This is a genomic window from Pseudomonas sp. PDM13 (assembly GCF_025685765.1).
In the GTDB taxonomy this organism is placed as follows: Bacteria; Pseudomonadota; Gammaproteobacteria; order Pseudomonadales; family Pseudomonadaceae; genus Metapseudomonas; species Metapseudomonas solani.
Window position 1 is genome coordinate 170,662 of record NZ_JAOTQU010000005.1, and the last position, 115,343, is coordinate 286,004.

At 67.4% G+C, this 115,343-nt stretch carries 83 protein-coding genes and 1 tRNA gene (2 of these 84 only partly in view); 50 read left to right on the forward strand and 34 right to left on the reverse strand.

Annotated elements, in window-relative coordinates; translation table 11 throughout:
• From OEJ36_RS07585 to OEJ36_RS07645, 13 genes are all read left to right on the forward strand, one after another.
• Positions 1 to 2,329, forward strand: partial view of a PAS domain-containing sensor histidine kinase gene (locus tag OEJ36_RS07585; RefSeq protein WP_263400971.1) — the 3' portion only. Its footprint begins 209 nt before the window's first position; the window shows 2,329 of its 2,538 coding nt (coding positions 210-2,538); its start codon lies beyond the left edge, outside the window; the stop codon is at positions 2,327 to 2,329.
• Between the two features lie 265 nt (positions 2,330 to 2,594).
• Positions 2,595 to 3,368: an ABC transporter ATP-binding protein gene (locus OEJ36_RS07590; protein WP_263400972.1), complete on the forward strand. Its 774-nt coding sequence runs from the start codon at positions 2,595 to 2,597 to the stop codon at positions 3,366 to 3,368.
• Positions 3,369 to 3,385: 17 nt separating this feature from the next.
• On the forward strand, positions 3,386 to 4,138 hold the full coding sequence (locus OEJ36_RS07595; RefSeq protein ID WP_263400973.1) for an ABC transporter substrate-binding protein: 753 nt from the start codon (positions 3,386 to 3,388) through the stop codon (positions 4,136 to 4,138).
• Positions 4,139 to 4,193: 55 nt separating this feature from the next.
• Complete coding sequence (locus tag OEJ36_RS07600; RefSeq protein ID WP_263400974.1) at positions 4,194 to 4,889, forward strand: ABC transporter permease; 696 nt, start codon at positions 4,194 to 4,196, stop codon at positions 4,887 to 4,889.
• Positions 4,886 to 5,575 carry an ABC transporter permease gene (locus tag OEJ36_RS07605; protein WP_043240510.1) on the forward strand — a complete coding sequence of 230 codons (690 nt, stop codon included), beginning with the start codon at positions 4,886 to 4,888 and terminating at the stop codon, positions 5,573 to 5,575. Before OEJ36_RS07600 ends, OEJ36_RS07605 begins: the two co-directional genes overlap by 4 nt.
• A 72-nt stretch (positions 5,576 to 5,647) precedes the next feature.
• Positions 5,648 to 6,904 (forward strand): SAM-dependent methyltransferase, encoded by a 1,257-nt coding sequence (locus OEJ36_RS07610; protein WP_263400975.1) that lies wholly within the window; start codon positions 5,648 to 5,650, stop codon positions 6,902 to 6,904.
• A 238-nt stretch (positions 6,905 to 7,142) separates the two neighbouring features.
• Positions 7,143 to 7,218, forward strand: a tRNA-Thr gene (locus tag OEJ36_RS07615).
• 159 nt (positions 7,219 to 7,377) lie between these two features.
• The gene (rfbB, locus tag OEJ36_RS07620; RefSeq protein WP_263400976.1) at positions 7,378 to 8,442 is read left to right on the forward strand and encodes a dTDP-glucose 4,6-dehydratase; all 1,065 of its coding nucleotides are present in this window, start codon (positions 7,378 to 7,380) and stop codon (positions 8,440 to 8,442) included.
• Positions 8,439 to 9,311, forward strand: a complete 873-nt coding sequence (rfbA, locus tag OEJ36_RS07625) for a glucose-1-phosphate thymidylyltransferase RfbA (RefSeq protein ID WP_263400977.1) — start codon at positions 8,439 to 8,441, stop codon at positions 9,309 to 9,311. Before rfbB ends, rfbA begins: the two co-directional genes overlap by 4 nt.
• A complete protein-coding gene (gene rfbC / locus OEJ36_RS07630; protein WP_263400978.1) occupies positions 9,308 to 9,853 on the forward strand; it encodes a dTDP-4-dehydrorhamnose 3,5-epimerase in 546 nt (181 codons plus the stop codon). Before rfbA ends, rfbC begins: the two co-directional genes overlap by 4 nt.
• Positions 9,850 to 10,716, forward strand: coding sequence for a dTDP-4-dehydrorhamnose reductase (gene rfbD / locus OEJ36_RS07635; protein ID WP_263400979.1), 867 nt, complete (start codon positions 9,850 to 9,852; stop codon positions 10,714 to 10,716). Before rfbC ends, rfbD begins: the two co-directional genes overlap by 4 nt.
• A 48-nt stretch (positions 10,717 to 10,764) precedes the next feature.
• On the forward strand, positions 10,765 to 12,576 hold the full coding sequence (locus OEJ36_RS07640) for a sensor histidine kinase (protein WP_263400980.1): 1,812 nt from the start codon (positions 10,765 to 10,767) through the stop codon (positions 12,574 to 12,576).
• Positions 12,573 to 13,949 carry a sigma-54-dependent transcriptional regulator gene (locus OEJ36_RS07645; RefSeq protein ID WP_263400981.1) on the forward strand — a complete coding sequence of 459 codons (1,377 nt, stop codon included), beginning with the start codon at positions 12,573 to 12,575 and terminating at the stop codon, positions 13,947 to 13,949. The genes OEJ36_RS07640 and OEJ36_RS07645 overlap by 4 nt, the downstream gene beginning before the upstream one ends.
• A 308-nt stretch (positions 13,950 to 14,257) precedes the next feature.
• On the opposite strand, the gene OEJ36_RS07650 is transcribed toward OEJ36_RS07645, so the two are convergent.
• Positions 14,258 to 14,620 carry a DUF5064 family protein gene (locus OEJ36_RS07650; RefSeq protein ID WP_263400982.1) on the reverse strand — a complete coding sequence of 121 codons (363 nt, stop codon included), beginning with the start codon at positions 14,618 to 14,620 and terminating at the stop codon, positions 14,258 to 14,260.
• Between the two features lie 371 nt (positions 14,621 to 14,991).
• Between OEJ36_RS07650 and arcD the strand changes: the two genes are divergently transcribed.
• The 5 genes from arcD (at position 14,992) to OEJ36_RS07675 (ending at position 22,121) form a co-directional block, all read left to right on the forward strand.
• Complete coding sequence (arcD, locus tag OEJ36_RS07655; protein WP_263400983.1) at positions 14,992 to 16,419, forward strand: arginine-ornithine antiporter; 1,428 nt, start codon at positions 14,992 to 14,994, stop codon at positions 16,417 to 16,419.
• A gap of 18 nt (positions 16,420 to 16,437) precedes the next feature.
• Complete coding sequence (arcA, locus tag OEJ36_RS07660) at positions 16,438 to 17,688, forward strand: arginine deiminase (RefSeq protein ID WP_021218636.1); 1,251 nt, start codon at positions 16,438 to 16,440, stop codon at positions 17,686 to 17,688.
• A 107-nt stretch (positions 17,689 to 17,795) separates the two neighbouring features.
• On the forward strand, positions 17,796 to 18,806 hold the full coding sequence (locus tag OEJ36_RS07665) for an ornithine carbamoyltransferase (protein ID WP_263400984.1): 1,011 nt from the start codon (positions 17,796 to 17,798) through the stop codon (positions 18,804 to 18,806).
• A gap of 185 nt (positions 18,807 to 18,991) precedes the next feature.
• The gene (gene arcC / locus OEJ36_RS07670) at positions 18,992 to 19,921 is read left to right on the forward strand and encodes a carbamate kinase (protein ID WP_031287432.1); all 930 of its coding nucleotides are present in this window, start codon (positions 18,992 to 18,994) and stop codon (positions 19,919 to 19,921) included.
• Positions 19,922 to 20,213: 292 nt separating this feature from the next.
• Positions 20,214 to 22,121 carry a beta-ketoacyl synthase gene (locus OEJ36_RS07675; protein ID WP_263400985.1) on the forward strand — a complete coding sequence of 636 codons (1,908 nt, stop codon included), beginning with the start codon at positions 20,214 to 20,216 and terminating at the stop codon, positions 22,119 to 22,121.
• A 195-nt stretch (positions 22,122 to 22,316) separates the two neighbouring features.
• On the opposite strand, the gene cysQ is transcribed toward OEJ36_RS07675, so the two are convergent.
• Together cysQ and nudE are read right to left on the reverse strand one after the other, a co-directional pair.
• Positions 22,317 to 23,135 (reverse strand): 3'(2'),5'-bisphosphate nucleotidase CysQ, encoded by an 819-nt coding sequence (gene cysQ, locus OEJ36_RS07680; protein WP_263400986.1) that lies wholly within the window; start codon positions 23,133 to 23,135, stop codon positions 22,317 to 22,319.
• Positions 23,132 to 23,698, reverse strand: coding sequence for an ADP compounds hydrolase NudE (gene nudE / locus OEJ36_RS07685; protein ID WP_263400987.1), 567 nt, complete (start codon positions 23,696 to 23,698; stop codon positions 23,132 to 23,134). Before nudE ends, cysQ begins: the two co-directional genes overlap by 4 nt.
• A 132-nt stretch (positions 23,699 to 23,830) precedes the next feature.
• Between nudE and yrfG the strand changes: the two genes are divergently transcribed.
• The 7 genes from yrfG to OEJ36_RS07720 all read left to right on the forward strand — a co-directional run bounded on the left by yrfG (position 23,831) and on the right by OEJ36_RS07720 (position 30,753).
• Positions 23,831 to 24,493, forward strand: coding sequence for a GMP/IMP nucleotidase (yrfG, locus tag OEJ36_RS07690; RefSeq protein WP_263400988.1), 663 nt, complete (start codon positions 23,831 to 23,833; stop codon positions 24,491 to 24,493).
• Positions 24,494 to 24,509: 16 nt separating this feature from the next.
• Positions 24,510 to 25,436 (forward strand): LysR family transcriptional regulator, encoded by a 927-nt coding sequence (locus tag OEJ36_RS07695; protein WP_263400989.1) that lies wholly within the window; start codon positions 24,510 to 24,512, stop codon positions 25,434 to 25,436.
• 59 nt (positions 25,437 to 25,495) lie between these two features.
• Positions 25,496 to 26,341 carry a formate dehydrogenase accessory sulfurtransferase FdhD gene (gene fdhD, locus OEJ36_RS07700; protein ID WP_411860976.1) on the forward strand — a complete coding sequence of 282 codons (846 nt, stop codon included), beginning with the start codon at positions 25,496 to 25,498 and terminating at the stop codon, positions 26,339 to 26,341.
• Positions 26,338 to 28,659, forward strand: coding sequence for an FdhF/YdeP family oxidoreductase (locus OEJ36_RS07705; protein WP_263400990.1), 2,322 nt, complete (start codon positions 26,338 to 26,340; stop codon positions 28,657 to 28,659). Before fdhD ends, OEJ36_RS07705 begins: the two co-directional genes overlap by 4 nt.
• A 411-nt stretch (positions 28,660 to 29,070) precedes the next feature.
• Entirely contained in the window at positions 29,071 to 29,559 is a 489-nt protein-coding gene (locus tag OEJ36_RS07710) for a YMGG-like glycine zipper-containing protein (RefSeq protein WP_263400991.1), read from the forward strand.
• A gap of 133 nt (positions 29,560 to 29,692) precedes the next feature.
• Positions 29,693 to 30,091 carry a hypothetical protein gene (locus OEJ36_RS07715; protein WP_263400992.1) on the forward strand — a complete coding sequence of 133 codons (399 nt, stop codon included), beginning with the start codon at positions 29,693 to 29,695 and terminating at the stop codon, positions 30,089 to 30,091.
• A gap of 59 nt (positions 30,092 to 30,150) precedes the next feature.
• Complete coding sequence (locus OEJ36_RS07720) at positions 30,151 to 30,753, forward strand: nucleotidyltransferase family protein (RefSeq protein WP_263400993.1); 603 nt, start codon at positions 30,151 to 30,153, stop codon at positions 30,751 to 30,753.
• 29 nt (positions 30,754 to 30,782) lie between these two features.
• On the opposite strand, the gene OEJ36_RS07725 is transcribed toward OEJ36_RS07720, so the two are convergent.
• Positions 30,783 to 31,322: a DUF2087 domain-containing protein gene (locus OEJ36_RS07725; RefSeq protein WP_263400994.1), complete on the reverse strand. Its 540-nt coding sequence runs from the start codon at positions 31,320 to 31,322 to the stop codon at positions 30,783 to 30,785.
• 283 nt (positions 31,323 to 31,605) lie between these two features.
• On the opposite strand from OEJ36_RS07725, the gene OEJ36_RS07730 reads away from it, so the two are divergent.
• Complete coding sequence (locus tag OEJ36_RS07730) at positions 31,606 to 32,487, forward strand: substrate-binding periplasmic protein (RefSeq protein WP_263400995.1); 882 nt, start codon at positions 31,606 to 31,608, stop codon at positions 32,485 to 32,487.
• Between the two features lie 18 nt (positions 32,488 to 32,505).
• Here OEJ36_RS07730 and sstT read toward each other — a convergent pair whose 3' ends face one another.
• Positions 32,506 to 33,750: a serine/threonine transporter SstT gene (sstT, locus tag OEJ36_RS07735; RefSeq protein ID WP_263400996.1), complete on the reverse strand. Its 1,245-nt coding sequence runs from the start codon at positions 33,748 to 33,750 to the stop codon at positions 32,506 to 32,508.
• Between the two features lie 328 nt (positions 33,751 to 34,078).
• On the opposite strand from sstT, the gene OEJ36_RS07740 reads away from it, so the two are divergent.
• Positions 34,079 to 36,532, forward strand: a complete 2,454-nt coding sequence (locus tag OEJ36_RS07740) for a hypothetical protein (protein ID WP_263400997.1) — start codon at positions 34,079 to 34,081, stop codon at positions 36,530 to 36,532.
• A gap of 63 nt (positions 36,533 to 36,595) precedes the next feature.
• On the opposite strand, the gene OEJ36_RS07745 is transcribed toward OEJ36_RS07740, so the two are convergent.
• From OEJ36_RS07745 to OEJ36_RS07760, 4 genes are all read right to left on the reverse strand, one after another.
• Positions 36,596 to 37,033, reverse strand: a complete 438-nt coding sequence (locus OEJ36_RS07745; protein WP_184489769.1) for an acyl-CoA thioesterase — start codon at positions 37,031 to 37,033, stop codon at positions 36,596 to 36,598.
• A 10-nt stretch (positions 37,034 to 37,043) separates the two neighbouring features.
• Positions 37,044 to 38,207 (reverse strand): iron-containing alcohol dehydrogenase, encoded by a 1,164-nt coding sequence (locus OEJ36_RS07750; protein ID WP_263400998.1) that lies wholly within the window; start codon positions 38,205 to 38,207, stop codon positions 37,044 to 37,046.
• 98 nt (positions 38,208 to 38,305) lie between these two features.
• Entirely contained in the window at positions 38,306 to 40,096 is a 1,791-nt protein-coding gene (locus OEJ36_RS07755; protein ID WP_263400999.1) for an acyl-CoA dehydrogenase C-terminal domain-containing protein, read from the reverse strand.
• A 1-nt stretch (position 40,097) separates the two neighbouring features.
• Positions 40,098 to 41,336 (reverse strand): 3-hydroxyacyl-CoA dehydrogenase, encoded by a 1,239-nt coding sequence (locus OEJ36_RS07760; protein ID WP_263401000.1) that lies wholly within the window; start codon positions 41,334 to 41,336, stop codon positions 40,098 to 40,100.
• A 126-nt stretch (positions 41,337 to 41,462) separates the two neighbouring features.
• Here OEJ36_RS07760 and OEJ36_RS07765 point away from each other — a divergent pair, with 126 nt between their 5' ends.
• A complete protein-coding gene (locus OEJ36_RS07765) occupies positions 41,463 to 42,365 on the forward strand; it encodes a LysR family transcriptional regulator (RefSeq protein WP_263401060.1) in 903 nt (300 codons plus the stop codon).
• 266 nt (positions 42,366 to 42,631) lie between these two features.
• Positions 42,632 to 43,153, forward strand: coding sequence for a hypothetical protein (locus OEJ36_RS07770; protein WP_263401001.1), 522 nt, complete (start codon positions 42,632 to 42,634; stop codon positions 43,151 to 43,153).
• Positions 43,154 to 43,231: 78 nt separating this feature from the next.
• Here OEJ36_RS07770 and OEJ36_RS07775 read toward each other — a convergent pair whose 3' ends face one another.
• The 4 genes from OEJ36_RS07775 to OEJ36_RS07790 form a co-directional block, all read right to left on the reverse strand.
• Positions 43,232 to 45,169 (reverse strand): ATP-dependent DNA helicase RecQ, encoded by a 1,938-nt coding sequence (locus tag OEJ36_RS07775; RefSeq protein ID WP_263401002.1) that lies wholly within the window; start codon positions 45,167 to 45,169, stop codon positions 43,232 to 43,234.
• A gap of 280 nt (positions 45,170 to 45,449) precedes the next feature.
• Complete coding sequence (locus tag OEJ36_RS07780; RefSeq protein WP_263401003.1) at positions 45,450 to 46,994, reverse strand: phosphoenolpyruvate carboxykinase; 1,545 nt, start codon at positions 46,992 to 46,994, stop codon at positions 45,450 to 45,452.
• 472 nt (positions 46,995 to 47,466) lie between these two features.
• Positions 47,467 to 48,354 carry an Hsp33 family molecular chaperone HslO gene (hslO, locus tag OEJ36_RS07785; protein WP_021218612.1) on the reverse strand — a complete coding sequence of 296 codons (888 nt, stop codon included), beginning with the start codon at positions 48,352 to 48,354 and terminating at the stop codon, positions 47,467 to 47,469.
• Between the two features lie 106 nt (positions 48,355 to 48,460).
• On the reverse strand, positions 48,461 to 48,871 hold the full coding sequence (locus OEJ36_RS07790) for an RNA-binding S4 domain-containing protein (protein ID WP_184489776.1): 411 nt from the start codon (positions 48,869 to 48,871) through the stop codon (positions 48,461 to 48,463).
• 164 nt (positions 48,872 to 49,035) lie between these two features.
• Here OEJ36_RS07790 and OEJ36_RS07795 point away from each other — a divergent pair, with 164 nt between their 5' ends.
• Entirely contained in the window at positions 49,036 to 49,479 is a 444-nt protein-coding gene (locus tag OEJ36_RS07795; RefSeq protein ID WP_263401061.1) for an ATP-dependent zinc protease, read from the forward strand.
• Entirely contained in the window at positions 49,476 to 50,381 is a 906-nt protein-coding gene (gene rimK / locus OEJ36_RS07800; RefSeq protein ID WP_263401004.1) for a 30S ribosomal protein S6--L-glutamate ligase, read from the forward strand. Before OEJ36_RS07795 ends, rimK begins: the two co-directional genes overlap by 4 nt.
• A 266-nt stretch (positions 50,382 to 50,647) precedes the next feature.
• Here the strand turns inward: rimK and OEJ36_RS07805 are convergent, their stop codons facing one another.
• The 8 genes from OEJ36_RS07805 to ompR form a co-directional block, all read right to left on the reverse strand.
• Positions 50,648 to 51,391 carry a SapC family protein gene (locus OEJ36_RS07805; RefSeq protein ID WP_021218608.1) on the reverse strand — a complete coding sequence of 248 codons (744 nt, stop codon included), beginning with the start codon at positions 51,389 to 51,391 and terminating at the stop codon, positions 50,648 to 50,650.
• A gap of 25 nt (positions 51,392 to 51,416) precedes the next feature.
• Entirely contained in the window at positions 51,417 to 53,081 is a 1,665-nt protein-coding gene (locus OEJ36_RS07810; protein ID WP_263401005.1) for a ShlB/FhaC/HecB family hemolysin secretion/activation protein, read from the reverse strand.
• The gene (locus OEJ36_RS07815) at positions 53,069 to 72,448 is read right to left on the reverse strand and encodes a leukotoxin LktA family filamentous adhesin (protein WP_263401006.1); all 19,380 of its coding nucleotides are present in this window, start codon (positions 72,446 to 72,448) and stop codon (positions 53,069 to 53,071) included. The genes OEJ36_RS07810 and OEJ36_RS07815 overlap by 13 nt, the downstream gene beginning before the upstream one ends.
• Positions 72,449 to 72,578: 130 nt before the next feature.
• Positions 72,579 to 73,289, reverse strand: coding sequence for a response regulator transcription factor (locus tag OEJ36_RS07820; RefSeq protein ID WP_263401007.1), 711 nt, complete (start codon positions 73,287 to 73,289; stop codon positions 72,579 to 72,581).
• Positions 73,290 to 73,356: 67 nt separating this feature from the next.
• On the reverse strand, positions 73,357 to 76,809 hold the full coding sequence (locus OEJ36_RS07825; RefSeq protein WP_263401008.1) for an ATP-binding protein: 3,453 nt from the start codon (positions 76,807 to 76,809) through the stop codon (positions 73,357 to 73,359).
• On the reverse strand, positions 76,806 to 80,564 hold the full coding sequence (locus OEJ36_RS07830; RefSeq protein ID WP_263401009.1) for an EAL domain-containing protein: 3,759 nt from the start codon (positions 80,562 to 80,564) through the stop codon (positions 76,806 to 76,808). Before OEJ36_RS07830 ends, OEJ36_RS07825 begins: the two co-directional genes overlap by 4 nt.
• A gap of 161 nt (positions 80,565 to 80,725) precedes the next feature.
• Complete coding sequence (locus OEJ36_RS07835) at positions 80,726 to 82,039, reverse strand: ATP-binding protein (protein ID WP_263401010.1); 1,314 nt, start codon at positions 82,037 to 82,039, stop codon at positions 80,726 to 80,728.
• Positions 82,040 to 82,115: 76 nt separating this feature from the next.
• Positions 82,116 to 82,886 (reverse strand): two-component system response regulator OmpR, encoded by a 771-nt coding sequence (ompR, locus tag OEJ36_RS07840; protein ID WP_411860979.1) that lies wholly within the window; start codon positions 82,884 to 82,886, stop codon positions 82,116 to 82,118.
• A gap of 153 nt (positions 82,887 to 83,039) precedes the next feature.
• Here ompR and OEJ36_RS07845 point away from each other — a divergent pair, with 153 nt between their 5' ends.
• The 4 genes from OEJ36_RS07845 to rmf all read left to right on the forward strand — a co-directional run bounded on the left by OEJ36_RS07845 (position 83,040) and on the right by rmf (position 87,969).
• Positions 83,040 to 85,361: a Tex family protein gene (locus OEJ36_RS07845; protein ID WP_263401012.1), complete on the forward strand. Its 2,322-nt coding sequence runs from the start codon at positions 83,040 to 83,042 to the stop codon at positions 85,359 to 85,361.
• A 6-nt stretch (positions 85,362 to 85,367) separates the two neighbouring features.
• Positions 85,368 to 85,751, forward strand: coding sequence for a PaaI family thioesterase (locus tag OEJ36_RS07850; protein WP_021218602.1), 384 nt, complete (start codon positions 85,368 to 85,370; stop codon positions 85,749 to 85,751).
• A 122-nt stretch (positions 85,752 to 85,873) separates the two neighbouring features.
• Positions 85,874 to 87,460 carry a glutamate--cysteine ligase gene (gene gshA / locus OEJ36_RS07855; protein WP_263401013.1) on the forward strand — a complete coding sequence of 529 codons (1,587 nt, stop codon included), beginning with the start codon at positions 85,874 to 85,876 and terminating at the stop codon, positions 87,458 to 87,460.
• A gap of 296 nt (positions 87,461 to 87,756) precedes the next feature.
• A complete protein-coding gene (gene rmf, locus OEJ36_RS07860; protein ID WP_021218600.1) occupies positions 87,757 to 87,969 on the forward strand; it encodes a ribosome modulation factor in 213 nt (70 codons plus the stop codon).
• Between the two features lies 1 nt (position 87,970).
• On the opposite strand, the gene OEJ36_RS07865 is transcribed toward rmf, so the two are convergent.
• Entirely contained in the window at positions 87,971 to 88,369 is a 399-nt protein-coding gene (locus tag OEJ36_RS07865) for a carboxymuconolactone decarboxylase family protein (RefSeq protein WP_263401014.1), read from the reverse strand.
• 85 nt (positions 88,370 to 88,454) lie between these two features.
• Here OEJ36_RS07865 and OEJ36_RS07870 point away from each other — a divergent pair, with 85 nt between their 5' ends.
• The gene (locus tag OEJ36_RS07870; RefSeq protein WP_111260809.1) at positions 88,455 to 89,261 is read left to right on the forward strand and encodes a cyclase family protein; all 807 of its coding nucleotides are present in this window, start codon (positions 88,455 to 88,457) and stop codon (positions 89,259 to 89,261) included.
• Between the two features lie 111 nt (positions 89,262 to 89,372).
• Here OEJ36_RS07870 and argA read toward each other — a convergent pair whose 3' ends face one another.
• Together argA and argE are read right to left on the reverse strand one after the other, a co-directional pair.
• The gene (gene argA, locus OEJ36_RS07875) at positions 89,373 to 90,671 is read right to left on the reverse strand and encodes an amino-acid N-acetyltransferase (protein ID WP_021218597.1); all 1,299 of its coding nucleotides are present in this window, start codon (positions 90,669 to 90,671) and stop codon (positions 89,373 to 89,375) included.
• Positions 90,672 to 90,782: 111 nt separating this feature from the next.
• On the reverse strand, positions 90,783 to 91,940 hold the full coding sequence (gene argE, locus OEJ36_RS07880) for an acetylornithine deacetylase (protein WP_263401015.1): 1,158 nt from the start codon (positions 91,938 to 91,940) through the stop codon (positions 90,783 to 90,785).
• A 136-nt stretch (positions 91,941 to 92,076) separates the two neighbouring features.
• Here argE and OEJ36_RS07885 point away from each other — a divergent pair, with 136 nt between their 5' ends.
• The 3 genes from OEJ36_RS07885 (at position 92,077) to argC (ending at position 95,186) form a co-directional block, all read left to right on the forward strand.
• The gene (locus tag OEJ36_RS07885; protein ID WP_263401016.1) at positions 92,077 to 93,444 is read left to right on the forward strand and encodes an inorganic triphosphatase; all 1,368 of its coding nucleotides are present in this window, start codon (positions 92,077 to 92,079) and stop codon (positions 93,442 to 93,444) included.
• Positions 93,445 to 93,493: 49 nt separating this feature from the next.
• On the forward strand, positions 93,494 to 94,153 hold the full coding sequence (locus OEJ36_RS07890; protein ID WP_263401017.1) for a DUF502 domain-containing protein: 660 nt from the start codon (positions 93,494 to 93,496) through the stop codon (positions 94,151 to 94,153).
• An 85-nt stretch (positions 94,154 to 94,238) separates the two neighbouring features.
• Complete coding sequence (argC, locus tag OEJ36_RS07895) at positions 94,239 to 95,186, forward strand: N-acetyl-gamma-glutamyl-phosphate reductase (protein ID WP_263401018.1); 948 nt, start codon at positions 94,239 to 94,241, stop codon at positions 95,184 to 95,186.
• 48 nt (positions 95,187 to 95,234) lie between these two features.
• Here the strand turns inward: argC and OEJ36_RS07900 are convergent, their stop codons facing one another.
• Positions 95,235 to 96,236, reverse strand: a complete 1,002-nt coding sequence (locus tag OEJ36_RS07900; protein WP_263401019.1) for a YhcG family protein — start codon at positions 96,234 to 96,236, stop codon at positions 95,235 to 95,237.
• A gap of 284 nt (positions 96,237 to 96,520) precedes the next feature.
• The gene (locus OEJ36_RS07905; protein WP_263401020.1) at positions 96,521 to 96,991 is read right to left on the reverse strand and encodes an Lrp/AsnC family transcriptional regulator; all 471 of its coding nucleotides are present in this window, start codon (positions 96,989 to 96,991) and stop codon (positions 96,521 to 96,523) included.
• Positions 96,992 to 97,116: 125 nt separating this feature from the next.
• Here OEJ36_RS07905 and OEJ36_RS07910 point away from each other — a divergent pair, with 125 nt between their 5' ends.
• From OEJ36_RS07910 to aguA, 7 genes are all read left to right on the forward strand, one after another.
• Positions 97,117 to 97,464 (forward strand): hypothetical protein, encoded by a 348-nt coding sequence (locus tag OEJ36_RS07910; RefSeq protein WP_263401021.1) that lies wholly within the window; start codon positions 97,117 to 97,119, stop codon positions 97,462 to 97,464.
• 134 nt (positions 97,465 to 97,598) lie between these two features.
• Positions 97,599 to 99,383 (forward strand): GspE/PulE family protein, encoded by a 1,785-nt coding sequence (locus OEJ36_RS07915; RefSeq protein WP_263401022.1) that lies wholly within the window; start codon positions 97,599 to 97,601, stop codon positions 99,381 to 99,383.
• A 76-nt stretch (positions 99,384 to 99,459) separates the two neighbouring features.
• The gene (locus tag OEJ36_RS07920) at positions 99,460 to 100,380 is read left to right on the forward strand and encodes an SPFH domain-containing protein (RefSeq protein WP_173178565.1); all 921 of its coding nucleotides are present in this window, start codon (positions 99,460 to 99,462) and stop codon (positions 100,378 to 100,380) included.
• A 2-nt stretch (positions 100,381 to 100,382) separates the two neighbouring features.
• Positions 100,383 to 100,838, forward strand: coding sequence for an NfeD family protein (locus OEJ36_RS07925; protein ID WP_263401023.1), 456 nt, complete (start codon positions 100,383 to 100,385; stop codon positions 100,836 to 100,838).
• Between the two features lie 60 nt (positions 100,839 to 100,898).
• Positions 100,899 to 101,549, forward strand: coding sequence for a TetR/AcrR family transcriptional regulator (locus OEJ36_RS07930; RefSeq protein WP_263401024.1), 651 nt, complete (start codon positions 100,899 to 100,901; stop codon positions 101,547 to 101,549).
• 175 nt (positions 101,550 to 101,724) lie between these two features.
• Complete coding sequence (aguB, locus tag OEJ36_RS07935) at positions 101,725 to 102,603, forward strand: N-carbamoylputrescine amidase (protein WP_263401025.1); 879 nt, start codon at positions 101,725 to 101,727, stop codon at positions 102,601 to 102,603.
• An 86-nt stretch (positions 102,604 to 102,689) separates the two neighbouring features.
• Positions 102,690 to 103,796, forward strand: a complete 1,107-nt coding sequence (aguA, locus tag OEJ36_RS07940) for an agmatine deiminase (RefSeq protein ID WP_263401026.1) — start codon at positions 102,690 to 102,692, stop codon at positions 103,794 to 103,796.
• A gap of 213 nt (positions 103,797 to 104,009) precedes the next feature.
• Here aguA and OEJ36_RS07945 read toward each other — a convergent pair whose 3' ends face one another.
• The 8 genes from OEJ36_RS07945 to OEJ36_RS07980 form a co-directional block, all read right to left on the reverse strand.
• Positions 104,010 to 104,225 carry a molybdopterin-binding protein gene (locus OEJ36_RS07945; protein ID WP_003455791.1) on the reverse strand — a complete coding sequence of 72 codons (216 nt, stop codon included), beginning with the start codon at positions 104,223 to 104,225 and terminating at the stop codon, positions 104,010 to 104,012.
• Between the two features lie 108 nt (positions 104,226 to 104,333).
• Positions 104,334 to 105,143 (reverse strand): aliphatic sulfonates ABC transporter ATP-binding protein, encoded by an 810-nt coding sequence (gene ssuB, locus OEJ36_RS07950; RefSeq protein WP_263401027.1) that lies wholly within the window; start codon positions 105,141 to 105,143, stop codon positions 104,334 to 104,336.
• Positions 105,140 to 105,925, reverse strand: coding sequence for an aliphatic sulfonate ABC transporter permease SsuC (gene ssuC / locus OEJ36_RS07955; RefSeq protein ID WP_043240389.1), 786 nt, complete (start codon positions 105,923 to 105,925; stop codon positions 105,140 to 105,142). The genes ssuB and ssuC overlap by 4 nt, the downstream gene beginning before the upstream one ends.
• 10 nt (positions 105,926 to 105,935) lie before the next feature.
• Positions 105,936 to 107,093, reverse strand: coding sequence for an FMNH2-dependent alkanesulfonate monooxygenase (gene ssuD, locus OEJ36_RS07960; RefSeq protein ID WP_263401028.1), 1,158 nt, complete (start codon positions 107,091 to 107,093; stop codon positions 105,936 to 105,938).
• 110 nt (positions 107,094 to 107,203) lie between these two features.
• Positions 107,204 to 108,169: a sulfonate ABC transporter substrate-binding protein gene (locus tag OEJ36_RS07965; protein ID WP_263401029.1), complete on the reverse strand. Its 966-nt coding sequence runs from the start codon at positions 108,167 to 108,169 to the stop codon at positions 107,204 to 107,206.
• Between the two features lie 109 nt (positions 108,170 to 108,278).
• On the reverse strand, positions 108,279 to 108,854 hold the full coding sequence (ssuE, locus tag OEJ36_RS07970; RefSeq protein WP_021222843.1) for an NADPH-dependent FMN reductase: 576 nt from the start codon (positions 108,852 to 108,854) through the stop codon (positions 108,279 to 108,281).
• Between the two features lie 103 nt (positions 108,855 to 108,957).
• On the reverse strand, positions 108,958 to 109,596 hold the full coding sequence (locus OEJ36_RS07975) for a peroxiredoxin (protein ID WP_263401030.1): 639 nt from the start codon (positions 109,594 to 109,596) through the stop codon (positions 108,958 to 108,960).
• A 453-nt stretch (positions 109,597 to 110,049) separates the two neighbouring features.
• Complete coding sequence (locus OEJ36_RS07980) at positions 110,050 to 111,381, reverse strand: OprD family porin (RefSeq protein ID WP_317891569.1); 1,332 nt, start codon at positions 111,379 to 111,381, stop codon at positions 110,050 to 110,052.
• Positions 111,382 to 111,805: 424 nt separating this feature from the next.
• On the opposite strand from OEJ36_RS07980, the gene OEJ36_RS07985 reads away from it, so the two are divergent.
• The 4 genes from OEJ36_RS07985 to tauC form a co-directional block, all read left to right on the forward strand.
• Positions 111,806 to 112,777: an aliphatic sulfonate ABC transporter substrate-binding protein gene (locus OEJ36_RS07985; protein WP_263401032.1), complete on the forward strand. Its 972-nt coding sequence runs from the start codon at positions 111,806 to 111,808 to the stop codon at positions 112,775 to 112,777.
• Between the two features lie 208 nt (positions 112,778 to 112,985).
• Positions 112,986 to 113,966 (forward strand): taurine ABC transporter substrate-binding protein, encoded by a 981-nt coding sequence (gene tauA / locus OEJ36_RS07990; RefSeq protein ID WP_263401033.1) that lies wholly within the window; start codon positions 112,986 to 112,988, stop codon positions 113,964 to 113,966.
• A 141-nt stretch (positions 113,967 to 114,107) separates the two neighbouring features.
• The gene (gene tauB / locus OEJ36_RS07995) at positions 114,108 to 114,890 is read left to right on the forward strand and encodes a taurine ABC transporter ATP-binding subunit (RefSeq protein WP_263401034.1); all 783 of its coding nucleotides are present in this window, start codon (positions 114,108 to 114,110) and stop codon (positions 114,888 to 114,890) included.
• Positions 114,887 to 115,343, forward strand: partial view of a taurine ABC transporter permease TauC gene (gene tauC / locus OEJ36_RS08000; RefSeq protein WP_263401035.1) — the 5' portion only. The gene runs 371 nt beyond the window's last position; the window shows 457 of its 828 coding nt (coding positions 1-457); its start codon is at positions 114,887 to 114,889; the stop codon falls past the right edge of the window. Before tauB ends, tauC begins: the two co-directional genes overlap by 4 nt.

A 115,343-nucleotide genomic window follows, 5' to 3' on the forward strand; every position in this document is an offset into this window, starting at 1 on the left:
CTATTGGGGCCGGGACTATCACCTCCTCTATAATGACGCCTACAGCGCCATCCCGGGCGACAAGCACCCCTGGGCCCTGGGCCGGCCGGCAAGGGAAGCCTGGGCGGATATCTGGCCGATCATCGAGCCCATGTTCGACGGCATCATGCAGACCGGCGTCGCGGTGCACATCGAGGACGGCCTGCTGCCCATGCAGCGCTTCGGCTATGTCGAGGAGTGCTACTTCAACTACAACGTCAGCCCGATTCTCGGCTTCGACGGCAGCCCGAACGGCCTGTTCAACACCGTCATCGAAACCACCGTGCAGGTCATCGAAGCGCGGCGCAGCCGGCTGCTGGGAGAGCTGCGCGCCAGCACCCGCCCCGCCGCCAACCCCGCAGAGGCCTGCCGCCTGGCGGAGGAGGTGCTCCGTGGCGCCGCCGCCGATCTGCCCTTCTGCCTGCTCTACCGCATCGATGCTGACGGACGGGCCGAGCTGGCCCTCTGCAGCGGCCTGGAGCCGGGCGATGAACTGGCTCCCCTGGAGCTGGCTCCGGAAACGGCGCCCTGGGCGGCGATTACCACCGGCGACGCCCTGGACATCGAGCTGGCACGACCGCAGTCGCTGCCGCCCTGGCCGGAGCCGGTCACCCGCGCGCGGGTACTGCCCCTTATTGCCGATGATCGCCCCTTGGGCGTGCTGGTGTGTGCCATCAGCCCGCGGCGCCCGCTGGATGCACGCTACCGGCGCTTCCTCGACGAGCTGGCGGAAAGCCTCAGCGGCGACCTGGCACGGGCGGCCCGCCAGGCCGAAGAGCTGGACCGCCTGCATCAACGCACCCTGGAGCGCGACCGCATCTGGAACCTCTCCCTGGACCTGCTCTGCGTCGCCGACCAGCAGGGCCGCCTGCTCAGCATCAACCCGGCCTGGACCACGACCCTGGGCTGGAGCGAGGAAGAACTGCTGGGGCGCACGACGCACTGGCTGGAGCACCCGGACGACATCCCCAGCACCGACCAGGCCCGCCAGGACCTGGCTGGTGGACTCAGGCTCTGGCGCTTCGAGAACCGCCTGCGTCACCGCGACGGCAGCTACCGCTGGCTGTCCTGGAGCGCCACACCGGAAAACGACATCCAGTACGGCAACGGCCACGACGTCACCGAGGAAAAACGCACCGCCGAGGTGCTGCAACGCACCGAAGAGGCGCTGCGCAACGCCCAGCGCATGGAGGCGGTCGGGCAGCTCACCGGCGGCATCGCCCACGACTTCAACAATCTCCTGGCGGGCATCCGCGTCGGTCTCGACCTGATCCGCCGGCGCCTGCCGGACGAATCCCGCCAGGACCTCGAGCGCTTCATCGACGCCGCCACCGACTCCGCCGAGCGCGGCGCCGCGCTGACCCACAACCTGCTGTCCTTCGCCCGCCGCCAGGCCCTGGATATACAGCCGATCCGCCTTGACGCCTTGCTCGCCGAACATCTCCCGCACCTGGCGGAACGTGCCGGGTCGGCGGTGAAGCTGGTGCTGCAGGTCGACACACTGCCCACCACAGCCCTGTGCGACGCCGAACAACTGTGCAAGGCACTGGAGCACCTGGTGGACAATGCCCGCGAGGCGATGCCCGACGGTGGCCAGCTGCTGATACGCGCCAGCGCCCCGGAAGAAAGCGCCGAAGGCGCGGAGCCGAGCCCGGGCGATTACCTGCTGCTGGAAGTGCATGACACCGGCCGAGCCATGGACGAGAGGGTGCTGAGCCACGCCTTCGACCCCTTCTTCACGACGAAACCGCTGGGTCAGGGAAGCGGGCTGGGGCTGTCCATGGTATATGGCTTCATCAAACAGACCGGTGGCCAGGTCCGCCTGCAGAGCGGGGCCGGCCAAGGCACCCGTGTCAGCCTTTATCTACCGCGAGGTCCCGTTTTGTCGGAACAACAACAAAGCCCAGTCGAGCAGCCCACAGGGGCGGCCAATCGTGAATCCATTCTGGTGGTGGAAGACGCCGATGTGGTGCGCATGCTCACGGTCGAGGTGCTGGAAGAGTTCGGCTACCAAGTGATGGAGGCCTGCGACGGCCAGCAGGCGCTGGCCATCCTGCGCAGCGACGCGACCATCGACCTGCTGCTCACCGACATCGGCCTGCCCGGCATGAACGGCCAGGAGCTGGCCGCCGTGGCCCGCAACCTGCGCCCCGGCCTGCGCGTGCTGTTCGCCACCGGCTACGCCGAGATCGTCAGCATCGACGGCAGCGAGCTGGCCACCCAGATGGACATGATCGCCAAACCCTTCTCCATCGACGAGCTGCGCGAGAAGGTCTCCAGCCTGCTGGAAGGGCGCGGCAAGGCCCGCTGACCCCCCCCCTCTGGCCAGCGCCTGGCACTGGAATTGCGAGCGTTTTGCGCGTAGGGTGCGCCGCCTTTGCGTCGAACCCAGGCAAAAACCGTCTTTTCTTGCGTTTGCGCGACAATCGGCTGCATCCATGCGACAAGCCCCACAAGCGAGCCGGCGCGGTGCCAGTACCACCCTTGGCGCCCCTTGGGGCCTATGCTAGGTTGGCCTCCTTCGCCAGGAAGGCCGATCGCAGCCGGAGCGCATCCGAACAATAAGAGGAACCCCCATGGCCGAGGCCACGCCCGCGCTAGAAATCCGCAACCTGCACAAACGCTACGGCGATCTAGAAGTGCTCAAGGGCATCTCCCTTACCGCCCGTGATGGTGACGTCATCTCCATCCTCGGTTCTTCCGGCTCCGGAAAATCCACCTTCCTGCGTTGCATCAACCTGCTGGAAAACCCCCACCAGGGCCAGATCATCGTCGCCGGCGAAGAACTCAAGCTGAAACCCGCCCGCTCCGGCGAACTGGTCGCCGCCGACGGCAAGCAGATCAACCGCCTGCGCAGCGAAATCGGCTTCGTGTTCCAGAACTTCAACCTGTGGCCGCACATGACGGTCCTCGACAACATCATCGAGGCGCCGCGCCGCGTGCTGGGCCAGAGCAAGGCAGAGGCCACCGAAATCGCCGAGGCCCTGCTGGCCAAGGTCGGCATCGCCGACAAGCGCCACGTCTACCCCGCCCAGCTCTCCGGCGGCCAGCAGCAGCGCGCGGCCATCGCGCGCACTCTGGCGATGCAGCCTAAAGTGATTCTGTTCGACGAACCCACCTCGGCGCTCGACCCCGAGATGGTACAAGAAGTGCTTAACGTGATCCGCGCGCTCGCCGACGAGGGCAGGACCATGCTGCTGGTAACCCACGAGATGAACTTCGCCCGCCAGGTTTCCAGCGAGGTGGTATTCCTCCACCAGGGCCTGGTGGAAGAGCAGGGGCCGCCACAGCAGGTGTTCGACAACCCGACCTCGGCGCGCTGTAAACAATTCATGTCCAGCAATCGCTAAACACGGAGCAACATCGCATGAAGAACTACAAGAAGATCCTGCTGGCCGCTGCCGTCACCCTGGCCTTCGGGACCAGTGCCGTCGCCGCCGATAAACTGAAGATCGGCACCGAAGGCGCCTACCCGCCCTTCAACCTGATCGACGCCAGCGGCCAGGTCGGCGGCTTCGACGTCGAAATCGCCCAGGCCCTCTGCGCCAAGATGAAGGCCGAGTGCGACGTGGTCACCTCCGACTGGGACGGCATCATCCCGGCCCTGAACGCCAAGAAGTTCGACTTCCTCGCCGCGTCCATGTCGATCACCGAAGAGCGCAAGCAGGCCGTCGACTTCACCGACGCCTACTACACCAACAAGCTGCAGTTCATCGCCCCCAAGGACGCTGACTTCAAGACCGACAAGGCCAGCCTGAAAGGCAAGGTCATCGGTGCCCAGCGCGCCACCATCGCCGGCACCTGGCTCGAAGACAACATGGCCGACGTGGTCGACATCAAGCTCTACGACACCCAGGAAAACGCCTACCTGGACCTGTCCTCCGGCCGCCTCGACGGCGTGCTGGCCGACAAGTTCGTCAACTGGGAATGGCTGAAGAGCGATGCCGGCAAAGGCTTCGAATTCAAGGGCGAGCCGGTGTTCGACAACGACAAGATCGCCATCGCCGTGCGCAAGGGCGACCCGCTGCGCGAGAAGCTGAATGCCGCGCTGAAGGAAATCGTCGCTGACGGCACCTATAAGAAGATCAACGACAAGTACTTCCCTTTCAGCATCTATTGATGCCGCCTGACCGGCGCCGCCCACGCGGCGCCGGTCCCCAGCAGTAGCCTTGCAGATGAACCTCGACCTCTACGGATTCGGCCCCGCCCTGGCGGCCGGCACCCTGATGACCATCAAGCTGGCGCTTTCCGCGCTGTCGCTCGGTCTGGTGCTGGGCCTGCTCGGTGCGCTCGCCAAGACCTCCCCCCAAAAGCCGCTGCAATGGCTTGGCGGAACCTACTCCACCCTGGTGCGCGGTGTACCGGAGCTGTTGTGGGTCCTGCTGATCTACTTCGGCACCGTGAACCTGATGCGCTCCATCGGCGAAATGATCGGCATGCCCGGCCTGGAGCTCTCGGCCTTCGCCGCCGGCACCATCGCCCTCGGCCTGTGCTTCGGCGCCTATGCCACCGAGGTTTTCCGCGGCGCCATCCTGGCCATCCCCAAGGGCCACCGTGAGGCCGGCCTGGCGCTGGGCCTTTCCGGCTCGCGCATCCTCATGCGCCTGATCCTCCCGCAGATGTGGCGCATAGCCCTGCCCGGCCTCGGCAACCTGTTCATGATCCTGATGAAGGACACCGCGCTGGTCTCGGTGATCGGCCTCGAGGAAATCATGCGCCGCTCGCAGATCGCCGTGACCGCCAGCAAGGAGCCCTTCACCTTCTATATGGTGGCGGCCTTCATCTACCTGGGTCTGACCATCCTCGCGATGATCGGCATGCACTGGCTCGAAAAACGCGCCGGACGCGGCTTCAAAAGGAGCGCGGCATGAACTGGGAAGTCATCATCAAATACCTGCCGCGCCTGTGTGACGGTGCGCTGCTGACCCTGGAGCTGGTGGCCATCGCCGTGGTCGCAGGGCTGATCCTCGCCCTGCCCATGGGCATCGCCCGCTCCTCGCGCCACTGGTACGTGCGCGCCCTGCCCTACGGCTACATCTTCTTCTTCCGTGGCACGCCGCTGCTGGTGCAGCTGTTCCTCGTCTACTACGGCCTCGCCCAGTTCGACCTGGTGCGCAAGGGCCCGCTCTGGCCCTACCTGCGCGACCCGTTCTGGTGTGCCGTCATCACCATGACCCTGCACACAGCGGCCTATATCGCCGAGATCATCCGTGGCGCCATCCAGGCCATCCCGCCGGGCGAGATCGAAGCGGCGCGGGCCCTGGGCATGTCGCAGTTCAAGGCCCTGGTGCACATCATCCTGCCGCGCGCGGCGCGCATCGGCCTGCCGGCCTACAGCAACGAAGTGATCCTGATGCTCAAGGCCAGCGCCCTGGCCAGCACCGTGACCCTGCTGGAACTCACCGGCATGGCCCGTACCATCATTGCCCGCACCTACCTGCCGGTCGAAATCTTCTTCGCCGCCGGCATGTTCTACCTGGTGATCGCCTTCCTTCTGGTGCGCGGCTTCCGCCTGCTGGAACGCTGGCTGCGCGTCGACGCCTGCCAAGGCCGCTGACCGGGCGCCGCCCCTCGCCACGAGGGGCGGCGTTATACTGCGCACCCGATCGTCTTTCTCCTTCCGCACTCCATGCCAAGCCCCGCGCCCCTTCAGGGCCCCCTGCTGCTCGAACGCTTCGCAGCGCTGGATGAGTTCCTCAGCCAGGGCTACCCGCTGTGGCACCCGGAACCCTTCACCGAACTGCGCCTGGGCTGGGAAGACGAGCTGCCCGAGCTCGCCCGCTGGCTCCGCAGCCGCAGCCTGGAGCAGGCGGAAGCGGGTCACGGCCTGCTGCACCTGCCCGATGCCCCGGCGCCCTTCCCCGAGCTGGCGGCTCGCTCTCACGAGCTGGCCGACTCGGGCGCATTCGATAACGCCCCCGAGCGCCAGTGGCCAGCAGCCCTCTGTCTCGACGTGCCCGGGCGCAAATGGCAGCAGATCCAGGCCTTCGCCGGCAGCCTGCAATTCAGCCGGGCGCCCCGCCACTGGCTCGACTGGTGCGCCGGCAAAGGCCATCTGGGCCGGACCCTGGCCCACCCCGACGCCGCACTCACCTGCCTGGAGTTCGACCCGCTGCTGGTGGAAGACGGCCAACGCCTGAGCGATCGGCTCGGTCTCGCAGCCTCCCACCGCCTGCAAGACGTGCTGGCCACCGACGCGGCAACACAGCTGCGGCCCGAACACACCCCCATCGCCCTGCATGCCTGCGGCGACCTGCACGTCCGCCTGCTGCAACTGGCTACTGACCAGGGTTGTGGACAACTCGCTATCGCCCCCTGCTGCTACAACCGCATCATCGATCAGCACTACCAGCCCCTGTCCACCGCCGCGCAACGCTCCACCCTGCGCCCGGACCGCCGTGACCTGCGCCTGGTACAGAGCGAAACCGTCACCGCTGGCGCCCGCGTCCGCCGCCAACGCGACCAGTCCATGGCCAGACGCCTGGCCTTCGACCTGCTGCAGCGAGAGCAGCGCGGCCTCGACCAGTACCTGCCCACGCCCTCGTTACCGGTGAGCTGGTTGGAAAAAACCTTCGAGCGCTACTGCCACGACCTCGCCCAACTCAAGGACCTGGCAACGCCTGCACCACGCGACTGGGACCGGCTGGAGGCCCAGGGCTGGCAACGCCTGGCCCAGGTGCGCAACCTCGAACTGCTACGCGCCCTCTACCGTCGCCCCTTGGAAATCTGGCTGCTGCTCGACCGCGCCCTGTTCCTTCAGGAACGCGGCTACCGGGTGCAGGCCGGTCGCTTCTGCGAACACCGCCTGACCCCCCGCAACCTCTTGCTACTCGCGGAGCGCAGCGAGTTGCCCACAGAACCTGTGGATAACTTTGTTGATGAATGATGAGCAACTGCCCGAACGCCCACCCCGGCAAGGCTTGCTGAGAATTGATCGCTTTTTGATCAAAAAATAAAACATCCAGAAAACAGCCAGTTACGCGGTTCCGCGACCTGAATCACAGTTCACGAGTACTTTCGTGCCAAAAACCACTCACTTGTGCATAAGCCTGCGCATTCTGATTCTGAGCAGCAGCAACAGGTGGTTTACTCGGCTCAACCAATCGCTATAATGGCCGCCCCTTGCCGGTATAGCTCAGCTGGTAGAGCAACTGACTTGTAATCAGTAGGTCCCGGGTTCGACTCCTGGTGCCGGCACCAAGACATGAAAAAGCCCCGCAGTGATGCGGGGCTTTTTTGTGGGCGAGATTAAGTTGCTGAACGACGGCTCCCCGCTTCGGGTATCCGCTCCCCATCACAACCAATTTCCGTAGCTCCCAGCGGCAGATATGATCATTGTATTTAGCTGGGGATTCAGGGATGCGCGTTCTCATCACCGGCGGAGCCGGCTTCATAGGTTCCGCACTCGTCCGGCACCTGCTGAACGAGACAGACCACGAGGTCCTTAACCTCGACAAGCTGACCTACGCCGGCAACCTCGAGTCCCTGGCCAGCGTCGCGGAGGCTCCCCGCTACCAGTTCCTGAAGGCCGACATCGCCGACAGCGACGCCGTCAACGCGGCCCTGCAGCGCTTCCAGCCCGACGCCATCATGCACCTGGCTGCCGAGTCCCATGTCGATCGATCCATCGATGGCCCGGCCGCGTTCATCCAGACCAACATCGTCGGTACCTATGCCCTGTTGGAAAGCGCCCGCGCCTACTGGATGGGGCTCGACGCCGAACGCAAGGCGGCCTTCCGTTTCCATCACATTTCCACCGACGAGGTGTACGGCGACCTGCATGGCGTGGACGACCTCTTCACCGAGACCACGCCTTATGCGCCCAGCTCGCCCTATTCGGCGAGCAAGGCGGCGTCCGATCACCTGGTCCGCGCCTGGAACCGCACCTACGGCCTGCCGGTGCTGCTGACCAACTGCTCGAACAACTACGGCCCCTATCACTTCCCCGAGAAGCTGATCCCGCTGATGATCCTCAACGCCCTGGAAGGCAAGCCGCTGCCGGTCTACGGCGATGGTCTGCAGGTGCGCGACTGGCTGTTCGTCGAGGACCACGCCCGGGCCCTGGTGGAAGTGGTCACCCGTGGCCAGGTCGGCGAGACCTACAACATCGGCGGCCATAACGAGCAGAAGAACATCGACGTGGTGCGCGGCATCTGCGCACTGCTGGAAGAGCTGGCACCTGCCAAGCCCGACGGCGTCGCTCGCTTCGACGAGCTGATCACCCATGTGAAGGACCGCCCCGGCCACGATCTGCGCTACGCCATCGACGCGAGCAAGATCGAGCGCGAGCTGGGCTGGACACCGCAGGAAACCTTCGAGACCGGCCTGCGCAAGACCGTACAGTGGTACCTCGACAACCTCGAATGGTGCCGTCGTGCACAGGACGGCAGCTATCAACGTGAACGCCTGGGAGCCCAAGCATGAAAGGCATCATCCTCGCCGGGGGCTCCGGCACCCGCTTGCACCCCATCACCCTTGGCGTGTCCAAGCAGCTGCTGCCTATCTACGACAAGCCGATGATCTACTACCCCATCTCGGTGCTGATGCTCGCCGGCATCCGCGAGATCCTGGTCATCTCAACCCCGCAGGACCTGCCCCAGTACCGCAACCTGCTGGGTGACGGCAGCCAGTTCGGCGTGCGCTTCGCCTACGCCGAGCAACCTTCGCCGGACGGCCTGGCCCAGGCCTTCCTGATCGGCGAGGCATTCATCGGCAGCGATTCGGTCTGCCTGATCCTCGGCGACAACATCTTCCATGGCCAGCACTTCACCGAGAAACTGCAGCGTGCAGTGCAAGGCGAGAAAGGTGCCACCATCTTTGGCTATTGGGTGAAAGACGCAGAGCGTTTTGGTGTCATTGAGTTCTCCGACGCCGGTCAAGCACTTTCCATCGAGGAAAAGCCCGCCAGACCCAAATCCAGCTATGCCGTCACCGGGCTGTACTTCTACGACAACGACGTGATCGATATCGCCAAGGCGGTGAAGCCCTCCGCCCGGGGCGAACTGGAGATCACCGACGTCAACAACGCCTACCTGATGCGCGGTGACCTACGCGTCGAGAAACTCGGCCGTGGCTTCGCCTGGCTCGACACCGGCACCCACGACAGCCTGCTGGATGCGTCGCAGTACGTGCGGACGATCGAGGACCGCCAGGGCCTGAAGGTCGCCTGCCTGGAAGAGATCGCCTTCCAGAACGGCTGGATCGACAAGGTGCGGCTGCTGGAGCGGGCCAAGGCCTTCGGCAAGACCGGCTACGGCCAATACCTCTACAAGCTGGCGGGAGAGCAGGCATGAAGGCCATCGCCACCGAGCTGCCGGAAGTGCTGATTCTCGAACCCCGGGTGTTCGGCGATGAGCGCGGTTTCTTCTTCGAGAGTTTCAACGCCCGCGCCTTCGAGGAAGCCACCGGCCTCAAGCGGGAGTTCGTCCAGGACAACCATTCACGCTCGCAGAAGGGCGTGCTGCGCGGCCTGCACTACCAATTGCAACAGGCCCAGGGGAAGCTGGTACGGGTCACTGTCGGCGAAGTAATCGACGTAGCCGTCGACGTGCGCCGTGGCTCGCCGAATTTCGGCCGCTGGGTGGGTGTGCACCTGTCTGCCGAGAACAAGCGCCAGCTCTGGGTTCCCGAGGGCTTCGCCCATGGCTTCGTGGTACTCAGCGAGTTCGCCGAGTTCCTCTACAAGACCACCGACTACTACGCCCCCGCCCACGAGCGTTGCATCCGCTGGGATGACCCGACCCTGGCCATCGACTGGCAGCTCAGCGAAGCGCCCCAGCTTTCCGCCAAGGACCAGGCCGGCCTGAGCCTCGAAGAGGCCGACGTATTCCCGTGAAGATCCTCATCACCGGCCACAGCGGCCAGGTCGCCCGTGAACTACGCCTGGCCCTGGCCGACCAGGCCGAGCTGCTCGTCCTCGGGCGCGACCGCCTGGACCTGGCCGACAGCGACGCCATCCGCCGCCTGGTGCGCGCCGAGCGCCCCGCACTGATCATCAACGCCGCCGCCCACACCGCCGTGGACCAGGCCGAAAGCGAGCCCGAGGCCGCCTTCGCCCTCAACGCCACCGCCCCCGGCGTGCTGGCCGAGGAAGCCGCCGCCCTGGGCGCACCGCTGATCCACTACTCCACCGACTACGTCTTCGACGGCAGCAAGAACGCGCCCTACATCGAGGACGACCCGCCCAACCCGCTGGGCGTCTACGGCCGCAGCAAGCTGGCCGGGGAAGAGGCGATCCGCGCGGTCGGCGGTGCGCACCTGATCCTGCGCACCAGCTGGGTCTACTCCCTGCACGGCCGCAACTTCCTGCTCACCATGCAGCGCCTGCTGCAGGAGCGCGATCACCTGCGTGTGGTGGCCGACCAGGTCGGTGCGCCCACCTGGGCCGGCAGCATCGCCACGGCCACCGCCGCGTTGATCCAGCGCTGGCAGGACGGCCGCCAGGCCTGGGGCACCTACCACTTCAGCGCCGGCGGCGAGACCTCCTGGTTCGGCTTCGCCAGTGCCATAGCCGATACGCTCAAGGCCGAAGGCAAACCCTGCGCCAGCCTGGAGCCCATCCCCAGCAGCGCCTATCCCACGCCTGCCCAGCGCCCGCTCAACTCGCGGATGGACGGCGGCAAGCTGCTGCGCGACTGGGACGTCGCCCTGCCCGACTGGCGCCTGGGCCTGGACGAGTGCCTGCGTCACCCTCGCTGAGCCCGCCGGTGTCATAATGCGCCGCATCCCCGGCGCATTCCGACACCCATGACCGCCAACGCCCTACCCTATCGTCCTCGCTGGCGCAGCCTCGTCCTGCTGGCCCTGGTCCTGGCGCCCTTGCTGTGGCCGGCCCACCACCTGGCCGAGCGCTACTACAACCAGGCCCTGGCCGAGCAGAACCGGCAGACCCTCGACCTCTATGTCGCCAACCTGCTGGGCACCCTGCGCCGCTTCGAGGTGCTGCCGCCGATCCTCGCCGACCTGCCGGCCCTGCGCAGCCAGTTGGCCGATCCAAAGGACCCGGCCCGCCTGGAAGCCGCCAACCGCCTGCTGGCCGAGGTACGCGACGAGACCGGCGCCGACGTCATCTACCTGATGAATCCCCAGGGCACCACCCTCAGCTCCTCCAACTGGGACAAGACGGACAGCTTCGTCGGCCGCGACTTCGCCTTCCGCCCCTACTACCGCGAGGCGCTCATGGGCCGCCAGGGTCGCTTCTTCGGGCTCGGCACCACCTCCGGCAAGCGCGGCTACTTCTATGCCAGCCCGGTGCGCGACGGCCAGGCGGTGATCGGCATACTGGTGGTCAAGGTCGACCTGGATGACGCCGAATCCCTCTGGGGCAACACCCCCGAGCAGTTGCTGGTGACCGACTCCAACGGCGTGGCGATCATCACCTCGCGCCCGCAATGGCGCTTCCACGCCACCCGCGAGCTGGACAACGCCGAGCGCGCCGCCATCTCCGCCAACCAGCCCTACCCGACCCAATCCCCCGAGCCCATCCGCCTGCGCCCGGGCGAATGGATCACCCAGAGCCGCGAGCTGCGCGAAACGGGCTGGACAGTCAGCATCCTCGCCCCGCAGGTGCTGGTGGACCGCCAGGTGCGCACCACCGACGCTATCGCCGCCGCCACCCTGCTCGCCCTGCTGCTGCTGCTCGGCCTGATGATGCAGCGCCGTCGCCACTACCTCGACCGCATCGCCCTCGACGCCCGCGCCCGACGCGAGCTGGAACTGCGCGTGCAGGAGCGCACCCAGGACCTCGAAGCCCTCAACAGCCGCCTCAAGGTGGAAGTGCTGGAGCGCGAGCAGGCCCAGCAGGAACTGGTCCGTGCCCAGGACGAAGTGGTCCAGGCCGGCAAGCTCTCCGCCCTCGGCACCATGTCTGCGAGCATCAGCCATGAGCTCAACCAGCCCCTGGCGGCCATCCGCAGCTACGCCGACAACGCCGGCGTGCTGCTGGACCACGAACGCTACGACGACGCCCGCGGCAACCTGCGGCAGATCAGCGAGCTCACCGGGCGCATGGCCTCGATCATCGCCCACCTGCGCGCCTTCGCCCGGCGCGACCGCCACGCCCCGGAAAGCGTCGCCCTGCAACCGGCGCTGGACGATGCCCTGTCGCTGCTGGCCAAGCGTCGCCGAGCGATGGACGTGGAGCTGATCCGCGACATGCCCGAAGCCCAGCTCTGGGTCCAGGCCGGCGAGACCCGCCTGCGCCAGGTGCTCGGCAACCTGCTGGCCAACGCCCTCGACGCCCTGGGCGAGAAGCCCCATCCCCGGCGTATCTGGCTCAGCGCCGAAACCCACGCCGAAGGCGTGACCTTGACCCTGCGCGACAACGGCCCCGGCTTCAGCCAGGAAGCCTTGCAACGGGCCCGCGAGCCCTTCTTCACCACCAAGACCAGCGCCCAGGGCCTGGGGCTCGGCCTGGCCATCTGCGACAGCCTGATCCGCGCCCTCGGCGGCGAACTGCGGCTGGCCAACCACCCCGAAGGCGGCGCCCTGCTGACCCTGCACCTGCGCTCCGCCATCCCCGGCGCCAACCCCCTCTCACCCGAGGACCACTCTGCATGACCCAGCCCATCGAAGCCGGCGTCCAGGTCCTGCTGGTCGACGACGACCCGCACCTGCGCCAGGCCCTGAGCCAGACACTCGACCTCGCCGGCCTCAAGGTCCTCACCCTGGGCGATGCCAACGGCCTGGCCACCCGCCTGCCCGCCGACTGGCCGGGTGTGGTGGTCAGCGATATCCGCATGCCCGGCGTCGACGGCCTCGAGCTGCTGCGCCAGCTCCACGAGCGCGACGCCCAGTTGCCCGTGCTGCTGATCACCGGCCACGGCGACGTGCCCCTGGCGGTGCAGGCCATGCGCGCCGGTGCCTACGATTTCCTGGAAAAACCCTTCGCCAGCGAAGACCTGATCGACAGCGTGCGCCGCGCCCTCGACCTGCGCCGCCTGGTGCTGGAGAACCGCAGCCTGCGCCTGGCCCTCTCCGACCGCCAGCAGCTCAGCGGCCGCCTGGTGGGCCAGTCGGCCGCCGCCCAGCGCCTGCGCGAGCAGATCGGCGCTCTCGCCGGCACCAGCGCCGATGTGCTGATCCTCGGCGAGACCGGCGCCGGCAAGGAAGTGGTCGCCCGCGCCCTGCACGATCTCTCCGCGCGCCGCGATGGCCCCTTCGTCGCCATCAATGCCGGCGCCCTGGCCGAGTCGGTGGTGGAAAGCGAGCTGTTCGGCCATGAGCAGGGTGCCTTCACCGGCGCACAGAAGCGCCGTATTGGCAAGTTCGAATACGCCAACGGCGGCACCGTGTTCCTCGACGAAATCGAGAGCATGAGCCCGGACGTACAGGTCAAGTTGCTGCGCCTGCTGCAGGAGCGCGTGGTCGAGCGTCTCGGCGCCAACCAGTTGATCCCCCTCGATATCCGCGTCATCGCCGCCACCAAGGAAGACCTGCGCCAGGCCGCCGACCAGGGTCGCTTCCGCGCCGACCTCTATTACCGCCTCAACGTTGCCAGCCTGCGCATCCCGCCGCTGCGCGAGCGCGGCGAAGACATCCTCCTGCTGTTCCAGCACTTCGCCGAAGCGGCCGCCACCCGTCACGGCAGCCCGCAACGTACGCTGGACAGCTCCCAGCGCGCCCTGCTGCTGACCCACGACTGGCCCGGCAATGTCCGCGAGCTGCAGAACGCCGGGGAGCGCTTCGCCTTGGGCCTCGACCTGGCGCTGGACAACGGAGCGCCGGACCTGCCCGCCAGCAATGGCAGCGGTCTGAGCGAACAGGTGGAAGCCTTCGAGCGGGCGCTGATCCTGGCCGAGCTGGGCAACCCGCACAACTCGATGCGCAGCCTGGCCGAAGCCCTGGGCCTGCCGCGCAAGACGCTCTCGGACAAGCTGCGCAAGCACGGCATCAGTTTTGGCGGCGGAAATCCCGCAGAAGAGCAGGACTGATCGGCGGCTTTCCGCTCAAACGGAGCCTCAGCCCGCCGCCTGCGCCAGCAATGGCAGGGCCTTCAGGCACTGGCACAGGCCTTGCTCCATGCACCGCATCTCAACGCTTAGGCGTTGATCAGGGCACCCCCCTCCCCGGGATTGCCCGCCCGCAGCGGCCACAAGCCGTCACCGGGTCTCTTCCCCAGCGCAGCCACGGTCCTCCCCGGCCCTGGCGGCAGGCGACGGACCATCAGCCCGTCACCTTCCACGTCGAACCCGGCCTCGCGCCGGGTTCGTCGTCTCTATCTCGCGGAAATCCGCCTTCCCTAGGGTCGCTCCAGCAGGAAGCGCTCCAGATCAACCGGCGTGCCTGGCTCGGCGTGCAATTTCTCCCGCAGGTCGGCGAACACCCGTTCGTAGTCCCGGTGCCCCGCCAGAGGCACCATCAGGTGCGGCTCAAGGCCGTGGTGGCGCAGACGCCGGCAGGCGCTCTGCAGGAAGTTGTAGGCAACGTCGCGGTGCAACTCGAAGCATTCCTGGAAGGGACGCCCCCCGATATCGCCCCTGAGCTCGAAGCGCACATAAGTCTCCCAGTCGCGCTGCTCGACCTCGTAGTCCAGATCGATGTGATAACCAGGCCAAGAGCCTACAGGGTCCCTGACTATTTCAAGGTGTCCCGGGCGAAACATATTCAACCTCCTATGGAAAGTTGAAGTAAGAAACTGCCTACCTCTCTGACTTATATCCGTTCGGAATCAATTCAATCCCTGGCAATTCCCATATAAGCAAATGGCATTTCGCCATGTTTCTTACAACAAATACTTACAACTTGAACTGTCACGAAAACCAACTAGTTTGAACTGGGCGCCGCCTGGGATGGCCTGCCGACCCCTCTATTTTGCTCGCTCCGAGCATGCCTCCGAAGCCGCCACGCTCCCTCCGAACTCTGTAAGGAAATTGTCCCGCGCGGATTGATAGCTAGCTATTGACCTACGTCATAACTCTTCCCCGAAAGGAAGAGCCAACTAAGCACAGTTCCTACTCCTACTGGAGGTGCAAGATGTCAGACACCACCCAAAAACTCCGACTAGGCGCTTTGGTGGCGCTGGTAGTTGGCTCAATGGTCGGCGGCGGGATCTTCTCGCTGCCGCAGAACATGGCAGCAAGCGCCGATGTCGGCGCCATCCTCATCGGCTGGGGCATCACTGCCGTCGGCATGCTCACCCTGGCCTTCGTGTTCCAGACCCTGGCCAACCGCAAACCCAACCTCGATGGCGGCGTGTACGCCTACGCCAAAGCCGGCTTCGGCGACTACATGGGCTTCTCCTCGGCCTGGGGCTACTGGATCAGCGCCTGGCTGGGCAACGTCGGCTACTTCGTCCTGCTGTTCAGCACCCTCGGCTACTTCTTCCCGATCTTCGGCGAAGGCAACACCCCGGCGGCCATCATCGGCGCCTCGGTGGTGCTCTGGGCCGTGCACTTCCTGGTGCTGCGCGGGATCAAGGAGGCAGCCTTCATCAACCTGGTGACCACGGTCGCCAAGATCGTGCCGCTGTTCCTGTTCATCCTGATCTGCCTGTTCGCCTTCAAGCTGGACATCTTCACCGCTGACATCTGGGGCTCGATGAACCCCGACCTCGGCAGCGTGATGAACCAGGTGCGCAACATGATGCTGGTCACCGTCTGGGTGTTCATCGGCATCGAGGGCGCGAGCATCTTCTCCGCCCGTGCCGAGAAGCGCAGCGACGTCGGCAAGGCCACCATCATCGGCTTCGTCACCGTGCTGCTGTTGCTGGTGCTGGTGAACGTGCTGTCCCTCGGCATCATGACTCAGCCGGAACTGGCCAAGCTGCAGAACCCGTCCATGGCGGCCGTGCTGGAGCATGTGGTCGGCCACTGGGGCGCGGTGCTGATCAGCGTCGGCCTGATCATCTCCCTGGTCGGTGCCCTGCTGTCCTGGGTGCTGCTGTGCGCGGAGATCCTCTTCGCCGCCGCCAAGGACCACACGATGCCGGAGTTCCTCCGCCGCGAGAACGCCAACCACGTGCCGGCCAACGCCCTGTGGCTGACCAACGCGATGGTGCAGGTGTTCCTCATCGTCACCCTGTTCAGCGCCAGCACCTACCTCTCGCTGATCTACCTGGCCACCTCGATGATCCTGGTGCCCTACTTCTGGTCCGCCGCCTACGCCCTGCTCCTGCCCATCCGTGGCGAGACCTACGAGCAAGACGGCCGTGACCGCAATAAGGACCTCGCCATCGCCGGCGTCGCCCTGGTCTACGCGGTCTGGCTGCTCTACGCCGGCGGCGTGAAGTACCTGCTGCTTTCGGCCCTGCTCTACGCCCCCGGCGCGATCCTCTTCGCCAAGGCCAAGCACGAGCTCGGCCAACCCATCTTCACCAACGTTGAGAAGCTGATCTTCGCCGCCGTGGTAATCGGCGCGCTCGTGGCGGCCTACAGCCTCTACGACGGCTTCCTGACTCTGTAACTCGTAAGGAGACCTGCCATGTCCAAAGTCAAACTCGGCGTTCATTCGGAAGCCGGCAAACTGCATAAGGTGATGGTCTGCTCGCCGGGTCTGGCCCATATGCGCCTGACCCCCAACAACTGCGACGAGCTGCTGTTCGATGACGTCATCTGGGTCAACCAGGCCAAGCGCGACCACTTCGACTTCGTCACCAAGATGCGCGAACGCGGCATCGAAGTGATGGAGATGCACAACCTGCTCACCGACATCGTGCAGAACCCCGAAGCCCTGAAGTGGATCCTCGATCGCAAGATCACCGCCAACCAGGTCGGTGTCGGCCTGACCAACGAAGTGCGCTCCTGGCTCGAAGGCCTGGAGCCACGCAAACTCGCCGAGTTCCTCATCGGCGGTGTCGCCGGCTCCGACCTGCCGGACAGCGAAGGCGTCAGCGCGATCAAGATGTACCGCGACTACCTGGGCCACTCCAGCTTCATCCTGCCGCCGCTGCCCAACACCCAGTTCACCCGCGACACCACCTGCTGGATCTACGGCGGCGTGACCCTCAACCCCATGTACTGGCCGGCGCGACGCCAGGAAACCCTGCTCACCACCGCCATCTACAAGTTCCACCCCGAGTTCACCAACGCCGAATTCGAAGTCTGGTACGGCGACCCCGACAAGGACCACGGCAGCGCCACCCTCGAAGGCGGTGACGTCATGCCCATCGGCAACGGCGTGGTGCTCATTGGCATGGGCGAGCGCACCTCGCGCCAGGCCATCGGCCAACTGGCCCAATCGCTGTTCGCCAAGGGCGCGGTAGAGAAGGTGATAGTCGCCGGCCTGCCGAAATCCCGCGCGGCCATGCACCTGGACACCGTCTTCACCTTCTGCGACCGCGACCTGGTCACGGTCTTCCCGGAAGTGGTCAAGGAGATCGTCCCCTTCATCCTCCGCCCGGACGAAAGCCGCCCCTACGGCATCGACATCCGCCGCGAGGAGAAGAGCTTCATCGACGTGGTCGCCGAGTCCCTCGGGCTCAAGCAACTGCGCGTGGTGCAAACCGGCGGTGACAGCTTCGAGGCCGAGCGCGAACAGTGGGACGACGGCAACAACGTCGTCTGCCTGGAGCCCGGCGTGGTGGTCGGCTACGACCGCAACACCTACACCAACACCCAACTGCGCAAGGCCGGTGTCGAGGTGGTGACCATCAGCGCCAGCGAACTCGGCCGCGGCCGTGGCGGTGGCCACTGCATGACCTGCCCGATCCTGCGTGACCCGATCGACTATTGATTCAAGAAGCCGAACCCCGGCGGCCGCTACCCGCGGCCGCCTTTCCCGCCAGCCACGAGCTGTTCTGACGGGAACCGGATTCCGACCTGCCCAAAAGGAGAAAGACCATGGCTTTCAACATGCACAACCGCAACCTGCTCAGCCTCATGCATCACAGCACCCGTGAGCTGCGGTACCTGCTGGACCTCTCCCGCGACCTGAAACGCGCCAAGTACACCGGCACCGAGCAGCAGCACCTGAAACGCAAGAACATCGCACTGATCTTCGAGAAGACCTCCACCCGCACCCGCTGCGCCTTCGAGGTCGCCGCCTATGACCAGGGCGCCAATGTCACCTACATCGACCCCAACTCCTCGCAGATCGGCCACAAGGAGACCATGAAGGACACCGCCCGCGTGCTCGGGCGCATGTACGACGCCATCGAGTACCGCGGCTTCAAGCAGGAGATCGTCGAAGAACTGGCCAAGTTCGCCGGCGTCCCGGTGTTCAACGGCCTGACCGACGAATACCACCCCACCCAGATGCTCGCCGACGTGCTGACCATGCGCGAGCACAGCGACAAGCCGCTGCACGACATCAGCTACGCCTACCTGGGCGACGCCCGTAACAACATGGGCAACTCGCTGCTGCTGATCGGCGCCAAGCTGGGCATGGACGTGCGCATCGCCGCGCCCAAGGCGCTGTGGCCGGAAGAAGAGTTCATCGCCCAGTGCAAGAAATTCGCCGAGGAAAGCGGCGCGCGCATCACCGTCACCGAAGACGCCAAGGCGGCGGTCAAGGGCGTCGACTTCATCCACACCGACGTCTGGGTCTCCATGGGCGAGCCGGTGGAAGCCTGGGGCGAGCGCATCAAGCAACTGCTGCCCTACCAGGTCAACGCCGAGATGATGAAAGCCTCCGGCACCGCACGGACCAAGTTCATGCACTGCCTGCCGGCCTTCCACAACAGCGAGACCAAGGTCGGCAAGCAGATCGCCGAACAGTACCCGCACCTGGCCAACGGCATCGAAGTGACCGACGACGTGTTCGAGTCCCCGGCCTGCATCGCCTTCGAGCAAGCGGAGAACCGCATGCACACCATCAAGGCGATTCTGGTCTCGACTCTCGCCGACGTCTGATTCCAGAAATCCACAGGGGCGCTGGCTTTTTCGGCTGCGCTGCGCGGCTCCTCACCGTACCGGGGTACGGGACGCCGCTGCTCGCTTGCCTTCGCGCCATCATCCCCTGTGGCTTCCTGGAATATGAGTGATCCGGACATGGAGCGGGAAACCGCTCCCTCTCCCTCTGCAACAGGAGAACAATCATGCGAATAGTCGTCGCATTGGGCGGTAACGCCCTGCTGCGCCGTGGCGAACCCATGACGGCGGAGAACCAGCGCGAGAACGTGCGCATCGCCGCCGAGCAGATCGCCAAGATCCAGCCCGGCAACGAGCTGGTGGTCGCCCACGGCAACGGGCCCCAGGTCGGCCTGCTGGCCCTCCAGGGCGCCGCCTACACGGCGGTCAGCACCTACCCGCTGGACGTCCTCGGCGCCGAGACCGAGGGCATGATCGGCTACATGATCGAACAGGAACTGGGCAACCTGCTGCCCTTCGAAGTGCCCTTCGCCACCCTGCTCACCCAGGTGGAAGTGGACGCCAAGGACCCCGCCTTCCAGAAACCCACCAAGCCCATCGGCCCGGTGTACTCCCGGGAAGAGGCCGAGCGCCTCGCCGAGGAAAAGGGCTGGACCATCGCCCCCGACGGCGACAAGTTCCGCCGCGTGGTGGCCAGCCCACGGCCCAAGCAGATCTTCGAGATCCGCCCGGTGAAATGGCTGCTGGAAAAAGGCTCGGTGGTGATCTGCGCCGGCGGCGGCGGCATCCCCACGCTCTATGACGACAACGGCAAGCTCAAGGGCGTCGAGGCGGTGATCGACAAGGACCTCTGCTCCGCGCTGCTGGCCGAGCAACTGGAGAGCGACATCCTGGTGATCGCCACCGACGTCGACGCGGCCTACATCGACTGGGGCAAACCGACCCAGAAGGCCATCGCCGAAGCCCACCCCGACGAACTCGAGCGCCTCGGTTTCGCCGCCGGCTCCATGGGGCCCAAGGTCCAGGCCGCCAGCGAGTTCGCCCGCAACACCGGCCGTGCCGCGGTGATCGGCTCCCTCGCCGATATCGAAGCCATCGTCCAGGGCAAGGCCGGCACCCGCGTCAGCACCGCCAACCCCGGCATCAGCTACCGCTGAGGCCCATCACCCACGGGGCCGCGCCAGCGGCTCCGGCTCTTTCCCCGCCCGCGCGACCACGCCCAGCGTCCATGCACACGGGCAGTACCGATCAATCCTCAAGTGACTCGACAGTCAGCTGCCGCGTCAGGTTAGGCATTCGAATCTTTCGAGCTGCCACCGGGTTCGCCCCGGTGGCCGGATATCCCCGACGCGTTTCCTGGCCAGCCGCACCCGCGGCCTTCACGGCCCCTCTTCACCGCGCTCGGCCCGGCCTCGGCAGGCAATGGTCTATTTGAGGAGTTTCCGAGTCATGTCACGACTTCCGGTCATCGTTGGTTTCGGCGGTTACAACGCAGCGGGCCGCAGCTCGTTCCACCACGGCTTCCGCCGCACCGTGATCGAGTCCGTCGACGCCGCCACGCGTCAGGAAACCCTGGCCGGGCTGGCGGTGATGACCAAACTGGTGACCGTGGTCGATGGCCAGTACCTGGACGCCGACGGCAACCCGCTGACCCTCGCCGACATCGAGTCGCGCTTCGGCGAGCGCATCCTTGCCTCCACCCTGGTCCGCCGCATCGAGAAGCAGCACCTGGATGTCGACGCCGCCCCCTGGCAGAAGAGCATCGGTGTCGCTGCCGAGCCCGGCACCCGCATCAGCTTCATCACCTCGCGCAAGCAGCTGCCCGAGCCGCTGCCGGCCAGCTGGTCGGTGGAGCCGCTGGAGTCCGGCGAGGTGCGCGTCACCCTGAATGACGCCACCGAATTCAAGGTCGAAAGCTTCCGCGCCCTGCCGGTGAAATCCGCCGGCCAGCTGCCCACCGGCTTCGAGCCGGGCGAGCTGTACAACTCGCGCTTCCACCCGCGCGGCCTGCAGATGTCAGTGGTCGCCGCCACCGACGCCATCCGCTCCATCGGCCTGCCCTGGCAGCGCATCGTCGACCACGTGCAGCCCGACGAAGTCGCGGTGTTCTCCGGCAGCATCATGAGCCAGCTCGACGAGAACGGCTTCGGCGGCCTCATGCAGTCGCGCCTCAAGGGCGGCCGCGTCACCGCCAAGCAGCTGCCCCTGGGCCTGAACACCATGCCCGCCGACTTCATCAACGCCTACGTGCTGGGCAGCGTCGGCACCACCGGCAGCGTCACCGGCGCCTGCGCCACCTTCCTCTACAACCTGCAGAAAGCCATCGAGCTGATCGGCTCCGGCCGCGCGCGGGTCGCCCTGGTGGGCAACGCCGAAGCGCCGATCAACCAGGAATGCATCGACGGTTACGGCGCCATGGGCGCCCTGGCCACCGAAGACGGCCTGCGTCAGGTCGGCGGCCGCGAGGACGTGGACTTCCGCCGCGCCAGCCGCCCCTTCGGCGAGAACTGCGGCTTCACCCTGGCCGAATCCAGCCAGTACGTGGTGCTGATGGACGACGCCCTGGCCCTGGAACTGGGCGCCGATATCCACGGCGCGGTCACCGATGTCTTCATCAACGCCGACGGCTTCAAGAAATCCATCTCCGCGCCCGGCCCGGGCAACTACCTGACCCTGGCCAAGGCCGTAGCCAGCGCCACTCAGATGTTCGGCAGCGAGACGGTGCGCCAGCACAGCTTCGTCCACGCCCACGGCTCCAGCACCCCGGCCAACCGCGTCACCGAATCCGAACTGCTGGACCGCGTCGCCAGCGCCTTCGGCATCGAGTCCTGGCCCATCACCGCGGTCAAGGCCTTCGTCGGCCACAGCCTGGCCACCGCCAGCGGCGACCAGGTGGTCTCGGCCCTCGGCACCTTCCGCTACGGCATCCTGCCGGGCATCAAGACCATCGACCGGGTCGCCGACGACGTGCACCAGCAGCACCTGTCGATCGCCACCCGCGACCAGCGCCTGGAACAGCGCAGCCTGGACATCTGCTTCATCAACTCCAAGGGCTTCGGCGGCAACAACGCCAGCGGCGTGGTGATCTCCCCGCGCCTGACCGAGAACATGCTGCGCAAGCGCCACGGCGAGAAGGCCTTCGCCGCCTACAGCGAGAAACGCGAAGCCACCCGCGCCGCCGCCCGCCAGTACGACGAGCGCGCGCTCAAGGGTGAGTTGGACATCATCTACAACTTCGGCAACGACCTGATCGACGACAAGGCCCTGGAAGTCACCGCCGAAGGTATCAAGGTCCCGGGCTTCGCCCAGCCGCTGCTCTACGGCACCGACGAGCGCTTCAAGGACATGCTCGACTGATCGTCACCTGTGAATGGGGCGAGGAGGGTTTCGCTGAACCAGCGGAACACTGCACGCCCCGTCCTGCGAAAAGCTCGCCGCCCCGTAGGGAGTGAGCGGCGGCTGCATGCCCCGAGGTCTGATTGCGGCGCTTCTAGGGGAGCCAAAAGCAAAGCCACGTTCCAGAAACGTGGACTTTTACTCGCCCCGCTCTGATCAATCCAGCCCGCGCGCCAGCTCCAGCAGCTCGCCACGCCACGCGGCAGCCGTCGGCAGGGCCAGGAAGGACGGGTTGAGGAAGGATTCACGGGCCGCGTAGCCCAGCGGTTCGCCGGCCAGGTCGAGCACCTCGCCACCGGCGCCTTCCAGCACGCCCTGTGCGGCGGCGGTGTCCCACTGCGAAGTCGGCGCCAGGCGCGGGTAGCAATCCGCCGCCCCTTCGGCCAGCAGGCAGAACTTCAGCGAGCTGCCGATATTGGCCAGCTGCAATTCCCCGAAACGCTCACCCAACCCGGCCAGCAGGCGTTCCTGCGCGGGGCTCGAATGGCGCTTGCTGGCCACCAGGGTGAAGGCCTGCGCCGGCGCCACGCGCACGGCGATGGGCTCGCGCGCGCCGGCCTCGATGCGCCAGGCGCCCAGGCCCGCACCACCGAGGTAGCAGCGGCCGGTGACCGGCACGCCGACGACGCCGAAGACCACGCGCCCGCGCTCGATCAGCGCGACGTTGACGGTGAACTCCTCGGAGCCGGAGATGAATTCCTTGGTGCCATCCAGCGGGTCCACCAGCCACCAGCGCTCCCAACCGGCGCGCTCGGCAAGGGAGATGTCCGCCGCCTCCTCGGACAACACCGGGATGCTGGCATCCAGTGCCTCCAGCCCGTCGGCGAGGATGCGGTGGGCGGCCAGGTCGGCAGCGGTAACGGGGGACGCATCGGCCTTCTCGACCACGGCGACGTCCTCGCGCCAGAACGGCAGGATGGCCTGGCCGGCAAGGCCGACCAGCTCGATCACGGCAGGCAGCAACGGGTGGCTCATGCGGGGAACTCCCCGCGCTGGCTCAGCAGGTCGCGGGCCAGGTAGAGCGCCGCCAAGGCACGCCCCTCGCTGAACTGCGGGTGTTGCACCAGGCTGGATATCTCGCGCAGGCTGACCTTCTCCACGCCCAGCGGCTCGGGCTCATCGCCCGGCAGGCGTTCCTCGTAGAGGTCGCGGGCCAGCACCACCTGGATCTTCTGGCTCATGTAGCCCGGCGACAGCGACAGCTCGGTCAGCAGCTCCAGCTTGCGTGCGCCGTATCCCGCCTCTTCCTTGAGTTCGCGGTCGGCCGCCACCAGCACGTCTTCGCCCGGCTCGATCAGCCCCTTGGGCAGCGACAGCTGGTAGTCGTCGGTGCCGGCGCAGTACTCCTCCACCAGCAGTACATGCTCGGCGTCCACCAGCGCCACCACCATCACCGCGCCATAGCCGGAGCCCTTGCCCACCAGGCGTTCATAGGTACGCTCGACGCCGTTGGAGAAACGCAGCTGCAGCTCCTCGACACGGAACAGGCGGCTGCTGGCGACAATCTCGCGAGCGAGCACGGTGGGCTTCTGACGCATAACGGAACTCCTTGGCATGACCGGCGGGTTATCATACCCCGGCTTTTCCGATTATCTGCGTAGGAGATTGCACGCCGACGACCGTCCGCGATGCAATCGCGACAGCCCTCCCACCTACAGCCCCGGACACGCATGCCACAGCTCAACTGGTCCGCCATCGACACCGTCCTGCTGGACATGGATGGCACCCTCCTCGACCTGCACTTCGACAACCATTTCTGGCTGGACTACCTGCCCCAGCGCTATGCCGAACACCACGGCATCAGCCGCGAACTGGCCGACGCCGAACTGGTGCCGCTGTTCAGGCGCCATGCCGGCCAGCTCAACTGGTACTGCACGGATTTCTGGAGCCGCGAGCTGAAGCTGTCGATCCGCGACCTCAAGCGCGAAGTCGCCGACCTGATCGCCCTGCGCCCCGACGCCGACTACTTCCTCGCCGCCCTGCGCCGCGCCGGCAAGCGCGTGGTGCTGATCACCAACGCCCACCGTGATTCGCTGTCGCTGAAGATGGAGCGGGTCGAACTGGCGCCCTGGTTCGATCGCCTGATCAGCTCCCACGACTACGGTTTCCCCAAGGAAGACCAGCAGTTCTGGCACGCCCTGCAGGCGGATTCGCCCTTCGATCCGGCGCGCGCGCTGTTCATCGACGACAGCCTGCCGATCCTGCGCAGCGCCCGGGCCTATGGCGTTGCCCACCTGCTGGCGGTGCTGCAGCCCGACAGCCGGGGCGCACTCAAAGACACCGAGGAATTCGCCGCAGTCGACGGCTACCGCGAACTGGCAGAAGGGCTCTAGCCCGGCGGGTGCATCCATGGACATCAAGCAGCTCAAGTTCCTCGTCGCCCTGGACGAGACCCGCCACTTCGGCCAGGCCGCCGCGCGCTGCCACGTCACCCAGCCCACACTGTCCATGCGCCTGCGCAGCCTGGAGGAAGAACTGGGCCTGGAACTGGTGCAGCGTGGCCAGCGTTTCGAAGGCTTCACCGATGCCGGCCAGCGCGTGCTCGCCTGGGCCCGCACCCTGCTCGCCGCCCATGACGGCCTGCACGCCGAGGCCGCTGCCTGTCGCGGCCACCTGGTGGGCACCCTGCGCCTGGGCGTGGTGCCCCTGGCGGGCTATGACCCCATGCGCCTGGTGCAAGCCTTCGCCGAGCAGCACCCTGACCTGCGCTTCCAGCTGTTCGCCCTCAGCTCCGAGCAGATCCTCGAACGCCTGGCGCGCAACCAGCTCGACCTCGGCCTCTCCTACCTCGACCGCCTGGATCGCGAACACTTCGACAGCCTGGAGATCGCCGACACGCGCATGGGCCTGCTGTACGACCGGCGCCACTTCACCTTCGAAGCCCCGCAGCTGGCCTGGGAAGCCCTTGCCGGCCTGCCCCTGGGCCTGCTCTCCAGCGGCATGCACTTCCGCCAGTCCATCGACCACGGCTTCCGCAGCCGGGGCCTGGCGCCGCAGCCGCGCCTGGAAACCGACGCCGTGCATCAGCTGCTGCAGGCGGTCAACGTCGGCCTGTGCTGCGCCATCATGCCGTTGGCCAGCGGCCTCGACGAACTCACCGAACACCTGGCCCTGCTGCCCATCGAGCAGGCCCACACCCTGGCCCCACTGGGGCTCATCCAGCGCCGAGGACAGACCCGCTCGGCCCTGGCGGATGCCTGTTTCCAGGAAGCCCGCCGGCTGTTCGACCCCGCCTTGATAGATGGCGTCGATCACAGTATCGGCAATAGCGATTAGACGGACCCCGCCACCAGCGCCTAGGCTGCCTGTGTCAATCCGTCGCAGGGGCGCCACCCGTGCCACGCCAGCTTTCCACTCCCCCTTTCATCGATACCGAGCCGGTCACCCAGGCGCGGGGCTATGCCTATGCCGAACTGGGCGGTGCCGCTGCGTCCGGCGAGGGCCTGCTGGCCGAGGAATGCGCCCTGGCCATCGCCTACAACGGCATCAGCCACGCGGTGATGATGGTCTCGCCCGCCGATCTGGAAGACTTCCTCGTCGGCTTCAGCCTCAGCGCCGGCATCGTCGACTCGATCGATGACATCTATGACAGCCGCCTCGGTGGCTGCGACGACGCCCGCCAGGCCGAGGTGGAAATCGCCAACCGCGCCTTCTGGGCCCTGAAAGACCAGCGCCGCCAACTGGCCGGCACCACCGGCTGCGGCCTCTGCGGCGTGGAGGCCCTGGAGCAGGCGCTGCCTGCCCTCAAGGTGCTGCAACCGCAACCGCTGCCCCCGGCGGAGCACTTGGCCGACCTGCGCCAGCGCATCGCCGCCAAGCAGGACCTGGCCCGCCGCAGCGGCGCCCTGCACGCGGCGCTCTTCGTCGACGCCGCGGGCGAACTGGTGCTGTGCCGCGAAGACATCGGTCGCCATAACGCCCTGGACAAACTTATCGGTGCCGTCCTGCGGCAGAAGCTCGACCCGCGCGCCGGTTTCGCCGTGGTCACCAGCCGCTGCAGCCTCGAACTTATCCACAAGGCGGTGCGTGCCGGCCTCGGCACCCTGGTCAGCCTCTCGGCCCCCACCGCGCTCACCGTGCAATGGGCGCGCCAGCACAACCTGAACCTGATCCACCTGCCCCATCACAGCGCCCCCCGGGTCTACAGCCCGGCGCCACGAACAGAAGAAGTACAGCCATGAGCCTGCAACCCGTGCATCCCCGCTACAAGCCCTATAACGGCGCCGCCGCCGGCTGGGGCGCGCTGAAGAGCGTCGCGCACTTCTGGCTGGACAGTAAGCAGCCGTTCAAGAACCTGCGTGCCCTGCTCAAGACCAACCAGAACGGCGGCTTCGACTGCCCCGGCTGCGCCTGGGGCGACTCCCCCGAAGACGGCCGCATCAAGTTCTGCGAGAACGGCGCCAAGGCGGTGAACTGGGAAGCCACCAAGCGCCGGGTCGACGCCGCCTTCTTCGCCCGCTACAGCGTCAGCCAGCTGCGCGAGCAGAGCGACTACTGGCTCGAATACCAGGGCCGCCTGACACAGCCGATGCGCTACGACGCCGCCAGCGACCACTACCTGCCGGTCAGCTGGGACGACGCCTTCGCCCTGGTCGCCAGCCACCTCAAGCGCCTGCCCGACCCGAACCAGGCCGAGTTCTACACTTCCGGCCGCGCCAGCAACGAAGCCGCGTTCCTCTACCAACTGTTCGTCCGCGCCTACGGCACCAACAACTTCCCCGACTGCTCGAACATGTGCCACGAGGCCAGCGGCGTGGCCCTGGGCCAGAGCGTCGGCGTCGGCAAGGGCAGCGTGACCTTCGCCGACTTCGAGCACGCCGATGCCATCTTCGTCCTCGGCCAGAACCCCGGCACCAACCACCCGCGCATGCTCGAACCGCTGCGCGAGGCGGTGAAGCGCGGCGCCCAGGTGGTCGCCTTCAACCCGCTCAAGGAGCGCGGCCTGGAACGCTTCCAGCATCCCCAGCACGCCCTGGAAATGCTCACCAACGGCTCCGCCCCGCTCAACACCGCGTTCTTCCGCCCGGCCCTGGGCGGCGACATGGCCGCCATGCGCGGCATCGCCAAGTTCCTCCTGCAGTGGGAGCGTGAAGCCCAGGCCGCCGGCCAGCCGGCGGTGTTCGACCACGCCTTCATCGCCGAACACACCGATGGTGTAGACGGATACCTGGCCGAACTGGACGCCACCACCTGGGAACATATCGAGCAGCAATCGGGCCTCAGCCTCGCCGAGATCGAGCAGGCCGCGCGCATGTACCGCCGTGCCGAGCGGGTGATCATCTGCTGGGCCATGGGCATCACCCAGCACCACCACTCGGTGCCGACCATCCAGGAAATCGTCAACCTGCAACTGCTGCGCGGCAACCTCGGCCGCCCCGGCGCCGGCCTGTGCCCGGTGCGCGGCCACAGCAACGTGCAGGGCGACCGCACCATGGGCATCAACGACCGCCCGCCGGTGGCCCTGCTCGACGCGCTGGAGAAGCGCTTCCAGTTCAAGGTGCCCCGCGAGAACGGCCACAACACCGTGGAAGCCATCAACGCCATGCTCGACGGCCAGGCCCGCGTCTTCATCGGCCTCGGCGGCAACTTCGCCCAGGCCACGCCGGACAGCCCGCGCACCCACCAGGCGCTGATGAACTGCGACCTCACCGTGCAGATCAGCACCAAGCTCAACCGCAGCCACCTCACCGTCGGCCGCGACGCGCTGATCCTGCCCTGCCTCGGTCGCACCGACATCGACCACCAGGCCCACGGCCCGCAGGCGGTGACGGTGGAGGACTCCTTCAGCATGATCCACGCCTCCAACGGCCAGCTGTCACCGCTGTCCCGCGAGATGCGCTCGGAACCGGCCATCGTCGCCGGCATCGCCAAGGCCACCCTGGGCAACCACCCGGTGGACTGGGACGCGATGATCGCCAACTACGACCGCATCCGCGACCTGATCGCCGACACCATTCCCGGCTTCGCCGACTTCAACCAGCGCGTGCAGCACCCGGGCGGCTTCTACCTGGGCAACAGTGCCGGCGCGCGCACCTGGAAGACCGCCAGCGGCCGCGCCAACTTCAAGGCCAACCCGCTGCCGGAAACCCTGATCCATGAACGCATCCGCGCCAGCGGCATCAAGCCCGACCTGATCCTCCAGACCCTGCGCTCCCACGACCAGTACAACACCACCATCTACGGCCTCGACGACCGCTACCGTGGCGTACGCGGCCAGCGCGAGGTGGTGTTCGCCAACGAAGCCGACATCCAGCGCCTGGGCTATCAGAGCGGGCAGAAAGTGGACATGGTCTCGCTCTGGGACGACGGCATCGAACGCAGGGTGGAAGGCTTCACCCTGCTGGCCTTCGACATCCCCGCCGGCCAGGCCGCCGCCTACTACCCGGAAACCAACCCCCTGGTGCCCCTGGACAGCTTCGGCGTCGGCAGCCACACGCCCACCTCCAAGTTCATTGCCATACGCATCCAGGCAGCGCAGGAAAGCGGGCGCATTCTCTGATGGCTCGCTGCCCATCACCCTACGGCGGGAACGGAGCCTCCCGTAGGGTGTGCGGCGCGCACCTGCGATCGTTCCCGCTCGCACGCGAGGTCAGGTACTCGACCGAAGTGACATGGGCAAGCGGAACGGTGCGCACCGATCACGCGCATCGAAGGGCCGGGAAAAAGCGGAATCCCCCCCGCTGAAGGGGTGCAGAAACAAGGCGCAATGCCATCAGGAAATGGCCTGAAAAAGGCCCGAAACAAGGGACTGGAATAAGGCTCTGACATCGCCAAAACAGTCAAAGTTCTCCAGCAAAAACAATTATTTAGAGAATGTGAAAAACCCTGTGCAATTCGTCGGGAGGCGCTTGTACAGGGCCGTTCCGCTGGCAACTATCGCCTCGTCCAAACAACAGAGGCTCTCCCCTCCATGAAGCAATCCTCGATCCTCCTTCTGTCTTTCTGCCTCGTCAGTGGCGGCGCCTTCGCCGGCGGCACCACCGAAGCCGGGGTGGGTGGCGCGCTGGGCGGGGTACTGGGCTCGGTCGTCGGTCAATCCATCGGTGGCAACACCGGCGCGGCCATCGGTGCCGGTGTCGGCGGTGCCGCGGGCGGCGCAGTGGGTGCCGACCGGCGCAACCGCACCGAAGCGGCCCTGGGTGGCGCACTGGGTGCGGCCGGCGGCAACGTCATCGGTCGCCAGGTCGGTGGCAACACCGGCAGCCTGATCGGTGCAGCGGCCGGCGGTGGCGCCGGTGGCGCACTGGGCAACTACATGGGTAACGAGAGCCGTCGCGACGACGACCGTGACGATCGTCGTTACTACGATCGCCGTGGCGATCGCCACGAGCATGGTCGTGGCCACGGCTGGGGCCACCGCAAGCACAAGCATCGCCACCACCACGACTGGGATGATTGATCGCGACCGTTAGTCGCCAATCCCGGTCGATCGGCCCCCCTCACAGAACTCCCGTCACATTCACAGCCTCTTAATCTTCGAGGGCCATCTGCAGTGCAGGTGGCCCTCGTGACCTTGCCTGGAGAAACACCCGATGCGCCTCACTCTTCCCGCCCTGGCCCTGAGCCTGCTCGCGACCCAAGCCGTGGTCGCCGGCGAAACCACCAAGAACGCCCTCGGCGGCGGTCTCGGCGGTGCGCTGGGCAACGTCGTCGGCCAATCCATCGGTGGCAGCACCGGTGCGGCCATCGGTGCCGGCCTCGGCGGTGCCGCCGGTGGCGCCATCACCGCGCGTGACGGCAACAAGACCGGCGCCGCACTGGGCGGTGGCCTGGGTGCCGCCGGGGGTTCGGTGGTGGGCAACAAGCTCGGTGGCAACACCGGAGCCGCCATCGGCGCCGGCCTCGGCGGTGCGGCAGGCGGCGCCATCGCCAGCGAGCTGAACAAGGACAGCGGCGGCAAGAAGCACCGCAAGCACAGGCACCGCGATTGAGCATCATGGAGCCACACGCCCAGCCTCCGCGTTGCACGCTGCGGGGGCCGGTGCTGCCGGTGGCTTACGAGAATCCCCTGCCCCACCTGCAGCGCTGGCTGCGTGGCGACGCCCAGCGCCTGCTGGCCCTGCGCTGCGTCGCCAGCCTGGGCCTGCACGACGCCTGGCTGGCCGCCGGCTTCGTCCGCAACCTCGCCTGGGACCGTCTTCACGGCTACCGCGACGCCACGCCGCTGGCCGATCTCGACCTGATCCACTTCAACCCCGATGACCTCGACCCCGAAGCCGACCTGCGCATCGAGCAGGCCCTGCGGCGCATGGCCGGGCACCTGCCCTGGTCGGTGAAGAACCAGGCGCGCATGCACCTGCGCAACGGCGACGAACCCTACCGCGACAGCCGCGATGCCATGAGCCACTGGCCGGAGGTGCAGACAGCCATCGGCGTGCGCCTGCGCCCGGGTGGCGGCATCGAGATCGCCACCCCCTTCGTGCAGTCCGGGCTGCTCGACCTGCGCATCACGCCCAACCCGCTGCACCCGCGCCAGGCGGTCTTCGCCGAACGCCTGCAGGCCAAGGATTGGCTGCAACGCTGGCCGCGCCTGCAAGTCGATACGGCACCCCTGGGTTGCCTGCTGCTCACCAGCCACTTCGACGAGGCTTGAAGGCGCGCGTCCCTGCGCGCCTTTTCACGTCAGGCCGAGCGCCTGCCCAGCTGTTCACGCAGCGCCATCGCCAGCGGCTCCGGACGCAGCTCCACGCGGCGGTACTCGCGCCCGTCCGGCGTACGCACCAGCCAGCCGGCATCCACCATTTCCCGGCGCAACAGCACGTGGTCGCCCAGGCTCGCGACCTCGCGGATATGCCCGTCCACCTCGCGTTCGCTCATCGCGGTACGGGGCGGCAGGGCCATCCAGGTCATCCACAGGCAGGGGCGTCGGTGGCTGTGCTTGCCGGGCCAAGTGCACAGCCGGCCCTGCTCGTCGAAGTAACGCAGCAGGCGGCGCACCAGCACGTAGTCCACCGCATTGCCGGCTGGCGGTTGGCTCAGCTGGCGTTCGGCCGTCTGGCTCGCACGCAGCGCCTGGAAGCTGCGAAAGCCCCGGGCGCGGGCCAGCAGGTTGAGCATCTCCACATGGCCAGGCGGCCGTTCGCGCTCCTCGAGCTGGCGGACCAGCGAGCGGGCGAGTGCAGACATGTCATCGGTAGCGAAAGGGATAAGCGTCTTGGACACAGTTCGTTCCTCGTGTGTGCCAAGTCCTCGGGGGAGGATGTCGGGGGTCGCCGGGTTCCGACGCGGCACGGGACGAGTGTCGGTCGATGAGTGAGCCTGAGGCTCGTGGCAGGTTTAGCTGCCCGAATGGGCACCGGTGACGCCTGGGTGAACTGCCGACCACGAGCCAGGATAGCGCCGGGTGTCGTGATGCTCAACAGCCAGCGGGCGAAGCGTCTGAGAAGACTGTAATCTTCTGTCATTACTCTGCTGGCGCATGCACGCCGGTCGCCGTGGACACGCCATGGGTTTCATCCGCTACGCCATAGCTTTGCTCTGCCTCTCCACCCTGCTCCCGGCCGCCTTCGCCGGGCAGCAACTGCGCGTCTGCCAGCAAAGCCCGGTCACCTACGCCTACCGCATCGAACTGGCCAACCTCATCCTCGCCCGCACAGCCGAGCGCTACGGCGAAGCCAGCATCGTCACCAGCCAGGCGCCGGACCCGTCCCAGGAACGCTGCCTGGCCATGCTCAAGGCCGGCCTGGTGGACCTCGCCTACGTGCCGCCGAACCGCGAGCGTCTGGCCGACTTCCGCATGCTGCCCATCGACATGCACCAGGGCCTGCTCGGCTACCGCGTACTGATCATCCGCAAGGATCGCCAGGCCGATTTCGCCGGCATCGACAACCTCGATGGCCTGCGCCGCCTCACCGGCGGTTTCGGCAGCCAGTGGAGCGACTTCCCGCTGTTCGCCCGCAACCACCTGCCGGTGCTGGGCATGGCCAACCCCGGCAACCTGCTGCCGATGCTGGAGCAACGCCGCTTCGACTACTTCCACCGCGGCCTCAGCGAAGCCTGGGCCGAAGTGGACGCCAACCGCGCCGCGCTGCCGGACCTGACGGTGGAGCAGCACCTGGCGCTGAAGTACCCGATGCCGGTGTACTTCACCTTCGCCAAAGGCAACGCGCTGTTGGTGAAGCGCTTCACCGAGGGCTTCGAACAGATACGCGCGGACGGCTCGTTCCAGGCGCTGTTCCTGCGCCACCACGGCTACCTGATCGACAAGGCGGGGATGCCCGGGCGGCGGGTCATCGAACTGGAGTCCGACCTGCCGGGGCAGTTCCCGGACAGCGGCGACTGGTTCGCCGAACCCGCCACCGCCGAAAAGGACAGCGCCGCGCCCTGAGGCGCGCGCCGAAGGGGATCAGCCGAGGTTTGTTTCAGCCGGCTCGTCGATATCACCGCTGGCCATGCAGGCCGCTGCGGTGAAGAGCACGTCGGTGGAAGAGTTCAGCGCGGTCTCGGCAGCGTCCTGGAGGATGCCGATGATGAAACCCACCGCCACCACCTGCATCGCCACCTCGCTGGGGATGCCGAACAGGCTGCAGGCCAGCGGGATCAACAGCAGCGAGCCGCCGGCCACGCCCGAGGCGCCGCACGCGCAGATGGACGCCACCACGCTGAGCAGGATGGCCGTGGGGATGTCCACCGCGATGCCCAGGGTCTTCACCGCCGCCAGGGTCAGCACGGTGATGGTGATCGCCGCGCCGGCCATGTTGATGGTCGCGCCCAGGGGGATGGAGACCGAATAGGTGTCCTCGTGCAGGCCGAGCTTCTTCGACAGCTCCAGGTTCACCGGGATGTTGGCCGCCGAGCTGCGGGTGAAGAAGGCGGTGATGCCGCTCTCGCGCAGGCAGGTCAGCACCAGCGGGTAGGGGTTGCGGCGGATCTTCCAGAACACGATCAGCGGGTTCACCACGAAGGCCACGAACAGCATGCAGCCCAGCAGCACCGCCAGCAGGTGGGCGTAGTCGGCCAGCACCTTGAGGCCGTTCTCCGCCAAGGTCGAGGCCACCAGGCCGAAGATGCCCAGCGGGGCGAAGGCGATCACCACGCGCACGATCAGCGACACGCCGTTGGACAGGTCGCTGAACACCGTGCGGGTGGTCTCGCTGCCCTGGCGGATGGCGATGCCCAGGCCCACGGCCCAGACCAGGATGCCGATGAAGTTGGCCTCCATCAGCGCCGTCACCGGGTTGGCCACCGCACTGCCCAGCAGGCTCAGCAGCACCTCGGAGATATTGCCGGGCGGCGCCAGGTCATTGGCCGCCGCGCTCAGGTGCAGGGTGGAGGGGAACAGGCTGGAAGCCAGCACCGCCACCACAGCCGCCGAGAAGGTTCCGATCAGGTAAAGGAACAGGATCGGGCGGATATGGGTGCGCTCGCCCGGCTTGTGGTTGCCGATGGCGGCGATCACCAGCACGAACACCAGCACCGGCGCCACGGCCTTCAGCGCCATGACGAAGAGCTTGCCGAGCAGGCCGACGGCCTGGGCCGCCTCCGGCATCAGCACCGCCAGCAGGATGCCGGCCACCAGGCCGATGAGGATGCGCGTCACCAGGCTGGTGCCCTTCACGCGCTGGAGGATGGAGCGTTTTTCGGAAGACATGGCAGATTCACTGAACAGGGGCCGCGAACACGGCCGATACCCAAGATGCCCCGAAGCGCCACCCCGGCCCGGCGGAATGGAAGAAGCACCAGGCCGCAAGGTCTCTGCCCTGCAGTCAGTGGAAGCGCAACGGATTTGCCGCGCATTCTGCGGGCACAAGCCCATTTAGGGTAGAGCGACCGGTCAGCGCACCCCGTCGATGTCGCCATTCCGGTCGTTCGGAGTCGATCTGGTGAAAAAACCTGCTCCAGGGGGTTAAAAACCACAGACAGCCGAACCGGCGAAGATTAGGCTTTCGCAGCCTCTCGACCGCGCAAGGAAGCGTCCGATGACCCGCTGTTTCCCCCTGCTCGCCTGCCTGCTGCTCTCCCCCACCCTGACCCTCGCCCAGGACTTGCCCCGCCCGTCGTTCCTCGGCGAGAGCCTGTTCGCCAACCGGCAGAGCATCGACAGCCTGGCGCCTTCCTCCTACGAGCGGGAGCAACGCCAGGCGGCCAGCCAGGAGCTCTGGCGCCGGGTGCTCATCGACCACCAACTGTTCGATGCGTCGTCCAGCAACTCTGTGAACATCTATGCGGGGTGCAGGTACGACACTGCCCTGCAAGTGCTGCAGCAGCTGCGTGCTGAGCTCGGCCCCGGTACGGCTTACGAAACCCATTGGATGGCCAATCAGCAAAGGGTGCTGAAGGCCTGCGGGGGGTGGAGCAAGGAGGATGAAAAGCCCGTTCAATACACAGGGGCGGACGCATCATCGAGGGCGGCAAGCGATTACGGCTACCAGCTCGCGGCCTGGACCTTCTACCGAGGTGACTTCGTCGAGGCCCGCAAGCTGTTCGACGAGCAGGCGCAACGCCCGGGCGTCTCGATGCAGGCCTATGCACGCTACATGACACTGCGCAGCCTCGGCAGGTCGGGCGAGGTGCAGCAAGCCTACGAAGAAGCCGAGCGCCTGGAGAACGACCCGACCTTCAAGGCATTGCAGCCGCTGGCGAGTGAGCTCCGCTTCATCCTCACCAACCCCAGCAGCCCTTACAGCCGGGACTGGGCGGCGGAGTCGGTGGAAGCCAGCGAGCACCACCTGCGCTGGCTGGCCGGCCTGCTGCGAGGTTCGCCGGAAAAAAGCGCCGACGTCAGTCGTTCGGTGGCGCAGTACCAGTCCGCGCTGTTGCAGATGCGTGGCTACCTGAACCCCTGGGGGCCGACGGACTGGTGGTGGAATGAACGGTCGACGTCCAATACCCGCTACGAGGCCCTGCGCAATGTCGCCCGCGACGACGTGCTGATCGACTGGATGCACGCCGACCAGGCCTACAACATCTTCGATATCGACTGGCTCTGGGCCCTGCATCAACCCGAGTCGCGTTACTGGGAACACAACCGTCAGTTGGTGGCCCATGCCCTGGAGCGCTGGCGAAACGGCGATGGCGCCGAGTGGCTGGCCATTGCGCTGTCCCGCGTTCACCCACAGGACCCGCAGGCAGACGAGCTGCTCGCCCAGGCAGCGCCCTATCTCGAACGGACCTGGGAGGGCGAGACGCCGGAATACCTGCAATGGCTGCGGCAGCTATGGCTTCACAGCGTGCGGGTGACCCTGGCCAACCAGGACGTGGAGCCCACGCTCGCGCTGTTCGACGCCCATCAGGACCTTGGGGGCATGCACCCACGGAACAGCTATCAGGAGGACGACCCGCGCCCCGGTGCCTACGCGCAGGCCTTGCGTTGGCTGATGTATCAGGGACGCCGGGACGAAGCCCGGCAGGTGCTGGCCTCGGGCCTCGCCACACTGCGCGAGGAAGGATTCAACCACTGGCGCCTGCTCATGGCCGAAACCTGGGATCAGGCCTACAACGCCGGCGTGTACCCGACCCGCTACAGCGGCCCCCCTCCACTCTGGGAGCGCATGCTCGACCTGCTGCCCGCCCGCACGCTGCACCAGGTCGCCCAGGAAGAACGCCTGGGCGCCGACGCCCGCCTGCTACTCTCACGCACAGCCCTGACCCGGGCGATGCTGCTGGATGACCCGGCGGAGCGCATCGACACCTATGCGCTCGACCTGTCGAAGCGCGACCCGGACATGCGCGACCTGCTGCTCCGCAAAACCGCGGCCCACCGGCGCGACGACTACATCGACCTGCTGCTCCAGGCACCGCGCCTGCGCATCACACCCAACCTGAGCCTGCTGAGCCACCGCTTCCGCTCCGAAGATGTGCAGGACCGCTGGAGCCGCATCGACCCCTACAACCACAACGACAACAACTGGTGGTGCAGCCTGAACATCGGCGCGCAGGAGCAGCAGGTCATGGAAGCCGCGACCCTCCGCCCGGTCGAGGTCAGCCTCCGGGCGCCCTTCGAATCCCTGCGTGACGACGAACAGTCGCAGGCCTTTATCGCCAAGCAGCAGGCGCTGTTCCGCCAGCACCCGTTCTGGCAGGCGCTGGACCGTGGCGAGCTGGAGCGCCTGGCGGCCATCCCTGCAGCGCCGCGTTACCTGAGCGAAGCAGTCGCCAGCCGTGAATACCTGGGACGGCTCACTCGCTTCGCCTTCTGGCGCGGCGGGGAGGACGTGGACGAGCGAGCGGCCAACCTGAACCGTGCCATCCGCACCACCCGCTATGGCTGCCAGCGGGACGGCTCCCACGAGGCGTACTCGAAACGTGCCTTCCAGTTGCTGCACCAGGGCTACCGCGACAACCTCTGGGCCAAGGCCACGCCCTATTGGTTCGGCTGCAGCCACTTCCGTGGCGGCTGCCCGAAACCGCCCGAGGAAAGCGCCTCACCATGAAATGAAGAGCCGTAGAACCGTAGCCCGGGCTTCAGCCCGGGAATGGTTGTGCCGGCACGGTGCTCAGCCCGCCACCACCAGCTCCGCCAGGGCGGCGCGCAGGCGTTCGGGGATGGGCACGGGGCGGTTGCTGGTGCGGTCGACGAAGACGTGGACGAAGCGGCCGGCGGCGCAGGCTTCGTCTTCGCCGGCCTTGAAGATGGCCAGTTCGTACTGCACCGAGCTGTTGCCCAGCTTGCCGACGCGCAGGCCCACTTCGATGCGCTCGGGGAAGGCGATGGAGGCGAAGTAGTCGCAGGAGGAGCTGACCACGAAGCCGACGATCTCGCCGTCGTGGATGTCCAGGCCGCCCACTTCGATCAGGTAGGTGTTCACCGCGCTGTCGAAGAAGCCGTAGTAGACGACGTTGTTCACATGGCCGTAGACGTCGTTGTCGTGCCAGCGGGTGGTGATCGGCTGGAAGTGGCGGTAGTCGCTGCGCAGGTGCTGGGGCTGGCTCATGGAGGTCCTTTCAATAGGCGGCTTGGTAGATCGCGAGGGCATCGCGCTCGCTGACTTCGCGCGGATTATTCACCAGCAGGCGCTGTTGCAACATGGCGTCGCTGGCCAGCTGCGGCAGCATCGCCTCGGCGACGCCGGCATCGCGCAGGCGCGTGGGCAGGCCGCTGCGCTCGCTGAAGTCGGCCAGCTCGAAGATCAGCTGCTCGGTGAGGTGCAGGGCATTGCCCGGCTGCAGCTTGCGGCCCAGTACCAGGGGTGCCAGCTCGGCATAGAGCGGCGCGGCGACCTCGGCGTTGAAGCCGAGCACATGGGGCAGCACCAGCGCATTCGAGAGGCCATGGGGGATGTGGTAATGCCCGCCCAGGGGATAGGCCAGGGCGTGCACCGCCGCCACCGGGGCGTTGGCGAAGGCCTGGCCGGCCAGGCAGGCGCCCAGCAGCATGGCCTGGCGCGCCTCGCGATTGCGGCCGTTGTGCACCGCCTCGTCGAGGTTGGCGCAGAGCAGGCGCAGGGCCTCGCGGCCGAGCAGGTCGGACATGGGGTTCTTCTTGTGCCGGCTGGTGTAGGACTCGATGGCGTGGACCATCGCGTCGATGCCGGTGGCGGCGGTCACCGCGGCGGGCAGGCCGAGGGTGAGGTCGGCATCGAGCACCGCCAGGTCCGGCAGCAGCAGCGGCGAAACCACGCCCATCTTGGTGGTCTCGCCGGTGGTGATGATGGCGATCTGGGTGACTTCCGAGCCGGTGCCGGCGGTGGTCGGCACCTGGATCAGCGGCAGGCGCCGGCCCCGGGCGTTGCCGACGCCGTAGATGTCCTTGAGCGCCTGCTTGCAGTCGGGGTGGGCCAACAGTGCCACCAGCTTGGCCACGTCCATGGAGCTGCCGCCGCCGAAGCCGATCACCAGTTCGGCGCGCAAGGCCTTCGCCTGTTCCACGGCCTGCAGCACCACCGCCTCGGGCGGGTCGGCCTGCACCTGGTCGAAGATCTCCACCGCCACGCCGGCGGCGGCGAAGCCCGGGAGGATGGGGTCGAGCATGTTCAGCCGGGTGATGCCCGGGTCGGTGACGATCAGCACGCGATGGGCATCGCGCTCGCGGCACAGCTCGGCCAGGCGGAGGGCGGAGCCGGATTCGCAGAGGATCTGCGCGGTGGTGGCGAAGCTGAAGGGCTGCATGGGGTGGCCTCTTGTTGTTGTGCTGTCGGGTTTGGCTGAGCGGGTGCTGCACAGGCGGGGTGACGGCGTCGACCGCCCTCCCCGCCGGTTGGACTCCATCAGAACGCGAAATGCGCCTCCGGCAGGGCCATCAGGCAGTCCGCGCCGCCCAGCAGCGACTCGCGGTGGCCACTGGCGCGGGGCAGCAGGCGGCGCACGTAGAAGCGCGCGCTGTGCAGCTTGGCCTGGTAGAAGTCCGCCTCGCCGGTGCCGCCGTCCAGGGCGTCCTGGGCGCGGGCGGCGGCCTGCAACCAGAGCCCGGCCAACAACACATAGGCCGAGTACTGGAGGAAGTCCACCGAGCAGGCGCCGATTTCCTGTGGGTCGTGACGCGCGCGGTCGAGCACGGTGGCGGTGAGGTCGCGCCACTCCTTGAGGCGCGCCAGCACGGCGCCGGCCAGTTCCGCCAGTTCGGCGCGGCCGGCCTGGGCCTCGGCCATGGCGGCCAGCTCGTCCTGCAGGGCGTACAGCTCGGCGCCGCCGTCGCCCATCAGCTTGCGGCGGATCAGGTCGAGGGCCTGGATGCCGTTGGTGCCCTCGTAGATCTGGGTGATGCGGCTGTCGCGCATCAGCTGCTCCATGCCCCATTCGCGGATGTAGCCGTGGCCGCCGTACACCTGCACGCCGAGGCTGGCCACTTCCTGGCCCATGTCGGTGAAGAAGGATTTGACGATGGGGATCAGCAGCGCCGCGCGCTTGCCGGCGGCCTTGCGCGACGCCGCGTCGGGGTGGCCGTGCTCCAGGTCCAGCTGACGCCCGCAGTAGGCGGCGAGCAGACGGCTGCCTTCCACCAGGGTCTTCTGGGTCAGCAGCATGCGCCGCACATCGGGGTGGTGGATGATCGGGTCGGCGGCCTTGTCGGGCTCGGCGGCGCCGGTCAGGGCGCGGGATTGCAGGCGCTCGCGGGCGTAGGCCAGCGCACCCTGGAAGGCGCGTTCGGCGATGCCCAGGCCCTGCAAGCCGACCTGGAAGCGCGCGTCGTTCATCATGGTGAACATGCAGGCCAGGCCCTGGTTGGCGTCGCCGATCAGCCAGCCGGTGGCGCCGTCGAAGTTCATCACGCAGGTGGCGGCGCCCTTGATGCCCATCTTGTGCTCGATGGCGCCGCAGGACAGGGCGTTGCGCGCGCCGGGCGTGCCGTCGGCGTTGGCGACGAACTTGGGCACCAGGAACAGCGAGATGCCCTTCACCCCGGCCGGGGCATCGGGCAGGCGCGCCAGCACCAGGTGGACGATGTTGTCCGAGAAATCCTGCTCGCCGCCGCTGATGAAGATCTTGCTGCCGCTGACCCTGTAGCTGCCGTCCGCCTGGGGCTCGGCGCGGCTGCGCAGCAGCGCCAGGTCGGTGCCGGCCTGGGGCTCGGTGAGGCACATGGTGCCGGTCCAGGTGCCGCCGACCATCTTGTCCAGGTAGCCCTGCTTGAGTGCCTCGCTGCCGTGCTTGTAGAGCGCCAGCACGGCGCCTTCGGTGAGGCCGGAATAGACGCGGAAGGAAAGGCTGGCGGCCATCAGCATTTCGTGGAAGCTGGCGGCGACCATCTGCGGAAAACCCTGGCCGCCGTGCTCCACCGGGCCGGTCATGCTGGCCCAGCCGTTGTCGCAGTACTGCTTGTAGGCCTCGCGGAAGCCCTTGGGCGTGGTCACGGCGCCGCCTTCGAGGGTCACGCCCTCTTCGTCGCTGGCGCGGTTCAGCGGGGCGATCACTTCACCGGCATAGCGCGCGCCTTCTTCCAGCACGCCGTCGATGAGTTCGCGGTCCAGGCCGTTGCCCAGCAGCTCGCAGTGGCCGGCGACGTCGAAGACCTCATGGAGCACGAAGCGCATGTCGCGCAGGGGGGCGGTGTAGCTCATCTCAGGCTTCCTCTTGGCAATCGGCGAAGCGGCGGCCTTCGGCGGCCAGGCGCTGGATCAGGGCGGCGGGTTGCCAGTGCAGGCCGAAGCGGCCGGCGAGGTATTCCAGGCGCTCACGGATGGCTTCCAGGCCCTGGCCGTCGGCCCAGCTCATGGGGCCGCCCTTGTCGGCAGGGAAGCCGTAGCCGTTGAGGTAGACGGTGTCGATATCGGCACTGGACGCGGCGATGCCCTCTTCGAGAATCTTCGCGCCTTCGTTGACCAGGGCCAGCAGGCAGCGCTCGAGGATTTCTTCCTGGCCGATGCTACGGCGCTCGAAGCCGAGCTGCTCGGCCACCTGCAGCACCAGCGCGTCCACTTCCGGGTCGTGCTCGGCCTGGCGGCTGCCTTCGGCGTAGCGGTAGTAGCCCATGCGCGACTTCTGGCCGAAGCGGCCGAGGGCGCAGAGGCGGTTGTCCACCTGCACCGCCGGGTCGTCCTGGCCCTGGCCGGAGAGCTCGCGGGCGCGCCATTCCAGGTCGATGCCGACCACGTCGTACATGCGGAACGGGCCCATGGCGAAGCCGAAGCCCTGCAGGGCGGCGTCCACCTGATGGGGGTAGGCGCCTTCGAGCAGCATCATCCGCGCCTCGCGCACATAGGTGCTGAGCATGCGGTTGCCGATGAAGCCGTCGCAGTTGCCGGCGATGACACTGACCTTGCCCATGCGCTTGCCCAGCACCAGGGCGGCGTCGAGCACCGGCTTGGCGGTCTTGGCGCCGCGCACGATCTCCAGCAGCTTCATGATGTGCGCAGGGCTGAAGAAGTGCAGGCCGAGAACCTGCTCCGGGCGCGCGGTGACGGCGGCGATGGCGTCGATATCCAGCGCCGAGGTGTTGCTGGCGAGGATCGCCGACGGCTTCAGCCGGGCGTCCAGCTCGCGGAAGATCTGCTGCTTGAGTTCGAGGTTCTCGTACACCGCCTCGATCACCAGGTCGACATCGGCCAGGGCGTCGTAGCCGGCCACCTGGGTGATGCAGGCGCGACGAGCGGCGGCCTGGGCCTCGTCGATGCGGCCCTGGCGCACATTGTGGGCGTAGGTGTCGGCGACCACGCCCAGCGCCTGCACCAGCATCTGCGGGTTGTTGTCCAGCCACAGCACCTGCACGCCGGCGTTAGCCAGGCTCATGACGATGCCCCGGCCCATGGTGCCGGCACCGATCACGGCGGCTCGTCGAATGTCGTTGGGGCTCTGGGTCATCGGATCGTCCTCTTGTTGTTCTGACAGGGCGCGGGCCTGCGCGCGGGGATACGAAAATCGCCAGACACCTTAAGGAAGCCGGTACTATTTTTGAAATTTAGTCTTGTGATAGGTCGTATTTCCACGGTGAATATCTCCACGTTCGATCTCAACCTGTTGCGCGTACTCGACGCCCTGCTGCGCGAGCGCAATGTCTCCCGCGCTGCCGAACGCCTGTCCCTCAGCCAGCCGGCGGTGAGCAACGCCCTCAACCGCCTGCGCGAGCTGCTCGGCGACCCGCTACTGGTACGCGTGGGCCGCAGCATGCAGCCCACCCCTCGGGCGCTGGCTCTGGAGGCGCCGATCCGTACCGCCCTGGCGCAGATCGAGCAGAGCCTTTCCGCCGGCGAGGCCTTCGACCCGGCGAGCAGCCGCCAGCGCTTCAGCATCGCCGTGACCGACTACGTGGAGCTGATCTGCATGACCCGCCTGCTGGAGCGCCTCGCGGTGCTGGCGCCGGGGGTGCAGATCGCCATCAGCCACCTCAGCCCCAGCCTGCCCGCCGAGGCGCTGGACAAGGGCGAGCTGGACCTGGTGCTCGGCCGCTTCCAGAGCATTCCGCCACGCTTCGCCAGCCGCCGCTGGATGAGCGAAACCCTGCGCCTCACCGCCCGCCGCGATCACCCGCTGCTGCGCGGTGAACCGGACCTGGAAAACTTCCTCAGGCTACGCCACCTCTGGGTCCATGGCGGCCAGACCAAAGGCATGGTCGACCTGTGGCTCGCCGAGCGCGGCCTGACGCGGCAGATCCTCTACACCACGCCGAACTACCTGCAGGCGGCACACATCGTCGCCGGCAGCGACCTGGTGGCGGTGTTGCCCACGCAACTGGCCCAGTACTTCGCCCGCTTGCTGCCGCTCGAGCTGCACGAACTGCCCTTCGCCGTGGGGCCCTTCCACCTGGATGTGGTCAGCGTGCAGGCGCGGGAGCGGGACGCGGCGCTGCAGTGGCTGATCGGGCAGATCCTCGAATTGGGCGAACCCGACTGAGGACCTACCGACGAACGGTTGCCAGGGCCTTTTCCGCACGTCCGTACCGCCTTGCCGTTTCACCCCAACGCCGCGGATCGCCGGCAGCCCCCATGAACCGGGCGATGCAGGCGCGACGGGACGCTCCAGAGCGAAGCGGCGGGACAGGCGCACGGAAGAAAAGTGCTAGACGATCGAGTCACCAGCCTTATGCGGGATCGGCCTAAAAGAGGGGCTTGCCTCGCCGTAGACTGAAACTCCCAGGCCAAAAAACCAGGGAGAACCCAATGGCTATTGCAATCACACCTTTAGGCCCGACGCCTTTTTTCAGCGACACCCCGCTGACACGAACCACCAATGATGCACTGGCGGTCAACGCCCAGCCCGGCGTGACCTCGGCCAACGCCATCGACACCCGTAACGAGCGGGCACGTATCGCCCGTGAAGAAGCTCAGCAGCAGTTCGAGGAGAACCAGCAGCTGGCCCGGGAACGGGCGCAGGACCTGCGGCAAGAACAGGCCCAGCAGATCCGTGAGAACAGCGCCGAGACCGCCCGTCTGCAGCAGCAACAGCTCCAGCAGCAGCGGATCGCCGACTACGTCGAAGCCCAGCAGACCGATGACCTGAACCCCAACAACCCGCTGTCCGGGGACTTCATCGCCCGTCAGCGTCTGCAGCTGGACGGTAACCAGCAGGCCTTCACCCAGCCCGACCTGGGCCTGGTGACGCCGAGGCTGGCCAACCAGGCCATCTCTACCTACCAGACCGTGCAGCAGCCCAGCTTCAGTGACCGGGCGCTGGTGGCCTAACCAGGCGATAGGCGGCTGATGACCCGTGCCTGGCACGGGTCAGGGTGAGTGCCCGGGCTGAAGCCCGGGCCATGGGCCTCAGTCGAGCTGGCTGGCCACCCAGTCGCGCACCTGCGCGTAGGGATAGTCCTCCAGCGCCGCGAAGCCCGGCAGGTTACGCGCCTTGAGCCGGGTGAAGATCGGCGTGGAGAGGCCGCAGAGGAAGCGCGTGAGGCTTTCCACCCCCGCTTCGTGGCCGTCGTACTCGTGCTGGCGGTGACGCAAGCCGTCGCACAGGCCGGCGAAGTTGCGCCCCGCCAGGGGTGGCAGGGCGGCGGCCTCGGGAAGCTGCGCCACCTGGCCGCGGCACACCGAGCAATGCCCGCAGGCGGTGGGCGCCTGGCGGTCGCCGAAATAGGCGGCCAGGCGCTGGCTGAGGCAGGTGTCGCTGGCGAACAGTTCCAGCATGGCGTTGATGCGGTTGATCTCGCTGGCTTCTTGGCGCTGGAAATAGCCGTGCAACTCGTCCGCCAGCACCTCGGCCTCCCAGTCGTTGCGCAGCGACGCATAGACCTCGGTCATCTGCTTGCTTTCCAGTTCGATCCAGCCGCGCTCCTGGAAGAAATCCAGGGCCTTCACTACCCGTGCGCGCTCGGCCTGGTGCTCGTTGTAGAGCCGGTCGAAATCCACCGTGCTCCAGGTGCGCGCCCGTTGCGAAGTGCTCACCAGCGCCTCGACGAACTGGCGCCGCTCACCCTCGAACTTGGCCACCAGCGCCTCAGGCTCCACCAGGTACTTGAAGCGGTACTCGGCGAAGTAGGCGAACAGCGGCGCGATGATGCCGCGCAGCTCCAGCTGCACCAGCAGTGTCTTCAACGGCAGCTGGCGGATGTTGCTCTGGTCGGACAGGGCATTGAGGGTCAGCTCCCAGCGCCCACCCTCCCCGGCTGCGCCCTTGAGCTCCTGCAGCACACGGAGGATGCCGTCGCGCTCCGGCGTGTCGCCGTAGACGAAGTTCTCCAGCACGCTGAGGCCGTCGCGGTTGGCCAGCACCAGGCATTCGGAGCGCTGGCCATCACGGCCGGCACGGCCGATTTCCTGGCTGTAGTTCTCCACCGACTTGGGCAGGTCGTAGTGCACCAGGTTGCGCACGTCGCTCTTGTCGATGCCCATGCCGAAGGCGATGGTGGCGACAATCATGTCCACCTGCCCGGCCATGAAGCGGCGCTGCAGCGCCTCGCGGGCCTCATGGCCCATGCCGGCGTGGTAGGCGGCAGCGGAAAGGCCACTGCGCACCAGCGCCTCGGCCACCTGCTCGGCGGTTTTCTGCAGGGTCACGTAGACGATGCCCGGCTGGCCCTTGCGCGGCGCCAGCCACTGCACCAGGCGCTGCATGCGCGCCGGGCCGGCCACTGCCTCGACGGCGAGGTCGAGGTTGCTGCGGTAGAAGCCGGTGGTGACCACGTCCTCGTCGGCGATGGCGAACTTGGCCTGCATGTCGGCGATCACCGCCGGCGTCGCCGTGGCGGTCAGCAGCAATGCCTGGGGAATACCGAACTGGCGCTGGTAGTCCGGCAGCTTCAGGTAGTCGGGGCGGAAGTTGTGGCCCCACTCGGAAATGCAGTGAGCCTCGTCCACCACCAGCAGGGAAATCGGCACCTGCTGGATGAAGCCGCGGAAGCGCTCGTTCTTCAGGCGCTCCACCGAAATCATCAGGATCTTCAGCTCGCCCGAACGCGCCCGCGCCATGACGGCGGCGGCTTCCTCGCGGCTCTGCGCGGAATCGATGCTGGCGGCGGCGATGCCGTGGCGGTGAAGGAAGGCCAGCTGGTCCTGCATCAACGCCAGCAGCGGCGAGACCACCAGGGTCAGGTGCGGCAGGTGCAGCGCCGATAGCTGGTAGCACAGCGACTTGCCCGAGCCGGTGGGGAAGATCGCCGCTGTCGAGCGGCCGGCCAGCACCGAGCGGATGGCTGCTTCCTGGCCGGGGCGGAAGGCGTCGTAGCCGAAGGTGGCGGCGAGGGTGTTGCGAGGCATGGCTTCACTCCATCGAAAGGGGCCGTCGATCATGGCCAGAAGCGCAACGCAGCAGCGCCGCGACAGTGCAGGGCGTTGGCCTGTATGTCCGTAGGATGGCGTAGAGCGCAGCGAAACCCATCAGGGTCCGGTCCTGGCACCCGTGCCCAGCTCGGGCCTCGCTGGTGGATGGGAAAAGCGTCATCCACCCTACGCCACTCTCGACTCCGAGTACCCGGGAATTCCCGTGGCGACCAATGAAAAAGCCGCCCGGAGGCGGCTTCTTCTACAACGGGCTCGCTTACAGCTGCGGGCCGGCGTTGCGGATGGCGTCGGAGACGTCGAACTTCTTGAAGTTCTCGATGAACTTCTCGGCCAGGCCCTTGGCGGCTTCGTCGTAGGCAGCCTTGTCAGCCCAGGTATTGCGCGGGTTGAGCAGGTTGGTCTCGACGCCCGGAACGGCCTTCGGCACGTCCAGGTTGATCAGCGGCAGGTGCTCGGTCTCGGCACCGATCAGAGCGCCGCTCTGGATGGCCGCGATCACGCCACGGGTGGTCGGGATGTTGAAGCGCTTGCCGACACCGTAGCCACCGCCGGTCCAGCCGGTGTTGACCAGGTACACCTTGGAGCCGAAGCCCTTGATGCGCTTGATCAGCAGCTCGGCGTACTCGCCAGCAGGGCGCGGGAAGAACGGCGCGCCGAAGCAGGTGGAGAAGGTCGACTTGATGCCGCCGCCGGAACCCATCTCGGTGGAACCCACCAGGGCGGTGTAGCCGGAGAGGAAGTGGTAGGCCGCCTGCTCGTTGTTGAGGATCGACACGGGCGGCAGTACGCCGGTCAGGTCGCAGGTCAGGAAGATCACCGCGTTCGGCTCGCCGGCACGGTTGGCCTCGACGCGGTTCTCCACCAGCTCCAGCGGGTAGGCCGCGCGGGAGTTCTGGGTCAGGCTGTCATCGCTGTAGTCGGGCAGGCGGGTTTCCGGGTTGAGCACGACGTTTTCCAGAACGGCGCCGAACTGGATGGCTTTCCAGATCACCGGCTCGTTCTTCGCGGACAGGTCGATGCACTTGGCGTAGCAGCCGCCTTCGATGTTGAACACGGTGCCCACGCCCCAGCCGTGCTCGTCGTCACCGATCAGGTAACGGCTTTCATCAGCGGACAGGGTGGTCTTGCCAGTGCCGGACAGGCCAAAGAACAGGGTGGTGTCACCGTCTTCGCCAACGTTGGCGGCACAGTGCATCGGCAGCACGTCTTTTTCCGGCAGCAGGAAGTTCTGCACGGAGAACATGGCTTTCTTCATTTCACCGGCGTAGCGCATGCCGGCGATCAGCACTTTCTTGGCGGCGAAGTTGAGGATCACGCAGCCATCGGAATTGGTGCCATCACGCTCCGGCTCGCAGACGAAGTTCGGGGCATTGATGATCTGCCATTCCTGGCGGGCCTGCGGGTTGTACTGTTCCGGATTGATGAACAGGCAACGGCCGAACAGGTTGTGCCAGGCGGTTTCGGTGGTCATCTTGACCGCCAGGTAATGCTCGGGATCGGAACCGACGTGCACGTGGGAAACGAAACGCTCGCGCTCGGTCACATAGGCTTCGACGCGGGTCCACAGGGCATCGAACTTGTCGGCCGGGAACGGACGGTTGATGGCGCCCCAGGCGATCTTGGAGTCGGTGCTCGGCTCCTGGACGATGAAGCGGTCAGCCGGAGAACGGCCGGTGCGGTGACCGGTCCTAACTACCAGCGAACCGTTGGCGGCCAGCTCACCCTCGCCACGGCGAATGGCCTCTTCGACCAGTTGCGCGGCGCTGATATCGGTGTACACGGCGGTATTGGCTTGCGTCATGTGGTTCCCCGTCGGCGAGAGGCCGAGTCCTCCAATCAAATATGTAGTGGGCTATGCGACCCGCTACAGCGAAAAAAGTGCGCCGGATTATGCCAGAGGATCTATGGCTTAGGCGAGATGACTGGACGTAAGGCAGACGATACGGGCGTTTCAGTCAGACCGGGCACCCGGCAGCGCGACTCAGGCGCGCGCTCGCCCGACGAATGGATAGCTGGAAATGACCATTTCGAATATCCGGGTCACGAGCGGAACGGCAAGCGCCAAGACGAGGCCAGACGGGCGCTGGCGGAGATATCCACAGGCCCGGGGGGCGCTACGACACACTACAAATTGGTAGGGGACTTATGAACTAGAAGCAGCGGCAAGCGGCAAGCGGCAAGCGGCAAGTTTCAAGCTGCAAGAGTTGCAGACGGCAGGCTCTTGCTCTTACTTGCGGCTTGTAGCTTGCCGCTTACAGCTGGCTGCTAAGCCCTCAATGCTTCGTGCTAGACGGAGCCGCGCTGCCGCCGCCGGCGAACAGCTGGGCCACGTCGGCGGCGTCGAAGCTGTAGCGCTGGTTGCAGAACTGGCAGTCGATCACCACCGTGCCGCCGTTCTCTTCCAGCAGGGCGTCGGCGTCGGCGTGGCCTAGGCTGACCAGGGCGTTGGCCGAGCGCTGGCGCGAGCAGCTGCAGCGGAAGCTGATGGCGAGGGGGTCGAACAGGCGCACCTGCTCCTCGTGGTAGAGGCGGTGCAGCACGGTTTCGTTGTCCAGGCTCAGCAGCTCTTCAGCGGTGAGGGTGTCGGCCAGGGCGGTGAGGTGCTGCCAGCTGGCGGCACGGGCTTCCGGGTCCTTGAGGCGGTCGGCCGGCAGGGCCTGGAGCAGCATGCCCCGGGCGTTGCGACCATCGGCGTTGAGCCAGAAGCGGGTCGGCAGCTGTTCGGAGTTGGCGAAGTAGGCCGAGAGGCTTTCCGCCAGGTTGGCGCCTTCCAGGCTGACGATGCCCTGGTAGCGCTGGCCCTGCTTGGGGTCCACGGTGAGGGTCAGCACGCCTTCGGGCATCAGCTCGTGCAGGCCGGCACCGGCCACCACCTGTTCGGCGTGGTAGCGGGCGATGCCGCGCAGTTCGCGGTCGCTGGAGCACTCCACCATCAGCAGCGGCACGGCGCCGGAAGAGCGCGCCTGGAGCACCAGCAGGCCGTCGAATTTCAGCGTGCCCACCAGCAGCGAGGCGGCGGCGAGCATTTCGCCGAGCAGCTGCGCCACCGGCTCCGGGTAGGGGTGCTTGGCCAGCACGTGGGCGTAGCTCTCGCCGAGGGAGGCCATTTCGCCGCGCACGTCGGTATCGTCGAAAAGGAAGCGCTGGGTGTTATCGGACATGACGGACTCGCTGCGTCTGGGGGCCTGCTCGGCCGAAAGGCTGGCGATTTTAGGTGCAAACCCCCGAGGCGACCAAGCGCCGGTTGTCTACCGGCCCCACGGCGGCTCAATCGTCGACGAAGTCACCGGCGCCGCCGCGCAGGTAGTGGATCTGCCGGCGCTGCTTCTTGGTCGGCCGGCCTTCGGTCTGCACGCCCAGGGCGCCGGCCTTGCGCATGGCGGCCGCCTCTTCGCGACGGCGCACGCTGTCGGCGGTCTCCTCATAGAGGGTCTGCGCCTCGGGCGCGCCACGGCGCACCACGGACAGCGCGCGGACCACCACCGTGCGCTCGTCGAAGCCGGTGCGGATCACGTACTCGTCACCGATGCGCGGCTCCTTGCCCGGCTTGCAGCGGTCGCCCCGGTGGTGGACCTTGCCGCCGTCGATGGCTTCCTTGGCCAGGGCGCGGGTCTTGTAGAAGCGCGCCGCCCACAGCCATTTGTCGAGGCGTACCTTGTCGTCGTCTTTGTCGCTCATGCCACGGTTTCCATGCTGGCAGGCTGCACTGGCTCGCAACCTGAAAATTTGCGTCCCGGGCGCACGCCGGGCCGGATGCAGTTGTCACAAGGGGCAACTAGAATGCCGACAACTTTAGCGGAAAGCCTGCATTGAAGACTTTCGACCAACTCTCCGTGATCGGCCTGCGTGAATGGATAGCCCTGCCGGAACTCGGCATGGTCGGCCTGCGCGCCAAGATCGACACCGGGGCCAGCACCTCCACCCTGCATGCCAGCGACATCGTGCCCTTCGAGCGCGACGGCGAGCGCTGGGTGCGCTTCACCGCGCACCTCGGCACGCTGGTGCAGAGGCGCCACCGCTGCGAAGCACAGGTGGTGTCGGTGAAGACCATCAAAAGCTCCAACGGCCAGGCCCAGAGCCGCTACGTGATCAGCACCACGGTCGCCCTGGGCGATCGCGCCTGGCCAATCGAGTTCACCCTGGCCTGCCGCAAGACCATGCGCTATCGCGTGCTGATCGGTTCCAAAGCCCTGGTGGACGGCCAACTGGTGGTCAACCCGGCCCTTAGCTACGTACAGGACAAGCCGACCCTACCGGCCTTCGACTCCCTTCCAGGTGCCCAATGAGAATTGCCGTTCTGTCGCGCAACCCGCGTCTGTATTCGACCCGTCGCCTGGTGGAGGCCGGCCAGCAGCGCGGGCATGAGATCCAGGTGATCGACACCCTGCGCGCCTACATGAACATCGCCAGCCACAAGCCGCAGATCCACTACCGGGGCCAGCCCCTGGAAGGCTTCGATGCGGTGATTCCGCGCATCGGCGCCTCGGTGACCTTCTACGGCTGCGCGGTGCTGCGCCAGTTCGAGATGATGGACGTGTTCCCGCTCAACGAATCGGTGGCCATCAGCCGCTCGCGGGACAAGCTGCGCTCCCTGCAACTGCTCTCGCGCAAGGGCATCGGCCTGCCGGTGACCGGCTTCGCCCACTCCCCCGACGACATCCCCGACCTGATCCGCATGGTCAACGGCGCCCCGCTGGTGATCAAGGTGCTGGAAGGCACCCAGGGCATAGGCGTGGTGCTGTGCGAAACGGAGAAGGCGGCGGAATCGGTGATCGAGGCCTTCATGGGCCTGAAGCAGAACATCATGGTGCAGGAATACATCCGCGAGGCCGGCGGCGCCGACATCCGCTGCTTCGTCGTGGGCGACAAGGTCATCGCCTCGATGAAGCGCCAGGCCAAGCCGGGCGAATTCCGCTCCAACCTGCACCGTGGCGGCAGCGCCAGCCTGATCAAGATCACCCCGGAAGAACGCATGACCGCCATCCGCGCCGCCAAGGTCATGGGCCTGTCGGTGGCCGGCGTCGACATCCTGCGCTCCAACCACGGTCCGCTGGTGATGGAAGTGAACTCCTCCCCCGGCCTGGAAGGCATCGAAGTGACCACCGGCAAGGACGTCGCCGGGATCATCATCGAGCACCTGGAAAAGCACGCCGGCCCCAATATGACCCGCACCAAGGGCAAGGGCTGAGCCCGTCCCGCCGGGTTTTACCCGACCTACCCGGTGCACTCCCGTAGGGCGGGTGAAACCCGCGAATCCCCAATCACCACCTGGCAACTGGGTGGACGTCGCTTTTCACGTCCACCAACGGGGTCGCACCCAGCACATTCCGCCATACGCCGAGCCCATCCAGCGCCCACACGAAAGCCGCCGGGTTTCACCCGACCTACAGGTGCATCAGGGGGTCGTTGCGCTGAAACAGGCTCCGCCCCCGGCCGGGAGCGGAGCCGCACCCATCAATGGGTGGTGGTTTCGCCGGCCGCTTTCTTCGCCAGGTAGTGGGCGAACAGCTGGTTGGCGTTGCCCAGGGAGATCAGGTGGGCGTAGATCCAGCCGAGGAAGCCGGATTTGTGCAGGTCCAGCACCTTGTCGTCGGAGAGGGCCAGGAAGCGCTCCTCGTCCACCGCCAGGAAGTCGCTGAGCACGAAGCTCTCGCCATTGCTGTGGCTGAGCTTGAGGCTGCGGGTGGAGAGCAGCTCCAGTTCGTTGAGCTTGTCGACGAAGCGGCGGGTGCGCTCCATCTCGGTGGTGAAGTTCTGCAGGAACTGGATCATCTCTTCGAGGAAGGGGCTGTTCTGGCCTTCTTCGTCGAACAGCTCGCGGCCTTCCTCCTCGTTCCAGCCCGAGTAGGCGGCGTCGAAGCAGACGGTGAAGTTCTCCGCGCTGTCCTGGGCCAGGACGAAGGGATAACGGCGCACGAAGGCCGGGATGTAGCAGTTTTCCTGCCACAGGTTGTTGGCGTCGACGTAGCCGTTGTGGCCGGCCTTCAGGCCCAGCAGCGCGATGGGCACGGCCTGGGCGCCCTCACCGATGAACACGATCGGGTAGTGGCGCGACGCCTGGAAGAACTCCAGGCCCGCCAGGGGCACCAGGTGGGTGCTGGAGGCGAATTCGCTGTTCTGGAGGCTGGCGAGTTTCAGCGAGCGGTGCTCCTCGCGGTTCAGCGCCTTGATTTCCTTGTACAGCAGCAGCGTGGTCATTACGTGGGTCTCCTGAGAAAAACGATTAACGGATGACGATCTGCGCCAGGACCTGTCCGCTGTCCTGATCGGGCACCACATCCTTGAGGGTATTGGCCGCCACCAGGCTGATGCTCAGGTGGCGACCCCAGTTGAAGTTAAGACCAGCGCCGACGCTTTGCAGGTCGACATCGGCGGTGCCCAGCTCCATGGCACGACCGTAGTCGAAGAATACGAACGGTTGCCACCGTTCATCGATATTCCAGTACGCCTCCAGGTTCAGGGTCATGCCCTGGGGCGAGGCGATCACGCCCGGGTCGTAGCCACGCACGCTGCTGATGCCACCGAACTGGTAGAGCAGCGTGGAGGGTAGCGTCTCGGTGTCGCTGGCGTACTGCCAGCCGAAGCGGCCCACCAGCTGGAAGCGCTCGCCCAGGTCACGGCTGGCGTAGGCGTTGCCGTTGAGCAGCTGGTAGCTGCCGCTCTCGCCGTTCACCTGGTTGTCGGTGTTGGCCTGGCGCAGGCGCTGTTCGTAGCGCAGGTACCAGGGCGCGGCGCGGTATTCCACCTGGCCCTTGAGCACCACTTCGTCGGCGCTGGTCTCGCTCAGGGTCAGGCCTTCGATGGTGGTTTCCGAGTTCTGGTGGCTGTAGCCGATGCCGCCCAGCAGCTGCCAGTGCTCGTCGACCCAGTAGGGGTGGTCGTAGCCCAGGCCGTAGGTCTGCGAATCACCCTCGATGTTCAGCGCCGCCAGCGGGCCGGTCTGGATCTCCAGGGTGTTGGCGCCGGCCTCGACGTAGACCACGCCGTTGTAGCGGTTCACCGGGCGGCTGTAGCGCAGGCTGCCGTACTGCGAACCGTCGGTGGCCACCACCACGGCGCTCAGGGCGTCGGCCACGCCGGTGGGCGAGAACCAGGTCAGGCTGCCGCCGTACTGCTCGCGGCCGGTGCCTTCGTTGCCGTAGTTGTTGAGGAACAGGCTCCACTGCAGCGGGTCCGGCTCGAAGGCCTGGAGGTCGACGCGGGTGGTGCCGAAGCTCTGCCCCGGCGCCAGACTGGCGCTGACCTGCGGGCCCGGCGTGGTGGCGTTGAAGCGCTGGATCGAGGTCATCAGCGCGGTGCTGTCGAGGGTCTGGCCCTTGCTCACCGCCAGGCGGTCCTCGTAGAAGGCTTCGTCCACGCTGCGCCGGTCCTGCCAGGCCATGCCGTCGACCTTGGCCTCCACCAGCACCACCTTGAGCACGCCGTCGTCCAGGTTCTGCGGGGCGATGATGGCCCGCGCGGTGAGCTGGCCCTGCTCTTCGTAATGGGCATTGACCTCGCGCAGCAGCGCGTTGAGGTCGGCGAAGCTGATGGGCCGGCCCACGTAGTTGCGGGCGATGCCTTCCAGGGTCTCCTTGGCCAGGAACACCGAGGCGTTGAAGCTCACCCCGCGCAGCTCGAAGCGCTCGCCCTGGGATTGCAGCACCTGCTCCTCGGGTGCCTCGCCGCGCAGGGCGGGTACCTCGATGCGCCGGGCGCGCTCGTCTTCCGTACGCTGGCGCTGGATGCGCTCGATCTGCTCGCGCTGCAGGCTCGGGTCCACCTGCCCGGGAATGCCTGCCGGCGGCAGGGTCGCCGCCTGCGCGCCACCGGCCAGGAGCAGCGCCAGGATCAGCGGCTGCCGGGAGTAAACGCGGAACCCGTGGCCCGCCTTGTTCAGAGAGACCACTTGGTTACCTCGTCCTTATCGTCCTGCTCGCTGTGCTGGCTGAACTGCGGCTGCGGCTCGTCGTCCAGGTTCATCACGGTGTTGACGCCGCCGGTGCTGAACTTCGGCAGCGGCGCGGCGTTCGGCGGCACCGGCACCGCGTTGTGGATCACCGACTCCAGGCGCTTCTGCACCAGGCCGTTGGACAGGTGCTGCTCGCTGTAGCGGGCGGCGCTGATGCCCTGGTAGAGCACGCCGGTGTCGGCTGCGTTCTCGGCATGGGTTTCGCTGAAGTTGGTCACCAGCACCTGGTGGGTGGTCTTGCGGTGCACCACGTAGGCGCTGGTGTTGCTCACCAGGCCGTCCTGCTTCAGCTGGAAGGCCTTGTCCAGCTCGTAGAGCTGCACGTCGGCCAGCGGCTGGTAGGCCGGGGTCAGGTTGTCCATCAGCACGGCGGCCTGGGCGGTGTACAGCTTGAGCAGGTCGACGCCTTCGGCATCCTTGATGTCCACGCGCTGGCCGGTGGTGGTCAGGGTGCTGTCCACCGCGTAGAGGCGCGGCATCAGGATGTCGGCAGCATCCAGCACGCTGACGAAACGCTTGGCGTAGCGGTCGCCGGCGCCTTCCACCCACAGGTTCAGCTGGCCGCTGCCGGTGTGGCGCCCGTACAGCTCCATGTCGACGCCGTGCAGGTCGGCGGACTGGCCGATGGCGGCATTGGCGACGCGCACCAGGTTGCCGGACCACAGGCTCAGCTTCGGCGCGGTGGCGCTGTCCAGGTAGATGCCCGCATCGCTGGCCACGCCGTTGCGCCAGCCCGCCTTGACCACCGCACCCTGGTCGGCGCTGAGCACGCGGCCACGGGTATCGGTGTAGCTGTCCAGCAGCGCCTGGCCCTGAGCCAGCAGGCGGTCGAAGAAGATGCTGTCGTCGGCGTGCCATTGCTGGTAGCCGCCGCTCTGGCTGGTGCCGCTGACGCGGATCAGGCCACGGGCCAGCAGGTCGATATCGCCGCTGGCGGCCATGGCGTCCAGGCGCAGGCTGTGGCCCTCGGCCTCGATATCGCCGGCCGCCACGCGGATCAGCGGGCTGGTGATGTCGTTGCCGGCCTTGAGGATCACATTGCCGGTCAGCAGGTTGCCGTTCAGATCCAAGCCGGTGGTGACGATGCCGCCACCCACCTTGATGCTGTCGGCCGCCTGCCAGTTCTGGTAGCCGCCGCTCTGGCTGGTGCCGCTGGCGTCGATCAGGCCGCGAGCGACCAGGTCGACCACGCCGCTGGTGGTCATGTCGCCCAGTTTCAGGCTGTGGCCCTGTACGTCCAGATCACCGGCTGCCACCTGGATCAGCGGGCTGCTGATGTCGTTGCTGGCGCTCAGCACCACGTCGCCAACCAGCCGGTTGCCGTCGAGGTCCAGGCCGGTGGTGACGATGCCGCCACCGACCTTGATGCTGTCGGCCGCCTGCCAGTGCTGGTAACCGCCGCTCTGGCTGATGCCAGTGACGTCGATCAGGCCGCGGGCGACCAGGTCGACCACGCCGCTGGTGGTCATATCGCCCAGCTTCAGGCTGTGGCCTTCGACGTCGAGGTTGCCGGCGGCGACGCTGATCAGCGGGGTGACGATGTCGCCCGAGGCGCTCAGTACCACGTCGCCGGCCAGCACTTCGCCGTTGTAGGGCACGGCGGTGGAGAGGATGCCGCCACCCACGTTGAGGTCGCCGTCGCGGGCGGTGAGGACGATCTTGCCGCCGCCGGTGACGGTCTCGTCGATGTTGATCGACTTGCCCGACTCGATGCTGATGTGGCGGCCCGCGGTGACGCCCTTCAGGTGCACCTTGCCGGCGATCAGGAAGGTCAGGTCGCGGCCCGCTTCGGCGTAGCCGCTCACGTCCAGGTCACCACCGACGCCGACCACCAGGTCGCGGCCGGCCTTCAGCGAGTAGGTGCCGCCGAACTTCACGGTGGGCATCGACAGGTCGCCGTTGGCGATGATCGAGACGTCGCGCTTGGCTTCCACCAGCAGGCCGGTGATATCGCCATTGCCATCGGCCAGCAGGCCGGTGCTCTGCAGGAACACGTCCTCGTCGAGGCTCTGCACCTTGCCGAAGAACAGGTTGCGGCCCTTGAGGCTGACCAGCTTGTCGGCCACGGCGTTGCCGCCGAACACATCGCCATCGGTCTCGACGGTGATGTTCTCGTCCGAACCCAGGTGCACCGGGACCAGCACGGTGGGGTCGTTCGGGTCGGCCAGCTTGCCGAAGCGGATGGTGCCCAGGGAACCGGCCACGGTCTTCAGGCTGAGATCGCCGCCGGCGATGCCGGTGAAGATCGTCAGGTTGCCGTTGGTCAGCGCGGTGAGGGTGGTGGTGGCGCTGACAGTGCCCAGATCGGCGCTGGCGGAAACCAGGTCCACGTCCTTGAGGCGGCTGTGCAGCTCGTCGGCAGCGAACAGCTTCGCGGCCTTGAGCGACAGGCGGCCGGTGGTGCTGTCCAGGCTGCCCAGGTCGGCGCTGCCGACATCGAAGCGGGCATCGCCATTGACCACGGCCTTGCCACCGGTCCAGTCGCCGGGGCCGGTGACGTCGAGGGTGCCGCCGATGGCCAGCTCGTTGTACTTCAGCGCGGTGCCGGCCAGGCCGGTGTGGGTCAGTTCGGCGTTGCCGCTGGCCTTGGCCAGGCCGAGGCCCAGGGCGCCCTTGACCTTGAGGTCGAGGTCGCCGGTGACGTCCAGCGTGCCGATGGCCGAGCCGCTGCCCAGCACCAGGTCGGCGTTGCCGCCGGAGGTGAGCGAGGTCGCCTTGAGGTCGCCGCTGAGGCCGATATCGCTGGTGCCGGTGACCTCGGCGGTGCCGAGGGTGGCATCGGTGCCGCGCAGCTTCAGGGTGCTGCGGCCGGTCAGCTCGTCCAGGGTCAGGACGTGCTTCAGGTCCAGGTCCACCAGGCCGGTGATGTCGGCCTTGCCCACATGGCTGCTGCCCAGGGCGGAGGTGCCGCCCACCAGGACCCAGCTACCGCCGGCCTTGAGCGAATCCATGTCGAGGTTGCCGGCGACGGTCTGCTTGGCGTTGCCGGTTACCTCCACAGAGCCGATATCGGCGCTGGCTGCGTTCATGTCCCAACCCGACTTGCCGGTGAGGCTGTCGAGTTCGAGGTTGCCGCTGAGGGTCATGCCCACTTGGCCCTGGGCATCGATGCTGCCGATGTCGGCGCTAGTGCCCTTGAGGGTCACGGCGTTGCCGGCGATCAGCTCATCCAGCTTCAGCGCATGCTTCAGGTCGAGATTGACGATGCCGAGGACGTCGGCCTTCTTCACCAGGCTGCTGTCCAGGCCGGAGGTGCCGCCGTTCAGGGTCCAGCTGCCGCTGGCGGTGAGCGAATCCATCTCCAGCGCGTCGGCGATGGTCTGCTTGACGTTGCCGGTGATACCGGCGGTGCCGATATCGGCGCTGCCCGCCTTCAGCTCCCAGCCGACCTTGCCGGTCAGGCTGTCCAGCTCCAGCTGGCCGCTGAGGTTCATGTCCACCAGGCCGTCGGCGGTGAGGCTGCCGATATCGGCGCGAGTGCCGTCGAGGTTGAAGGTGCCCTTGCCCACCAGGCTGCCCAGGGTCAGGGCACCGGTCAGGTCGAGGTCGGTGGCGCCGTCGATGCCGGCGCGGGTGACGTCGGCCTTGACCGCCTTGAGGTTCCAGTGGCCGCCCACGTCCAGTTGGCCCAGCAGCAGGTCGCCGCCCAGGGTCATGTCGACGTTGCCGTCGATAGCCACGCTGCCGATGTTGGCGCTGGCCGCCTTCAGGCTCCACAGGCCATGGCTGGCGTTGACGGTGGTGGCCGAGAAGGCGCCGCCGATGTCCACCAGCAGGTCGCCCTGCTCGCTGGTCAGCTCGCCCAGGGCCAGGCTCACGCCGGCGCCGGAGGCGTCGACGGCGTTGCGCGCCTTGAGGGTGCCGATGTCCAGCGCACCGGTGCCGACCAGCTTGGCCTTGCCCTGCTCGCTCTGCACCTTGGCCAGCGTGACGTTGCCCAGGGTGTTGAGCAGCAGGTCGCCCTGGCTGACCAGGTGACCGGAGGTGACGCCACCGACCAGGTCGAGGAACAGCTTGCCCTTGGCGTCGACCTGCACGTCCTTGCCCGCGACCTTGGCGTGGCGGGTGCTCAGGCCGATGTCGCCGAGGGTGCTGGCGAGTGCCACGTTGTCGGCGCTCCACAGCACGCCGTTGGCGTTGCCCTGCAGGGTGCCGGCCTCGATGTCCAGGTCCTTGGCGCTCAGGGCGCCGAGGCTGGCGAGGTTGGCGATGGAGGCGTCCAGGGTGCCGCTGGCGGTGACCTGCTTGCCGGCGTCCATGGTCCAGTCGTGGCTGATGTCCAGCAGCGCCGAGCCCAGGGTCCAGTCGCCGCTCTGCACCAGGTTGTTGACCTGGGCGATGCTCAGCAGGCCGTCGACATCGGCCAGGCGCAGGCGCAGCGTGCCCTTGGCCGGGTTGGCGCCCTGCATGGCGCCGATGTAGGCGTCGCCGCCCACGTCGAGGTCGATCTCGTCGGTCTGGCTGTTGAGCTGCACGCGGTGGCTGGCGTCGCCGACGTTGCCACCGACCTTGAGCAGGATGTCGCCGCCGGCCAGCAGGTGCTCGCCGTAGAGGCCGACGCCGCTCAGGTTGCCGCCGACGTTGAGGGTCAGCGGGCCGTTGCCGGTGGTCAGGCGCTGGATGCTGAGGTTGCCGGCCTGGGTCAGGTTGATGGCCTTGGCCGCGCGGGCGGTGAGCTCGCCGGTGACGTCGATGTTGAGGCTGGCCTTGCCGCCGATGGAACCACCGGAAGATTCCAGCACCACGTCGCTGCCGCGTACCACCACCGCACTGCCACGGGCGCTCTCGATGTTGCCATCGGTCTTGATGCGCACGGTGTCGCCCTGGACGTTGTAGATGTTCAGGTCCTGGGTGCCGCCCAGGTAGACGTCGCTGCTGGCGGTGACGTTGATGTTGCCCGAGGCGACGATGTTGATGTCGTCGCGCTGGACGATGCGCAGCTTGTTGGGGTTGCTGGCGTCGTCGACGTAGATGTCGTCCAGCTCGGCGCCGCCGAGGGCCGCGAGCTGTGCCGGGGTGAGGTTGGCCACGCCCTGGTTGAGGTCGACGGTGACGTCGTTGGCCAGCACCTTGCCGACGCGCTTGGCGTCGAGGGTGATGTTGGCGCCCTGGATGTTGACCTTCTCGATCTTCACCTGGGTGTCGGTGCCACGGTTCACCAGCGCCGAGGACAGCGAGTAGCGCAGCTGCTCCTCGCTCCACTTGGCGGTCTTGTCCAGGGCGTTCTGGTCCTGGGTGGACAGCGCGTACTGGTAGTTGGCGTCGTAGGCGGCGCCGCCGAACTGCTCGTGCAGGGCCAGGTAGTCGGCCTCGGCACGGGCCTGCTCGGTGGCGATCTGCGCGTCGCTCAGGCCCAGGCCCTTGAGCTGGGCCACCTGGGCCTGGCTGAAGGCCACCTGGTCCAGGTCGAAGACCTGGCCGTCGCGCAGCTGCCAGTAGCGTGCGTAGCTGGCCTGGCCGGCCTTGAGCATCTGCGCCTTCTGTTCGGCCAGGGCGGCATCGGCTTCGGCGCCGGTGAGGCCCATTTCGGTCCACAGGGCACGCAGCTTGGCCAGGTCGCGCTCGTCGTAGGAGAGCGAGGTGTTGCCGTCCAGCAGGTCGCCATTGACCACCTTCAGGTGCACGTCGCCACCGGTGATCACCTGGTCCACCGACAGGTCGCCGCTCACCTCGTTGAGGAACACGCCGCCCACGGACTGGGCGTTGAGGCTGGGGGCCGAGCTGGTGATGGCGCCGTTGTCGGTGTTGGTGTCGATGTTCACCAGGGCCCCGGCGGCACCGATGGCGCCGTGGGTGGAAGTCAGGCTGATGCCGTGGCCGCGCAGCACCGCACCGTTGGCGGTGGTGATGTTGCCCTGGGCCTTGAGGCTGAGGTTGCCGGCCAGCGCTTCCAGGCGGCTGATGTTCAGGCCGCCGTTGATGCCGGCGATGTTGATGTCACCCTTCAGCGACTTGGCCGACAGCAGGTTGCCCACCTGCACGCGCAGGGCCTGGGCGCTGCTGCCGATGCCGGTGCCGGCGTCCAGGGTCAGGTTCTTCGCCTGCACCACCGCGCCGGCGGCACCCTGGGTCAGGGAGCCGCTGGTGTTGATCTTGGTGTCGCCGTTCTGGTTGAACAGCGAGCCCAGCAGCACCACGTTGCCTTTCGAGTTGACGTCGATCAGGCCGCTGTCATAGCCGATGAAGCCGATGTTGATGGCATTGTCCGCCGCCACGGTGTAGCGGTTGATGACCTTCTGGCCCTTGGCGGTGACCGTCTGCATCCAGCTGCGCTTGACCTGGCACCAGAGGAACCACTTCTCGCAACTGGTCCAGCTGCTGCTCTCGGTGTTGGAGTCGCCGGTGTCCTTGATCTCGGTTTCCTTCTTGATCACGCCGCCGGCCAGGCCACCGCTGGTGCCCATGTACTCGGCGCCGTCGATCGGGCGCTCGGCACTGGTCTTGGTGGAGGTGGAGTAGAGGTTGCCCTCGCCGACCTTGAAGGCGCCCCAGAAGCTGTCCTTGTAGTAGACGTTGGTGGTGGTGGCGGTGCGGTCCGCGCCGCCGAGCCAGACGTAGGAGCGGCCGCTCACCGGGGTGTAGGTGGCGGTGCGGCCGTCGCCAATGCGCACGTTGGCCTGGGTCAGCACGTTATTGCTGTAGCCCTGGCGCAGCATCACGTTGTACAGGCCGGTGGCGGTGTTGAAGTCGCGGGTGTAGATGGACGACCAGACGTACTCGTTGCCCGCGACGTCGCGGCGCACATCGTTGATGCGCAGGGTGCCTTCGGTGCCGCTGCCCAGGTCGATCTGGTTGAGGCCGATCTGGTAGTTGCTGGTGTTCTTCACCTGCACCTGGCTGTAGCCGTCCAGCACGTTCAGCTGGCCGTTGCCGGTGCTCATGATGTAGCCGGTGAGCTCCATGTAGCCGCCGGCCACGTCCACCGAGTCGAGCACGATGCTGCGGGTGGCGAAGTCGTAGCCGTAGCCCAGCTCGCCGGTACGCAGGTTGCGCGCCTTGAGCTGCAGGAAGGACGGCCCCTTCTTCGCATCGTAGGCCGCCTGGCCGGCAGCGATGATGGCGTCCAGCGCGGTGCTGGCGTCGATGGTGGCGGTCCAGAAGGGCACGCCGCTCTGCACCAGGCCGTTGATGTTCAGGTACTGGGCGCTGATCACCACGTTGTTGCCGGCCACCACGCCGGAGCCGGCCGCCGGGCCGGTGGTCTTGGTACCGTCGTTGTTACCGGGGGCCGCCGGGTCGCCGCCGACATGGAAGAACGGGTCGGCGGAGTTGAGCACGAAGTCGCGCCCGGCGCTGATGGCCAGCGTCTTGCCGCGGATGTCGGAGTTGGCGTAGATGCTGCCGAACTCGGCCTTGACCGTAACCAGGCCGCGCTGGTTGAAGATGCGCCCGGCGATATAGATGTCCGGCGCCGGTGCGCGCAGGCCGTCCTGGCCGGTGACGCCTTTGGACGGGTCGTAGTTGTTGACCACGGTGATGACCGGGTCCGGCGAGTTGCCCGAGACGGTGATCGCCGAGAAGTTGGCCTGGCCCTTGTAGCCGGTGGCGTTGGCGCCGTTGATCGCCGAGGCGGTGCTCAGCGAGGCATCGTTGAACAGCAGCTGGCCGCCTTCGCGGTACGGCACTTCCAGGCCAAGGATGCGCAGGAAGGCCGAGCTGTCGTTGGTCACGGTAATGGCCGCGTCGCCCGGGGCGTTGAGCTTGCCAGCACCGACCAGGGCGTCGCCGGTGACGAAGACGTTGCCCGGCTTGGCCAGAATCGGGTCCAGCTCGAAGATCCAGATGCTCTGGTCGCGGGCCAGGCTGGCGCCACCGGCGCTGCTGCCGCCCATCTCGGTGTAGAGCTTGTCCAGCGCCTTGCGCAGCACGGTCTGCTCGGCGGTCATGGCGGTGCGCTCGACCGCGGAGAGGCCGTAGTTGGCGAGCTGCTTGTCCAGCTCGGCCAGGCGCTTGGTGATGAACTGCGAGTAGACGCCCTCCACCAGGCGGTAGGTGATGTTGCTGTCACTGGTGGTCACCTTCGGCTTCACCACCAGGGTGTCGCTGTCGGCGATGTTCATCGCGGCGATCTCGGCCAGGGTCTTCTTCACCCCGTTGACCCAGTACTCCAGGCCCTCGATGTGCACCGAGCGCTTGTTGTAGTAGCCGGAATTCAGGGCGCCATCGACTTTCACCACGCTGGTGGAGGTGTTGGTGGCGCTGCCGGATTCGATCTCCACCGACAGGCCGAGCGCGCTCAGGGCCTCGGTGTAGAGGTCCTTGGCCACGCCTTTGCCCAGCAGGTTGCCGTAGCCCTTGTCGGCGTAGGCGTAGATATCGCCAACGCTGTTCACCTGGGCGCCGCCGGCGACATTGATGTCGCTGGTGCGCACATAGGCGGCATCGGCGTTGGGCTTGGTGGAAACCGGGAAGGCGGTGTTGTTCCACAGGTCGGTGCGCGCGGTCAGGGTCGCCTGGCTGGACTTGCCGGCGGCGCTGCGGCCGGCGTACAGGCGGATGTCGCCGTAGCCCAGCAGGGTGGAGTTCTTGGCGATGTCGACGTCGTAGTCGGCGATGACCTTGGCCAGGGTCGAGCCCTGGGCGGCACCGGCCAGGCCCCAGGTCTTGGCGGTGACGGCGGTGTCGATCAGGTAGTCGCCGCTGCCGCTGAGGACGATGTCGCCGATGCTCGACAGGTCGGCGCTCTCGCCGATGGCGACGCCGGCCTTGCTCTGCTTGACGTTGACCTGGGACTTGGCCAGGGCGATGGAGATGGCGCCGCCGCTGTCCAGGCGCACCTTGTCGTAGGCGGTGACCTGGTTGTAGGCGCTGACCAGCAGGTTGACCGGCACGCGGAAGTCGCCGATCAGGTGCAGGTAGGCACTGGCACCCACCAGGGCGTTGGTGTTCAGCGACAGGGTGGAGACGCTCTGCGCCGCCGCCGCGTCGACCACGCCGCCGGAACCGGAGCGCACGTTGTAATCGCTGCTCTGGGCCTTGGTCACCAGGGCCTTGGCGCTCTGCTCGTAGGCGTAGGTTTCCAGGCGCGAGCCACCGGCCAGCTCGCTGGTGGTGGTCAGGGTCAGGTCGTTCTGCGCATGGGCGCCGCTGGCGCCGACCAGGGAGGCGTTGACGCTGTCGACGAAGGCGTTGAACACGGACTGGTGCAGGGCCGCCAGCTCGACGGCCTTGAACAGCGCGTTGCGGTTGCTGCTGTCATCGGCGCCACGGGCATAGAGCCTGGCCTTGGTGGTGCCGGTGTCGCCGGTGATGGCCACCGAGGCGGCGCCGCTGATCAGGCCGCCCTGGCCGGCGGTGGCGCGGGCCAGGTTGTCGACCACGGCGGTAGCGCCGACTTTCAGGGTGCCCGAGGCGCCGGCGAAGCGGCCGCCCACCAGGGCCTGGGTCGAGGTGGTGGAGGTGGCCTTGGCGACGCTGGCGCCCAGGGTCAGCAGGCCGGCGGCATAGCCTTCGACGCCGGCGCGCTGGCGCACGTCGGTGGCGGCCTGGAAGCTCCAGGTGCCGTCGTTGGAAAGGCCGGTGAACAGGCTGCTGTCGGCGCTCTCCAGCAGCGCGGTGCTGCCGTTGCGCGCGGTGGCGACCACGGCGTTGGCCGACAGGCCGATACCGCCGCTGACGCCGACGCCCTTGATGTTCAGGGTGTCGTTGTCGCCGCTGCGGGTGATCTGCGCAGCCAGGCTGGCGCTCTTCGCCTTCAGCTGGCTGTTGGCGGCCAGGCTCAGGCGCGCGGTGGCGTCGGCGATGGCATCGATTACCGTGGCACCGGCGCTGAAGGCGCCGCCCAGGGCGACGCCGAGGCTTTCCGCCTTGACCTGCGGGGTGGCGCGGGCGCTGAGGTTGATGGCATTGCCGGCCAGCAGCTTGGCGCCGTTGCCGACGTCGAGGGTGGCGCTGCTGGCGTCACGGGCCACCAGCACGCTGGCGTTGAGGCCGACGGCCAGGCCACCGGCGGCACCCTGGGCCTTGAGGGCCACCGGGCCCTGGGAGGCGCTGCCGAGGGTGATGTCGCTGCCGGTGAGGGTCGCGCCGGGGGACACCAGCAGGGAAACCTGGCTGTCGTGCTGGGCCACGCCCAGCACCAGGCCGGCGGCGGTGCCACCGGCGGCGGCCACGCCCAGGGCCTGCACGTCGAGGCCCTGGCTGTCGCTGGCCTGGCCTTTCAGCTCGCCCGTGGTGGTGATGGTGCCACCCAGGGTGGTGCCCACCAGGTTGTTCATCACCGCCACGCCGACGGCGGCACCGAGGCCGACGCCCAGGCCGGCGGTGCCGGCGATGGCTTGTACGTTGACCGCAGTCTTGCCGTCCAGGCCCAGGGCCGCGGACTTCAGGTCGAGGCTGGCGGCCTTGAGGCTGCCGCCGAGGATTTCCGCCGCCACGCGGGCGTTGGACAGGGTGTAGGCGATGCCGGCACCGAAGGCGGTACCACCGGCCATGACGCTGCCGGCGAGGTTGCTGGAATACAGCTTGTCGGTGGCGGCGATGGTGGCCGCGCCATTGGCGTCCACGCTGCTGCCACTGACCCGGGCGACGGTTTCCTGCTTGTAGGCGGTGTTGGTCTTGAGGCGGTCCTTGACCTTGGCGCTGGTGGTGGCCTGGTCGAGGCGCGCGGTCTCGTCCGTGCTGCTGGTGTTGCTGACCACCGCACGCTCGCCGCTGGTGTCGAGGCTCTGGTAGGTCAGCGCGGTGTTGCTGCGGGTGGCGCTCTTGTCCACCAGGGAAAGGGTGCCGTTGCCGTTGTTGTCCAGCTCGTCCAGCGGGTTGCTGCCCTGCTGGGTGAGGGTGCCGGAGCCCAGCAGCAGCAGGCCGATGCTGCCGCCCAGGGCGGAGCTGCCGGAGAGACCGCCGGTGACGCTGATCAGGCGCGCATCCACTTCACGCAGGGCGTCGATCTTCAGGGCGCCGCTGAGCCAGGCGGTGCTGTCGTTGAGTTGCGCGCGGGTGGCGCTGTTGGCCACCAGCACATCGGCAGTGGCGCCGTAGGCGGAACCGCCGACGGCCACGGAGCCGCCGGTGAGCTTGGCGTCGAGGCGGTCCTTGGCGGTGATGCTCAGGCTGCCAGCGCGGGCGCCCGAGCTGCCGAATTCGCTGCGGCTGGCCCCGGCTTCGGTGGTGTTCTCCAGCATCACCACGTTGATCGAGCCCGCCGCGCCGACGCCGCCACCGGCCGCGCTGACCGACTGGCTGGAGACGCTGGTGGTGCTCTGGGCGTCGATGCCGATGGCACCGCTGGTGGTGACCTTGGTGGTCCCGGTGCCCGTGCCGGTGGCGGCATCGCCGACCCATGCACGCACGGTGGAGAGGTTGCTGGCGTAGGCCACGCCGGCACCCAGGGCACCGGCGCCGCCTGCGCCCACATAGAGGTTGGGCGACAGGCGATTGACCGCCGAGGCGGCGACCTTGAGGCTGCCCACGTTGAGGCTGCTGGCCTTCTCGATCAGCGCCTGGGTGCTGCCCTTGAGGTTGAGCACGCTGGTGGTGGCGGCCACGCCGGTGATGCCGCCACCGATGGTGGTGAGCACGCTGCTGGCGGCCTGGGTGGAATTGGCGCGTACCGATGTCTCGCCCTTGCTGGCGAGGGTGACGTTGCTCAGGCGCGCCTTGACGTCGCGGCTGAACACCGCAGTGTCGACGTTGGCGGCCACGGAGGTGATGCCCACGCCCGCGGCGATGCCCACCAGGCCGCCCAGGCCGAAGGCATGGCTGGAGGCGCCGACGCTGACCTGCTGGGCCGCGTTGGCATTGGCGTTGCCACCGTCCTGGTTGATCTTGGCGTCTTCGATATAGGCCTGGGTGGAGCCCGAGACCAGGCCGGTGTTGCTGAGCAGGGTGACGGCGGCGCTGGCGATCGGCTCGACGCTGATGGCCGCGGCGGCGCTGAGCTGGCCCAGCTGCTGCAGGGAGCTGGCGCGTACGGCCAGGCCATGCACGGTCTCGCGGCCGGTGCGCAGGTCGGCCACCGGGTTGAACTGCTTGGGATCGGTCCAGGCGCCGACATCCGGCGCGTTCTCCAATACGCCGTTGTCCACCGACAGGCCGTTGCTGCCGTTGCCCCGGGCGTCGACCTTGGTGGCCGTACCGGTGATGGCGGCGGTGGTGGTGTTTTCCAGCTGGTTGACCGTGACCAGGCCGGAAACCGCGGCGTTGCCGCCCCCGGCGACCACGGCGGCGTAGGACTGCACCACATCGCGGCTGGAGGCGAGCACGCCGACGTCCTCGTCGGCCTTGACCAGGGCACCGCCGCTGATCAGCGACTTCACCGCGGTGGTCAGCAGGTTGCTGGCGACACCGGCGGAGACCGTCACCGCGCCGGAAACCCCGGCGGAGATGGACGCCGAGCGGATGCGCGCATCGGAATCCGCCTGCACCAGCAGTTGCTTGAGCGACCAGGCACTGGCGTCACGGTTACCCGAGAGGCGTGCTTCGATCTGGTTGCCGATGCGGTTGATGGCCGTGGCCACGCCCACCGCTACCGAGCCCGCGCCCACGGCGCCACCGGCCAGGGAGTTGATGCTGGAGTCGTCCTTGGCACTGATGTTGAGGTTGCTAGCGCTGCCCTTGCTGTTATCGATGGCCGCAGTGGTCACCGCGTTGATGCTGTTGGTGGTGTTGGAGAACACCGCTGCGCCGGTGCCCGCCCCGGCGCCGCTGAGGGCCAGGGTGTCGATCACACCGGTGGTCAGCGCCGAGACCTTGATGCTGGTGAAGGCGGCGTTGGCGTCCAGGCTCAGGCTGCTGTTTTCCACCAGCGCCTTGCGTTCCTGGGTGATCTGGGTGACCGCCACGGCGCCCGCACCGGCTCCGGTGCCCGCGCCCTGTACGTTGCCGGCCAGGGTCTTGACCGTGGCCGTGCCGTCTTCCACCAGCACGTTGACGGTGTCGGCGCCGCTGAGGGTGACGCCGCTGAGGGTGGCCAGGTCCTTGCCGCTGAGCAGGTTGACCGCCACCGAGGCACCGACGGCGGCATTGGCGGCGCCACCGGCGCCCACGGCGGCCGAGCGCACGGCCATGGAGCCGTTGGTCTTGACGTTGAGGGTATCGGCCAGGGTCAGGGTGCTGGTGCCGATGCGCGCCTCGCGGGTCACGCTGACCAGGCTGTTGGCATCGGCCGCGCCGACCGCCAGGCCGCCGCTGCCGGTCACCGTGACCGCCAGGGCGTTGATGGTGCGATCGCCCTCCACCAGCACGTCGAGGCCGTTGGCGCCGAGGGTGCTGCCGACGATGGTGGCGCGGTCGGTGCCCTTGAGCACGCTGGTGGTCACCGCGCCATTGGCGGCCAGGTCCCCGGCGCCACCGGCGGTGACGGCGAGGGTGTTGATTTCCTGGTCGGCGGCGACCCGTACCTGTGCCTGGTCGAAGCCGCTGACGCTGGAGCCGGTGATCTGCGCGGTGCGGTCGGCGTTGATCACGTTGACCGCCGAGGCCGCGCCGAAGGAACCGGTGCCGCCGTAGGTCACGGCGCCGGCCAGGGAGCCGATGGTCAGGCCGTTGCTGGTGCTGGCCTGGACATTGAGGTCGGCACCGCCCGTCTGGGTCACGGTGCTGTTCTCGATGGCGGCGTAGTCCTTGCCCTGGATCAGGTTGTTCACCGACGAGATGTTGATCCCGCCCGTGCTGGCGCCGGAGGCGCCCACGGCGATGCCGTAGATCTCGCCGTCGAGGCCGGTCTGGATGTCCAGGTCGCCGCTGAGGTTGACCGTGCTGTTGGTCAGCGCGGCGCTGCGGGTGCCGCTCAGCTGGTTGTAGGCGAAGGCGGCGCCGATGGCCGCGCCCTTGTCGGCCAGGGCGATGTTGCCCGCCGCGGACCAGATGCTGTTGCTCAGGCCCGGCTGGGTGGAATGGATGTTCAGCGCCTTGCCGGTGAAGTTGCTCTGGTTGAGCAGCGCGTTGGTGGTGCCGGCGATGCGGTTGTAGCTGACCGAGCCGGTCAGCGCGGCGGAACCGGAACCGGCGGCGCCGGCCACGGATACGCTGCGGATCTGGCTTTCCTGGGCCGCGATGATGCCGGCGGTGCCGTCCAGGGTGGCGGTGACATAGGCCATCTGCGCCAGCACGGTCTGCTCGATGTCGGTGATCGCCACGGCGCCACCGGTGGCGCCCTTGCCACCGAAGGCGATGGCACCGGCCAGGGAGTAGTAGCCGCCAGCCTTCTGCGCGCTGAGGTCGAGGGTCTTGGCCTTGACGGTCAGTGGCGCGCCGGCGGTGCCGAGGATCTGCGCGGTGACGGTGCCACGGTCGATCACCGCGGTGCCGGAACCCAGCGACGCGTCCTTGCCCGAGCCGGCCACGCCGACGGCGGCGGCCAGTGTTTCGGTGGCGTTGTAGGCCTCGACCTTGAGGGCGCCGGACAGGTCGGTGGTGACGTTGGCCATGCTCGCCAGGTAGTCGCTGCCGGCGTAGATCAGGCCGAAGGCGGCGCCACCGGCGCTCTTGCTGCCGATGGCCACGGAGCCGGCGACGCCCAGCACCGCTTCGCCGGAGACCTTGCCGTCGAACAGGTTGGTGGTGGTGCCGTCGTACTGGCCGTCACCGTTGGCATCACTGCCGTCGCTGGTGGTGGCCTTGGCGTCGATGCTCGCCAGGCTGTCTTCGTAGCCCAGGTCGGCGCCGGCCAGGGTGCCGGCGGCGTTGCTGTCGAACTTGCTGTCCAGGTCGGTGAGGTCGGAGACGCTGCGCGCCTGCAGGTTGACCGAGCCGCCGGTGAGGCTGGACTTGACCAGGCTGCCACCGTTGGGCGTGTAGCCGTCGACGCGCGCCTTGACCTGGTTGTCCAGGTAGGCGCCAAACAGCGAGGCGGCACCCGCCTCGCCCGAGGTGCCGGCCACGCCGAGGGCGGCCACCAGCACCTGGCTGGCGCTGTAGGCGCCGACGTCCAGGCTGGCGAACTTGCTGGCGGTGCTGCCCAGCCATTCGGCACTGATGGTGTTGGCCAGTGCCGCCAGGGTCACGGACGCGCCATAGGCGCTGCCGTTGGCCCCCTTGGCGCCGGCGAAGGCGCCGCCGCCGATCAGCGAGCGGGTGCGGTCGTAGGCCAGCACCTGGAGGATGCCGGGCGCGGCCTGGCGGCCGGTCACGGTGCTGTTCACCACCCGTGCCTGGGTGGTGTTGGCGAACTGCGCGTAGGACGCGGAGATGGCCTTGGAGTCGTTGGACTGCGAGCCGGAGGTGGCCACGGCCAGGCCCAGGCCCATGGCGATCAGGTCGCCGTCGGTGGCGGCGTAGACCTTGAGCAGGTCGTTGTTGTTGAGGGTGGCGTTGGCCACCTCGGCGGTGGTGACGTTGCCCAGCAGGTTCACCGCGATGGCGCCGGACAGCGCCGAGCTGGTCTGCGACTGGTTGCCGTTCTTCGCCAGGGTGATGGCGCCGGCCCCGGAGCCGCTGAGCTGGTGGGTCTGGTTCAGCGCCAGCACCGACACCTTGCTGCCCTTCTTGGTGGGGTCGCGCGGGTCGAGGACGACGTCGGCCACGCGGGCCTGGGTGCGCTGGCGCGAGACGTTGACGCTGGCGGAACCGGCCACGGCCAGCGACGACTCGGGGATGTTGCCGGTGCGGGTCGGGTCGCTGTCCAGCAGGTTCTTCATCTGGTTCCACTTGGCCTTGAGCTCGGCGGCGACGTTGCTCAGGCCCAGGGTGATGGATTCCGTCAGGCTGGTGGCCTTGCTCAGGGCGCCGCCGGCGGCGTCCTGGTTGGCGGTGGCGGCGTCCTGCTTCTCCTTGTCGGTTCGGGCTACCGCGCCGGCCAGGGAGAAGGCACCGCTCTGGCCGCTGGAGAGCGCCTGGATGTCCAGCTCGTCCACGTTCCAGGTGGACTTCAGCCCCAGCACGCCCGCGCCGCCCAGGGCGCGCCACTGGCGGTTGTCGCCGATCAGGGCCTGGATGTTGCTGTCGATCTGGTTGACCGCCACGCCGACGCCGACGCCGGTGTCTTCCGAATAGCCGAGGGCGCCGGAAGCGCTCCACAGGCCCAGCGCGTGCCTGGCGTCCAGGTCGACGCGGTCGGCCTTGACGGTGGCGCCGTTGTTGATCGAGGCGTTCACCGTGCTGTCCACCAGGGCCAGCACCAGCGAGCCGTTGCCGGCGACGCTGGGGCCCTTGCCGGCGGAGGGGCTGATGTTGATCAGCAGGTCCTTTTCCTTGGCCGCCACCGACAGTTCGCTGGTGGTGACCTGGGTGCCGGCGCCGATGCCGGCGACCGCCGAGCTGTCGTGCAGCACGATGTTCAGGCCCGCGCCGACGGCGCTGCCCTTCTCCGACTTGGAGCCGAACAGGGCGATGCCGAAGTTGCCGGCCACCGACAGGCGCTCCAGGCGGTTCTCGGCCAGCAGGGCGACCGGCGCCGCCCAGTTGTTGGCGCCGTTGGCCAGGGCGGTGTGGCTCCAGTTGTCGGTCTGCAGGGTCCAGGTCTTGAGCACCTTGCCGTCGGCGTCCAGGTCGCTCCACAGCTCGCTGCGCCAGGCACCGGTCCCGGTGGTGCTCAGTGTGCTGTTGTCACCGACCCAGGCCGCCGCGTTGATGTCGTTCTTCATCACCGACACCGCGCCGGCCATGCCGAGCTTGTCGGACTCGCCGGTGGCGTTGGCGTACTGGCTGGGCAGGCTGCCCGGGTTGCCGATGGCGGTGGCCAGGCCCTTGAGGCCGCTGTACACGTCGCCCAGCGAGCTCCACTCGTCCAGGCCGGTGAAGGCGACACCGGCACGGTCGTTGATCGGCAGCTCGTTCTTGGCGCCGACGCCGATGTGCTTGGCCTTGACCGTGACGTTGTCGCCGATCAGCGCGCGGGTGTTCTGCACCAGCTCGTTGTAGACCAGCGCCACGCTGAGGGAGTACTTGGTGCCGTCCTTTTCCTTGACGTTGGCGTTGACGGTGCTGGAGGCGGTGTTGCGCAGGCTGGCCTGGTATTGCAGGGCCTGTACGGCGACGTCGCCACTGACGTCGATGCCCAGGAGCCCGCTGCCGCTGGCGCCCAGCAGGGCCTCGGCAGTGTGGTTGGCCTGGGTGATGGTCACGGCCGAGCCGAAGCGCAGCTTGCTGCCGTTGGTGGGCTTGGTCTCGTCGAGGGCGATGCCCAGCAGGTCGGTGATCTTCGGCGTGATGAAGTTGATGGTGGGGTTGGTGAGCTTGGAATAGAGGAAGTTCGAGGAGCTCTTGCCCGCCTGGACCTCGGCGCTGTTGACCTGCTGGTAGATGATGTCCAGCGCGCTGACGTTGAGGTTGCCGCCCTTGGTCAGGTCGGCGTTGAACTGGGTCTTGGTGCTGCTGTTGTAGTCGGCCAGGGCGATGGCCGGGCCGCCGCTGGCGCCCAGGCCGATGGCCTCGAAGGACACGGTGTTGGAGAGGTCCTGCTCGGTGACGGCACGGGCGGTGATGTCGCCGGTGACGTCCAGCACCGCACCCTTGGTGACCGTGACGTGGGTGTCCAGGTCGGTGTGGGCCATGCCGAAGGCGATGCCCATGGTGGTCAGGGCATTGCCGCCGGCGTCATGGCTGTTCACCGCCTTGGTGTCCAGGTCGAGCATGTTGTCGCTGCTGGCTTCCAGCAGCAGGTTCTTGCCGACGGTGAGCTTGGCGCCGCTGAGCACCTCCACCGAGGTGGTGCCGCTCATGCTGCCGTAGGTCAGGCCCAGGCCGAAGGGGATCAGGCTGTTGATGCCCTCGAATTTGCCATTGATGTTGCTGTCGATCTGCCGGGTGCTGTGGGCGGTGACGCTGAGGTTGTTGCTGGCCTTGAGGTCGGCGCTGGCGCCGATGCTGACCTTGGCGTCGGAGCTGACCACCTGCAGGCCGATGATGTCCTGCAGCGCCAGCAGTTCGCTGAAATTGCCCGGGTCGGCCGCCAGTTTCGACTTGAAGTCGTCGCGGTTGTACTGGTTGAGCGAGTCGTACAGCTCGCCGAAGGCGGTGAGGTTGTCCAGGCTCAGCAGGCTGCTGGCCCAGAGCGGCTTGATGATGGTCTTGCTTTGCGCATCGATGACGATGTCGCGGCCCTTGATCAGGCCGTTGGCGGTGATGCTGGCGTTGGCGCTGGCCCAGCCGGCCAGCTGCTGGTCGGTGGCCAGGGCCTGCACGGTGACGGTGCCGGCCTTGGTGCCATCGGTGGCATGGCTGGCGTCCAGGGTGGAACCGCCGTCCAGGGCGATGGTGGCGCTGCCGGCACTGCCGGCGAAGATCGCCTTGGGCTTGGTGGGCAGGTCGTCGAGGTCGGCCGGGGTGGTGTTGCCGTCGCCGCAGAAGGTGCAGCTGATGTCGCTCAGGGCCTGCAGGGTGATGTTGCCCGCGCGACCGGCGCCACTGGCCGAGGCGTTGACCTGGGCGTTGTTGGCGACGTTGATGTGCGGCGCCTCGATGATGACGTTGCCCGCATTCTTGCCGGCGCTGCCGGTGGTGACGATGCGCGCACCGCTCTTCAGGTCGACGTTGTTGCCGGCGGCGATCTGCACCTTGCCGCCGGAGTCGTCGGCCATCAGCGCGGCCACTTCACCGCTGACTTCGACGCCGTTGCTGCCGACGATCTTCACCGAGCCGTCGGCGCGGGCCACGCCGGTGCCGCCGGATACGCCCTGCAGGTTCACCGTGTTCTTGAACACGGTCTCGGCGTTACTGACGCCGGCCTGCAGCGAGGCGCCGGAGGCGACGATGGCCGAGGCGGCGAAGAGGTTGATCGAGCCGACGGCGTTGACCTTGCCCTGGACCTTCACCTCGCCGGTGCTGGAGCCGTTGTACTGGCCGCTGGTGAGGTCGCCGACCGCAGCAATCGTCTGGGCCTCGCTGCCCTGGTGGGCGATGGTCGCCAGGTTCTGCATCTGCGCGGCGCTGGGGGTGGTGACGGTGAGGCTGCCGACGTTGACCACGCCCTGGGCGCCGACCACCAGGCCGTGAGGGTCGGCGAAGATCACATTGCCGCCGATCTTGCCGTCCTTGAAGCCGTTGAGGGTGCCGTTGATCTCGGCCTTGGCGTTGTGCACCAGGTTGACCAGGTTCTGCGCGCTGCCGGGCACGTGCAGGTTCACCGTGTTGCCCTGGGCCACCTTGAAGTCGCCGAAGGAGTTGAAGCCGGTGCCGCCACGCACGGTGGCGGTGGTGATGTCGGTCACCGTGGAGCTGGTCGGGTTGATGGTGGTCGCGGTGGTCATCCCGCTGACGCCGCCACCGAAGCTGCCGCCATGCAGGGTGATGGTGTTGCTGTCCGCCGCCCAGGCCGGTACCACACCGAGGCTGGCCAGCAGCGCTGCGGTGATGCGGTTGGGTTGGAAGCGCTGCCCGTGGGTGGAGCCTGCGAAGGCACGGGAGGAAGTACGCTTGACCGTCATGGGGAGGACCTCACTGTCGCAATGGTTTTTTCCAGCAACAGGTATTGTCCCCGCCCGAATCAAGGCGGAACTAGGCGTGGCCGTTCATGCTTGTGAACAACGGTTGACAGCCGTCAGGCGGTCGGCGCCATCAGTTTGACATCTCGGACTCGAACGCCAGCTTGTAACCCTTGCCGTAGACGGTCTGGATCAGCTGCGGGCGGTTCGAATTGAGCTCCAGCTTGCGCCGTAAACGGGCCACCAGGGTGTCCACGGTGCGCAGGTCGCCGGCATCGTCGGCGTCGGCTCCGGAGCGCAGGCAGGCGAGCAGGTCATGGCGGCTGACGGCCTTGCCGCGACGCTCGATGAGGCCGATCAGCAGGGCGAACTCGCCGGCGGTGAGGCTGACGTCGGCGCCCTGCTCGTCGGCGATGCGGCGGCGCAGCAGGTCGACCCGGTAGGGGCCCAGGCACAGGTCCTGGCTGGGCTTGTCGCCGATGCCGCGGCGGCGCAGCAGGCTGCGGATCTGCGCCAGCAGCACGCGCAGGTTCACCGGCTTGGTGATGTAGCAGTCGGCGCCGGTCTCCAGGCCCGCCACGCGGTCGAAGTCGTCGTCGCGCACGGTCACCAGGATGATGCCGATCTCCGGGTTCTTGCTGCGCAGCTGGGCCGCCACGCTGAGCCCGTCGATGTCGGGCAGGCCGATATCGAGGATCACCGCCGCCGGCTGGTGGCGGTCGTACAGGCGCAGGCACTCGAGGCCCGAGGCGGTTTCCAGCACCTCATAGCCGGCATTGGCCAGATACAGCGAGACCATCTCGCGGATCTCCGGCGCATCTTCGACGACTAAGAGTTTTTCCATTGCGATCCGAAAGCTCGTTGTAGTTATGGATGCAGACTGCAGGGCGAAAGCGGACGTTCCACCCGTTTCAGGGAGGCGCAGTTTTATCGCTGTGCATCTCCTCGCGCAACAAGCGGCGATGTTCGTCCAGCACGCCCAGTAGCGCGCGCAGCTCTATCTCGCCCCTTTGCGCCGCCTGGGTGCGATTGGCCAGGCCGTGCAGGCCAAAGTTGGCCGCACTGCCCTGCAAACGGTGGAGCAAGGCCGAGCGGCGCGGGCCCGCCGGCTGGTCGAGCAGCTCGATCACGCCGCTGCGCACCTCGTCGAGGGAGCCGATGAAGGACGGCAGCAGGCGGTCGAACAGGTCGGTGCCCAGCCATTGGCGCAATTGCTCGAAGCGCGGGGCGGCGAGGCTGCGCTCGTCGCCTTCGGCCAGCTCCGCGGAGGACGGCGCGAACATGTCTTCGCCGCTGAGCAGGCGCTGCAATTCGTGGCGCTGCAGGGGCTTGGCCAGCACCCCGTCGAGGCCCGCCTGCAGGCAGGCCTGGCGGTCGAGGTCGGTGGCGTTGGCGGTGAGCGCGACCATCAGCGGGCCGACGTCGCCCTGCCCTTCGCGGATCAGCCGGCTGGCCTGCAGGCCGTCCATGTCCGGCAGGCGCATGTCCATCAGCACCAGGTCGTACTCGTGTTCGCGGCACGCGGCGACGGCGTCGCGGCCGTCACCGGCGCTGTCCACCAGGCAGCCCCAGGAGAGCAGCAGCTCGCTGGTCACCTCGCGACTCACCGGCACGTCTTCCACCAGCAGCACGTAGAGGCCGTCCAAGGGCACGTCGAGGCTGCGGCTGGTGGGACCCTGGCCACGCAGGGTCGGCCAGGGCAGCGCCAGGCGGAAGCAGGAACCCACGCCGGGCGTGCTTTGCAGGCCGATCTCGCCCTCCATCAGTTGCATCAGGCGCTGGACGATGTACAGGCCGAGGCCGACGCCGGGCAGCGCGCTGTGCTGCTCCAGGCGGGTGAAGGCGTTGAACACCTGGGCCTGCAGGGCCTCGGGAATGCCCAGGCCGGTGTCGGTGACGGTGATCACCACGCCCTCGCCCAGGGCGTTGCGCTGCAGGCGCACGTCGATGCCGCCGCGCTCGGTGAACTTGATGGCGTTGCCCAGCAGGTTGTAGAGCACCTGGCGCACGCCCACCGGGCTGCCCTCCACCCAGCAGCGCTCGCCCAGCTCCAGTTGCAGGGTCAGCTCCAGGCCCTTGGCCGAGGCCTGCAAGCGCATCACCTCGACGCATTCGGCAGCCAGGGTGCCGAGGTCGAAGAGCACCCGGCGCGGCAGCTCCACCGATTCGCTGCGGGCCAGGGCGAGCAGGCCGTCGAGCACGTCGGTGAGCCCGCGCGAGGCGTCCTGCACGGTGTCCAGGCGACGGCGCATGGGCGCGGGCAGATCATCGCGGTCCAGCAGCAGGGCAATGTGGCCCTGGATAGCCACCAGCGGGGTGCGCAGCTCGTGGCTGAGTGTGGCGAGCAGCTCTTCGGTCTGCCGGGCGTCGCGCAGTGCCTGGTCGCGGGCCTGCTCCAGAGCCTGCTGGGCACAAACTTCGCGGTCGATGTCCTCGACCACGCCGAGCCAGTAGAGCGGCCGCCCCTTGCGGTCGAGGATGCAGCGCGCCCGCAGCGACACCCACAGCCATTCACCGCCGGCCCGCAGCAGGCGCAGGCTGCAGTGCAGCTCGCCATCGCCACGGCGGGCCCGGCGCAGTTCGGCGAACAACCGGCCATGCTCCTGCGGGTGGACCAGGGCCGGCAGCGCCGCCGTTGCCAGCGAGTGGGGCTCGTAGCCGAGCAGGGTCCAGCAGCGCGCGGTGCCTTCCAGGCGCCGGGTGGCCAGGTCGAGCTTCCAGTGGCCGATATCGCCACCCTGCACGCCCTGCTCGGCCAGGCGCTGGCGGGTGACGTCTTCGAAGGTGGCGACCCAGCCGCCATCGGCCAGGGCGCGCCGGCGCACCTCGACGATCAGGCGGTTGCCCAGGGCCAGGTCGTCCTGGGCGCGCAGGGGCTGATCCAGGGGCGGCAGCAGCGCCAGGCACTCCTCGGTGCTCAGGGCCAGCTCGGCACGCCCCAGGCAGCGCAGCAGCTGGGCGCGGTCGATGGCTTCGCCGGAGACACCGAACAGGCGGCGGAAGCGCTGGTTGATCGCCAACAGGTTGCCCTGGCCGTCCACCGAGAGCAGCGCGGCGTCCATGTGCTCCAGGGTGCGGTCGAGCAGGTCGCGGTTCTTGCGCAGCACCTCGGTGCGCTGCTCCACGCGCAGCTCCAGAGACACGTTGAGGCGTTGCAGGCGGTCGGACAGCTCGACGTTGTGGCGCAGCGCCGCGAGCATGCGCTGGCCCAGCACCACGCCGTGGGACAGCAGCAGCGCCAGCACGCCGAGGGGGAACACGCTGATGGTGACCACGCCCTCGGTGTAGAGCAGCACGTCGTTGCACACCGCCGCAGTGACCAGGAGCATGCCCAGGAGGATGGCCCAGGCGCCGTCGCGGCCGTGGCGCACCGCACGTACCACCACGCTGAGGAAGAACAGGCAGGAGCCGACCACCAGCAGCGCCACCGGCTCGCGGGTGGCGGTGAACAGCGCCGGCGGCGCCAGCAGCACCAGCAGGCCGATGAGTGCGGCGACCGCCAGCAGCAGGCGGGTGACCCGATGGCTGGATTCCTGGGGGAACAGGCGGCGCAGCAGCAGGGCGTAGATCGCCGGATAGAGCCCCTGGCAGATGTACTTGATGTGGTAGATGAGGCTGGTGGGCAGCTCCAGGTTGTCCATCAGCCCGCTGTTGGCGGCGGCGCTTAGGGCCGCCAGCACCAGCATCATGCTGAAGGGGCCGCCGAGCAGCTGGCGGTCGTTCCAACTGCCCAGCAGCATCAGGTACAGCGCCATGAGGATGCAGCCGCCCAGGGTGAACAGCTGCACGCCCCGGCCCACGGCGGCGCGGTGTTCGAGGTAGTGGCGCGCGCCCACCAGGATCGGCATGTCGATGCCGCCCTCGCGGTGGAAGTGGTTGGACAGCTCGATGCGCACCAGCACGCTGTCGGCGCCGGGCGGCAGGGGCACCAGCAGCGGCGCGATGCGCGGATGTTCGTGGGCGGCGTCACCGACCGTGCCGACGCCGGCCACCAGCTCGCCGTCGATCCACACCCGCCCGGCCGATTTCAGCGCGTCGATGTACAGCGCCAGGGGCTCGTCGGTGGTGGGCAGGCGCAGCTCGGTGCTCAGCTCGATCTCGCCGAAGCCCACCTCGCCCCACCAGCGCGGGGTGCCGTCGTGCCAGGTGAAGGGCAGCTCGACCCGGGACGGCGAGCGCACCCCGCCGCGCCAGGTGAGCAGCCAATCGCCGGCCATGATCTCCATCGGCTGCGCCTCTGGCGACCACTCGCGCAGGTCGATGCCCGCCGGGTAGGCGGCGCTGGCCGGGGCCGGCCCGCCAACCCAGAGCAACAGGGTGCACAGCAGCCAGCCCGCAAGGCGGCGCAGGGAGACGGGACTCAAGGGGCGCGCTGCCGCAGCCAGTCGAGGAAGGCCGCCTCATCCAGCGGCGGGCTGAAGTGGTAGCCCTGGCCGAGGGCGCAGCCCAGGGCGCGCAGGCTGTGGTACTGCCCCCGGGCTTCGATGCCTTCGGCCACGCATTCCAGGCCGAGGTTGTGGCCGATGGCGAGGATAGTGTCCACCAGCGCGGCGTCGCTGCCGGCCAGCTCCAGGCCTTCGACGAAGCTGCGGTCGATCTTCAGGCGGTCCAGGGGCAGGCGCTTGAGGTAGGTGAGCGAGGAATAGCCGGTGCCGAAATCGTCGATGGCGAAGCGCACGCCCAGGCGCTTGAGCGCCTGCATGGCGGCGATGCACTGCTCGACGTCTTCCAGCAGGCTGCCTTCGGTGATTTCCAGCTCCAGGCGCTGGGCCGGCACGCCGTGGCGTTGCAGGCAGTCGCTGACCCGGGCGACGAAATCACCCTGGCGCAGGTCGCGGGGGCTGACGTTGATCGCCATCACCAGCTCGGGCCACTGCGGCAGCCACTGGGCCAGGCTGGCGCAGGCGCGGTCGAGCACCCAGTCGCTGAGTTCGAGGATCAGCCCGGTCTCTTCGGCCAGGGGGATGAACTGGCTCGGCGGCACCACGCCCCGGGTGGGGTTGCGCCAGCGCAGCAGGGCTTCGGCGCCCACCACGCGCTCGTCGGCGAGGGACAGCTGCGGCTGGAATTCGAGGAACAGCTGGCCCCGGGCGACGGCCTGGCGCAGCTCGCTTTGCAGCTGCAGGCGCTGGTCGATGGCGGCCTGCATGGCCGGGGCGAAGAAGTGCAGCGCGTTGCGGCCGCCCTGCTTGGCCCGATACATGGCGGTGTCGGCCTGCTTGAGGACGTCCGCCGCACCCTGGCGCTCGAAGGGGTGCAGGGCGATGCCGATGCTGGCGCTGACCGACAGCTCGTGCTCGCCGATGCGGTAGCTGCCGTGCAGGCTGTGGAGCAGCTTGGTGCCCACTTCGGCGGCGTATTCGGCGGTCTGCTCGGGGCTGTCGGCCAGGGCTTCGAGCAGCACCACGAACTCGTCGCCGCCCAGGCGCGCCAGGGTGTCTTCGGCCCGCAGACAGCTGGCCAGGCGCGCGGTGACTTCACGCAGCAGGGCATCGCCCACCGGGTGGCCGAGGCTGTCGTTGACCGTCTTGAAGTGGTCCAGGTCGATGAACAGCAGCGAGCCGAAGCGGCCTTCGCGCACCTCGCGGGCCATGGCGTGCTGCAGGCGGTCGAGGAGCAGGCGGCGGTTGGGCAGCCCGGTGAGTTCGTCGCTGTAGGCCAGGCGTTCGATCTCGCGCTGGTAGCGCTGGCGCTCGGAAATGTCGGTGATGCTCAGGCGGATCAACGGCGCGCCACCGCCCGGCAAACGCACCAGGCGCACCTCGCAGGGGCGCACGCGGCCGGCGACATCGCGCATCAGCCACTCGAACACCGGCGCCTCGCCGGCCAGCGCGGCCTGGGCGTAGGCGTGCCCGACATCCCGCGAAGGGCGGCCATCGGCCTGCAGCAGCGGGCTGAAGCTGGTGGGCATGCGCCCCATCAGTTGCTCGCGGGGCAGGCCATAGAGGCGTGCGGCGTTTTCGTTGGCTTCGGTGATGCCCCGCTCGACATCGAACACCAGGATCGCCTCGGGGGCGTGCTCCACCAGGATGCGGTAGCGCGCCTCGGCCTCGCGGCGGGCGCTGATGTCTTCCACCAGGGCCAGCAGCGCGTAGAGGCGGCCGTCGGCGTCCCGCACGGCGCGGACGTTGATGCGGGTGTAGATGACGCTTTCGTCGGGCCGCAGGAAGCGCTTGTCCAGCTCGTAGCCGTCGCGCTGGCCGCTGCGCACCTGTTGCAGCAGGGCCAGCTCGGCGCCGCGGTCGTCGGGGTGGGTGATGCTCAGCCAGTCGGCGCCCTGGAGCATTTCGCGGGAGCGGCCGAGGATGCTGCACAGCTTGAAGTTGACCTCTTCCCAGCAGTGTTCGGGCGAGCACAGGGCCATGCCGATCAGCGGCGCCTCGAAGAACAGGTGCAGGCGCTCGTCGCGCTCACGCTGGCGGCGCTCGGCGCGCTTCAGCTCGGTGAGGTCCTGGACCGCGCCGTAGATGCGGATCACCTGCTCGCCGTCGTGCTCGGCCAGGCCCTTGAGACGCACCCAGCGGTAGGTGCTCTTGGCGGTGACGATGCGCAGCTCGATGTCGAAGGGGTCGGCGGTGCGCAGCACATGGTCGAGGGTGGCCTGGGCGCGGGCGCGGCTGTCCTCGTCGAAGTAGTTCATCGCCTGCTCCAGGTTGGGCGCGCCGCCCACGGGGTCCAGGTCGTAGATGCGGAAGGTGCCTTCGCTCCAGAACATCTGCTCGCCGGGCAGCTCCAGCACCCAGCCGCCGATGTCGGCGATGGCTTCGGTCTGGCTCAGCAGGTGGGTCTGGCGCAGCAGCTCCTCGCGGCGCACGCCCAGCTCCTCGGCGAGCATCTCGCGGCGGCTGACGTCGTGCTGCAGGGCGACGAAGTGGCTGATGCCGTAGTCGTCGTGCATCGGCGCCAGGGTCACTTCGTTCCAGAACAGGCTGCCGTCCTTGCGGTAGTTGCGCAGCACCACCTGGCAGGGCTCGCCGCGCTGGATGGCGGCCAGCAGGCGCGGCAGGTCGGGCTGGTTGCGGTCATGGCCGACCAGGAAGCGGCAGTTGCGCCCCATCACGTCCTTGCGGCTGTAGCCGGTGATGCGCTGGAAGGCCGGGTTGCAGTAGGTCAGGGGAAAATCAGGCTGGCGCGCGTCGACGATGATCACCCCCAGCGGGCTGGCTTCCAGGGCCAGGCTGTTCAGCGCCAGGGCCTGCTGCATCTCGTTGCGGCGGCGCAGCTCCAGGCGCAGGTCGCTGAGGGAGCGGCCCACCAGCAGGGTGGAGACCATCAGCAGCAGCACGCTGAGGTGCAGTTCGATGCGCTGCGGCTCCAGCCACTGCGGCGCCTCGCCCAGCTCGCGGAGGATCGGCAGGGCGAGCACGGTGGCGGTGGTCAGGCCGGCGGCGTACAGGGCACCGGGGAAGCCCCAGACCAGCGCCAGGCTGAGCATCACCAGGCCGATCAGCGGCAGGGTCAGCAGCAGCGGCATCACCGAAATGGCCAGCGGCAGGGCGATGGACAGCACCAGCAGCACCGGCCAGGGCGGCAGCCTGAGCATCGATTCGGGCAGCCGCGAGTAGGTGCCAAGGGCGCAGCGCCGACGGCGCAGCCAGGGGGTGAGGTAGGTGAGCAGCGGCAGGGCGATGACCAGGGTGGTGAGGCTGTCGCCCAGCCACATCAGCAGGCTGGCGGTGCCCCAGGCTTCGGGCTCTATCACTCCGGTGAGCAGCAGGCTGCCCTGCACCCCGGTGGACACCAGGGTCACCGGCACCAGCACGCCGAGCAGCATGAAGCGCAGCAGGCTGGAGAAATCCGTCAGGGCGACATCGAAGCGCGACGGCCGCAGGAGCAGCCAGCCGGCGGCGATGCTGAGGGTTTCGGGCAGGGCGTAGAAGGGCGCGAGGTGCCAGTCCAGCCCCCACAGCGGCGCGCTCAGGGCGGCGTTGAGGAAAACCGCGAGCAATACCCGGGGGCCCCACCACAGGCAACCCACCAGGCCCAGGGAAAATGGCAGGTACCAGAGCGCCACGCCGCCGGAAACCTGAGTGCCCAGGGAGAGCCAGGTGGCGATGTGCAGCAACGGGAGTGACGACCACCAGGTCCAGTTGGGCAAGCGGGCTTGAGCGGCGGGCATTGTGACCTCATGTCTACGCGCGCTAGAGGATAGTCCAGGGCGCCTAGAGTACGTGGGTCAAGGCAAAGTGACACTATGCAAACGCAAGCGCCGACCGCCGCCTGACGGAAGGCGCGGCGGGCGGCGCCGAGGCCCCGGCACAGGCGGCCGGCGCACGGTGATCAGGCGGCGTCGCGGGGCAGCAGCAGGCCGATGGGCAGGCACACGCGGGCTTCGAGGCCGCCGCCGGAGCGGTTGCGCAACTCGACGCTGCCGCCGTGCAGCGAGGCGATGCGCTTGACGATGGCCAGGCCCAGGCCGGTGCCCTTGCCGCCACGGGCGCGGTCGCCACGGATGAAGGGGTTGAAGATGTCGCCCAGCTCCGCCGGGTCGATGCCCTGGCCACGGTCGAGGACGCTGAGGACGATGTAGGGCGCGGTGTGATCACCCGCCACGAAGGCCGCCACTTCGACGCCGTTGCCGCCATATCGCAACGCGTTCTCGATCAGGTTCACCAGCAGGCGCTTGATCGACACGCGCCGCAATGGGAACGGCGGCAGCGGCTCCAGGCACAGGCGCACGCGCTCCTCGTGCTGGTTGTAGGGGGCCACCACCTCGCGCACCAGCTCGCCCAGGTCGAGCTCTTCCTGGCGCTCGTCGCGGCCGTCACGGATGAAGGCGAGGAACTGGTCGAGGATGGCGTCCATGTCCTCGATGTCGCGGACCATGTCTTCGGTCAGCTCGCTGTCGCTGCTCATCAGCTCCAGGGACAGGCGCAGGCGCGTCAGCGGCGTGCGCAGGTCATGGGAGACCCCGGCCAGCATCAGTTCGCGCTCGCGGGCGGCCTGTTCGACGTCCTCGGCCATCTGGTTGAAGGCGCGGTAGACCTCGGTCATCTCGCTGGGGGTGTCGCTCACCGGCAGGCGCACGCTGCGGCCCTGGCCGAGCTGGCGGGCGGCGAACACCAGGCGCTTGAGCGGGGCGTTGAGCTGGCGCACGAAGATCCAGGCGGCGGCGGTGGACAGCAGGCCGATGCCGAGGAACCAGCCGAGCACGCTCCAGATGCGCTGCCCCCGCAAGGGGTGTGGGTACAGCGGGATGCGCACCCAGTCCGGGCCCAGCGCCGGGGCCTGGACCCAGAGCGCCGGCGGGCTCTTGGCGCGCAGGCGCACCTCGGTTTCGGGGCCGAGCTCGGTCTGCATCTGCCGCTCGAAGATTTCGCTGTAGGGCCAGTGCTGCTCGCTGGGCGGCACGGCGTCGCTGGTCACCCGCTTGAGGCCGGCGGCCTTGGCCAGGTCGTCACGCTCGGCTTCGCTGGCGGCCCAGTAGGCGCGCAGGGTCAGGGCCGCGCCGTGGCTGTACTGGCGATCCACGAGGACGTCCTCGTTCATCATCAGGTAGACCAGGGTCAGGGCCTTGGAAAACAGCACGACGATGAGCACCAGCCAGAGGGTGCGGGAGAAGAAACTCTGCGGGAACCAGTACGGCGCTTTCATCGGGTTTTCCGGGCAGGAGGCTCAGACGCCTTGCACAGCAGTGCCGCGCCCGGGAATACGGGCGCGGCGGGGTGGGTCACTTGTTGCCGTCGGGCACGAACACGTAGCCGACGCCCCAGACGGTCTGGATATAGCGGGGCTTGGACGGGTCGGGTTCGATCAGCCGGCGCAGGCGGGAGATCTGCACGTCGATGGAGCGCTCCAGGGCGTCCCATTCGCGGCCACGGGCCAGGTTCATCAGCTTGTCGCGGGTCAGCGGCTCGCGGGCATGCTGGACCAGGGCCTTGAGCACGGCGAACTCACCGGTGGTGAGCATGTGCACGTCGTCGCCCTTCTTCAGCTCGCGGGTGGCCAGGGACAGCTCGTACTCGCCGAAGCTCACGCTTTCGTCGGCAGCGGCGGGAGCACCGGGCACCTGGGGCGCCTGGCGGCGCAGCACGGCCTTGATCCGTGCCAGCAGCTCGCGCGGGTTGAACGGCTTGGCCAGGTAGTCGTCGGCGCCCAGCTCCAGGCCCTGGATACGGCTGGACTCGTCGCCCTTGGCGGTGAGCATGATGATCGGCACCTGGTTGTTCGACGCGCGCAGGCGGCGGCAGGCGGACAGGCCGTCCTCGCCGGGCAGCATCAGGTCCAGGACCACGAGGTTGAACAGCTCGCGGGCCAGCAGGCGGTCCATCTGTTCGACGTTTTCCACCGCGCGCACGCGGTAGCCCTGCTCCTCGAAAAAGCGCTCGAGCAAGCGACGCAGACGCGCGTCGTCGTCGACGATCAGGATCTTTTCGCCCTCGGCATTGGGGATGCTGCTCATGTTCTCTCCTGGTTTCTCAAGCGCGGCATTATTACTCAGCGCCGGTGTCGCGCGGCTCGACCATTGTTAGCAGATTTTTCCCCGAACGGTGCCCTGGCCAACGCAACGGGGTGTTTATAATGCGCCGCTTGTTTCCCGGCCGAGGCCAGGCCCGGCCGGTCTTTCGTTGGTCATCAGGTGTGTCTTTTTCATATGGAAAGCATCAACAACCGAATCGCTGAAGAGCTGGGCGTGCGCCCGCAACAAGTCGCCGCTGCCGTTGCCCTGCTCGATGAAGGCTCCACCGTTCCCTTCATCGCCCGCTACCGCAAGGAAGTCACCGGCAGCCTGGACGACACCCAGCTGCGCAACCTGGAAGAGCGCCTGCGCTACCTGCGCGAGCTGGAGGACCGCCGTGGCGCGATCCTCGCCAGCATCGAGGAACAGGGCAAGCTGACCCCGGAACTGGCCCGCGAAATCAAGCTGGCCGACACCAAGACCCGCCTCGAAGACCTTTACCTGCCGTACAAGCAGAAGCGCCGCACCAAGGGCCAGATCGCCCTGGAAGCCGGCCTCGGCGAGCTGGCCGACGCGCTCTTCGCCGACCCGACCCTGGCGCCGGAAACCGAAGCCGCACGCTTCATCGATGCCGAAAAGGGCTTCGCCGACACCAAGGCGGTGCTCGAAGGCGCCAAGTACATCCTCATGGAGCGCTTCGCCGAAGACGCCACCCTGCTGGCCAGCCTGCGCAGTTTCCTCAAGGACAACGCCACCCTCACCGCCCGCCTGGTGGCCGGCAAGGAACAGGAAGGCGCCAAGTTCAGCGACTACTTCGAGCACGACGAGGCCCTCAAGGGCGCGCCGTCGCACCGTGCGCTGGCGATCTTCCGTGGCCGCAACGAGGGCGTGCTCAGCGTCGCCCTCAAGGTCGGCGAAGAACTGCCAGGCACCATGCACCCCTGCGAAGTGATGATCGGCGAGCGCTTCGGCGTGAAGGACCAGGCCCGCGCCGCTGACAAGTGGCTGGGCGAGGTGGTGCGCTGGACCTGGAAGGTCAAGCTCTACACCCACCTGGAAACCGACCTGCTGGGCGAACTGCGCGAAGGCGCGGAGACCGAAGCGATCAACGTCTTCGCCCGCAACCTGCACGACCTGCTGCTGGCCGCCCCGGCCGGCCCGCGCGCCACCCTGGGCCTGGACCCGGGCCTGCGCACCGGCTGCAAGGTCGCCGTGGTCGACGCCACCGGCAAGCTGCTGGAAACCGCCACCGTCTACCCCCACGTGCCGCACAACAAGTGGGATGACACCCTGGCCACCCTGGCCAAGCTCTGCGCCAAGCACGGCGTGGACCTGATCGCCATCGGCAACGGCACCGCCAGCCGCGAGACCGACAAGCTGGCCGGCGAGCTGATCAGCAAGATGCCGGGCCTGAAGATGACCAAGATCATGGTCAGCGAGGCCGGCGCCTCGGTGTACTCGGCCTCGGAACTGGCCGCCAAGGAATTCCCCGACCTGGACGTGTCCCTGCGGGGCGCCGTGTCCATCGCCCGCCGCCTGCAGGACCCCCTGGCCGAGCTGGTGAAGATCGAGCCCAAGTCCATCGGCGTCGGCCAGTACCAGCACGACGTGTCCCAGCTGCAGCTGGCACGCAGCCTGGACGCGGTGGTGGAAGACTGCGTGAACGCCGTGGGCGTGGACGTGAACACCGCCTCCGCCGCCCTGCTGGCGCGCATCTCCGGCCTTAACGCGACCCTGGCGCAGAACATCGTCGCCCACCGCGACGCCAACGGTGCCTTCAAGACCCGCGAAGAGCTGAAGAACGTCAGCCGCCTGGGCGAGAAGACCTACGTGCTGGCCGCCGGCTTCCTCCGCGTGATGAACGGCGACAACCCGCTGGACGCCTCCGCGGTGCACCCGGAAACCTACCCGCTGGTGCAGCGCATCGCCGCCGGCACCGACCGCGACATCCGCTCGCTGATCGGCGATTCGGGCTTCCTCAAGCGCCTCGACCCGGCCAAGTTCACCGACGAGACCTTCGGCCTGCCGACCGTCACCGACATCCTCAAGGAACTGGACAAGCCCGGCCGCGACCCGCGTCCCGAGTTCAAGACCGCCGAGTTCCAGGAAGGCGTCGAGAGCCTCAAGGACCTCAAGCCCGGCATGGTGCTGGAAGGCGTGGTGACCAACGTCACCAACTTCGGCGCCTTCGTCGACATCGGCGTCCACCAGGACGGCCTGGTGCACATCTCCGCGCTGTCGGAGAAGTTCGTCAAGGACCCGTACGAAGTGGTCAAGGCCGGCGACATCGTCAAGGTCAAGGTCATGGAAGTGGACATCCCGCGTAACCGCGTCGGCCTGTCCATGCGCATGAGCGACACCCCCGGCGAGAAGGTCGATGGCCCGCGCGGCGGCGGTCGTCCCCAGGGCGGCCAGCGTGCGGATCGCGGCGCCCCGCGTCAGCAGCAACAGGCGGCGCCGACGAACAACGCCATGGCCTCGCTGTTCGCCAACGCCAAGCAGATCAAGAAGAAGTGAGCTGAGATGGAAATCTCCGACCTGCACACCGCCAGCGCCTACAGCAAGCTGCTGGGCATCGAACCGGTCAGCCTGGGCGACGGCGTCGCCGAGGCGCGCCTGACGATGGGCGAACACCTGCGCAATCGCGGCCAGGTGATGCACGGCGGAGCCATCTTTTCGCTGCTCGATATCGCCATGGGCCTGGCCTGTACCAGCGTCCATGGTTTCGAGCGGCGCAGCGCCACCATCGAATGCAAGATCAACTACATCCGTCCCGTGGCCGAGGGTGACATCCTCTGCCGCGCGCGGGTGGTGCACGCCGGCTCGCGGACCCTGGTGGTCGAAGCCGATGTGCTGCAGGGCGACAAGCTGGTCGCCAAAGGGCAAGGCACCTTCGCCCAGCTGTAAGCGCCAGGACGGCGAGGCTCTATTCTGGACAAAGCGACAACGCAGTCATGTCCGCCCCTTGTAGACCGACCAGTCCACCCTCATATTGGGGCGACTGTCCCTGGGACCCACAGGATTCCAAATTGAGCGACCTTCTCTCCCGCCGCCTGGCATTGCTGGGCGAGCGTGCCCACCTGTCCCTGCTGACCCAGTGCCTGCACGGTATCGAACGCGAATGCCTGCGCGTCGAAGACAGCGGCCAGCTGGCCCTGACGCCGCACCCGGTGGCCGTCGGTTCGGCCCTGACCAACCCGCAGATCACCACCGACTATTCCGAGTCGCTGCTGGAGTTCATCACCCCCACCGAGCACGACCCGGCCGACACCCTGGCGGACCTGGAGAAGATCCATCGCTTCACCTACCAGAAGCTCGACGGCGAGCTGCTGTGGAGCGCCTCGATGCCCGGCCGCCTGCCCAGCGAGGAGGCGATCCCCATCGCCCGCTACGGCACCTCGCCCATCGGCCGCCTGAAGTACGTCTACCGCCGCGGCTTGGCCGTGCGCTACGGCAAGACCATGCAGTGCATCGCCGGCATCCACTACAACTTCTCCCTGCCCGAAGCCCTGTGGCCCCTGCTCAAGGAAGCCGAAGGCGACGAGCATAGCGACCGCGACTTCCAGTCGGCGCGCTACATCGCGATGATCCGCAACTTCCGCCGCTACAGCTGGTTGCTGATGTACCTGTTCGGCGCGGCGCCGGCGCTGGACCAGAACTTCCTCCGCGGCCGCCCCCACGACCTCGACCGCCTCGACGCCGACACCCTGTTCCTGCCCTGGGCCACCAGCCTGCGCATGAGCGACCTGGGCTACCAGAACAACGCCCAGTCCGGCCTCACGCCCTGCTACAACAACCTCGACAGTTACCTGTCGAGCCTGCGCCAGGCGGTGTCCACGCCCTACCCGCCCTATGCCGAGATCGGCACCAAGCGCGACGGCGAATGGGTGCAGCTGAACACCAACGTGATCCAGATCGAGAATGAGTACTACTCGTCGATCCGCCCGAAGCGCGTCACCTACACCGGCGAGCGCCCGATCCAGGCACTGATGGCCCGTGGCGTGCAGTACGTCGAAGTGCGCTGCCTGGACATCAACCCCTTCCTGCCCCTGGGCATCGACCTCGAAGAGTCGCGCTTCCTCGACGCCTTCCTGCTGTTCTGCGCCCTGCAGGACAGCCCGCCCCTGGCCGGCGGCGAATGCCGCGACTGCACAGACAACTTCCAGCGCGTGGTCAAGGAAGGTCGCCGCCCCGGCCTGCACCTGCAGCGCAACGGCCAGGAAATCGGCCTCCAGGAATGGGCTGGCGAGCTGCTCGACCAGATCGCCCGCACCGCCGACCTGCTGGACCGCGCCCAGGGTGGCCAGGCCCACGCCGAAGCCCTCGCGGCCCAACGCCCCAAGGTCGCCGATGCCAACCTCACGCCCTCGGCCCGGGTGCTGGCCGAACTGCGCGAGCGCGGCGAGAGCTTCAGCGAGTTCGCCCTGCGCTACAGCCGGCAGCACGCCGAGTACTTCCGCGCCGAGGCCCTGGCCCCGGACGACCAGGAGCGCCTGGAAACCATGGCGCGCCAGTCCCTGGAAGAACAGGCGCGCCTGGAAGCCGAACCCGATGTCGACTTCGACACCTTCGTCGCCGCCTACCAGGCCAGCATCCTCGGCTTGCTGAGCAACTGACGCGGTCCCTGCCGTTCCCGGGCTGAAGCCCGGGCTACGATAGGCTGGCGCCGAGCGCAACGAGGCCCAACGGTGCGCGGTTTGACCCCGCTGCGTTGGGCTTCGTACCTCAGCCCAACCTACGGATTGCACCTGCGCCCAGCGGCGCCGAAACCACCTGCGAACCCACGCGCCCTAAAAAGGCGCGGCCTGTCACAAAACCGACAAGCTGGGGCTCCAACTGGGACAGGCGGCCACCCGCGCCGGAAAACCGGCAGCTAGCATGAGCACATATCCAGAGCCTGCGAGCTTTGCCCATGGCGCCCCCAGACGCCCACCCCGAAGACAGCCAGCAATGGAGCCTGGAAAGCCTCAACAAGGCTTACCAACAAGGCTACATGGCGGGCCTCACCGGCCAGACCATCAACCAGCAGCCCTACCCCGCCGAAGTTCTCGCTGCGGCCTGGGAAGCCGGTTGGGACGACGGCCACGACCAGTACGAGCTGCAGCGTCCCTCGCGGATCGCCTGAATCAGTCCTCGCGAAAAGCCGCGTCCAGCGGAACCCGGTAACCCGTCGCCAGCCGGTTGGTTTCATTGGCCATGCCGATCACTGCCTGCAGTTCGCCGAACATTTCCTCGGTCATCCCCGCCTTGCGCGCCGCCGCCGTGTGCGAGCCGATGCAATAGGCGCAATTGTTGGTGACGCTGATGGCCACGTAGAGCAGCTCCTTGGTCAGCGGGTCCAGCGCGCCGGGGGCCATCACCTGCTTCAGGCTCTCCCAGGTGCGGCGCAGGTTGTCCGGGTGCTGGGCCAGGGCCTTCCAGAAGTTGTTCACCTGGTCGACCTTGCGCGTGGCCATGATGTCGTCATAGACCGCACGGACTTCCGGACTGGCATGTTCATATTCGATCAAGTGCTTAGACGACATCGCGTTTCTCCTTCTAAGTTATGAGTCAGCCAGTATAGGCAGCCCGCCCGTACCGGCCCGATCCCAACCAAGGAGAAGGTCACGCATGTCGATACGCACCCTGGGCCGCCTGGCCCTCACCGCCTCGCTGTCCCTGCCGCTGCTGGCCCAGGCCGCGCAACCCGGCCTCTGGGACACCTACGCCACGCTCAAGGCCAAGACCTGGGTCGACCTGACCCACGCCTACGACGAGCAGGTGCCGCACTGGAAGGGCTTCGAGAACGCCCAGCGCAAGACGCTCTACACCGTCGACAAGGACGGCTTCCAGGTGGACCTCTACACCCACGTCGGCCAGTGGGGCACCCATGTCGACCCGCCGGTGCACTTCCACAAGGGCCTGCGCGGCATCGACCAGATCGACGTGAAGGAACAGCTGCTGCCGCTGGTGGTGCTGGACATCCACCAGCAGGCGGCGAAGAACCCCGACTACGTGCTGACCCTGGCCGACGTGAAGGCCTGGGAAGCCAAGCACGGGCCGGTGCCGGAAGGCGCCTTCGTGGCCCTGCGCAGCGACTGGTCCAAGCGCTGGCCGAGCCAGGAAAAGATCCAGAACGCCGACGCCCAGGGCGTGGCCCACTACCCGGGCTGGAGCAAGGAGGCGCTGGTGTACCTGTACGAGACGCGCAAGATCACCGCCTCCGGCCACGAAACCACGGACACCGACCCAGGCATCGCCACCAGCAAGGACGACTACTCGCTGGAGTCCTACATTCTCGGCAAGGATCACTACCAGATCGAGCTGCTGGCCAACCTCGACCAGGTGCCGGAAGCCGGTGCATTGGTGGTGGTGAGCTTCCCGAAGATCGCCCGGGGCACCGGCTTCCCGGCGCGGGTGTTCGCGATATTGCCCTGATGGGGTGAGCGGGACTCCCCCTGTGGGAGCGGCTTCAGCCGCGATGGGCCCGGCTCGGTGCCGGGCCCTTTCGCGAATGAATTCGCTCCTACGGGGCCAAATGGAGCCGCCTCAGAGCGCCTTTTCGAAGATCTTCGAGTTGCGCTGGTAGTTGTACAGCGAGGCGCGCGCCGCCGGCAGGCTTTCCACGCCGCTGGGCTGGAAGCCGCGTTCGCGGAACCAGTGGGCGGTGCGGGTGGTGAGCACGAAGAGGGTCTTCAGGCCCAGGGCGCGGGCGCGGTCCTCGATGCGTTCCAGCAGCTCGTCGCCACGGCCGCCGTGGCGGTATTCCGGGTTCACCGCCAGGCACGCCAGCTCGCCGGCTTCGGAGTCGGCGATGGGGTAGAGCGCCGCGCAGGCGATGATGTGGCCGTCGCGCTCGACGATACTGAACTGGCCGATCTCGCGCTCCAGCACCTCGCGGGAGCGGCGCACCAGGATGCCCTGGTCTTCCAGCGGGGTGATCAGGTCGATCAGCCCGCCGACGTCCTCGATGGTGGCTTCGCGCAGGGATTCGAACTGCTCCTGGTCCACCAGGGTGCCGCCACCGTCGCGGGTGAACAGCTCGGTGAGCAGGGAGCCGTCTTCGGCGTAGCTGACCATGTGGCTGCGCTTGACCCCGCTGCGGCAGGCCTGGGCGGCGGCGTCCAGCAGCTCGGCCTGGTAGCTGTTGCCCAGGCGCACGAGGTGGCTGGGCACCTGCTGCGGGCGCAGTTCGCGCACCAGCTTGCCGGCTTCGTCGATCAGCCCGCGCTCGCTGCCGAACAGCACCAGCTTGTCCGCGCCCAGGTCGATGGCGGCGCGGGTGGCGACGTCTTCGCAGGCGAGGTTGAAGATCTCCCCCGTGGGCGAGTAGCCCAGGGGCGAGAGCAGCACGATGGAGCGCTCGTCCAGCTGGCGGCCGACGCCCTTGCGGTCGATGCGACGCACTTCACCGGTGTGGTGGTAGTCGACGCCATCGACCACGCCAATGGGCCGCGCGGTGACGAAGTTGCCGCCGGTCACGCGCAGGCGCGAGCCCTGCATGGGCGAGGCGGCGATGTCCATGGACAGGCGCGCCTCGATGGCGATGCGCAGCTGGCCCACAGCGTCGATCACGCATTCCAGGGTGGGGCCGTCGGTGATGCGCAGGTCGCGGTGGAAGTGCGGAGTGAGCCCGCGCGCGGCCAGGCGCGCCTCGATCTGCGGGCGCGAGCCGTGCACCAGCACCAGGCGCACCCCCAGGCTGTGCAGCAGCACCAGGTCGTGGACGATGTTGCCGAAATTCGGATGGGCGACGCCTTCGCCGGGCAGCATCACCACGAAGGTGCAGTCCCGGTGGGCGTTGATATAGGGCGATGCGTGGCGCAGCCAGTTGACGTAGTCGTGCATGGATTCCGTGAGCCTGTGAACGTTGGCGAAATGAGCGGTGCTACTCCGGAGACGGAGTCGGGGGCGTCGCGTTTATCGTCGTCGCAGGAACATCAACGGATTCCCTCCACATCAGGCCTTGTCGGCGGGGTTCAGGCAGTAGTGCTGGATGAGCTGGCGCAATAGCGCCACGGTAGGTTCGATGCGTGACAGTTCGAGGTGTTCATCGGGTTGGTGGGCGCAGGCGATGTCGCCGGGGCCGAGCACCAGGGTCTCGCAACCAAGCTGCTGAAGATACGGGGCTTCGGTGCCGAAGGCCACCGCTTCTGCGGCATGCCCGGTAAGACGTTCGGCCAGGCGCACCAGATCACTTCCGGCGGGCTCCTCGAAGGGCGGCACGGCGGGGAACAGCGGCTGGTAGTCGATGGCCACGCCATGGCGCTCGGCGAGCGGCGCCAGGCGCTGGCGGATGGCCGCGCGGAGCATCTCCGGCTCCATGCCCGGCAGCGGGCGCAGGTCGAACTCCAGGCTGCACTGGCCGCAGATGCGGTTGGGGTTGTCGCCACCGTGGATGCAGCCGAGGTTGAGGGTGGGCTGCGGCACGTTGAACAGCGGGTTGTTGAACGCGCGCTGCCACTCGCCGCGCAGGGCCACCAGCGCGGCGATGCTTTCGTGCATCGCCTCCAGGGCGCTGCGGCCCAGGCTCGGGTCGGAGGAGTGGCCGCTCTGCCCTAGGATGTCGATGCGCTCCATCATCACGCCCTTGTGCAGGCGGATCGGCTTGAGGCCGGTGGGCTCGCCGATCACCGCGGCGCGGCCCAGGGGTTGCCCGGCGGCGGCCAGGGCGCGGGCGCCGGACATCGAACTCTCTTCGTCGCAGGTGGCCAGGACGATCAGCGGACGGCGGAAGGGCTGGTCGCGCAAGGTGCGCACCGCCTCGATCACCAGGGGGAAGAAGCCCTTCATGTCGCAGCTGCCCAGGCCGTACCAGCGGTCATCGGCCTCGGCGAGCTGCAGCGGGTCGCTTTTCCACAGCGCGGCGTCAAAGGGCACGGTGTCGCTGTGGCCCGCCAGCACCAGGCCGCCGGGGCCGCTGCCCAGGGTGGCCAGCAGGTTGGCCTTGCCGGGCGCCACCTGCTGCACCTCGCAGCGGAAGCCCAGCTCGCCCAGCCAGGCCGCCAGCAAGTCGATCACCGCCTGGTTGGACTGGTCCCAGCCGGGCTGGGTGCAGCTCACCGAAGGGGCGGCGATCAGCGCGGCGAACTGGCTCTTCAGGTCTGGAATGGGCATCGGTTACCTCCACGGACGAGGGCTCATCATAGGGACAACGCTCCACCGGCGAAACCGCCCGGCAGGGCGCCTCGGCGTCCTGTAGACTTCACCGCCTCGGCAGCCATCCCGTGCTGCGACTGATAAAACTCCGGCCATGCAAAAAGAAACCGAAATCAAGCTCCGCGCCAGCCGCGAGACCCTCGAAGCCCTCCGCGACCACCCGCTGCTGAAGAAGCGCAACAAGAGCGGCTGGGAGAAGCGTGAGCTCTTCAACCAGTACTACGACACCCCCGAGCGGGATTTGTCGCGCGCCAAGGTCGCCCTGCGCCTGCGCCGCGACGGTGATCAGTTCATCCAGACCCTGAAGAGCCGTGGCCAGAGCGTGGCCGGCCTCTCCGAGCGCAACGAGTGGGACTGGTACCTGACCAAGGCCAAGCTCGACCCGAAGAAGCTGGGTGACGACTGCTGGCCCGCCAGCCTCGCCGAGCTGGACAAGAAGACCCTGGCACCGATCTTCACCACCGACTTCGTCCGCGAGCGCGCCGAGATCGCCTGGGGCCGTGGCAAGGCCAAGGTGGTGGTGGAAGCCGCCCTGGACCTGGGCAAGGTCATCGCCGGCAAGGCCGAGGAAGAAATCTGCGAGCTGGAGCTGGAACTGCGCCAGGGCGAGCCCGAAGCCCTGCTGGAACTGGCCCGTGAACTGGCCGCCGACCTGGCCCTGATGCCCTGCGACATCAGCAAGGCCGAGCGTGGCTATCGCCTGTTCGACGCCAACAGCTACAGCGTCGCCCTGCCGGCCCCGGTGCTGGACGCCGAGATGCCCCTGGACGACGCCATAGCCGCCATCGCCTGGTACCTGCTCGGCAGCAGCCAGCGCCTGGCCGAGCAATACCGCTTCAACGGCCACTGGAAGCTGCTCGGCGAATGGCTGCAGCAACTGATCGACCTGCGTGCCCTGCTCGGCAGCCTCGGCCAGGCCGCACCGCGCGCCAGCAGCCACAGCCTGCGTGAAGCCCTGGACGCCCTGATCGGCGACTGGCGCCCGCGCCTGGCCGCCGGCCAGGATGACGAAGCCGCGCGCCAGGCTGCGCCGCAGCAGTTCGCCGACGAACTGGCCGGCACCCGCTGGGGCCTGTTCTCCCTCGAAGCCTCCAGCTGGCTGCTGGCCCGTGGCTGGGCCGCCAACCGCAACGACCGTGGCAACCGCCAGGGCAAGGCGGCGCTGGGCAAATGGCTGCCGCGCCTGCTGGGCGACGAAGCCCGCGACCTGCAACTGGACCGCTACAAGCGCCAGCCCGAGGACCTCGCCGAACAGCTGCCGCGCATCGAGCGCCTGCTGGTCTGGCTGCGCCTGGCCCGCAGCGTGCTGCTGGAAATCCCCGAGACCGACCGTTGCTACGGCGAGCTGAACAAGCTGGCCGAACTGGCGAGCCAGCCGATCGACGAGGAAGCCCTCGAAGCCCGTGTAACCCAGGCCCACCACGTGCTGACGCTGAAGAGCTGGAAACAGCTGCTCAAGTGATGCGACCCGGCACCGCGCGCCCGCGAGGTGCCGACGAGGACCCCACCCGATGTTCAAGCAAAGCTTCCGATCCCTGCTCGGCACCTGGCTGACCGGCCTGCTGGCCCTGCTGCCGCTGGTGCTGACCCTGGCGCTGCTGGCCTGGATCGTCAGCCTGCTCAATCGCCTGGTGGGCCCCTCGACGCTGATCGGCCAGCTGCTCGCCGCCCTCGGCCAGCCGTTCGCCAGCAACCCCTACCTCGCCTGGTTCGTCGGCACCCTGGTGCTGCTGGCCAGCCTCTATCCCCTGGGCCTGGCCGTGCAGCTGGGCCTGCGCCGGCCGCTGGCCTGGCTGTTCGACCAGACCCTGCGGCGCACCCCGCTGATCGGCAACGTCTACAACATCGCCGACCGCTTCGTCGGCATGCTCGACAAGGAAAAGAACGCCGACATCACCACCATGAAGCCGGTCTGGTGCTTCTTCGGCGGTGACGGTGCGGCGGTGCTCGCCCTGCAGCCCAGCTCCGCGCCCATCGAGCTGGAAGGCCGGCCCTACTGCGCCATCCTGGTGCCCACCGCGCCCATCCCGGTGGGTGGCGGCCTGCTCTACGTGCCGGTGGACTGGGTGCGCCCGGCCGACATGGGCGTCGATGCGCTGACCAGCATCTACGTCTCCATGGGCCTCACCCCGCCGCCCGCCGCCACACCGCCCGACGCCTCGCGGGGCTGATCCGCCGACGCGCTTGGCCAAGGCGCCACCACGCTGGTTACAATGCGCGCCCCGCTCTTCATTCGTCTGTCCGAGAGAGTCCGCCATGGTTTTCAAAGTGTTCGTAGATGGTCAGGAAGGCACCACCGGCCTCCGGTTGCTCGACTACCTGTCCGGCCGTGCCGACATCGAGCTGCTGCGCATCGCCGATGACAAACGCAAGGACCCGCAGGAGCGCGCGCGGTTCCTGAATGCCGCCGACGTCGCCTTCCTCTGCCTGCCCGACGTGGCCTCCCGCGAGGCGGTGTCGCTGGTGACCAACCCGAACACCTGCATCATCGACGCCAGCACCGCGTTCCGCACCGATGACAGCTGGGCCTATGGCCTGCCGGAACTGGCCGCCGGCCAGCGCGAGAAGATCCGCACCAGCAAGCGCATCGCCGTGCCCGGCTGCCACGCCAGCGCCTTCATCCTCGCCGTGCGTCCGCTGATCGACGCCGGCCTGCTGCCCGCCGACTACCCGCTGTCGACCTTCTCCCTCACCGGCTACAGCGGTGGCGGCAAGGGCATGATCGCCCAGTACGAAGCCGGCAACGACGCCGCCCTGATGAGCCCGCGCCCCTACGCCCTGGGCCTGGAGCACAAGCACCTGCCGGAAATGCGCGTCCAGGCCCGCCTGGCCCAGGCGCCGGTGTTCAACCCCATCGTCGGCCCCTTCCTCAAGGGCCTGGCGGTCACCGTGCCGCTCTACACCGAGCGCCTGGCGCGCAAGGCCAGCGCCGCCGAAATCACCGAGATCTACCGCCAGCACTACGCCGGCGAGCAGTTCGTGCGGGTGATGCCGGCCGGTGACGAGGGCAACCTCGACGGCGGCTTCTTCGACGTCCAGGGCTGCAACGACACCAACCGCGTCGACCTCTTCGTCTTCGGCTCCGCCGACCGCCTCAACCTGGTCGCACGCCTGGACAACCTCGGCAAGGGCGCCGCCGGTGCCGCAGTGCAGTGCATGAACGTGCACATCGGCGCCGACGAGGCCACCGGCCTCAACGCCTGATCCGCACTGCCATGAAAAAGCCCCGCCGATGCGGGGCTTTTTCATGGGTCAGTCCCGTGAATCGAGTGCATAAAACTCCTGGAGCTTGCGCTGCAGCAGTTCCTGATCCGGTAACTGGGTTCGATACTCGGCCACCAGCGCCGGAGACAGGGAACGGTTGAGGGCGTACTCCACCACCTCATCATCCTTGCTGGCACACAGCAGCACACCGATGGCGGGCTGCTCGTGAGGCTTGCGCACATCCCGGTCCAGAGCCTCCAGATAGAAATCCAGCTTCCCCAGGTATTCCGGCTCGAAACGCCCCACCTTGAGTTCGATGGCCACCAGGCAGTTGAGGCCTCGATGGAAGAACAAGAGATCAAGAAAGAAGTCACGGCTACCGACCTGCAACGGGTATTCGGACCCAATGAAGCAGAAGTCCCGCCCCAGCTCGATCAGAAAGTCCCGCAGGCGGAACAACAAGCCACGATGCAACTCCGCCTCGCCGTGCCCAGGGGACAAATCCAGGAACTCGAAGACATAGGCATCCTTGAAGGCATCTACGGCATCCGGTTGCCGTTGCCGCAGGGCTTCCGATGCGCTGGCAGGCCTGTTCAGCGAACGTTCGAACAATCCAGCCCGACACTGTCGCTCCAGCTCCCGGCTTGACCAGCGTTCCCGTATCGCCAGTCGCAGATAGAAACCGCGCTCCTCGGGGGTACGGCATTGGCCAAGCACGAGCAGATTGTGGGTCCAGGGTATTTGTGTCAGCAGCGCTGACACTATTGCCTCATCCGGCCAGGCATCGTGGAACTGGCGCATGCGAAACAGGTTGCGCCGGGTGAACCCGCGTAGCCCCGGCTGGGTGCGCGCCAGGTACTTCGCCAGTTGCTCGACGACCCCTTCGCCCCATTCCGATGACTCCAGCTTCTCGCTGATATGGCGCCCGATTCGCCAGTAGAGCGTGATCAGTTCGGCATTGACCGATTGATAGGCACGCTGGCGGGCACTGGCGATCATCAGTGCGATGTCGCCAAAGGCGGTATCCCGCGTTGATCCTGGCGTGTTCATGACATGGCTCCTGGCTGATAAGCCAGTCACCATCGCGTACCTGTCATGGCATGAAAATCCGGCGCTCGCCGCGCCATGCCAAGGGAACCGTCCCATACCTGTCGCTGGATCGCGCAGCGGTCCCGTCGTACCAACGCACATGGAGGCCAGGGCAATGACCGGTAGGGGCGAATTCATTCGCCCAAGGGCCGCGCAGCGGTCCCATCGTGACCTCGAGGGGCGGACCTACGGCCCGCTTGGCGACTGAAGTCGCCCCTACAAGGGTGCCCATGAAGGCCCCAGCACTACCCGCTCACCGGCAAGCTGGTGGTGGATTTGATCTCCGACAGGGCGACGATGGAGTTGACCTCCTGGATGCCCGGCACCAGCGACAGCTTCTCGAAGAAGAAGCGCTCGTAGGCCTCGATGTCCTTGGTGACGATGCGCAGCATGAAATCCACCGCGCCCATGAGTACGTGGCATTCCAGCACCTCGGGGAAGCCCTGCATCGCCTCGGCGAATTCGGTGAGGTTGGAGCGGCCGTGGGCGTTGAGCTTCACCTGAGCGAAGATCTGCGCGTTGAGGCCGATCTTGCGCCGGTCCAGCAGGGTCACCTGGCGGCGGATCACGCCTTCCTCCTTGAGCCGCTGGATGCGCCGCCAGCAGGGCGACTGGGACAGGCCGATGCGCTCGGCGATCTCGGCGGTGGCGATGCCGGCGTCCTCCTGCAGCAGTTCGAGGATGCGGCGGTCGTAGGGATCGAGTTCGACAGGCATGAAAAACCCCAATATTCGGATATCGGGGAAATTCTATTCCTCAATGAGCCGAAACAACCAATAAACAGGCACAAATTCTCCCCTCGGCGCCAGGAAAATAGGCCGTCGCCTCCGGAGCCGCCAACATGCTCGATCTCGAAGAATCGCCCTGTGTCACCCTGCCGCCGCCCTTCCCCACCGCCCTGGCGCCCCGGGAGGACGTGTGGAACCCGGCGCACCTGCCCGGCCAGGCGCGCACCCTGTGCTTCACCATCCTCGCCGAGGCCGACGCGGACATCCTCAGCCGCCTGCTCGGCTACTTCGCCCAGCTGCAACTGGTGCCACAGTGGCTGGAGTCCAGCCGCCAGGGCGACGAGCTGCTGCTGCGGGTGCGCCAGGACGGCCTGACCCTCCACCGCGCCGAGGTCATCGCGCAGAAAATGCGCTCTCTGGTCAGCGTATTTTCGGTGGATGTGCAGCCTGCGGCATCCTGACCACGCCGTTCGGTGCACCCGATCACGCAATGCCCTTCGCCCCGAGGCGCCGATTCGGGCATCCTGTGCCCCCTCCACGGAAGAGTGCGTTGGCTACTCTTCCCTGACCGGGATCGCGTGACCAAGGAGCCTGCATGTCCGCTTTTGCCTCAGCCGCCCAGGATCGCTGGCTGGACCTCAACGACCTCCTGCGGGAGCTGGTGAACCAGGGCCGGATCGCCCAGGACACCGCCGAGCAGTGCATGGCGATTCGCCGCAGCGCGGTGAACAACCAGCAGCACCCGCTGGAATTCCTCGCCAGCCAGCAGGTCGACGACCTCAAGCGCCCCGGCAAGAAGCTCGACCTCGAAGCCCTGACCGTCTGGCTTTCCGAGTACGCCGGCCAGCCCTACCTGCGCATCGACCCGCTGAAGATCGACGTCGCCGCGGTCACCCCGCTGATGTCCTACGCCTTCGCCCAGCGCCACAAGATCCTCGCCGTGGCCGCCGACAGCGAGAGCGTCACCATCGCCAGCGCCCAGCCCTTCGTGCACAGCTGGGAGGGCAACCTCACCCACGTGCTCAAGCGCCCGATCAAGCGCATCGTCGCCAACCCGGCGGACATCCAGCGCTTCACCGTGGAGTTCTACCGCCTGGCCAAGTCGGTCAGCGGCGCCAATACCGTGGACCAGAAGATCAGCGGCGTCGGCAACTTCGAACAATTGCTGAAACTGGGGGCGAACGACCAGGAACCCGACGCCAACGACGCGCATATCGTCAACATCGTCGACTGGCTGTTCCAGTACGCCTACCAGCAGCGCGCCAGTGACATCCACATCGAGCCGCGCCGCGAACAGGGCACCGTGCGCTTCCGCATCGACGGCGTGCTGCACACCGTCTACCAGTTCCCGCCCCAGGTGACGATGGCCATCGTCAGCCGCCTGAAGAGCCTCGGCCGCATGAACGTGGCGGAGAAGCGCAAGCCCCAGGACGGCCGGGTCAAGACCAAGACCCCGGAAGGCGGCGAGGTGGAGCTGCGCCTGTCCACACTGCCCACCGCCTTCGGCGAGAAGATGGTGATGCGGATCTTCGACCCCGAGGTGCTGCTCAAGAGCTTCGACCAGCTGGGCTTCTCCCAGGACGACCTGAAGCGCTGGCAGAGCATGACCAACCAGCCCAACGGCATCATCCTGGTCACCGGCCCCACCGGCTCGGGCAAGACCACCACGCTCTACACCACGCTCAAGCAACTGGCCACCAGCGAGGTGAACGTCTGCACCATCGAAGACCCCATCGAGATGATCGAGGGCGCCTTCAACCAGATGCAGGTGCAGCACAACATCGACCTGACCTTCGCCAGCGGCGTTCGCGCGCTGATGCGCCAGGACCCGGACATCATCATGGTCGGCGAGATCCGCGACCTGGAAACCGCCGAGATGGCCATCCAGGCGGCACTCACCGGCCACCTGGTGCTCTCCACCCTGCACACCAACGACGCCCCCAGCGCCATCACCCGCCTGCTGGAACTGGGCGTGCCCTACTACCTGCTGCGCGCCACCCTGCTCGGGGTCATGGCCCAGCGCCTGGTGCGCACCCTGTGCCCGCACTGCAAGGCACCCATCGAGCTGGAAGAAGAGGACTGGCAGAACCTCACCCGCCCCTGGAGCGCACCGCTGCCCACCGGGGCGCACCGCGCCGTGGGCTGCCTGGAATGCCGCGACACCGGCTACCGGGGCCGCGCCGGGGTCTACGAGATCATGCTGCTGTCGGACTCGGTGAAGAGCTACATCACCGCCGACACCGACCTGGTCGGCCTGCGCCGCAACGCCTTCAAGGAAGGCATGCGCAGCCTGCGCCTGTCCGGCGCGCAGAAGGTCGCCGCCGGCCTCACCACGGTCGAGGAAGTGCTGCGGGTCACCCCGCAGAGCGAACAGAAGTAACCACCGCCGCCCGGCGCAGAATCCGGGCGGATAACCGAGAAAGGCCGCTGCCGGCACTCACCTACAGGGAACAGTCATGGGCATCACCACAGTCGTACTCCTCTTCGTCGCGCTCGCCGTGGCCATCGTCTTCATGGGCTTCAAGGTCGTGCCGCAGGGCTACGAGTGGACGGTGGAGCGCTTCGGCCGCTACACCAACACCCTCAAGCCGGGCCTGAACATCATCGTTCCGGTGATGGACCGCATCGGCCGCAAGCTCAACGTCATGGAAGCCGTGCTGGACATCCCCCCGCAGGAAGCCATCAGCGCCGACAACGCCATCGTCGAGATCGACGCCGTGTGCTTCTTCCAGGTGATCAACGCGGCCCAGGCGGCCTATGAGGTGAACAACCTCGAGCACGCCATCCGCAACCTGGTGATGACCAACATCCGCACCGTGCTCGGCTCCATGGAGCTGGACGCCATGCTCAGCCAGCGCGACGCCATCAACGAGCGCCTGCTGCGCACCGTCGACGAAGCCACCGCGCCCTGGGGCATCAAGGTCACCCGTATCGAGATCAAGGACATCAGCCCGCCCGCCGACCTGGTGGAAGCCATGGCCAGCCAGATGAAAGCCGAGCGCCTCAAGCGCGCACAGATCCTCGAAGCCGAAGGCTCCCGCTCCGCTGCCATCCTCACCGCCGAAGGCCACAAGCAGGCGGAAATCCTCCGCGCCGAGGGCGAACGCGCCGCCGCCTTCCTCGAAGCCGAGGCCCGCGAACGCGCCGCCCAGGCCGAAGCCGAGGCGACCCGCGTGGTGTCCCAGGCCATCGCCAGCGGCAACGTGCAGGCGGTGAACTACTTCGTCGCGCAGAAATACGTCGAGGCCCTGGGCAACCTGGCCAGCGCCAACAACAGCAAGGTGATCCTCATGCCACTGGAGGCCAGCCAGGTGATCGGCTCGGTGGGCGGCATCGGCGAGATCGTCAAAGCCACCTTCGGCGACAAGAAGGTCTGACCATGCTCGGCTACCTGCAGACCCTGTCCTTCTGGGACTGGCTGGCCCTGGGCACCCTGCTGCTGATCCTCGAAGTCTTCGGCGCCGGCGGCTACCTGCTGTGGATCGGCCTCGCCGCCGCCGCGGTGGGCGTGCTCACCTTCCTCGTGCCGGGCATCCCGTGGGAGGTGCAGTTCCTCCTCTTCGGCGTGCTCTCGGTGTGCACCGCCGTCTACTGGTGGCGTCGCCAGCGCAGCGCCGCCAAGCCCTCCGACCAGCCGGGGCTGAACCGCCGGGGCCAGGAGTTCGTCGGCCGCCAGTTCGCCCTGCACCAGGCCATCGAAGGCGGGCGCGGCAAGATCAAGGCCGGCGACTCGGTATGGCTGGTGGTCGGGCCCGACCTGCCCGTTGGCGCCCAGGTCCGCGTGGTCGGCCAGGACGGCGTGCTGCTCAAGGTGGAACCTGCCGGCGACAACTGACGCAAGCCTTGCACGGGCTCCCGCCCTGACGTCCAATAGCGCGTCGCCCAGGAGCCCGTCATGCCACGTCCCGCCACCACCCGCAAACCCCGCGCCAGCAGCCAGCTGCGCATCGCCGGGATTCTCGACGCCGCACGGGCGCTGCTGGCCGAGGAAGGCGTGGCCAACCTGTCGATCTACAGCGTGGCCGAGCGCGCGGACATGCCGCCCTCCTCCGTCTACCACTTCTTCGCCAGCGTGCCGGCCATCCTCGAAGGCCTCACCGCCGAGGTGCATGCCGCCTTCCGCGCCTGCCTGCAGGAGCCGGTGGAACACGGCCGCCTGGGCAGCTGGCGCGATCTCTCGCGCCTGGTGGAGGAGCGCATGCTGGCGATCTACGCCGACGACACCGCCGCGCGCCAGCTGATCCTCGCCCAGCACGGCCTCACCGAAGTGACCCAGGCCGACCGCCAGCACGACATCGAGCTGGGCCGCCTGATGCACCGCCTGTTCGAGCGCCACTTCGAGCTGCCGGCACTGCCGGACGACATCGACGTCTTCGCCCTGGCCATGGAGCTGGGCGATCGCGTCTATGCCCGTTCGGTGCAGCTGCACGGCGAGATCACCCCGCGCTTCGCCGAGGAAGGCATGCGCGTATTCGATGCCTACCTCGGCCTCTACCTGCCGCCCTTCCTGCCCAAGCGGGCCGTTGCGCTTGCCGACACACCCTGAAATCGCTCGATTTCTATCCGACATTAAGCCGATAAACATCCGACTAATTGGTGATTATTTTATTTTTTTCCGATTTAAATCGCTTTTAAAGCGGATTTTTATCGATTATAAAGTCGACATTCCCGGGCGACCTGCGCCCGTTCATCGACAGCAATCGTCCTGACGAGGTGTCTCCATGTCCCGCATCGTTACCGTCGCCGCCACCCAGATGGCCTGCTCCTGGGATCGCGCCGCGAACATCGCCAACGCCGAGAAACTGGTGCGCCAGGCGGCCGCCAGGGGGGCGCAGATCATTCTCATCCAGGAGCTGTTCGAGACCCCCTACTTCTGCCAGAAGCCCAACGCCGACTACCTGCTGCTGGCCACCGCCACCGAGGTCAACGCCGCCATCGCCCACTTCCAGAAGGTGGCCGCCGAGCTGCAGGTGGTGCTGCCCATCAGCTACTTCGAGCTGGCCGGGCGCGCGCGCTTCAACAGCATCGCCATCATCGACGCCGACGGCAGCAACCTCGGCGTGTACCGCAAGAGCCACATCCCGGACGGCCCCGGCTACCACGAGAAGTACTACTTCAACCCCGGCGACACCGGCTTCAAGGTGTGGAACACCCGCTACGCGCGCATCGGCGTCGGCATCTGCTGGGACCAGTGGTTCCCCGAGTGCGCCCGCAGCATGGCGCTGCTGGGTGCCGAGGTGCTGTTCTACCCCACCGCCATCGGCAGCGAGCCCCATGACGCCAGCATCACCTCCCGCGACCATTGGCAGCGCGTGCAGCAGGGCCACGCAGGCGCTAACCTGATGCCTCTGGTGGCGTCGAACCGCATCGGCCGCGAAGAGCAGGACGGCTACGACATCACCTTCTACGGCTCCTCCTTCATCGCCGACCCGTTCGGCGCCAAGGTCGAGGAACTGAACGAAACCGAGGAAGGCGTGCTGGTCCACAGCTTCGACCTCGACGCACTGGAACGTACCCGCAGCGCCTGGGGCACCTTCCGTGACCGTCGCCCGAACCTGTACGGCCCGCTGAAGACCCTGGACGGCTCCCTGGAGTCCTGACACCCCTTTCCAGTGGCCCCCGCCAGCGCGGGGCCCACTCAACAGCCACCGCATCGCCCCTCGTCGGGCGACCACAGGTAACCCCCATGAAACCTCTGAACAGCACCCCCCGCGCCGATGGCTTCCGCATGCCGGCGGAATGGGAAACCCACAGCCGAACCTGGATGGTCTGGCCCGAGCGCCCGGACAACTGGCGCCTCGGCGGCAAGCCCGCCCAGGCCGCCTTCAGCGCCGTGGCCCGCGCCATCGCCCGTTTCGAGCCGGTGACCGTCTGCGTCAGCGCCGGCCAGTACGAGAACGCCTGCCAGCGCCTGGACGAGCCGAACATCCGAGTGGTGGAAATCACCACCGACGACGCCTGGGTGCGGGACACCGGCCCCACCTTCGTCACCGACGACACCGGCGAGGTGCGCGGCGTGGACTGGGCCTTCAACGCCTGGGGCGGCTTCGACGGCGGCCTCTACTCGCCGTGGAACCGCGACGACCAGGTGGCCTCGAAGGTGCTGCGCATCGAAGGCTTCCAGGGCTACCGCACCGAAGGCTTCGTGCTGGAAGGCGGCTCCATCCACGTGGATGGCGAAGGCACCCTGATCACCACCGAGGAATGCCTGCTCAACCGCAACCGCAACCCGCACCTGGGTCGCGAGGAGATCGAGGCGGTGCTGCGCGACCACCTGGCGGTGGACAGCATCATCTGGCTGCCGGACGGCCTCTACAACGATGAGACCGACGGCCACGTCGACAACTTCTGCTGCTACGTGCGCCCGGGCGAAGTGCTGCTGGCCTGGACCGACGACCCGGCCAACCCCAACTACCCGCGCTGCCAGGCGGCGATGAAGGTGCTGGAGCAAGCCCGCGACGCCAAGGGCCGCCAGCTGGTGGTGCACAAGATGCCGATCCCCGGCCCGCTCTACGCCACGGACGAGGAATGCGCCGGCGTCGACCTGGTGGCCGGCACCCAGGAACGCGACCCGTCGATCCGCCTGGCCGGCTCCTACGTCAACTTCCTCATCGTCAACGGCGGCATCGTCGCGCCCAAGTTCGACGACCCCAAGGACGCCGAGGCCGAAGCCATCCTCAAGCGCCTGTTCCCGCAGCACGAAGTGGTGATGGTCCCCGGCCGCGAAATCCTCCTCGGCGGCGGCAACATCCACTGCATCACCCAGCAACAGCCGGCGCCGCAGAAGCGCTGAGCCGAACCCGGATGAACGAAGCCCCGCGAAAGCGGGGCTTTTTTTGACGGGTAGCCCGGGCTTCAGCCCGGGGATGGTGTGGATAACTTCCCGGGCTGAAGCCCGGGCTACGCTCCTACGCTCCCAAACGTGTCCCCCAAACGAACGAGCCCCCGCATGCGCGGGGGCTCTTCATGTCGGCACAAGGCAGCTGACGCAACCTCATCCAGCGGATCACAGCTTGGCGATGGACACCTCGGTGGATTTCACGAAGGCGATCACTTCGGAACCGATGCCCAGCTCCAGCTCGCGCACGGAACGGGTGGTGATCACCGAGGTGACGATACCGGCGGCGGTCTGCACGTCGATTTCCGACAGCACCGGGCCTTCGATGATTTCCTTGATGGTGCCTTTGAACTGGTTGCGGACGTTGATGGCTTTGATGGTCATGGCATTTCTCCTGGGGTCGAAAAGTAGCTTCAAGTTGCAAGCTTCAAGCGGCAAGTCGGAGCGTCCTGCTCTTTCTTGCGGCTTGTGGCTTGCGCTTGCTGCTCGGGGTTAAAGCGCCCAACGCAACTGCGTGGGCAGGGGTGAAAAGGGTTCCGGCTCCGGTGGCGAGGCGGGTTGCGACAGCACCCGCTCCAGCACCTCGGCCTCCAGTGCCGCCAATCGCGCCGAACCACGGGGGCGGGGGCGGGGCAGTTCCACGGCGAGGTCGAGGCCGACCTCGCCGTCTTCGATCAGGATCACCCGGTCGGCGATGGCCACGGCCTCGCTGACATCGTGGGTGACCAGCAGCACGGTGAAGCCGTGCTTTTGCCAGAGGCGTTCGATCAGTTGCTGCATCTCGATGCGGGTCAGCGCATCCAGCGCGCCCAGCGGTTCGTCCAGCAGCAGCAGGCGCGGTTCGTGGATCAGGGCGCGGGCCAGGGCCACGCGCTGCTTCTGGCCACCGGACAGCGCCGCCGGCCATTCCTGGGCGCGGTCGGCCAGGCCCACGGCCTCCAGCGCTTCCAGGGCCTTGGGCCGCCAGTTGCCGGAGAGGCCGAGGCCGACGTTGTCGATCACCCGTTTCCACGGCAGCAGGCGGGCGTCCTGGAACATCAGGCGGGTGTCTTCGCGGGCATCTTCCAGCGGTGCGGAGCCGGCCAGCAGCTGCCCACGGCTGGGTTTGTCGAGCCCGGCCAGCAGGCGCAGCAGGGTGCTCTTGCCGCAGCCACTGCGGCCGACCACGGCGACGAACTGGCCGGCGGGGATCAGCAGGTCGATGTCCTTGAGCACTTCGCGCTCGCCGAACGATTTGCCGATGCTGCGTATCGCCAGCGGGATGCCGCGCTTCAGGCGTTGCGGTGTGGACAGGGCATTCATGCCGCACCTCCCTTGGCCTGGTACGCCGGGTGCCAGCGCAGCCACAGGCGCTCGAGGCCACGGGCGGCGACGTCGGCCAACTTGCCGAGCACCGCGTAGAGCAGGATCGCCAGCACCACCACATCGGTCTGCAGGAACTCACGGGCGTTCATCGCCAGGTAGCCAATGCCGGAGCTGGCGGAGATGGTCTCGGCGACGATCAGGGTCAACCACATGAAGCCGAGGGCGAAGCGCACGCCCACCAGGATCGAGGGCAGCGCGCCGGGCAGGATCACCTGGCGGAACAGGCCGAAACCGGAGAGGCCGTAGCTGCGCGCCATTTCCACCAGCGCCGGGTCGACGTTGCGGATGCCGTGGTAGGTGTTGAGGTAGATGGGGAACAGGGTGCCGAGGGCGACGAGGAAGATCTTCGCCGACTCATCGATGCCGAACCACAGGATCACCAGCGGGATCAGCGCCAGGTGCGGCACGTTGCGGATCATCTGCACCGAGCTGTCGAGCAGGCGCTCGCCCCATTTCGACAGGCCGGTGATGAAGCCCAGCAGCAGGCCGATGCCGCCACCGATGGCGAAGCCGATACCGGCGCGCCAGCCGCTGATGGCCAGGTGGGTCCAGATTTCACCGCTGGAGAGCAGGTGCCAGCCCGCCGTCACCACGGCGCTGGGCGCCGGCAGGATGCGGGTGGAGAGCAGGCCGGTTTCCACGGCGATCTGCCAGGCGGCCAGCAGCGTGAAGGGCAAGGCCCAGGGCGCCAGGCGCTGGAGGATGGATTGGACGTTCATCTGTGCATCCTCAGCTCTGGGAGACCTTGAGGCGACGCTCGGGCAGCGCCTCGTTGGCGACCATCTCGCCGAAGGGGCTGACGAAGGCCAGGCCGTCACCCGTCTGCGGGCGCGCCACGTCCAGGTGGGGGAACAGCAGTTCGGCCACGCGGTAGGACTCTTCCAGGTGCGGGTAGCCGGAGAAGATGAAGGTGTCGATGCCCAGGTCGGCGTATTCCTTGACCCGCGCCGCCACCGTGGGGCCATCGCCCACCAGCGCGGTGCCGGCACCGCCACGCACCAGGCCGACGCCGGCCCAGAGGTTGGGGCTGACTTCCAGCTGGTCGCGGCGGCCGTTGTGCAGGGCAGCCATGCGTTGCTGGCCGACGGAATCGAAACGGGCAAAGGCGGCCTGGGCCTTGGCGATGGTCTCGTCGTCGAGGTTGGCGATCAGGCGGTCGGCGGCGGCCCAGGCTTCCTCGTTGGTCTCGCGCACGATCACGTGCAGGCGGATGCCGAAGCGCACGCTGCGGCCGAGCTTGGCGGCCTTCTCGCGCACCTGCTCGATCTTCTCCTTCACCGCGGCCGGCGGCTCGCCCCAGGTCAGGTACAGCTCGACCTGTTCGGCGGCCAGGTCCTGGGCAGCTTCGGAGGAACCGCCGAAGTACAGCGGCGGGCGCGGCTGCTGCAGCGGCGGGTAGAACAGTTTGGCGCCCTTCACCTGGATGTGCTTGCCGTCGTAGTCGACGGTCTCGCCCTCCAGTACGCGGCGCCAGACGCGGGTGAATTCGACGGAAGCCTCGTAACGCTCTTCATGGTTCAGGTGCAGGCCATCGGCGGCCAGCTCGTCCGGGTCGCCCCCGGTCACCAGGTTGAACAGGGCACGGCCACCGGAGAGGCGGTCGAGGGTGGCGGCCTGGCGTGCGGCGACGGTGGGCGAAATGATCCCCGGGCGCAGGGCCACGAGGAACTTCAGGCGCTGGGTCACCGGGATCAGCGAGGCGGCGACCAGCCAGGAATCCTCGCAGGAGCGGCCGGTGGGGATCAGCACACCGCCGAAACCGAGGCGGTCGGCGGCCTGGGCGATCTGCTGCAGGTAACCGTGATCGACAGCGCGGGCGCCCTCGGATGTGCCGAGGTAGTGGCCGTCGCCGTGGGTAGGCAGGAACCAGAAGATGTTGAGGCTCATCGCAATAACTCCAAAGTGAGCGCGCCGGCGTGGCGTAGCCGCGCGATGATTGTTCGTTTACGGGTATCAGGACCTTCCCCGCGCCGTCCTGGCGCGGGGCAAGGCGCAAATCACGGCTGCTGGGCGACCTTGGCAGGCGGCGTCCAGATCACGTCCTTGATGCTGAGTTTTTTCGGGATCAGCTTCAGGTCGGTGAAGGTGTCGGCGATCTTCTGCTGCGCGGCGACCACCTCCGGGGTGAGGAACTGCGCGCCGTAGCCCTGGCGCTTCACCGCGATGGCGGTGATGTCCTTGGGCAGGCCGAGTAGCGGCGCCACCTGTTCGGTGACCTTGTCCGGGTCGGCCTTGGAGTCCTCGCCCACGGCGCGCACTTCCTCCACCAGGGTGCTGATCACCTGCGGGTGCTGGGTCGCGTAGTCGCGGGTGGCCAGGTAGAACTGGTGGTTGTCCACCAGTTGGCTGCCGTTGCGCAGGGTGCGCGCCTGCAGTTGCTGCTCCGCGGCGGCCTGGAAGGGGTCCCAGATCACCCAGGCGTCGACGCTGCCACGCTCGAAGGCGGCGCGGGCATCGGCCGGGGGCAGGTACACGGGCTGGATGTCGCTGTACTTCAGGCCGGCATCTTCCAGGGCGCGGACCAGCAGGTAGTGCACGTTGGAGCCCTTGTTCAGGGCGACCTTCTTGCCGGCCAGTTCCTTGACCGACTTGATGGCCGAATCCTTCGGCACCAGGATCGCCTCGCTGGTGGGCGCCGGCGGCTCATAGGCGACGTAGAGCAGGTCGGCACCGGCGGCCTGGGCGAACACCGGCGGGGTTTCGCCGGTGACGCCGAAGTCGATGGAGCCGACGTTGAGGCCTTCCAGCAGCTGCGGGCCGCCGGGGAACTCGGTCCATTTCACCTCGATGCCCTGGTCGGCCAGGCGCTTCTCCAGCGAGCCCTTGGCCTTGAGCAGCACCAGGGTGCCGTATTTCTGATAGCCGATCCGCAAGGTCTCGGCCTGTGCCTGGGTGATGGCGCCGAAGGTGATGGCCGCTGCAAACAGGGCGACCAGGCTCCGACGCAAAGTGATGGTGCGCATGGCGCTCTCCTCGAACTCTGCTTTGAGTGTTGGTTGCGCCTGCTTGCCCGTTGCCGGGCGAGTAAGGCTTTGTTCTTGTCACCCCCGAGGGAGTGTCGTGTCGTCTTGCTCAGATGCTCCAGCGCGCATTGCGCAGGGCATCCGGGGCCAGGGGCCGCGGCCTTCTGGCCAGGGCCCGCTGGAACTGCTCCAGCGATTCATCCAGGCGCTGCTCCAGCGACGGAGCCAGCTGCACGCCACCGTTCTGGCGCTCCACCTGGCTGTCGTCGGCGAAGATGCCATGCAGCACTTCCTCGGCCTTGAGGGCCGTCAGAACGGGCCGCAGTGCGTAATCCACCGCCAGCATGTGGGCCTTGCTGCCACCGGTGGCGATGGGCAGCACGACCTTGTGTTCCAGGGCCCGCTCGGGCAACAGGTCGAGCAGGGTCTTCAGGGCACCGGCGAAGGACGCCTTGTACACCGGCGTCGCCACCAGCAGCCCGTCGGCACGGCCGACCTGTTCGATCAGGTGCTGCACCTGCGGGCTGTCGAAGCGTGCGTGCAACAGGTCCTCAGCCGGGAAGTCCCGTACCGCGAAGCCCGCCAGTTCCACCCCATGCCGCTCCAGCCACTGGCGGGCGCGGGTCAGCAGGGCTGCCGAACGCGACTCCAGGCTGGGACTGCCGGAAAGGGTTACCACCAACATCGGGACTGTTCCTCTTCGATAAAAAACGGACCGGCGCACCGGTCCGAACCCTGCTCGTAAATCCATTCGCCCGGGCCTGCTCGTGCAGGGCTGGGCGCCCGCATCAGCGGTTGGGCTGCGGGGTCAGGCGCAGGTAGGGCTTGACCGCCTTGTAGCCACGGGGGAAGCGTTGCTTGATTTCGTCCTCGTCCTTCAGCGAGGGCACGATCACCACGTCGTCGCCGTCCTGCCAGTTGGCGGGGGTGGCGACCTTGTGGCTGTCGGTGAGCTGCAGGGAGTCGATCACCCGCAGGATCTCGTTGAAGTTGCGCCCGGTGCTGGCCGGGTAGGTGATGATCAGGCGCACCTTCTTGTTCGGGTCGATGATGAACAGCGAACGCACGGTGAGGGTGTCGTTGGCGTTCGGGTGGATCAGGTCGTAGAGGCCGGAAACGGCGCGGTCGGCGTCGGCGATGATCGGGAAGTTGACCACGGTGTGCTGGGTCTCGTTGATGTCGTCGATCCACTTCAGGTGCGAGTCCACCGGGTCCACCGACAGGGCGATGGCCTTGACGCCACGGGCGGCGAATTCGTCCTTGAGCTTGGCGGTCAGGCCCAGCTCGGTGGTGCACACCGGGGTGAAGTCGGCGGGGTGCGAGAAGAGCACGCCCCAGCTGGCGCCCAGCCACTCGTGGAAACGGATGCGGCCTTCGCTGGATTCCTGTTCGAAGTCGGGGGCGATGTCGCCGAGTCTGATGCTCATCTGTGCAGCTCCTTGAGACTGGATTCGTCGTTCTGTGCGCCCACTATGCCCAGCCTCGAAGGAAATCAAAAAGAATAAATAACAATTTATTTATAACCTTAAGAGCTATATCTCCAACCACCCCCAAACACCCCGCCACCCCCTGTAGGAGCGAGCTCTGCTCGCGAACCCAGGTGCTGCCAGCGACCCGTAGGATGGGTAGAGCGAAGCAAAACCCATGCGGTCGCCGGATACTCCGCAATGATGGGTTTCGTACCTCGCGGAACGCCGCCCGCCCCAACCTGCTGGAGCGCTGAATCCACTCCCACGGGAACGCGCCGACCCTGGCACCCGTACCGTAGGAGCGAGCTCTGCTCGCGAAGCTCTGGGCGACTGAAGTCGCCCTTGTCCGAATCGCGCCCACAAAAAAGCCCCGCCTCCGCCAGGGGCGGAAGCGGGGCTCGATGAAGCTGCTTACAGCAGGGTCAGGGTGTAGCTCACGATCAGGCGGTTTTCGTCCTGGTCGCGGGTGGCGTCGCTGCGCAGGGCAGCGTTACGCCAGGACAGGCCCAGGCCTTTCAGCGGGCCGTCCTGCAGGGTGTAGTCCAGGCGGAAGTCACGCTCCCACTCGCCCTGATCCTTGCCCTGGGTCTCGATGTTGCTGCCCTTCAGGTAGGTGGCGACGGCCTTCAGGCCCGGTACGCCGGCCTTGGCGAAGTCGTAGCCGTACTCGGCCACCCAGGTGCGCTCGCCGGCGCTGAGGAACTTGCCGATCTGACGGTCGGTGATCAGGTACGCAGTGGCACCGTCACCCTGGTTCAGGAAGGGGAAGGCGCTGTCACCGGACACCTGCTGGTAGCCCAGGCTGGCGGCATGGCTGCCCAGGGTGTAGGTGAAGAAGGCGCTCCAGGTCTTGTTGTCGACTTCGTAGCGGTCGGCATCGGTGGTCGCCCAGTTGCCGGAGCTGCGGTAGCCCTCGAGGCGGCCGGCGGCGCTGGAGTTCTTGCCATCGGAGTCGCTGTAGAAGTAACGCAGGTCGGACTTCAGGGAGCCCGGGCCAACCGGCAGCACGTGGGTCAGGCCCAGGAAGTGCTGGTTGTAGAAGTCTTCCAGGTTGCCGTAGTAGTACTGGGCGGTCAGGTCCTTGGTGACCTTGTAGTCGCCGCCGGCGTAGTAGAACTTGTTGCTGAACTGGCCGGTCTGGGCGTTGTTGGCGCCACCGATGGACAGGCCACGGGCGTCGCTGGAGTTACGGCCCTTGGCGTGCTCGAGCTGGCCACCGATCAGGGTCAGGCCGTCGATTTCGTTGGAAGTGACCTGGCCACCTTCGAAGGTCTGCGGCAGCAGGCGACCGTCGTTGAAGGAGACGACCGGCAGCTTGGGCTGCAGGGTGCCGATGCGGGCCTCGGTCTTGGAGATGCGGACCTTGCCGGTCACGCCGATGCTGCCGAAATCGTCCACGGCACGGCCATCGCCTTCCGACGGGAATACGGTACCGCCGTAGGAATCGCTACCGGCGTTGTAGTGAGTGCCCTTGCCGGAATCCAGGCGTACGCCCAGCAGGCCCAATGCGTCGACGCCGAAGCCTACGGTGCCTTCGGTGTAGCCGGAGGTGTAGTTGAAGATGAAGCCTTGGCCCCACTCTTCCTGCTTGGACGGGTTGGCAGTGCCTTCGCGGTTGTCCTGGTTGATGTAGAAGTTACGCAGGCCGAGGGTGGCCTTGCTGTCCTCGACGAAACCGCCTGCGAAAGCCTGTTGGGCCAGGACGCCGGCAGCGATGGCCAAGGCCAGGGAAGATTTGTTCATGCTCATGCTCCAGATGGTGCTTGTTTCTTGGTGTTTTAAAGGTGAGGCGCGCATCGGCTGCGCTATATAGAAAAATATACAGCGAGCCATTATGACCGGATGGTCATGAATTTCCAGCATTCATTAAAGCGAAAGCACCCCACCCCGGATGGCTGGCAATCTAGGGCAAGGTGCCTAAGGCTTAAAAAGAATTTATTGTCACTTTATTGTAACTAAATCGCATAAAAAGCATCACGGACGAGCTTTGAACCCGTTCTCATCTCGCCGCATAAGCTAATGATTAAAAATTATTGGTCCCGGTGTTTTTAGATCACCTAGCTTCTCGCCACCGGACAACCGGACGAACGTCCCGCTTTCTCATGGAAAGCAGGCTCCCCGTTCCGGCCTCCCGCGATCGTCGGCAGGCGTATCCGAGAGGTTCACCATGGCCCAGGCCACTCCCTTTACCCGTACCGCCCTGCTCGCCCTCGCCCTGGGCATCGGCCTGCTGGTCGCACTGCCCGTGGACGCCGCCAGCCAGCAGCTGCGCATCGGCTTCCAGAAGTCCTCGACCCTGATCACCCTGCTCAAGTCCCAGGGCAGCCTGGAGCGCGAGCTGGCCAAGCAGGACATCGCCATCAGTTGGCACGAATTCCCCAGCGGGCAACCGCTGCTGGAAGCGCTCAACCTGGGCAATGTCGACCTCTCGGCCGATGTCGCCGACACGGTGCCGGTGTTCGCCCAGGCGGCGGGCGCGCAACTTACCTATTTCGCGCAGGAAGCGCCATCACCTTCCGCCCAAGGGATCCTGGTGCACGCGGACTCGCCACTTAAAAGCCTCGCCGACCTCAAGGGCCGCACCGTGGCGGTGACCAAGGCCGCCGGCAGCCACTACCTGCTGATTGCCGCCCTGAACAAGGCCGGGCTGAAGTTCTCCGACATCAAGCCCGCCTACCTCACCCCCGCCGACGGCCGCGCCGCCTTCGAGAACCACAAGGTCGATGCCTGGGTCACCTGGGAGCCCTTCCTCAGCAGCGCCCGCCAGCAGTTGCCGACCCGCACCCTCAGCGACGGCGCGCACCTGGCCGACTACCAGCGCTATTACCTGACCAGCACCGCCTTCGCCAAGGCCAACCCGGCGGTGCTGCAGACGGTGTTCGACGAGCTGGTGAAGGCCGGCGACTGGCTGCGCGCCAACCCCCGCGAGGCGGCCGAGGTGCTCGGCCCGCAGTGGGGCGGGCTGGCGCCGGCGATCGTCGAGCAGGCCAACGCCCACCGCAGCTACCAGGTGCGCGCCGTGCAACCGGCCAGCCTCGGCGAGCAGCAAAAGATCGCCGACGCCTTCTTCGCCGAAGGCCTGCTGCCGAAGAAGGTCGACGCCCTGGCCCTGCCCGTCTGGGAGCCCGGCACCCACTGATCGCCCCGAGGGCCCGCGAGCCGGGCCCTCGGTCCCACCGGGCAAGTAGCCAGCACTCATAAGCTAATGACTAAATATTATTTATTCGGAGTTTTTTAGATCATTTAGATTTGCTTCACCGGACCGCCGGACACCTACAGAACACACCCGATTCCCGTCCCGTGGCCCGGCCTCCAAACCGGCCCGTCGCCTGTTTAGGAGCACCACCATGATCAGCTCTCTGTTCCCCCGTCGCCTGCTGGCGGCACTGACCCTCGGCGGCCTGGCCATTACCGCGCAGGCCGCGGACTTCACCGTCGCCTACCAGACCACCGTCGACCCGGCGAAGGTCGCCCAGGCCGATGGCGCCTATGAAAAGGCCAGCCACTCGAAGATCGACTGGCGCAAGTTCGATGGTGGCGCCGAAGTCATCACCGCCGTCGCCTCCGGTGACGTGCAGATCGGCTACGTCGGCTCCAGCCCCCTGGCTGCCGCCGCCACCCGCCAACTGCCGATCCAGACCTTCCTCATCGCCACCCAGATCGGCGACGCCGAAGCCCTGGTCGCCCGCAACGGCGCCGGCATCAGCAAGCCCGAAGACCTGATCGGCAAGAAGATCGCCGTGCCCTTCGTCTCCACCGGCCACTACAGCCTGTTGGCCGCGCTCAAGCACTGGAAGATCGACCCCAGCAAGGTAACCATCCTCAACCTCGCGCCGCCGGCCATCATCGCCGCCTGGCAGCGTGGCGACATCGACGCCACCTACGTATGGGACCCGGCCCTGGGCGTGGCCAAGTCTTCCGGCAAGGTGCTGATCAGCTCCGGCGAGCTGGGCAAGCTGGGCGCGCCCACCTTCGACGCCTGGATCGTGCGCAAGGACTTCGCCGAGAAACACCCCGAAGTGGTCAGCGCCTTCGCCAAGGTCACCCTCGACGCCTACGCCGCCTACCGCAAGGACCCGCAAGCCTGGCTGGCCGACAAGGCCAACATCGACAAGGTCGTGAAGCTCTCCGGTGCCAAGGCCGAAGACATCCCGCTGCTGCTGCAGGGCAACGTCTTCCCGCTGGCCGCCGACCAGGCCACCGCCCTGGGCGCGCCGACCACCCAGGCCATCACCGAGACCGCCACCTTCCTCAAGGAGCAGGGCAAGGTCGAGGCAGTGCTGCCGGACTACACCCCTTATGTAAGCAGCCAATACGTCACCAACTGATCGGCTGCGCGTCAGCGGGGCGTTGTTGAAAACGACCTTGGCTTGCTCACTTACAGACGTAAGCTCCGCAGCCTCGGTCGTTTTCGCCTAGCCCCGCTCTAGCTCGCTCGATCAGACTCATTTAGAAGAGCGCAAAAGAAAATGGCCTTACTCCAGCTGGAGCGCATCAGCGCACAGTACCCCGGCACGGCCGAGCCGGTACTGACCGACATCTCCCTCAGCCTCGGGCCACAGCAACTGCTGGTCGCCCTGGGGCCTTCCGGCAGCGGCAAGACCACGCTGCTCAACCTCATCGCCGGCTTCGTGCCGCCCAGCGACGGGCAGATCAGCCTCGACGGCAAGCCCGTGCAGGGCCCCTCCGCCGAGCGCGGCGTAGTGTTCCAGGACGACGCCCTGCTGCCCTGGCAGAACGTGCTCGGCAACGTCGCCTTCGGCCTCGAACTGGCCGGCGTCCCCCGCGCCCAGCGTGAAGCCAAGGCCCGCGAGATGCTCGCCCTGGTGGACCTCGCCGGCTTCGACACGCGGCAGACCTGGGAGCTCTCCGGGGGCCAGCGCCAGCGCGTCGGCATCGCCCGCGCCCTGGCCGCCGACCCGCGTGTGCTGCTGATGGACGAACCCTTCGGCGCACTGGATGCCTTCACCCGCGAACAGATGCAGGAGCTGCTGCTGCAGGTCTGGCAGCGTGCCGCCAAGCCGGTGTTCCTGATCACCCACGACATCGAGGAAGCGGTATTCCTCGCCACCGACCTGATCCTGCTGTCGCCCAACCCGGGGCGCATCAGCGAACGCCTGAGCCTCGACTTCGGCCGCCGCTACGCCGCCGGTGAAAGCGCGCGGGCGATCAAGTCCGACCGGCAATTCATCGAAACCCGCGAACACGTCCTCGCCCAGGTCTTCGCCGAACGGCAAAGGAGAAGCGCATGAGCAGCCTCGACCTGCCCCTGCTGGAAAAAGCAGCGGCGCCCGCACCGCGCCCCTGGCGCCTCTCCACCTTCGCCATCAGCAGCCTGACCCTCGCCGGCCTGCTGCTGGTCTGGTGGGCCGTCACCACCGCCGGCCTGGTGGAGCCGCTGTTCCTGCCCAGCCCCCAGGCGGTGCTGCGCAAGGGCTGGCTGCTGGCCACCCAGGGCTATATGGATTCCAGCCTCTGGGCGCACCTGCTGGCGAGCCTCGCGCGCATCGGCACCGCCCTGCTGGCCGCCGTGCTCACGGCCATCCCCCTGGGCATCGCCATCGGCCGCAACCGCGTGGCCCGGGGCATCTTCGACCCGCTGATCGAGTTTTACCGGCCGATCCCGCCGCTGGCCTACCTGCCGCTGATCGTCATCTGGTGCGGCATCGGCGAGCTGTCCAAGGTGCTGCTGATCTTCCTCGCCA

Coding starts and splice junctions, on each gene's coding strand:
- tauA (WP_263401033.1), top strand. CDS start 112,986: ATGATCAGCTCTCTGTTCCCCCGTCGCCTGCTGGCGGCACTGACCCTC.
- OEJ36_RS07965 (WP_263401029.1), bottom strand. CDS start 108,169: ATGCGCACCATCACTTTGCGTCGGAGCCTGGTCGCCCTGTTTGCAGCG.
- aguA (WP_263401026.1), top strand. CDS start 102,690: ATGAAACCTCTGAACAGCACCCCCCGCGCCGATGGCTTCCGCATGCCG.
- cysQ (WP_263400986.1), bottom strand. CDS start 23,135: ATGAGCCACCCGTTGCTGCCTGCCGTGATCGAGCTGGTCGGCCTTGCC.
- OEJ36_RS07975 (WP_263401030.1), bottom strand. CDS start 109,596: ATGAGCATCAGACTCGGCGACATCGCCCCCGACTTCGAACAGGAATCC.
- OEJ36_RS07985 (WP_263401032.1), top strand. CDS start 111,806: ATGGCCCAGGCCACTCCCTTTACCCGTACCGCCCTGCTCGCCCTCGCC.
- rimK (WP_263401004.1), top strand. CDS start 49,476: ATGAGAATTGCCGTTCTGTCGCGCAACCCGCGTCTGTATTCGACCCGT.
- OEJ36_RS07780 (WP_263401003.1), bottom strand. CDS start 46,994: ATGACGCAAGCCAATACCGCCGTGTACACCGATATCAGCGCCGCGCAA.
- rmf (WP_021218600.1), top strand. CDS start 87,757: ATGGCGCCCCCAGACGCCCACCCCGAAGACAGCCAGCAATGGAGCCTG.
- OEJ36_RS07920 (WP_173178565.1), top strand. CDS start 99,460: ATGGGCATCACCACAGTCGTACTCCTCTTCGTCGCGCTCGCCGTGGCC.
- OEJ36_RS07805 (WP_021218608.1), bottom strand. CDS start 51,391: ATGACCACGCTGCTGCTGTACAAGGAAATCAAGGCGCTGAACCGCGAG.
- nudE (WP_263400987.1), bottom strand. CDS start 23,698: ATGCGTCAGAAGCCCACCGTGCTCGCTCGCGAGATTGTCGCCAGCAGC.
- OEJ36_RS07845 (WP_263401012.1), top strand. CDS start 83,040: ATGGAAAGCATCAACAACCGAATCGCTGAAGAGCTGGGCGTGCGCCCG.
- argC (WP_263401018.1), top strand. CDS start 94,239: ATGGTTTTCAAAGTGTTCGTAGATGGTCAGGAAGGCACCACCGGCCTC.
- OEJ36_RS07600 (WP_263400974.1), top strand. CDS start 4,194: ATGAACCTCGACCTCTACGGATTCGGCCCCGCCCTGGCGGCCGGCACC.
- OEJ36_RS07945 (WP_003455791.1), bottom strand. CDS start 104,225: ATGACCATCAAAGCCATCAACGTCCGCAACCAGTTCAAAGGCACCATC.
- rfbB (WP_263400976.1), top strand. CDS start 7,378: ATGCGCGTTCTCATCACCGGCGGAGCCGGCTTCATAGGTTCCGCACTC.
- OEJ36_RS07850 (WP_021218602.1), top strand. CDS start 85,368: ATGGAAATCTCCGACCTGCACACCGCCAGCGCCTACAGCAAGCTGCTG.
- ssuD (WP_263401028.1), bottom strand. CDS start 107,093: ATGAGCCTCAACATCTTCTGGTTCCTGCCTACCCACGGCGACGGCCAC.
- OEJ36_RS07910 (WP_263401021.1), top strand. CDS start 97,117: ATGCTCGATCTCGAAGAATCGCCCTGTGTCACCCTGCCGCCGCCCTTC.
- OEJ36_RS07595 (WP_263400973.1), top strand. CDS start 3,386: ATGAAGAACTACAAGAAGATCCTGCTGGCCGCTGCCGTCACCCTGGCC.
- OEJ36_RS07755 (WP_263400999.1), bottom strand. CDS start 40,096: ATGAGCTACACCGCCCCCCTGCGCGACATGCGCTTCGTGCTCCATGAG.
- ssuB (WP_263401027.1), bottom strand. CDS start 105,143: ATGAATGCCCTGTCCACACCGCAACGCCTGAAGCGCGGCATCCCGCTG.
- OEJ36_RS07870 (WP_111260809.1), top strand. CDS start 88,455: ATGTCGATACGCACCCTGGGCCGCCTGGCCCTCACCGCCTCGCTGTCC.
- OEJ36_RS07925 (WP_263401023.1), top strand. CDS start 100,383: ATGCTCGGCTACCTGCAGACCCTGTCCTTCTGGGACTGGCTGGCCCTG.
- OEJ36_RS07865 (WP_263401014.1), bottom strand. CDS start 88,369: ATGTCGTCTAAGCACTTGATCGAATATGAACATGCCAGTCCGGAAGTC.
- OEJ36_RS07830 (WP_263401009.1), bottom strand. CDS start 80,564: ATGCCCGCCGCTCAAGCCCGCTTGCCCAACTGGACCTGGTGGTCGTCA.
- OEJ36_RS07835 (WP_263401010.1), bottom strand. CDS start 82,039: ATGAAAGCGCCGTACTGGTTCCCGCAGAGTTTCTTCTCCCGCACCCTC.
- argA (WP_021218597.1), bottom strand. CDS start 90,671: ATGCACGACTACGTCAACTGGCTGCGCCACGCATCGCCCTATATCAAC.
- OEJ36_RS07790 (WP_184489776.1), bottom strand. CDS start 48,871: ATGAGCGACAAAGACGACGACAAGGTACGCCTCGACAAATGGCTGTGG.
- OEJ36_RS07640 (WP_263400980.1), top strand. CDS start 10,765: ATGACCGCCAACGCCCTACCCTATCGTCCTCGCTGGCGCAGCCTCGTC.
- OEJ36_RS07715 (WP_263400992.1), top strand. CDS start 29,693: ATGCGCCTCACTCTTCCCGCCCTGGCCCTGAGCCTGCTCGCGACCCAA.
- argE (WP_263401015.1), bottom strand. CDS start 91,940: ATGCCCATTCCAGACCTGAAGAGCCAGTTCGCCGCGCTGATCGCCGCC.
- OEJ36_RS07930 (WP_263401024.1), top strand. CDS start 100,899: ATGCCACGTCCCGCCACCACCCGCAAACCCCGCGCCAGCAGCCAGCTG.
- OEJ36_RS07885 (WP_263401016.1), top strand. CDS start 92,077: ATGCAAAAAGAAACCGAAATCAAGCTCCGCGCCAGCCGCGAGACCCTC.
- arcD (WP_263400983.1), top strand. CDS start 14,992: ATGTCAGACACCACCCAAAAACTCCGACTAGGCGCTTTGGTGGCGCTG.
- OEJ36_RS07890 (WP_263401017.1), top strand. CDS start 93,494: ATGTTCAAGCAAAGCTTCCGATCCCTGCTCGGCACCTGGCTGACCGGC.
- OEJ36_RS07740 (WP_263400997.1), top strand. CDS start 34,079: ATGACCCGCTGTTTCCCCCTGCTCGCCTGCCTGCTGCTCTCCCCCACC.
- OEJ36_RS07705 (WP_263400990.1), top strand. CDS start 26,338: ATGAGCCTGCAACCCGTGCATCCCCGCTACAAGCCCTATAACGGCGCC.
- OEJ36_RS07905 (WP_263401020.1), bottom strand. CDS start 96,991: ATGCCTGTCGAACTCGATCCCTACGACCGCCGCATCCTCGAACTGCTG.
- OEJ36_RS07675 (WP_263400985.1), top strand. CDS start 20,214: ATGTCACGACTTCCGGTCATCGTTGGTTTCGGCGGTTACAACGCAGCG.
- tauB (WP_263401034.1), top strand. CDS start 114,108: ATGGCCTTACTCCAGCTGGAGCGCATCAGCGCACAGTACCCCGGCACG.
- ssuC (WP_043240389.1), bottom strand. CDS start 105,925: ATGAACGTCCAATCCATCCTCCAGCGCCTGGCGCCCTGGGCCTTGCCC.
- OEJ36_RS07775 (WP_263401002.1), bottom strand. CDS start 45,169: ATGCCTCGCAACACCCTCGCCGCCACCTTCGGCTACGACGCCTTCCGC.
- OEJ36_RS07590 (WP_263400972.1), top strand. CDS start 2,595: ATGGCCGAGGCCACGCCCGCGCTAGAAATCCGCAACCTGCACAAACGC.
- OEJ36_RS07750 (WP_263400998.1), bottom strand. CDS start 38,207: ATGCAGCCCTTCAGCTTCGCCACCACCGCGCAGATCCTCTGCGAATCC.
- yrfG (WP_263400988.1), top strand. CDS start 23,831: ATGCCACAGCTCAACTGGTCCGCCATCGACACCGTCCTGCTGGACATG.
- OEJ36_RS07730 (WP_263400995.1), top strand. CDS start 31,606: ATGGGTTTCATCCGCTACGCCATAGCTTTGCTCTGCCTCTCCACCCTG.
- OEJ36_RS07980 (WP_317891569.1), bottom strand. CDS start 111,381: ATGAACAAATCTTCCCTGGCCTTGGCCATCGCTGCCGGCGTCCTGGCC.
- ssuE (WP_021222843.1), bottom strand. CDS start 108,854: ATGTTGGTGGTAACCCTTTCCGGCAGTCCCAGCCTGGAGTCGCGTTCG.
- OEJ36_RS07610 (WP_263400975.1), top strand. CDS start 5,648: ATGCCAAGCCCCGCGCCCCTTCAGGGCCCCCTGCTGCTCGAACGCTTC.
- OEJ36_RS07770 (WP_263401001.1), top strand. CDS start 42,632: ATGGCTATTGCAATCACACCTTTAGGCCCGACGCCTTTTTTCAGCGAC.
- OEJ36_RS07605 (WP_043240510.1), top strand. CDS start 4,886: ATGAACTGGGAAGTCATCATCAAATACCTGCCGCGCCTGTGTGACGGT.
- OEJ36_RS07665 (WP_263400984.1), top strand. CDS start 17,796: ATGGCTTTCAACATGCACAACCGCAACCTGCTCAGCCTCATGCATCAC.
- arcC (WP_031287432.1), top strand. CDS start 18,992: ATGCGAATAGTCGTCGCATTGGGCGGTAACGCCCTGCTGCGCCGTGGC.
- OEJ36_RS07745 (WP_184489769.1), bottom strand. CDS start 37,033: ATGAGCCAGCCCCAGCACCTGCGCAGCGACTACCGCCACTTCCAGCCG.
- OEJ36_RS07645 (WP_263400981.1), top strand. CDS start 12,573: ATGACCCAGCCCATCGAAGCCGGCGTCCAGGTCCTGCTGGTCGACGAC.
- rfbC (WP_263400978.1), top strand. CDS start 9,308: ATGAAGGCCATCGCCACCGAGCTGCCGGAAGTGCTGATTCTCGAACCC.
- OEJ36_RS07760 (WP_263401000.1), bottom strand. CDS start 41,336: ATGACCCAGAGCCCCAACGACATTCGACGAGCCGCCGTGATCGGTGCC.
- arcA (WP_021218636.1), top strand. CDS start 16,438: ATGTCCAAAGTCAAACTCGGCGTTCATTCGGAAGCCGGCAAACTGCAT.
- OEJ36_RS07815 (WP_263401006.1), bottom strand. CDS start 72,448: ATGACGGTCAAGCGTACTTCCTCCCGTGCCTTCGCAGGCTCCACCCAC.
- OEJ36_RS07695 (WP_263400989.1), top strand. CDS start 24,510: ATGGACATCAAGCAGCTCAAGTTCCTCGTCGCCCTGGACGAGACCCGC.
- OEJ36_RS07915 (WP_263401022.1), top strand. CDS start 97,599: ATGTCCGCTTTTGCCTCAGCCGCCCAGGATCGCTGGCTGGACCTCAAC.
- sstT (WP_263400996.1), bottom strand. CDS start 33,750: ATGTCTTCCGAAAAACGCTCCATCCTCCAGCGCGTGAAGGGCACCAGC.
- OEJ36_RS07900 (WP_263401019.1), bottom strand. CDS start 96,236: ATGAACACGCCAGGATCAACGCGGGATACCGCCTTTGGCGACATCGCA.
- OEJ36_RS07710 (WP_263400991.1), top strand. CDS start 29,071: ATGAAGCAATCCTCGATCCTCCTTCTGTCTTTCTGCCTCGTCAGTGGC.
- OEJ36_RS07820 (WP_263401007.1), bottom strand. CDS start 73,289: ATGGAAAAACTCTTAGTCGTCGAAGATGCGCCGGAGATCCGCGAGATG.
- OEJ36_RS07650 (WP_263400982.1), bottom strand. CDS start 14,620: ATGTTTCGCCCGGGACACCTTGAAATAGTCAGGGACCCTGTAGGCTCT.
- rfbA (WP_263400977.1), top strand. CDS start 8,439: ATGAAAGGCATCATCCTCGCCGGGGGCTCCGGCACCCGCTTGCACCCC.
- aguB (WP_263401025.1), top strand. CDS start 101,725: ATGTCCCGCATCGTTACCGTCGCCGCCACCCAGATGGCCTGCTCCTGG.
- hslO (WP_021218612.1), bottom strand. CDS start 48,354: ATGTCCGATAACACCCAGCGCTTCCTTTTCGACGATACCGACGTGCGC.